The 115,343-nt window shown below is 40.8% G+C and carries 105 protein-coding genes, 5 pseudogenes, 1 riboswitch and 1 other annotated feature (2 of these 112 running past the window's edge); of the genes and pseudogenes, 92 read left to right on the top strand and 18 right to left on the bottom strand.

Annotated elements, in window-relative coordinates:
- A protein-coding gene (locus tag N1I86_RS02965; protein ID WP_341097190.1) for an IS110 family transposase crosses the window boundary here: on the top strand, nucleotides 1–659 show its 3' portion. Its footprint begins 481 nt before the window's first position; the window shows 659 of its 1,140 coding nt (coding positions 482–1,140); the start codon falls outside the window, past its left edge; it ends in the stop codon at nucleotides 657–659.
- Between the two features lie 183 nt (nucleotides 660–842).
- Here N1I86_RS02965 and N1I86_RS02960 read toward each other — a convergent pair whose 3' ends face one another.
- Entirely contained in the window at nucleotides 843–1,709 is an 867-nt protein-coding gene (locus tag N1I86_RS02960) for a metallophosphoesterase (protein ID WP_003354386.1), read from the bottom strand.
- Nucleotides 1,710–1,992: 283 nt separating this feature from the next.
- Between N1I86_RS02960 and N1I86_RS02955 the strand changes: the two genes are divergently transcribed.
- The 13 genes from N1I86_RS02955 (at nucleotide 1,993) to N1I86_RS02895 (ending at nucleotide 15,594) form a co-directional block, all read left to right on the top strand.
- Complete coding sequence (locus N1I86_RS02955; RefSeq protein WP_003354387.1) at nucleotides 1,993–2,208, top strand: hypothetical protein; 216 nt, start codon at nucleotides 1,993–1,995, stop codon at nucleotides 2,206–2,208.
- Nucleotides 2,209–2,591: 383 nt separating this feature from the next.
- Nucleotides 2,592–3,803 carry an EAL domain-containing protein gene (locus N1I86_RS02950; RefSeq protein WP_003354388.1) on the top strand — a complete coding sequence of 404 codons (1,212 nt, stop codon included), beginning with the start codon at nucleotides 2,592–2,594 and terminating at the stop codon, nucleotides 3,801–3,803.
- A gap of 72 nt (nucleotides 3,804–3,875) precedes the next feature.
- Nucleotides 3,876–4,115, top strand: a complete 240-nt coding sequence (locus N1I86_RS02945) for a hypothetical protein (protein WP_003354389.1) — start codon at nucleotides 3,876–3,878, stop codon at nucleotides 4,113–4,115.
- A 381-nt stretch (nucleotides 4,116–4,496) separates the two neighbouring features.
- Nucleotides 4,497–4,748, top strand: a complete 252-nt coding sequence (locus N1I86_RS02940; protein ID WP_003354390.1) for a YkuJ family protein — start codon at nucleotides 4,497–4,499, stop codon at nucleotides 4,746–4,748.
- A 475-nt stretch (nucleotides 4,749–5,223) separates the two neighbouring features.
- Complete coding sequence (cbpB, locus tag N1I86_RS02935; RefSeq protein ID WP_327803223.1) at nucleotides 5,224–5,670, top strand: cyclic-di-AMP-binding protein CbpB; 447 nt, start codon at nucleotides 5,224–5,226, stop codon at nucleotides 5,668–5,670.
- Nucleotides 5,671–5,804: 134 nt separating this feature from the next.
- A complete protein-coding gene (locus N1I86_RS02930; RefSeq protein WP_003354394.1) occupies nucleotides 5,805–7,295 on the top strand; it encodes an MDR family MFS transporter in 1,491 nt (496 codons plus the stop codon).
- A gap of 44 nt (nucleotides 7,296–7,339) precedes the next feature.
- Nucleotides 7,340–8,230 (top strand): LysR family transcriptional regulator, encoded by an 891-nt coding sequence (locus N1I86_RS02925; protein WP_003354395.1) that lies wholly within the window; start codon nucleotides 7,340–7,342, stop codon nucleotides 8,228–8,230.
- A gap of 139 nt (nucleotides 8,231–8,369) precedes the next feature.
- Nucleotides 8,370–9,080: a 2,3,4,5-tetrahydropyridine-2,6-dicarboxylate N-acetyltransferase gene (gene dapD / locus N1I86_RS02920; protein WP_003354396.1), complete on the top strand. Its 711-nt coding sequence runs from the start codon at nucleotides 8,370–8,372 to the stop codon at nucleotides 9,078–9,080.
- A gap of 116 nt (nucleotides 9,081–9,196) precedes the next feature.
- A complete protein-coding gene (locus tag N1I86_RS02915; RefSeq protein WP_341094858.1) occupies nucleotides 9,197–10,327 on the top strand; it encodes an N-acetyldiaminopimelate deacetylase in 1,131 nt (376 codons plus the stop codon).
- A gap of 1,050 nt (nucleotides 10,328–11,377) precedes the next feature.
- Nucleotides 11,378–11,929 (top strand): peroxiredoxin, encoded by a 552-nt coding sequence (locus tag N1I86_RS02910; RefSeq protein WP_003354398.1) that lies wholly within the window; start codon nucleotides 11,378–11,380, stop codon nucleotides 11,927–11,929.
- Nucleotides 11,930–12,142: 213 nt separating this feature from the next.
- Complete coding sequence (locus N1I86_RS02905; RefSeq protein ID WP_003354399.1) at nucleotides 12,143–12,598, top strand: TlpA family protein disulfide reductase; 456 nt, start codon at nucleotides 12,143–12,145, stop codon at nucleotides 12,596–12,598.
- 448 nt (nucleotides 12,599–13,046) lie between these two features.
- A complete protein-coding gene (locus tag N1I86_RS02900; RefSeq protein ID WP_003354400.1) occupies nucleotides 13,047–14,384 on the top strand; it encodes a cytochrome ubiquinol oxidase subunit I in 1,338 nt (445 codons plus the stop codon).
- 196 nt (nucleotides 14,385–14,580) lie between these two features.
- Nucleotides 14,581–15,594 (top strand): cytochrome d ubiquinol oxidase subunit II, encoded by a 1,014-nt coding sequence (locus N1I86_RS02895; protein ID WP_003354401.1) that lies wholly within the window; start codon nucleotides 14,581–14,583, stop codon nucleotides 15,592–15,594.
- 130 nt (nucleotides 15,595–15,724) lie between these two features.
- On the opposite strand, the gene rnjA is transcribed toward N1I86_RS02895, so the two are convergent.
- Nucleotides 15,725–17,392: a ribonuclease J1 gene (gene rnjA, locus N1I86_RS02890; RefSeq protein WP_003354402.1), complete on the bottom strand. Its 1,668-nt coding sequence runs from the start codon at nucleotides 17,390–17,392 to the stop codon at nucleotides 15,725–15,727.
- 6 nt (nucleotides 17,393–17,398) lie between these two features.
- Nucleotides 17,399–17,605 (bottom strand): DNA-dependent RNA polymerase subunit epsilon, encoded by a 207-nt coding sequence (locus tag N1I86_RS02885; RefSeq protein WP_003354403.1) that lies wholly within the window; start codon nucleotides 17,603–17,605, stop codon nucleotides 17,399–17,401.
- Between the two features lie 469 nt (nucleotides 17,606–18,074).
- Here N1I86_RS02885 and N1I86_RS02880 point away from each other — a divergent pair, with 469 nt between their 5' ends.
- Nucleotides 18,075–18,845 carry a Cof-type HAD-IIB family hydrolase gene (locus N1I86_RS02880; RefSeq protein WP_003354406.1) on the top strand — a complete coding sequence of 257 codons (771 nt, stop codon included), beginning with the start codon at nucleotides 18,075–18,077 and terminating at the stop codon, nucleotides 18,843–18,845.
- A 181-nt stretch (nucleotides 18,846–19,026) separates the two neighbouring features.
- On the opposite strand, the gene def is transcribed toward N1I86_RS02880, so the two are convergent.
- Nucleotides 19,027–19,581: a peptide deformylase gene (def, locus tag N1I86_RS02875; RefSeq protein ID WP_003354407.1), complete on the bottom strand. Its 555-nt coding sequence runs from the start codon at nucleotides 19,579–19,581 to the stop codon at nucleotides 19,027–19,029.
- A gap of 612 nt (nucleotides 19,582–20,193) precedes the next feature.
- Between def and pdhA the strand changes: the two genes are divergently transcribed.
- The 6 genes from pdhA (at nucleotide 20,194) to N1I86_RS02845 (ending at nucleotide 25,745) form a co-directional block, all read left to right on the top strand.
- Nucleotides 20,194–21,309, top strand: a complete 1,116-nt coding sequence (gene pdhA, locus N1I86_RS02870; RefSeq protein WP_040341479.1) for a pyruvate dehydrogenase (acetyl-transferring) E1 component subunit alpha — start codon at nucleotides 20,194–20,196, stop codon at nucleotides 21,307–21,309.
- Nucleotides 21,310–21,312: 3 nt separating this feature from the next.
- Nucleotides 21,313–22,290 carry an alpha-ketoacid dehydrogenase subunit beta gene (locus N1I86_RS02865; RefSeq protein WP_003354409.1) on the top strand — a complete coding sequence of 326 codons (978 nt, stop codon included), beginning with the start codon at nucleotides 21,313–21,315 and terminating at the stop codon, nucleotides 22,288–22,290.
- A gap of 74 nt (nucleotides 22,291–22,364) precedes the next feature.
- Nucleotides 22,365–23,669: a dihydrolipoamide acetyltransferase family protein gene (locus tag N1I86_RS02860; protein WP_270584181.1), complete on the top strand. Its 1,305-nt coding sequence runs from the start codon at nucleotides 22,365–22,367 to the stop codon at nucleotides 23,667–23,669.
- Between the two features lie 5 nt (nucleotides 23,670–23,674).
- The gene (gene lpdA / locus N1I86_RS02855; protein WP_003354411.1) at nucleotides 23,675–25,084 is read left to right on the top strand and encodes a dihydrolipoyl dehydrogenase; all 1,410 of its coding nucleotides are present in this window, start codon (nucleotides 23,675–23,677) and stop codon (nucleotides 25,082–25,084) included.
- Between the two features lie 155 nt (nucleotides 25,085–25,239).
- A complete protein-coding gene (locus N1I86_RS02850; RefSeq protein ID WP_003354412.1) occupies nucleotides 25,240–25,497 on the top strand; it encodes a hypothetical protein in 258 nt (85 codons plus the stop codon).
- Nucleotides 25,498–25,628: 131 nt separating this feature from the next.
- A complete protein-coding gene (locus tag N1I86_RS02845; RefSeq protein ID WP_003354414.1) occupies nucleotides 25,629–25,745 on the top strand; it encodes a GapA-binding peptide SR1P in 117 nt (38 codons plus the stop codon).
- A gap of 669 nt (nucleotides 25,746–26,414) precedes the next feature.
- On the opposite strand, the gene N1I86_RS02840 is transcribed toward N1I86_RS02845, so the two are convergent.
- The gene (locus N1I86_RS02840; RefSeq protein ID WP_341094851.1) at nucleotides 26,415–27,884 is read right to left on the bottom strand and encodes an aminotransferase class I/II-fold pyridoxal phosphate-dependent enzyme; all 1,470 of its coding nucleotides are present in this window, start codon (nucleotides 27,882–27,884) and stop codon (nucleotides 26,415–26,417) included.
- A 148-nt stretch (nucleotides 27,885–28,032) separates the two neighbouring features.
- On the opposite strand from N1I86_RS02840, the gene N1I86_RS02835 reads away from it, so the two are divergent.
- Together N1I86_RS02835 and N1I86_RS02830 are read left to right on the top strand one after the other, a co-directional pair.
- Complete coding sequence (locus N1I86_RS02835) at nucleotides 28,033–28,992, top strand: NAD(P)H-dependent flavin oxidoreductase (protein ID WP_341094849.1); 960 nt, start codon at nucleotides 28,033–28,035, stop codon at nucleotides 28,990–28,992.
- 33 nt (nucleotides 28,993–29,025) lie between these two features.
- The gene (locus N1I86_RS02830; RefSeq protein ID WP_003354417.1) at nucleotides 29,026–29,307 is read left to right on the top strand and encodes a UPF0223 family protein; all 282 of its coding nucleotides are present in this window, start codon (nucleotides 29,026–29,028) and stop codon (nucleotides 29,305–29,307) included.
- A gap of 296 nt (nucleotides 29,308–29,603) precedes the next feature.
- Here N1I86_RS02830 and N1I86_RS02825 read toward each other — a convergent pair whose 3' ends face one another.
- Nucleotides 29,604–30,254 (bottom strand): YktB family protein, encoded by a 651-nt coding sequence (locus tag N1I86_RS02825; protein ID WP_003354418.1) that lies wholly within the window; start codon nucleotides 30,252–30,254, stop codon nucleotides 29,604–29,606.
- A 153-nt stretch (nucleotides 30,255–30,407) separates the two neighbouring features.
- Between N1I86_RS02825 and N1I86_RS02820 the strand changes: the two genes are divergently transcribed.
- The 6 genes and pseudogenes from N1I86_RS02820 (at nucleotide 30,408) to N1I86_RS02795 (ending at nucleotide 36,160) form a co-directional block, all read left to right on the top strand.
- Entirely contained in the window at nucleotides 30,408–30,602 is a 195-nt protein-coding gene (locus tag N1I86_RS02820; protein ID WP_003354419.1) for a hypothetical protein, read from the top strand.
- Nucleotides 30,603–31,188: 586 nt separating this feature from the next.
- Nucleotides 31,189–32,556: an ISLre2 family transposase gene (locus N1I86_RS02815; RefSeq protein WP_003355652.1), complete on the top strand. Its 1,368-nt coding sequence runs from the start codon at nucleotides 31,189–31,191 to the stop codon at nucleotides 32,554–32,556.
- Between the two features lie 146 nt (nucleotides 32,557–32,702).
- Nucleotides 32,703–33,026, top strand: a pseudogene (locus N1I86_RS02810) (recombinase family protein); the annotation flags it as partial.
- The gene (locus N1I86_RS02805) at nucleotides 32,989–34,167 is read left to right on the top strand and encodes an RNA-guided endonuclease InsQ/TnpB family protein (protein WP_003353565.1); all 1,179 of its coding nucleotides are present in this window, start codon (nucleotides 32,989–32,991) and stop codon (nucleotides 34,165–34,167) included. The pseudogene N1I86_RS02810 and the gene N1I86_RS02805, both read left to right, overlap by 38 nt.
- A gap of 260 nt (nucleotides 34,168–34,427) precedes the next feature.
- Nucleotides 34,428–34,805 carry a PH domain-containing protein gene (locus N1I86_RS02800; RefSeq protein WP_341094845.1) on the top strand — a complete coding sequence of 126 codons (378 nt, stop codon included), beginning with the start codon at nucleotides 34,428–34,430 and terminating at the stop codon, nucleotides 34,803–34,805.
- Between the two features lie 560 nt (nucleotides 34,806–35,365).
- Nucleotides 35,366–36,160, top strand: a complete 795-nt coding sequence (locus N1I86_RS02795) for an inositol monophosphatase family protein (RefSeq protein ID WP_003354422.1) — start codon at nucleotides 35,366–35,368, stop codon at nucleotides 36,158–36,160.
- Nucleotides 36,161–36,215: 55 nt separating this feature from the next.
- Here N1I86_RS02795 and N1I86_RS02790 read toward each other — a convergent pair whose 3' ends face one another.
- The gene (locus N1I86_RS02790; RefSeq protein WP_003354423.1) at nucleotides 36,216–36,401 is read right to left on the bottom strand and encodes a YlaF family protein; all 186 of its coding nucleotides are present in this window, start codon (nucleotides 36,399–36,401) and stop codon (nucleotides 36,216–36,218) included.
- 154 nt (nucleotides 36,402–36,555) lie between these two features.
- On the opposite strand from N1I86_RS02790, the gene typA reads away from it, so the two are divergent.
- The 3 genes and pseudogenes from typA to N1I86_RS16680 all read left to right on the top strand — a co-directional run.
- The gene (gene typA / locus N1I86_RS02785; RefSeq protein WP_003354424.1) at nucleotides 36,556–38,397 is read left to right on the top strand and encodes a translational GTPase TypA; all 1,842 of its coding nucleotides are present in this window, start codon (nucleotides 36,556–36,558) and stop codon (nucleotides 38,395–38,397) included.
- Between the two features lie 21 nt (nucleotides 38,398–38,418).
- Nucleotides 38,419–38,715: a YlaH-like family protein gene (locus N1I86_RS02780; RefSeq protein WP_040341542.1), complete on the top strand. Its 297-nt coding sequence runs from the start codon at nucleotides 38,419–38,421 to the stop codon at nucleotides 38,713–38,715.
- A 674-nt stretch (nucleotides 38,716–39,389) separates the two neighbouring features.
- Nucleotides 39,390–39,719 (top strand): annotated as a pseudogene (locus tag N1I86_RS16680) (group II intron reverse transcriptase/maturase); the annotation flags it as partial.
- A gap of 364 nt (nucleotides 39,720–40,083) precedes the next feature.
- Here N1I86_RS16680 and N1I86_RS02770 read toward each other — a convergent pair.
- A complete protein-coding gene (locus tag N1I86_RS02770) occupies nucleotides 40,084–40,284 on the bottom strand; it encodes a YlaI family protein (protein ID WP_081473078.1) in 201 nt (66 codons plus the stop codon).
- A gap of 309 nt (nucleotides 40,285–40,593) precedes the next feature.
- The gene (locus N1I86_RS02765; RefSeq protein ID WP_003354429.1) at nucleotides 40,594–41,535 is read right to left on the bottom strand and encodes a magnesium transporter CorA family protein; all 942 of its coding nucleotides are present in this window, start codon (nucleotides 41,533–41,535) and stop codon (nucleotides 40,594–40,596) included.
- Nucleotides 41,536–41,762: 227 nt separating this feature from the next.
- Nucleotides 41,763–41,931: riboswitch (M-box (ykoK) riboswitch) on the bottom strand.
- A 224-nt stretch (nucleotides 41,932–42,155) separates the two neighbouring features.
- On the opposite strand from N1I86_RS02765, the pseudogene N1I86_RS02760 reads away from it, so the two are divergent.
- Nucleotides 42,156–43,358, top strand: a pseudogene (locus N1I86_RS02760) (transposase).
- 679 nt (nucleotides 43,359–44,037) lie between these two features.
- Here N1I86_RS02760 and N1I86_RS02755 read toward each other — a convergent pair.
- The gene (locus tag N1I86_RS02755; RefSeq protein WP_341094841.1) at nucleotides 44,038–44,649 is read right to left on the bottom strand and encodes a YhcN/YlaJ family sporulation lipoprotein; all 612 of its coding nucleotides are present in this window, start codon (nucleotides 44,647–44,649) and stop codon (nucleotides 44,038–44,040) included.
- Nucleotides 44,650–45,056: 407 nt separating this feature from the next.
- Between N1I86_RS02755 and N1I86_RS02750 the strand changes: the two genes are divergently transcribed.
- Nucleotides 45,057–46,385 (top strand): PhoH family protein, encoded by a 1,329-nt coding sequence (locus tag N1I86_RS02750; RefSeq protein WP_040341485.1) that lies wholly within the window; start codon nucleotides 45,057–45,059, stop codon nucleotides 46,383–46,385.
- 306 nt (nucleotides 46,386–46,691) lie between these two features.
- Here the strand turns inward: N1I86_RS02750 and N1I86_RS02745 are convergent, their stop codons facing one another.
- Nucleotides 46,692–47,192: a peptidyl-prolyl cis-trans isomerase gene (locus N1I86_RS02745; protein ID WP_341094839.1), complete on the bottom strand. Its 501-nt coding sequence runs from the start codon at nucleotides 47,190–47,192 to the stop codon at nucleotides 46,692–46,694.
- Nucleotides 47,193–47,411: 219 nt separating this feature from the next.
- Between N1I86_RS02745 and N1I86_RS02740 the strand changes: the two genes are divergently transcribed.
- From N1I86_RS02740 to pyc, 3 genes are all read left to right on the top strand, one after another.
- Nucleotides 47,412–47,693 carry a YlaN family protein gene (locus N1I86_RS02740; protein ID WP_003354435.1) on the top strand — a complete coding sequence of 94 codons (282 nt, stop codon included), beginning with the start codon at nucleotides 47,412–47,414 and terminating at the stop codon, nucleotides 47,691–47,693.
- 121 nt (nucleotides 47,694–47,814) lie between these two features.
- Complete coding sequence (locus N1I86_RS02735) at nucleotides 47,815–48,966, top strand: FtsW/RodA/SpoVE family cell cycle protein (protein WP_003354437.1); 1,152 nt, start codon at nucleotides 47,815–47,817, stop codon at nucleotides 48,964–48,966.
- 254 nt (nucleotides 48,967–49,220) lie between these two features.
- Nucleotides 49,221–52,658 carry a pyruvate carboxylase gene (pyc, locus tag N1I86_RS02730; protein WP_341097236.1) on the top strand — a complete coding sequence of 1,146 codons (3,438 nt, stop codon included), beginning with the start codon at nucleotides 49,221–49,223 and terminating at the stop codon, nucleotides 52,656–52,658.
- A gap of 125 nt (nucleotides 52,659–52,783) precedes the next feature.
- Here pyc and N1I86_RS02725 read toward each other — a convergent pair whose 3' ends face one another.
- Entirely contained in the window at nucleotides 52,784–53,746 is a 963-nt protein-coding gene (locus N1I86_RS02725) for a COX15/CtaA family protein (RefSeq protein ID WP_341094837.1), read from the bottom strand.
- A gap of 512 nt (nucleotides 53,747–54,258) precedes the next feature.
- Here N1I86_RS02725 and cyoE point away from each other — a divergent pair.
- The 7 genes and pseudogenes from cyoE to N1I86_RS02685 all read left to right on the top strand — a co-directional run bounded on the left by cyoE (nucleotide 54,259) and on the right by N1I86_RS02685 (nucleotide 61,092).
- Nucleotides 54,259–55,170: a heme o synthase gene (cyoE, locus tag N1I86_RS02720; RefSeq protein ID WP_003354441.1), complete on the top strand. Its 912-nt coding sequence runs from the start codon at nucleotides 54,259–54,261 to the stop codon at nucleotides 55,168–55,170.
- Between the two features lie 102 nt (nucleotides 55,171–55,272).
- Nucleotides 55,273–56,352 carry a cytochrome c oxidase subunit II gene (gene coxB / locus N1I86_RS02715; protein WP_341094834.1) on the top strand — a complete coding sequence of 360 codons (1,080 nt, stop codon included), beginning with the start codon at nucleotides 55,273–55,275 and terminating at the stop codon, nucleotides 56,350–56,352.
- Between the two features lie 92 nt (nucleotides 56,353–56,444).
- Nucleotides 56,445–58,252: pseudogene (locus N1I86_RS16675) on the top strand (cbb3-type cytochrome c oxidase subunit I).
- Nucleotides 58,252–58,881 (top strand): cytochrome (ubi)quinol oxidase subunit III, encoded by a 630-nt coding sequence (locus N1I86_RS02700; RefSeq protein WP_003354444.1) that lies wholly within the window; start codon nucleotides 58,252–58,254, stop codon nucleotides 58,879–58,881. The pseudogene N1I86_RS16675 and the gene N1I86_RS02700 overlap by 1 nt, the downstream one beginning before the upstream one ends.
- A 3-nt stretch (nucleotides 58,882–58,884) precedes the next feature.
- The gene (gene ctaF / locus N1I86_RS02695; RefSeq protein ID WP_341094830.1) at nucleotides 58,885–59,217 is read left to right on the top strand and encodes a cytochrome c oxidase subunit IVB; all 333 of its coding nucleotides are present in this window, start codon (nucleotides 58,885–58,887) and stop codon (nucleotides 59,215–59,217) included.
- Nucleotides 59,218–59,499: 282 nt separating this feature from the next.
- Nucleotides 59,500–60,405, top strand: a complete 906-nt coding sequence (gene ctaG, locus N1I86_RS02690; RefSeq protein ID WP_341094827.1) for a cytochrome c oxidase assembly factor CtaG — start codon at nucleotides 59,500–59,502, stop codon at nucleotides 60,403–60,405.
- A gap of 225 nt (nucleotides 60,406–60,630) precedes the next feature.
- Nucleotides 60,631–61,092 carry a DUF420 domain-containing protein gene (locus tag N1I86_RS02685; protein ID WP_270584351.1) on the top strand — a complete coding sequence of 154 codons (462 nt, stop codon included), beginning with the start codon at nucleotides 60,631–60,633 and terminating at the stop codon, nucleotides 61,090–61,092.
- A 65-nt stretch (nucleotides 61,093–61,157) separates the two neighbouring features.
- Here the strand turns inward: N1I86_RS02685 and N1I86_RS02680 are convergent, their stop codons facing one another.
- Nucleotides 61,158–61,517, bottom strand: a complete 360-nt coding sequence (locus tag N1I86_RS02680; RefSeq protein ID WP_003354449.1) for a YugN family protein — start codon at nucleotides 61,515–61,517, stop codon at nucleotides 61,158–61,160.
- A gap of 458 nt (nucleotides 61,518–61,975) precedes the next feature.
- Here N1I86_RS02680 and N1I86_RS02675 point away from each other — a divergent pair, with 458 nt between their 5' ends.
- Nucleotides 61,976–63,040, top strand: a complete 1,065-nt coding sequence (locus N1I86_RS02675; RefSeq protein WP_270584349.1) for a CAP domain-containing protein — start codon at nucleotides 61,976–61,978, stop codon at nucleotides 63,038–63,040.
- A gap of 68 nt (nucleotides 63,041–63,108) precedes the next feature.
- On the opposite strand, the gene N1I86_RS02670 is transcribed toward N1I86_RS02675, so the two are convergent.
- The gene (locus N1I86_RS02670; RefSeq protein ID WP_003354451.1) at nucleotides 63,109–63,591 is read right to left on the bottom strand and encodes a PaaI family thioesterase; all 483 of its coding nucleotides are present in this window, start codon (nucleotides 63,589–63,591) and stop codon (nucleotides 63,109–63,111) included.
- Nucleotides 63,592–63,724: 133 nt separating this feature from the next.
- Between N1I86_RS02670 and ylbD the strand changes: the two genes are divergently transcribed.
- The 5 genes from ylbD to N1I86_RS02645 all read left to right on the top strand — a co-directional run bounded on the left by ylbD (nucleotide 63,725) and on the right by N1I86_RS02645 (nucleotide 66,404).
- Nucleotides 63,725–64,135, top strand: a complete 411-nt coding sequence (ylbD, locus tag N1I86_RS02665; protein ID WP_270584348.1) for a YlbD family protein — start codon at nucleotides 63,725–63,727, stop codon at nucleotides 64,133–64,135.
- Nucleotides 64,136–64,156: 21 nt separating this feature from the next.
- A complete protein-coding gene (locus tag N1I86_RS02660) occupies nucleotides 64,157–64,414 on the top strand; it encodes a YlbE-like family protein (RefSeq protein WP_003354453.1) in 258 nt (85 codons plus the stop codon).
- A gap of 687 nt (nucleotides 64,415–65,101) precedes the next feature.
- Nucleotides 65,102–65,491 (top strand): hypothetical protein, encoded by a 390-nt coding sequence (locus N1I86_RS02655; protein ID WP_341094818.1) that lies wholly within the window; start codon nucleotides 65,102–65,104, stop codon nucleotides 65,489–65,491.
- A 55-nt stretch (nucleotides 65,492–65,546) separates the two neighbouring features.
- Nucleotides 65,547–65,990, top strand: a complete 444-nt coding sequence (locus N1I86_RS02650) for a YlbF family regulator (protein ID WP_003354456.1) — start codon at nucleotides 65,547–65,549, stop codon at nucleotides 65,988–65,990.
- Between the two features lie 138 nt (nucleotides 65,991–66,128).
- A complete protein-coding gene (locus tag N1I86_RS02645) occupies nucleotides 66,129–66,404 on the top strand; it encodes a YlbG family protein (protein WP_003354457.1) in 276 nt (91 codons plus the stop codon).
- Between the two features lie 134 nt (nucleotides 66,405–66,538).
- On the opposite strand, the gene N1I86_RS02640 is transcribed toward N1I86_RS02645, so the two are convergent.
- Complete coding sequence (locus N1I86_RS02640; RefSeq protein ID WP_341094816.1) at nucleotides 66,539–66,928, bottom strand: DUF7147 family protein; 390 nt, start codon at nucleotides 66,926–66,928, stop codon at nucleotides 66,539–66,541.
- A gap of 546 nt (nucleotides 66,929–67,474) precedes the next feature.
- Between N1I86_RS02640 and rsmD the strand changes: the two genes are divergently transcribed.
- Together rsmD and coaD are read left to right on the top strand one after the other, a co-directional pair.
- Nucleotides 67,475–68,047, top strand: coding sequence for a 16S rRNA (guanine(966)-N(2))-methyltransferase RsmD (rsmD, locus tag N1I86_RS02635; protein ID WP_048623089.1), 573 nt, complete (start codon nucleotides 67,475–67,477; stop codon nucleotides 68,045–68,047).
- A gap of 2 nt (nucleotides 68,048–68,049) precedes the next feature.
- Entirely contained in the window at nucleotides 68,050–68,550 is a 501-nt protein-coding gene (gene coaD / locus N1I86_RS02630; RefSeq protein ID WP_341094815.1) for a pantetheine-phosphate adenylyltransferase, read from the top strand.
- Between the two features lie 55 nt (nucleotides 68,551–68,605).
- Here the strand turns inward: coaD and ylbJ are convergent, their stop codons facing one another.
- Nucleotides 68,606–69,823, bottom strand: a complete 1,218-nt coding sequence (gene ylbJ, locus N1I86_RS02625) for a sporulation integral membrane protein YlbJ (RefSeq protein WP_003354461.1) — start codon at nucleotides 69,821–69,823, stop codon at nucleotides 68,606–68,608.
- 207 nt (nucleotides 69,824–70,030) lie between these two features.
- Between ylbJ and N1I86_RS02620 the strand changes: the two genes are divergently transcribed.
- Nucleotides 70,031–70,819, top strand: a complete 789-nt coding sequence (locus tag N1I86_RS02620; protein WP_445662253.1) for a patatin-like phospholipase family protein — start codon at nucleotides 70,031–70,033, stop codon at nucleotides 70,817–70,819.
- Nucleotides 70,816–71,868: pseudogene (locus N1I86_RS16670) on the top strand (SepM family pheromone-processing serine protease). The gene N1I86_RS02620 and the pseudogene N1I86_RS16670 overlap by 4 nt, the downstream one beginning before the upstream one ends.
- A gap of 145 nt (nucleotides 71,869–72,013) precedes the next feature.
- Here the strand turns inward: N1I86_RS16670 and N1I86_RS02605 are convergent.
- On the bottom strand, nucleotides 72,014–73,225 hold the full coding sequence (locus N1I86_RS02605; protein WP_341094806.1) for a nucleotidyltransferase: 1,212 nt from the start codon (nucleotides 73,223–73,225) through the stop codon (nucleotides 72,014–72,016).
- A gap of 190 nt (nucleotides 73,226–73,415) precedes the next feature.
- On the opposite strand from N1I86_RS02605, the gene N1I86_RS02600 reads away from it, so the two are divergent.
- From N1I86_RS02600 to N1I86_RS02590, 3 genes are all read left to right on the top strand, one after another.
- Nucleotides 73,416–73,937, top strand: a complete 522-nt coding sequence (locus tag N1I86_RS02600; RefSeq protein ID WP_003354467.1) for a YceD family protein — start codon at nucleotides 73,416–73,418, stop codon at nucleotides 73,935–73,937.
- A gap of 64 nt (nucleotides 73,938–74,001) precedes the next feature.
- Nucleotides 74,002–74,175 carry a 50S ribosomal protein L32 gene (gene rpmF, locus N1I86_RS02595; protein WP_003354468.1) on the top strand — a complete coding sequence of 58 codons (174 nt, stop codon included), beginning with the start codon at nucleotides 74,002–74,004 and terminating at the stop codon, nucleotides 74,173–74,175.
- Between the two features lie 424 nt (nucleotides 74,176–74,599).
- The gene (locus tag N1I86_RS02590) at nucleotides 74,600–75,145 is read left to right on the top strand and encodes an RsfA family transcriptional regulator (protein WP_003354469.1); all 546 of its coding nucleotides are present in this window, start codon (nucleotides 74,600–74,602) and stop codon (nucleotides 75,143–75,145) included.
- 59 nt (nucleotides 75,146–75,204) lie between these two features.
- Here the strand turns inward: N1I86_RS02590 and N1I86_RS02585 are convergent, their stop codons facing one another.
- Nucleotides 75,205–75,663 (bottom strand): N-acetyltransferase, encoded by a 459-nt coding sequence (locus N1I86_RS02585; RefSeq protein ID WP_003354470.1) that lies wholly within the window; start codon nucleotides 75,661–75,663, stop codon nucleotides 75,205–75,207.
- Between the two features lie 316 nt (nucleotides 75,664–75,979).
- Between N1I86_RS02585 and N1I86_RS02580 the strand changes: the two genes are divergently transcribed.
- The 35 genes from N1I86_RS02580 to carB all read left to right on the top strand — a co-directional run.
- On the top strand, nucleotides 75,980–76,900 hold the full coding sequence (locus N1I86_RS02580) for a 2-dehydropantoate 2-reductase (protein WP_187118559.1): 921 nt from the start codon (nucleotides 75,980–75,982) through the stop codon (nucleotides 76,898–76,900).
- A gap of 75 nt (nucleotides 76,901–76,975) precedes the next feature.
- On the top strand, nucleotides 76,976–78,604 hold the full coding sequence (gene bshC, locus N1I86_RS02575) for a bacillithiol biosynthesis cysteine-adding enzyme BshC (protein ID WP_003354472.1): 1,629 nt from the start codon (nucleotides 76,976–76,978) through the stop codon (nucleotides 78,602–78,604).
- A gap of 334 nt (nucleotides 78,605–78,938) precedes the next feature.
- Entirely contained in the window at nucleotides 78,939–79,370 is a 432-nt protein-coding gene (gene mraZ / locus N1I86_RS02570; protein ID WP_003354473.1) for a division/cell wall cluster transcriptional repressor MraZ, read from the top strand.
- A 20-nt stretch (nucleotides 79,371–79,390) separates the two neighbouring features.
- On the top strand, nucleotides 79,391–80,326 hold the full coding sequence (rsmH, locus tag N1I86_RS02565) for a 16S rRNA (cytosine(1402)-N(4))-methyltransferase RsmH (protein WP_003354474.1): 936 nt from the start codon (nucleotides 79,391–79,393) through the stop codon (nucleotides 80,324–80,326).
- 18 nt (nucleotides 80,327–80,344) lie between these two features.
- Entirely contained in the window at nucleotides 80,345–80,701 is a 357-nt protein-coding gene (gene ftsL / locus N1I86_RS02560) for a cell division protein FtsL (protein ID WP_048623097.1), read from the top strand.
- Between the two features lies 1 nt (nucleotide 80,702).
- A complete protein-coding gene (locus N1I86_RS02555) occupies nucleotides 80,703–82,853 on the top strand; it encodes a penicillin-binding protein (RefSeq protein ID WP_003354476.1) in 2,151 nt (716 codons plus the stop codon).
- 310 nt (nucleotides 82,854–83,163) lie between these two features.
- Complete coding sequence (locus tag N1I86_RS02550; protein ID WP_003354478.1) at nucleotides 83,164–85,077, top strand: stage V sporulation protein D; 1,914 nt, start codon at nucleotides 83,164–83,166, stop codon at nucleotides 85,075–85,077.
- Nucleotides 85,078–85,375: 298 nt separating this feature from the next.
- The gene (locus N1I86_RS02545; protein ID WP_003354479.1) at nucleotides 85,376–86,836 is read left to right on the top strand and encodes a UDP-N-acetylmuramoyl-L-alanyl-D-glutamate--2,6-diaminopimelate ligase; all 1,461 of its coding nucleotides are present in this window, start codon (nucleotides 85,376–85,378) and stop codon (nucleotides 86,834–86,836) included.
- Between the two features lie 4 nt (nucleotides 86,837–86,840).
- Entirely contained in the window at nucleotides 86,841–87,287 is a 447-nt protein-coding gene (locus N1I86_RS02540; RefSeq protein ID WP_341094800.1) for a hypothetical protein, read from the top strand.
- A 2-nt stretch (nucleotides 87,288–87,289) separates the two neighbouring features.
- On the top strand, nucleotides 87,290–88,264 hold the full coding sequence (gene mraY, locus N1I86_RS02535) for a phospho-N-acetylmuramoyl-pentapeptide-transferase (RefSeq protein ID WP_341094798.1): 975 nt from the start codon (nucleotides 87,290–87,292) through the stop codon (nucleotides 88,262–88,264).
- The gene (gene murD, locus N1I86_RS02530) at nucleotides 88,265–89,617 is read left to right on the top strand and encodes a UDP-N-acetylmuramoyl-L-alanine--D-glutamate ligase (RefSeq protein ID WP_341094795.1); all 1,353 of its coding nucleotides are present in this window, start codon (nucleotides 88,265–88,267) and stop codon (nucleotides 89,615–89,617) included.
- 102 nt (nucleotides 89,618–89,719) lie between these two features.
- The gene (gene spoVE, locus N1I86_RS02525; RefSeq protein WP_003354483.1) at nucleotides 89,720–90,820 is read left to right on the top strand and encodes a stage V sporulation protein E; all 1,101 of its coding nucleotides are present in this window, start codon (nucleotides 89,720–89,722) and stop codon (nucleotides 90,818–90,820) included.
- A 290-nt stretch (nucleotides 90,821–91,110) separates the two neighbouring features.
- Nucleotides 91,111–92,217, top strand: a complete 1,107-nt coding sequence (gene murG / locus N1I86_RS02520) for an undecaprenyldiphospho-muramoylpentapeptide beta-N-acetylglucosaminyltransferase (protein ID WP_003354484.1) — start codon at nucleotides 91,111–91,113, stop codon at nucleotides 92,215–92,217.
- 145 nt (nucleotides 92,218–92,362) lie between these two features.
- Complete coding sequence (locus tag N1I86_RS02515; protein ID WP_040341492.1) at nucleotides 92,363–93,130, top strand: cell division protein FtsQ/DivIB; 768 nt, start codon at nucleotides 92,363–92,365, stop codon at nucleotides 93,128–93,130.
- 506 nt (nucleotides 93,131–93,636) lie between these two features.
- Complete coding sequence (ftsA, locus tag N1I86_RS02510; RefSeq protein ID WP_341094792.1) at nucleotides 93,637–94,938, top strand: cell division protein FtsA; 1,302 nt, start codon at nucleotides 93,637–93,639, stop codon at nucleotides 94,936–94,938.
- A 39-nt stretch (nucleotides 94,939–94,977) separates the two neighbouring features.
- Nucleotides 94,978–96,129 carry a cell division protein FtsZ gene (gene ftsZ / locus N1I86_RS02505; protein ID WP_003354488.1) on the top strand — a complete coding sequence of 384 codons (1,152 nt, stop codon included), beginning with the start codon at nucleotides 94,978–94,980 and terminating at the stop codon, nucleotides 96,127–96,129.
- Between the two features lie 454 nt (nucleotides 96,130–96,583).
- Nucleotides 96,584–97,507: a sigma-E processing peptidase SpoIIGA gene (spoIIGA, locus tag N1I86_RS02500; protein WP_341094790.1), complete on the top strand. Its 924-nt coding sequence runs from the start codon at nucleotides 96,584–96,586 to the stop codon at nucleotides 97,505–97,507.
- A gap of 52 nt (nucleotides 97,508–97,559) precedes the next feature.
- Entirely contained in the window at nucleotides 97,560–98,279 is a 720-nt protein-coding gene (gene sigE, locus N1I86_RS02495) for an RNA polymerase sporulation sigma factor SigE (protein ID WP_003354490.1), read from the top strand.
- 215 nt (nucleotides 98,280–98,494) lie between these two features.
- Entirely contained in the window at nucleotides 98,495–99,271 is a 777-nt protein-coding gene (gene sigG / locus N1I86_RS02490) for an RNA polymerase sporulation sigma factor SigG (protein WP_003354491.1), read from the top strand.
- Nucleotides 99,272–99,367: 96 nt separating this feature from the next.
- A complete protein-coding gene (locus N1I86_RS02485; protein WP_003354492.1) occupies nucleotides 99,368–99,643 on the top strand; it encodes a YlmC/YmxH family sporulation protein in 276 nt (91 codons plus the stop codon).
- 65 nt (nucleotides 99,644–99,708) lie between these two features.
- The gene (pgeF, locus tag N1I86_RS02480; protein WP_341094787.1) at nucleotides 99,709–100,548 is read left to right on the top strand and encodes a peptidoglycan editing factor PgeF; all 840 of its coding nucleotides are present in this window, start codon (nucleotides 99,709–99,711) and stop codon (nucleotides 100,546–100,548) included.
- Nucleotides 100,532–101,203 carry a YggS family pyridoxal phosphate-dependent enzyme gene (locus N1I86_RS02475; protein ID WP_003354494.1) on the top strand — a complete coding sequence of 224 codons (672 nt, stop codon included), beginning with the start codon at nucleotides 100,532–100,534 and terminating at the stop codon, nucleotides 101,201–101,203. Before pgeF ends, N1I86_RS02475 begins: the two co-directional genes overlap by 17 nt.
- 15 nt (nucleotides 101,204–101,218) lie before the next feature.
- The gene (locus tag N1I86_RS02470; RefSeq protein ID WP_003354495.1) at nucleotides 101,219–101,650 is read left to right on the top strand and encodes a cell division protein SepF; all 432 of its coding nucleotides are present in this window, start codon (nucleotides 101,219–101,221) and stop codon (nucleotides 101,648–101,650) included.
- A gap of 5 nt (nucleotides 101,651–101,655) precedes the next feature.
- Nucleotides 101,656–101,919, top strand: coding sequence for a YggT family protein (locus N1I86_RS02465; protein ID WP_003354496.1), 264 nt, complete (start codon nucleotides 101,656–101,658; stop codon nucleotides 101,917–101,919).
- A gap of 152 nt (nucleotides 101,920–102,071) precedes the next feature.
- Nucleotides 102,072–102,848: a YlmH family RNA-binding protein gene (locus N1I86_RS02460; protein WP_003354498.1), complete on the top strand. Its 777-nt coding sequence runs from the start codon at nucleotides 102,072–102,074 to the stop codon at nucleotides 102,846–102,848.
- Nucleotides 102,849–102,932: 84 nt separating this feature from the next.
- Entirely contained in the window at nucleotides 102,933–103,445 is a 513-nt protein-coding gene (locus tag N1I86_RS02455; RefSeq protein WP_270582943.1) for a DivIVA domain-containing protein, read from the top strand.
- 98 nt (nucleotides 103,446–103,543) lie between these two features.
- Nucleotides 103,544–103,778 (top strand) — a binding site (T-box leader).
- A 58-nt stretch (nucleotides 103,779–103,836) separates the two neighbouring features.
- The gene (gene ileS, locus N1I86_RS02450) at nucleotides 103,837–106,608 is read left to right on the top strand and encodes an isoleucine--tRNA ligase (protein WP_341094784.1); all 2,772 of its coding nucleotides are present in this window, start codon (nucleotides 103,837–103,839) and stop codon (nucleotides 106,606–106,608) included.
- A 179-nt stretch (nucleotides 106,609–106,787) separates the two neighbouring features.
- Nucleotides 106,788–107,066 carry a hypothetical protein gene (locus N1I86_RS02445; protein WP_003354502.1) on the top strand — a complete coding sequence of 93 codons (279 nt, stop codon included), beginning with the start codon at nucleotides 106,788–106,790 and terminating at the stop codon, nucleotides 107,064–107,066.
- Nucleotides 107,067–107,148: 82 nt separating this feature from the next.
- Complete coding sequence (lspA, locus tag N1I86_RS02440; RefSeq protein ID WP_341094782.1) at nucleotides 107,149–107,634, top strand: signal peptidase II; 486 nt, start codon at nucleotides 107,149–107,151, stop codon at nucleotides 107,632–107,634.
- A complete protein-coding gene (locus N1I86_RS02435; protein WP_003354504.1) occupies nucleotides 107,621–108,532 on the top strand; it encodes an RluA family pseudouridine synthase in 912 nt (303 codons plus the stop codon). The genes lspA and N1I86_RS02435 overlap by 14 nt, the downstream gene beginning before the upstream one ends.
- 180 nt (nucleotides 108,533–108,712) lie before the next feature.
- On the top strand, nucleotides 108,713–109,270 hold the full coding sequence (gene pyrR / locus N1I86_RS02430; protein ID WP_255287916.1) for a bifunctional pyr operon transcriptional regulator/uracil phosphoribosyltransferase PyrR: 558 nt from the start codon (nucleotides 108,713–108,715) through the stop codon (nucleotides 109,268–109,270).
- A 268-nt stretch (nucleotides 109,271–109,538) separates the two neighbouring features.
- Nucleotides 109,539–110,471: an aspartate carbamoyltransferase catalytic subunit gene (locus tag N1I86_RS02425; protein ID WP_341094778.1), complete on the top strand. Its 933-nt coding sequence runs from the start codon at nucleotides 109,539–109,541 to the stop codon at nucleotides 110,469–110,471.
- Nucleotides 110,434–111,720, top strand: a complete 1,287-nt coding sequence (locus N1I86_RS02420) for a dihydroorotase (RefSeq protein WP_003354509.1) — start codon at nucleotides 110,434–110,436, stop codon at nucleotides 111,718–111,720. The genes N1I86_RS02425 and N1I86_RS02420 overlap by 38 nt, the downstream gene beginning before the upstream one ends.
- Nucleotides 111,717–112,814 carry a carbamoyl phosphate synthase small subunit gene (locus N1I86_RS02415; protein WP_003354510.1) on the top strand — a complete coding sequence of 366 codons (1,098 nt, stop codon included), beginning with the start codon at nucleotides 111,717–111,719 and terminating at the stop codon, nucleotides 112,812–112,814. Before N1I86_RS02420 ends, N1I86_RS02415 begins: the two co-directional genes overlap by 4 nt.
- A protein-coding gene (gene carB / locus N1I86_RS02410) for a carbamoyl-phosphate synthase large subunit (RefSeq protein ID WP_003354511.1) crosses the window boundary here: on the top strand, nucleotides 112,807–115,343 show its 5' portion. The gene runs 682 nt beyond the window's last position; the window shows 2,537 of its 3,219 coding nt (coding positions 1–2,537); its start codon is at nucleotides 112,807–112,809; its stop codon lies beyond the right edge, outside the window. The genes N1I86_RS02415 and carB overlap by 8 nt, the downstream gene beginning before the upstream one ends.

The raw sequence follows: 115,343 nt of genomic DNA, 5'->3' as shown, positions 1-115,343 counted from the left end.
GTACGGTCATTTCAGATGTGTTTGGGGTTTCAGGAAGAAAGCTGCTCAATCGCCTCATCGAAAAAGGATATGTAGATGTAAAGGATGTTGAAGAAAGAATTCATGGGAAAATGGCTTCGAAAAAGCAGAGGATTGCGGATTCCTTATTTGGAACAATAAACGAGCATCAGCTTTTTCTGATTCGTCAGTCCTGGCAGCACATTGAATATTTGGAATCCCTCATCACCGAAATTGAACAAAGAATTGATGTTTTATTACAGAAATATCAGGAAGAACTTCAATTACTTCTAACGATACCCGGCATTAAGAAAGACACAGCAGCCGTCATTATCGCCGAAATGGGTGTAGATATGAGTCAGTTTCCAACATCACAACATTTAGCATCATGGGCGGGAGTGTGTCCAGGGAACAAAGAAAGTGCAGGAAAACGGTATAGTACAAGGACGGTAAAAGGGAATCCACCTATCAAATCCGCCATGTGCGAGGCGGCTTGGGCAGTGTCAAGATGCCGAAACAGATGGTTAGCAGCAAAATATTGGTCATTGGCAGCACGAAGAGGAAAGAAAAAAGCACTCGTTGCCACATCGCATCGAATGCTTCGGATCATTTACTCCATGCTTATCAACAAGGAGGCTTTTAAAGAAAAGCAAATTAACTAGTATAACCAAAGTCAAAAAGATTTATACAAAGTTACCTCCCACAGGTAGCTCTGCTTTCTTATTGACTTTTTTCGGTCTTTGTTTAGGTTTGCCTGCTTCCGCCCGTAATATACGAGGAAACCTAGGAAATTATTTTCACAGAAAAAAGTCTTTCAACGAACTAAACAGTGAGATTCCAAATTTTCAAGGAACTGATTTCAAAACGATTTTTGTAATCTCGGGAACGGCGAAAAAACGATATGGAAGACGGGTGGTGCCTAATCCGCGATTCACATAAAGTGTGAGTCTGTGGTGTTTTGTCAGTTCATAGCGTCCTTCTGGATATTTTGTTCCAAAGGGTGGGGTAATCAATGCCCCGATGAAAGGCAGTTTGATTTGTCCGCCATGGCTATGACCGCTCAATTGTAGTTGAATAGGAAAAAGAGAAGCCTCATCCGCTAAATCAGGTGCATGAGATAATAAAATCGTAAATTGATTTTCTGGGATTTTTTTGATCGTTTCATAAAGATTCGGTGATCCGAGCATAGCATCGTCAATTCCAGCGATGTAGATGCGTTGTTGGTTAATCATAGAGATTGTTCTGCTTTCATTGCGGAGAATTTGAAAGCTCGATTTTTCCATGATGTTTTTGTAAATTTCTGTTCCATAGCCTCCGTGATCGTGATTGCCGTAAACGGCGAACTTTCCAAAAGGGGCTTTGATTTTCCCGAGAATGTCAGGGAGAACATGCTTTTTTGGAAACTGACCAGGGTGGTCTAACAAATCGCCTGTAAAGAATACAATGTCAGGTTGCAAAGAATTGATGATGGCGACATGTTTTTGCAATTGATTCAAAGTATATTGAAATCCAATATGAGTATCGCTGAATAGAACGATCGACATTCCGTCAAATGACGGAGGAATGAGAGGATGGTAAAATTCTTCCACATGGATATCCAGCCGTTTCGGTTCTATATAATGTGCGTAGGCCAGTCCTCCGCCGGACAACCCTAGAAAAGCCAAAAAAGTGCCTGCCATCTTTTGGAGAAACATTCTTCTCGATATTCTCATGTTCACGTTGATCCACACCTATTCTTGTCATGGGGGATACCCACTCATAAAAAGTGGATTGGCGTTTTTTCTTTTCAAAAAACGGGAATTTTCATGTTGCAGCAGCAAGTGCTGTCATTCCTAAACACGAATCATTTGCTTTCTAGTAAACTGATTCAAAAAGTTTCTGTTATTATTCTATGGACGTGCAATCAAATGTATTGCTTATTTTCGATTCAAGTGTTACTTTTTGAATAGATGAAGCTGCACAATAAAAGATGGCAGCTTAAAGGAGGCTGCAGCCGTGCAAAAAGAAAATCGGTTTGAAATGTTTTTCCTTCCTTCTAAAAAAGGAATGATACGGGTGTTTATCTATGGATTTGATGCTCCCGGAAGCTGGGGACAGGTGTTTGCCCAGTATCATGAATATACCATCAATATGAAAGGGTATAATAAAAAGAAGACGATCATTCAAACATTAAATAAATTAAATGAAAGATTAATAAATGAAAACCTCTAAATTCCGCTTCGGCGGAATTTTTCTCTTATCAGCGTTTTTTTATAAACAATGAAAAAGGACGAGGATCATTGGGGGTCATTCTGGCGGGAACCCGCTTTTTTTCATATAATATAATTGAGATTTTTAAATTTTTTGTTAAGAGAAAGTTCGTAAGAAGCGGATGATTGGTAGAATTAGCGAACTTTTGAATGATTCGACAACCTCAAGTATTTTGAATCGAGCGATTTTTCCGGCTAATAAAGCAGAATATAGCACATTTTTGAAATGGGACAAGGAATTTTTCCCTATGTTCATACTTTTGCTGAATATGCGCTTAGGAAAAGCCGTTTGGCCTATTCTAAATAAAAGACGGAAACAAGATTTTTGCTGATGGGGGCTTGTTTATGGACGCATTGGAAATTATGGCGAATTTAGATAGAGTAGTTCCTTACTTTCAACCGATCTTTAGCGCAGATGAACATAGCATCATTGGATACGAGGTGTTGGGAAGATATTTAGGGGAAAATGGACCGGTAAGTTTAGGGGATTTCTTTGAAGATGAGGAAGTGCCGGATGAATTTCGGTTAGAGGCGGATAATCACATCTTAAGGCAGGCGCTCAATCGTTTTATGGAGGAAGAAGCGGAAGGACATCTGTTTATCAACAGGGATGCTCGTTTACTGATGATGGACAAAGAAGAAGAATTTCTCAATATATTGCTCGGGTACAAAGAAACGGGTCTTGATCTACATAAAATTGTGCTTGAGATTTCGGAAAAAAAATATACGAGTGATCTTGAACATCTATTACAATACTATAAAACATTTGGCATACAAATTGCGATTGATCATATTGGGGAAGAGAATGTCAATATTCATAAGTTTACCGGTTCTGATCCGGATATATTAAAAGTCAGCTTGCAAGCTCTTCGACATGATGCCGGGAACCGGGCATACAAAGACATTCTTCACTCTTTGTCGATATTAGCAAGAAAAATCGGCGCTTCTCTGCTTTTTGAAAAAATTGAAATCGAATTTCAGCTTCAATATGCGTGGAAACATGGAGGCCGGTATTATCAAGGCTGCTACTTGCAAGAGCCAATACCCGGTTTTTTGCCTTGCGATGTTCTTAAGGAGAAATTGAGGAGAAAATTCCAAGAATTTATTCTTCATGAAAAGCGCATGCTGGAAAAAGTATATCTTCAGGCGGAATCCATACAAAACGATTTGCAAACACTTTTGCCGAAATTAAGGAAACAAACGGATTCGAGGATTGAACTGCTCAAAGAACTGGCTGCTTATTTTGATCCGATGTGTTTTCGTTTCTACATATGTGATGAAAACGGATTTGAAGTGACGCCGAACTTGTTGAAAAAGGATGGGGAGTGGATTGTACAACCGGAGTATTTAAATAAAAACTGGAGCTGGCGTCCCTATTTTCTGGAAAACATTCTCCGCATGCGCAAAAACCGTACCGGTTTATTATCAGATTTGTATTCTGATCTTGAAACAGGGGAAATAATCCGCACGTTCTCCTATCCAGTCAATGATCATGAATATTTATTTATGGACATTACGTACGATTATTTATACGAGCATGATGGTCTTCTTTATTAAAATAGGTTCGAATAGCTCATTCAGCACCTGGACATATTAACTATACACAATATAAGGCTAGAGGTGCTGAATATGAGTTTTTTTATGTGGATTTTAACATTGGCGGGCGTTGTAGTGGTTTCCGGATCTCTTTTGTACACGATTCTGATCATACAAGAGCAAAAACTGAAACGAACATACGATTCAGCGATCCCAAAAGCTGTTCAAGATCATCCCTATATTCGAAACCCTGTTATATGGACCGTAGTGATCGGAACAGGGCTTGTTCTTTTTTATATATTTTATGAGGCGGTCATTTATGGTTATTTATAGAAGGACCAGACCTCGTTCAGAATCATGAATAAAGAAAACGGGCCATTGTGACTAGTGGATGGAAAATCATGTAGACAATATCAGAACATGTTATTCTTTACATCTATTTCTTCAATAGGAAAAAAGGAAAGTTTTCGCTCGGATCGATTCTATCTTTGCTTATCTTGTATTTCTTTTGCAAGATGTGTTTCCATTTTTTGAAACTGTACACAAGAAGATGTTTATGCTTCCTTCATGTTAGCAGAGGCTCAAAAAATTTGAAAAAAATAAAATAGTTGGCGGCTTAAAAGATGTATGGTATATTTCTCTTGTTTCTTTTTTTCTACACTAATTTGTACGGGCGGAAGTAGACCATTTATTTAGAAAGGGGAATCCTAGCGTATGTCACAATTGCTCGGCATTATTCAACGACTCAAGTCATTGCAAGAAGGAAGCGAGACAGGAGAGGTCCAGCAACGGCTGTTTGAACTGAACGGAAAAACCATTTGCCAAGTTAAATATTTCCCAAATAAAGATACGTTTGAGTTAGAAGTGTTCGATCAAGACGGTAAATCCAAAAAGTATCCGTTTGATGACATCGATATGACCGCCATTGAAATTTTTGATTTACTTCAGGAAGAACGGCAGCAATAATCGAGTTCCCTTGTTGAGGATTTGGTCTCAATAGGGGATTTTTCATGTCAAAATACTGTAGATAAGAATCAATTTCTGGTATAATGACAGAAATTCAAAATATAAATAACGAGTGCGGGTGAAACCGGTGACCTTTATCATTGTTTTGTTAATCATCCAACTTTTCTTTTTGCTGCTGATGTCTGCAGAGCTCGCAGGAACAAGAAAGGAATTGACGGAAATCCGTAAAATTTTGTCTGATCAATCTTCTAAAAAGCCGACGGATCGGTCATAGCTGTTTTGCAAGAGCGTCAAGTTCTTTAGGCAGCGGAACTGATAAAGTGCTTTAAGTGCTTTGTTTGCTGAACTTAGAAGGGCTTATTCCTTTTTTATATTTTCCAAGGTGTTTTAGGAGCAAGAAATTCGGGTATATGGTAAAATGTAAAAAGAAATCAAGCGCTTACATAAAGCGGCAATTTTATCTGGAGGAGATGGAATGATTTCTTTCCAAAGCGAAAAATTTTTAGAAACAAAGATTTCGGATTTCTTAATTCCTTCTGAAAAAGTAGCCCATGTACAGTTAGAAAACAGCTTGGAACATGCTCTTCTAGTTCTGACAAAAAGCGGTTATACCGCAATTCCTGTCCTTGATCCTCAATTTCGTTTACATGGGCTTATCAGTTCTCCAATGATCACAGAAGCAATCCTCGGTCTTGAACGGATTGAATTTGAAAGACTCGAACAATTAAAGGTAAAAGATGTATATAATTCTAAAATTCCTACGTTAAAATCTGATGATCGCTTTAAAAAGGCGCTTGGATTATTGATTGATCATCCTTTTCTTTGTGCGGTGGACGACAGTGGATATTTTGAAGGCATTTTAACGAGGAGAATCATATTAAAGCAATTAAACCGCCACGTGGATCAATTAAATCATTTTTAAGGGCTGCTCCCGGTATTGGGAGCATCTCTCTTTTTGGCAAATATCCAATCCCCGTTTAATAGGGCTGCATTTTCATTTCAGGAAGATTGAAACAATGAATGGGAATTCGCGATTGAAAAGAGGTGTTGTGGATGATGGATAGCGAAGCATCTGTTTCCGGTTTGAAGCAAACAAAGCGGCCTTATGTTCTTGCGGCTGTTATGCTGGCGATGTTCATGGGTGCTGTTGAATCGACGATCGTCTCAACGGCAATGCCTGACATTGTCTCTGATCTTGGAGGATTTTCCCTCTATGGCTGGGTGTTTTCTGCTTATCTGCTTATGAATTCGGTCACTGTTCTTATTTATGGGAAATTATCCGATCTGTTAGGCCGTAAACCAATCATTTCGATAGGAATCATTTTATTTTTAATTGGATCGACTTTGTGTGGGTTTGCTCAGTCGATGGGACAGCTTATTTTGTATCGCTTTATTCAAGGTATTGGAGCAGGAGCTGTCATGCCAATAGCGAATACGATTATTGGCGATATTTATACGAAAGAAGAAAGAGCAAAAGTACAAGGATATTTATCTAGTGTTTGGGGTATTTCGGCCATTGTCGGTCCCGCTGTCGGCGGAATATTGGTGGAATATGTCAGCTGGCATTTTGTTTTTTGGATGAACATACCTTTGGGAGTGCTATCGCTTCTTGGCATTTGGCTGTTTTTTCATGAACATTTAGAGAAGAAAAATGCCGAAATTGATTACTTAGGGGCGATTTTCTTTACAATCGCTATCTCCTCTTTTATGTTTTTGTTAGTGGAAGGCGGAGTGAATATTGGGTGGCGTTCAAATGCCAGCGTCGGAATATGGTTTGGAATAGTCCTTTTTTTGGGCTTATTTATTTGGCAGGAAAAGCGGGCAAAAGAGCCTCTCGTTCCGTTTGCCATTTGGAAGGTCCCTTCTATTGCTATTGCGAATGTGGTTTCCTTTATAACGGGAGTGATGCTGATCGGCATTAGTTCTTTTCTTCCAACGTATGTACAAGGTGTGATGGGAGAAAATGCCACCATTGCCGGATTTGCCTTGACGGCCATGTCCATTGGTTGGCCGATTGCTTCTACCGTATCCGGAAGATTATTATTAAAAATTGGGTACCGATATACTTCGCTGCTCGGAGGGATCTTTCTTGTTATCGGTGGATTGCTTTTTGTTTTCATGAAATCGTCCTCAGGTCCGTTATGGGCGGCTGTCTCTTCGTTTTTCGTCGGAGTGGGGATGGGATTAACATCCACCGCTTTCATTGTATCCATTCAAAGCACGGTTGAATGGCAGCAAAGAGGGATCGCCACAGCTACCAATATGTTTATGAGAAATCTTGGAAATACAGTCGGTGCTGCTTTGCTTGGGGGAATTTTAAACAGTCGCCTCCAGCGTTATTTGGAACACCGTACAGATTCTCAACATGCTTCTATCAATTCAATTAATTCTTTGCTCGGCAACAGCGGGAATAGAGGGATTCCGTCTAGTTTAGTCTCCGTTCTGAGAAACGGTTTGTCCGCTTCCCTGCATACTGTATTTTTGTTTGTCTTTTTCTGCGGTCTTCTCTCTTTTGTTTTGGTGATGTTTTTGCCTAAAAAAGAATAGCGAGAATTTCTTGCAAAATAGAACGAACAGAAGGGAAATAGGTCATGTCTTTTTCGGAGTTTCAACTATTATCTGTTCTGGCTCAAGAAATGAATATGCGAAAAGCGGCTGAACGGTTGTTTGTATCTCAGCCCGCTCTTTCTCAGCGTTTGCAGAACATTGAAAAAGAATGGGGAACAAGGTTGTTCAACCGTTCCCCGAAAGGGTTGACTTTGACACCTGCCGGGGAATTGGTGGTGGATTTTGCAAACGAAATTCTGGAACGAAAAGAAAAAGTGCTGGAAAAAATTCATTCATTTGAATCGGAAGTACATGGTACGCTAAAAATTGCCTGTGCCTCCATTGTAGGGCAAAATTGGCTTCCGAAAGTATTAAAGCAATTTGTCGAAAAGTATCCTCATGCCAAGATTTCATTGATGACGGGATGGAGCAGCGAAATAGCGAAGGCGCTTTATGAAGGAGAAGTGCATATAGGCATCCTTCGCGGTACACCCGATTGGAAAAGCCGAAAAATTCATTTATTCAAGGACAGGCTTTACCTGGTTGACAAGGAAATTCGCCGAGTCGAAGAAGTATTGGAAACCGACAGGCCGTTTATCCAATTTAAAAGCGACTCCAACTATTATCAAGAAATCCAGAATTGGTGGCATCGTCAGTTTCAAATGGCCCCAAAACGAACGATTATTGTCGATCAAATCGAAACGTGCAAGCAGATGACGTTTAACGGGATCGGCTATGCGATTCTCCCTGCGATCACGCTTCATCAGTGGGAATCAGATTTTTATAAAATTCCTCTTCACGATGAACATGGGCTGCCAATGGCGAGAGATACTTGGCTAATGGGATATGATTCCGCCTTTGAACTCAGACAGGTGGAGGCTTTTGTGGAAGTAGTCAATGATTATTTGGCAGAGCAGTCGACAAGTTTTGAATAAAATCTCTTGTACTAAGGACTTTCCTTTGCTAAAGTAGTATCAAACGTTCATCTGCTTTTACGGTGGTTTGTGTTCAACCGCTGCAAAAAATACATATTGAGTGGTTTGCCAAAAATGGACAAGGAGGAAGAATTTTTTTATGAAAATGTTGGACGCTCATGAGATCATTTCATTTATCAGCAACAGCAAAAAATCTACACCGGTAAAAGTTTATATAAAAGGAAGTTTAGATGGAATCGACTTTGGTCCTTCTGCCAAAACCTTTATTAACGGCAATACAGGTGTAGTGTTCGGCGAATGGGCGGAAATTTCACAAGCGATTCAAAACAATGAAGATCGCATTGAGGATTATGTAATCGAAAATGATCGCCGCAATTCTGCTTTGCCTCTAATTGATTTAAAAGGAATCAATGCACGTATCGAACCTGGTGCCATTATCCGCGATCAAGTGGAAATCGGCGATGGGGCCGTCATCATGATGGGTGCCGTCATTAATATTGGCTCCGTTATCGGTGAAGGAACGATGATTGATATGAATGCGGTTCTTGGAGGACGTGCGACTGTCGGGAAAAACTGCCATATAGGAGCAGGTGCCGTTCTTGCAGGTGTAATTGAACCGCCTTCTGCAAAACCTGTCATTATTGAAGATGATGTGCTTGTTGGCGCTAATGCGGTGATTTTGGAGGGTGTAACTGTCGGAAAAGGTTCGGTAGTAGCAGCCGGTGCGATCGTAACAAAAGATGTTCCGCCTAATACGGTGGTGGCCGGTGCTCCTGCAAGAGTGATCAAAGAAATTGATGAAAAGACAAAATCCAAAACAGAAATTATGCAGGAACTTCGGAATTTATAATGTGAATCAGCGTGGATGCCAGCATCCACGCTTGTTTGTAGTTTGTCATTAAAGGAAGCGGATGAACTTTCTACGTTCCGCCGTTTACGGAAAAAGGAAAGAAAGGGAGAAATCGCATGGCTATCAGCCAGTTTATTCAAATACGCCGTGATTTACACCAAATTCCAGAGCTTGGTTTTCAAGAAGTAAAAACGCAGAAATATTTGCTTGAGTATCTTCAAACATTACCGCAAGAACGAATGGAAATAGAAACATGGAGAACCGGAATTTTTGTAAAAATAAAAGGATTAAAACCTGAAAAAACGATTGGCTATCGAACAGATATGGACGGGCTCCCCATCGAGGAAGAAACGGGTTTGCCTTTTCGATCCACACATCCAGGGCGTATGCATGCTTGCGGTCATGACGTTCATATGAGTATTGCCCTTGGTGTGTTAACGCATTTTGTTCATCATCCTGTCCGTGATGATCTTGTTTTTCTGTTTCAGCCTGCTGAAGAAGGACCGGGCGGGGCTTTGCCGATGATGGAGAGCGAACAAATGAAAAAGTGGAGACCCGACATGATTTTTGCCCTTCATATAGCCCCCGAATATCCGGCCGGTACGATTGCCCTTAAAGAAGGACTGCTATTTGCCAATACGTCGGAATTGTATATTGATTTAAAAGGAAAAGGGGGACATGCTGCCTATCCTCATAAAACAAAGGATATGGTGATAGCGTCAGCCCATCTTGTCACACAGTTGCAATCGATCGTATCCAGAAATGTAGATCCACTTGACAGCGCAGTCGTTACTATAGGGAAAATGACTGCCGGCACCGTTCAAAACGCTATTGCTGAAACGGCTCGATTGGAAGGAACCATTCGCACCCTTTCCCCGGAAGCGATGGAAAAGGTAAAAGAACGGATTGAAGCGATTCTGCATGGCATCGAGATAGCGTTTGATTGCGAGGCATCGATAGATTATGGTTGTCGTTATTATCAAGTGAACAATGATCCTGAGCTGACCCGAGATTTTATTCGTTTCTTGGAAAAGCAAGAGGATATCACATTTGTTCCTTGCCGTGAAGCGATGACGGGTGAAGATTTTGGCTACATGCTGAAAGAAATTCCTGGGTTTATGTTTTGGTTGGGAGTTGGTTCGCCTTATGGACTTCACCATTCTAAGTTAAATCCTGATGAAAAGGCGATTGAAACCGGTATTCAAGCTGTCACCTCTTACTTGGCCAGTTTGTCAAACCGCGAATGAAATTCGACGGATCATAAAAACGAATGGAATGGATTACAACAGGGCGTGCGTCTGCTATTGGCAGCGCAGCCCTTTTCTATGTGCGCCCGGCATGTACATGAACTATAGGGTGTAAGTCCCGAACCCCGAAGACAGAAGTAGAGGTTAGCCAAGAGCAAGGGTGTCCGTGGTGACGCGGAATCTGAAGGAAGCTGGAGGCAAAACACCGGTCCGAGGAACACGAACCTCATATAAGGCTAGGTATGATGGAGTGAGTTTGCATAACAAAACAAAGCTCTTTCTGTCGAAGGTCATATCGAGTAAATGAGGCGGATAGATGGTGTGAAAGTGCATGTACTTACCCGGGGAGGTCTGGCGGATATGTGAAGTACTCTTCATAACCTACTTAGTGATAAGTAGCTGAACCGTCAGAAGTCAGCAGAGGTCATAGTATTAGTTGGTCTAGAACAACTAAGAAGGACCGAACAATGAAGAGAGAATAGCCCTTGGTATTCAGTGAGTCATGATGAACACAGAAAACGTAGTACCTCACTTGAGGGAGGAAGCGGTGAATCCCGTGGGAGACCTCTTGGAGGGTGGAGTGACCACTGGCATAAAGAGAACAGCTATTCACGGAAGTTATAAAGACTTGCGTCAATTATCTTAATTGAACCGCCGTATACGGAACCGTACGTACGGTGGTGTGAGAGGACGGGAGTTAATCGCTCCCTCCTACTCGATTAAATGAAGGCGTATTTTTAACATTCCATTTTCAAGTTTATACAGAAGTGCTTCCATACCATAATGATTTAAAAAGGTTCTTTTGAAATGAAGGCATAATATTTTGTTCCGCTAAAAAAACATGGTAAACTTAAAATGAAAATAGTAATCAATTCCAATCGTAGTAGTTTTCCTTTTAATGGGACATAATAAAAAAGGAGAATTTCTTCTGATTAAAATTATTTCTTTTTTATACTTATTTTAATTGAATTGACTAGCAATGTATTATTTATTATAATGACAAGTGTAATCAGGAGAAAGTAATTTAGAATATCTGGAGGGATCTGTATCATGGCAGAACGTTTAGTAGGGAAGCAAGCTCCGCGTTTTGAAATGGAAGCAGTATTGCCAAACAAAGAATTTGGAAAAGTTAGCTTGGAAGAAAACATGAAAAACGGTAAATGGACTGTTTTATTCTTCTACCCAATGGACTTCACATTTGTTTGCCCAACAGAAATTACAGCCATGTCTGACCGCTATGATGAATTTGAAGATCTGGATGCTGTTGTAATCGGTGCTTCTACTGATACCGTTCATACCCACTTAGCTTGGATCAATACTGACCGTTCCGAAAACGGAATTGGAGAAATCAAATACCCACTTGCAGCTGACCATAACCAAAAAGTAGCTCGTGATTATGGTGTTCTAATCGAAGAAGAAGGTGTCGCTCTTCGTGGTCTCTTCATCATCAATCCTGAAGGTGAACTTCAATATCAAGTAGTTCATCATAACAATATCGGCCGTGACGTCGATGAAGTACTCCGTGTGCTTCAAGCACTTCAAACGGGTGGATTGTGCCCTGCAAACTGGAAACCAGGTCAAGCTACTTTGGAAGTAAAATAAGCTTAGCTTTTAACTACTAATAAGAGAGTTAATCCAGCTTTCCCCATTCGTCTGAACACCTTTCTAGCTTGAATTCTTCCGGTAGATTGGAAACGACAGCCGGTTTCTAAGTAAGAGGAATGATTTGCAAATGGGAAGCAGGATCGTGATTGGAAGGAGGCCTAACCGAAGTCGTTAGGCCTTTTTTCAAAATGAATAAGGAGGAATATATCCATGAAATTGCGTGAACCGATGCCGGAATTAACCGGTGCAACGACTTGGCTCAACGGACAGGTGACAAGAGACCAACTTGTAGGTGAAAAACCTACTTTAATCCATTTTTGGTCTGTAAGCTGCCATATTTGTAAAGAAGCAATGCCACAAGTAAACGAATTCCGTGACCGTTATAAAGATAAATTAAACGTTGTGGCTGTCCATATGCCTCGTTCCGAGAAAGATTTGGATATCGATCAAATTAAGGAAGTGGCTGAACAACATGGAATTACACAGCCTATTTTTGTTGATAACGAACATAAATTGACAGATGCATTTCAAAACCAATACGTACCGGCTTATTATGTATTTGATAAAGAAGGAAAACTCCGTCATTTCCAAGCTGGCGGAAGTGGGATGAAAATGCTTGAAAAACGCGTGAATCGCGTATTGGAAGAATCCGAAAAAAGCGAATAAAGTGAAGCTATGATCATTAATATAAAGTTTCATCTTCACTTAGGTCAATAGAACCAATCGGGCATTTAGCGACAGTTGTTCTGTACTTGCATGCTCAAAAATTTTAATCAGGTTGTCGTCGATATAGCCGACAACCTGATTATTTTTTAGACTGAATATTTAGAATAGTGGTTCATATATATGGCAATAAAAATACATCGACACATGGAACCGATCTTACTAGATCGGTTTTTATTATGAATTTTGAATGTATTTTTGTTTGCTCTCTTTGTCAACAGAACAGGGAGTTTTTCTCATCACAGTATGATTTTATGGTTTTCTTAAGCTTATTTGGGAAAGATATAAAAGAAAGCGGATCGTATGGAAAATGAATTTCCAACATGATGAAAATGATAGGATGGCAATCTGGCTGGTAAGATTGCCATACATGTAGTAGGGAGGGGTCAAAGTGGAATTTGATAACGTCATGTTGAGCCGTTTATTAACAGGAATGACGCTTTCTTTTCATATTATCTTTGCAACGTTAGGCGTGGGCGTGCCTGTGATGATTTCCTTAGCTGAGTTCATTGGGATCAAACGAAAGGATCCTCACTTTTTGCTGCTCGCGCGCCGTTGGGCGAGAGGATTTACGATCTCTGTTGCCGTTGGCGTTGTGACAGGTACGGCTATAGGCTTGCAATTATCCATGCTATGGCCTTCATTTATGGAAGTTGCCGGCCAGGTGATAGCACTTCCACTGTTTATGGAAACGTTCGCTTTCTTTTTTGAAGCGATCTTTCTAGGCATTTATCTTTACACTTGGGATCGCTTTAAAAACCGTATTTATCACTGGTTGCTTTCCATACCGGTGATGGTGGGATCTTCTTCTTCGGCACTTTTTATCACGACTGTAAATTCATTTATGAATACACCGCAAGGATTTGAATTAAAAAACGGAAAAACGGTGAATATTAATCCGATCGAAGCGATGTTTAACCCTGCTACACCTTCCAAAGTACTGCATGTGATATCGTCCGGTTATGTTACATGCGCAGTGATTTTAGCCGCAATCAGCGCTTTTGCTATTTTGCGAGGAAGAAGGGGGGAATATGAAAAGAAGGCGCTGCGGATGACCATGGTATGCACGCTTGTTTTCTCTATTTTTACGGCGTTGGCGGGAGATTTATCGGCTAAATTTTTAGCGCACCGGCAGCCTGAAAAATTGGCGGCGGCAGAATGGCATTTTAATACGGAAACAGGTGCCGATTTAATCATGTTTGGTTCATTGGATCGCCATCATGATGTCCATTATGAAATTCGCATTCCAAAGATGTTAAGTTTTTTGTCCGGAAATTCTGTTGATACGAAAGTAATTGGGTTGAATGATTTTCCAAAAGATGAAAGACCGCCGCTGATTATTCACTATATGTTTGATTTGATGGTTGCAATTGGTGTTTTTCTTACAGCTGTTTCTGCTCTATATATTCTCTTATGGGCCTTTAAGAAAAAAGAATGGAACAAATGGCTGTTGTGGGCGATCGTGGCTTCCGGTCCGTTGGCGGTGCTGGCCATCGAACTAGGATGGATGTTAGATGAAGTAGGTCGGCAGCCGTGGATTTTAAGAGGGTATATGAAAGTGGCAGATGCGGCCACAAAAGGAAATGGAGTGGGTCTGGCATTTACATTGTTTGCGATTTTGTATTTCATTTTGACCATTATGTGCTGTTTTGTCCTGAGTAAAATGTTTAAAAATAATCCGGCAGAAGTGGAATTGGAACGGCGATTCCCTTATGTAGATCCGAAATAGTTTCAGCGTTGGAGTTTGATTGTTTCCGAAATGGACAGCTGATCGACAAAGTCTATTCTAAGAGTCAAATATGAAGGGAGAATGCAGTGTGTTTACTCCTTTTAAAGGACTATCAGAATGAAAGTGTTACATTCAACATTTCATCATTCAGACTTATGTATGCAAGTAGAAGGGAATTTGGAAAGGAGGATGAGCAATGAGCCTAGAAATCGTTGGAATCACTGTTTTATGGACGTTTTTATATGGATATTTAATAGTGGCTTCCATTGATTTTGGAGCAGGGTTTTTTGATTTCTATGGAAAAATTACAAAGCAGGAACATGTCATGAATACACTCATTAGCCGTTATTTATCGCCGGTTTGGGAAGTGACAAACGTATTCTTTGTATTTTTCTTTGTCGGCTTAGTCGGATTTTTCCCGGCGGCAGCCTATTATTATGGCACCGCTCTGTTGATTCCGGGTAGCATTGCGATTCTTTTGTTGGCGATTCGAGGTTCTTTTTATGCATTTGGAAATTATGGATCGCGAAGAAGCCTCGTTTATTCATTTTTATACGGTGCAACCGGCTTGTTGTCTCCTGCCGCTTTATCGACGACGTTGACTATTTCAGAAGGCGGATTTATAGAGGTGAAGGATCATAAAGTGCATTTTTTGGCCAATAAGCTGTTTGCCAGCCCGTATTCATGGAGCGTTGTCTTTTTAGCCATTGTTTCCGTTCTTTTTATCAGTGCTGCATTTTTGACTTACTATGCTGATCGGGCGAATGACCTTAAGGCAAGAACGTTGTTGAGAAAGTTTGCTCTCTTTTGGAGCCCTCCGACTATTTTAGCAAGCTTACTCGTATTTTGGGGTCTTAAAGTCCATAATCCTGTTCATTATGACAGAGCTCTTGATTATTGGTGGATGTTTGCCTTATCGTTAATTTGCTTTCTGACAGCTGTTTATTTTATCTACCGTCAAAAACGATTTGGCACTGCATTTATTTTCGTTATGCTGCAATTTTTCTTTGCCTTTTTTGGATATGGAGTCTCACATTTACCGTATATTTTATATCCTTTTATTACCGTGCATGAAAATGTGACCAATCCGGCAATGGGGACCTCATTAGTGGTTGCTTTTATATTCGGGCTTTTGCTTTTAATCCCGTCTTTAGTTCTGCTTATGAGACTATTTTTGTTCGATGCGGATTATGTAAGAGGGAAAAAATGAATGTGATTGAATGTAAGGATGCTATTCATAAGAATCGTTGTAGTGGCTTTTAATGAGACTCAGAACAATGTCCAGAGCCCCTTTAAAACAAGCAAAAACCTCCTTTTTTGAAAGGAGGTTTTTGCTTGTTTTAAACTTCCATAATAATTGGAAGGATCATTGGGCGCCGTTTCGTTTTTTCATATAAGAACGGTGCCAAGGTGTCGGTAATTTCGTTTTTTATTTCCGACCATTGAGAAGTTTTTCGTTCCAACATTTTGTTGATATGCTTCGTGATCATCGCTTGAGCTTCGTTGATAAGATCACCGGATTCCCGCATATAGACGAATCCGCGTGAGATGATATCAGGTCCAGCAGCGATTTTAAATTCTTTCATATTGATACTGACAACGACAATGACTAAACCTTCTTCCGATAAAATTCGGCGATCTCTTAATACGATATTTCCGATGTCTCCGATTCCGCTTCCATCAATATAGATGGAGCCAGAAGGGATTTTTCCTGCGATCGTTGCCGAATTTTTTCCAAGAGCCAATACATCACCGTTGTCCATTAGGAAGCAATTTTCTTCCGGAATACCACAATCCATTGCCAGTCTTGCATGCATTTTTTGCATCCGATATTCACCGTGGATCGGCATGAAAAATTTCGGTTTAATAAGGCGGAGCATTAATTTTTGCTCCTCCTGTCCGCCATGCCCGGACGTGTGAATATTATTCAAGGAACCGTGAATCACATCGGCACCTGCTCGATAAAGCAAATTGATGGTGCGGTTAATGCTGATCGTATTACCCGGTATTGGCGAAGAGGAGAATACGACCGTATCTCCTGGCTGAATTTGAATTTGCCGATGGGTTCCATTGGCGATTCTTGAAAGAGCAGCCATCGGCTCACCTTGGCTTCCCGTACAAAGTATGGTGACTTTATGGGCAGGCAGGCGATTAAGCGTTTGAGTGTCAACAAATGTATCTTTCGGACAGCGAATGTAGCCAAGCTCTTGCCCGATTTCAATAGCCGATTCCATGCTTCTTCCAAAAACGGCAATTTTCCTGTCGTTTTGAACCGCTGCTTCAGTTACCTGTTGGAGACGGTGAATATTTGAAGCGAATGTGGCAAAAATAATCCGGCCTTTTACTTTTCGGAAAATAGCCTCAATGCTTTCTCCTACCCGCCGTTCCGACATTGTAAATTCAGGTACTTCACTGTTTGTGCTGTCCGATAGCAGGCATAAAACGCCTTCTTTTCCGATTTCCGCCATTTTGGTTAAGTTGGCAGGTTCACCGACGGGAGTAAAGTCGAATTTGAAATCTCCCGTATGAACGATATTCCCAGGAGGCGTTTTAACAACAATTCCATATGAATCCGGAATGCTGTGTGTTGTCCGGAAAAAGGTGACAGACGTTTTGCGAAATTTAATCACGTCATCTTCGCGAATTTCGTGCAGTTTCGCTTGTCTTAATAGACCATGTTCTTCCAGTTTATTTCGAATTAAACCAAGAGCCAATTTTCCTCCGTAAATCGGAACATTTACCTGCCGCAGAAGATAGGGGATGCCACCGATGTGATCTTCATGGCCGTGGGTAATAAATAAACCTTTAATCTTATCTTCATTTTTGACTAAATAGCTGTAATCCGGAATGACGTAGTCAATTCCCAGCAGTTCGTCTTCCGGGAATTTGATTCCGGCATCGATAAGGATGATTTCATCTTGAAACTGTACGCCATAAGTGTTTTTTCCGATTTCGCCCAATCCTCCTAAGGCAAAAACGGCTGCTTGATCATTTTTTACAAATTTCATATATGTCTATTTCTCCACCTTGAAGTCTTCTCTTTGTTTTTCATATTCCAAATAGGCCCCTTCCAGTGGCTGAATATATTCGATACTGATGGGGCGATCTTTTAATTTTTGGCGTACATCCCTTTCAGAGTCTGCTTCTATAAACAAAGCGACTGTATTTTCGCGAGTTGGAACCTCCGTGTTTGATTCTTGATAGTAAACTTTGTAAATCAATGTACTCACTCCTTTGCCGTTTTAGTAACTTTTTCTATTATATAAAAAGTTATTAACTTTTTCATGCATTTTCATAGCGCTAAATCATTTCCAATAATTTACACAAAAAAACTGTTCATAAAGATAGCCCTCCCAAAAGAGAAGGGCGGTGCCAAAAACTAAGCGATAGACTTTTTGCGTAATAGGTCTTTCCACTGTTTTAGGAGCTTTTTTTTAAGCTTCTTTAACATAGTGGATCACTCCCTTGCCTTTATTGTACTACAAACTTGTCCAAAGGAAAAGCCGCCCTTAAGATGGCCAGCATTGTCATTTACGTCTCTCCCACATTAGTTTATATACTGTTGATAGTATATGGAATTGACCGAAAAATTTGCATTGCCCGTGTTGGAACATTTAACCTATTTGACAAAATGGTGCTTGTAGTTTACCTTAACCATCAAGTAATGATTCTATGTGAGGAGTTTGAGTGATGAGTAAAATAGTCTTTTTTGACATAGACGGCACATTGTTGGACCATGAAAAAAAACTACCCGAAAATACGAAAAAAGCGATTCAGTTGTTAAAGCAAAGCGGGGTGTACACTGCGATAGCAACCGGGCGGGCTCCGTTTATGTTTGCCAATTTAAGGGAAGAATTAGAAATCGAATCTTTTGTCAGTTTTAATGGCCAGTATGTTGTGTTTGAAAACGAAGTGATCTATCATCGGCCTTTTTCTGTTGACCAGATGGAACGGTTGGAAAAAGAGGCAAATGGCAGAAATCATCCGCTCGTATTTATGACTGACAAAACGATGAAGTCGAATATACACCATCATCGCTATATAGAAGAAAGCTTGGGCACATTGAAATTTTCACATCCGGAATACAGTCCTCATTATTATCGAAATCATGATATCTACCAGGCGCTATTGTTTTGCAAACCAGGTGAGGAGGCTTATTACGAAGAACGTTTTTCCGACTTTCGTTTTATCCGCTGGCATGAGTATTCAGTGGATGTACTACCTGCAGGCGGTTCTAAAGCGGAAGGGATTAAAAAGTTGATCGCAAAGCTTGGATTTCGTATTGAAGACGTTTATGCGTTCGGTGATGGATTGAATGATATCGAAATGCTTCAAACAGTAGGCACGGGCGTTGCCATGGGAAATGCATTGCCTCCTGTAAAAAAACAAGCGGATATCGTCACGAAAGATGTGGCCGAGGATGGAATTTATGAAGGATTAAAAAGGTTGCAGCTTATTTAAATCATCTTTCCCAAACGGCGACTGACGTCGACCTCTAAAAAAGGTTGTACCCTTTCCATTTTGGCTATGGATGAAAAATGATCCGCAGTCTTCATGGAAAGGGTTGGCCTTTTGACAATTTGACTGTTTTTCTAAACGGAAATTTCTTTTGATTTGAACAGTAACGATTGATCTTATTTTTTCAGCGCGTAATTGCTACTGCATTGTCAATAGGTGCAAATGGATTTTCTTTATTAATATGATCGTAAAACATGATACCGTTAAGATGATCAATTTCATGCTGAAAAACAATTGCCGGTAGACCTTTTAACCGTAATTTGATTTCATTTCCTTCCGAGTCATACCCTTTTACAGTCACTCTTGCATATCGAGGTACATAGCCTGGAATCGGTTTATCTACTGATAAACAGCCTTCTCCTGAAGCTAAATACGCTCTTTCCACTGAATGGCTTATAATTTTCGGATTAAAAAGCGCATAGCTGTAAAGTTTTTCATTTTCGTCTTCCACATGGACAGCAATCATTCTTTTGGAAACGTTGATTTGCGGCGCTGCTAGTCCAATGCCTGGCCTTAATCCGTATCGTTCGGCGATTTCCGGATCTTGGCTATTTTTTAAATACTCGATTAAACTCTCTAGTATTTTTTTATCTTCATCGGACGGCGGCAGTGAAACTTCCTCAGCGACTTTTCGCAAAGTTGGGTGTCCATCACGAATGATATCTTTCATGGTTATCATGAAAATTCCTCCTTTCGACAGAAATTTACAACTGCCGTAATTAAGTCTAACAAATGATCATTCATTTGTTAATGGTTTTGTCCCGCGCGAAAAGCGATTTCTATCCATACTTCTAAATTCTCAATGGTCGAATCAACCAATTATAATTTAATAAACGCTCACTGTCGATAAATGACCTCTAAAACCAGTATACGCTTCTAGTGAAACTAGATTTCTTCCTTGGCTCCATATATGGGCAGAAATGAGGAAGAAGTGTACAACAGCTGATTTTGAACCGGAAACAACGCCGTATTACTTCTATATAACAGAAAGATTTAAACAAACCGTGTTTATAAAACAGATTATTATATTTGAATAATACAGAAAGAAATAATGAAAGAAAAACTGCTATTTTGTTTGACTTTTTAAAGAAAAATGGTTTAAACTAGGTTCGTAAAATGAAAATTGTACTAATGAAAATACGGAAAATGAATGGTACAGTTTGCGGTGCTTTTTCATACACAGGCAGATTCACTCATAACCATCGTCATCGTCGGGGTTAGGAACTGTTATTTGGGGTATTCTGTTACTAAATATGAACATTGTTATGGAAGAAAGGAAGAGGTGACACGAATGAGTGCTAAAGCAAACAAAGCACCACTTGATGTGAAGAAGAAGATAAAAGCGATAGAAGATCAATTTGAAATGTTTCAAATTTTAAATGAAGAAGGAAAGGTCGTTAACGAAGCAGCGCTTCCTGAATTAACGGATGAACAGCTTCAAGAGCTGATGCGGCGGATGGTATTTACACGCATTTTGGACCAACGTTCCATTTCTTTAAACCGTCAAGGCCGGCTGGGCTTTTATGCTCCTACGGCAGGTCAGGAAGCTTCTCAAATTGCTTCCCATTTTGCTCTCGAAAAAGAAGACTGGATTGCCCCTGGATATCGTGATGTACCGCAGATTGTATGGCATGGTGTTCCGTTATCACAAGCGTTCCTATGGTCTCGCGGACATTATATGGGAGGACAAATGCCTGAAGGAGTTCGTGCACTTCCTCCACAAATTATTATCGGTGCTCAATATGTACAAACGGCAGGAATTGCACTTGGATTGAAAAAAAGAGGAGAAAAAGCTGTAGCTGTTACATATACAGGTGACGGAGGTTCCTCACAAGGGGATTTCTATGAAGGAATCAACTTTGCGGGCGCGTTCAAAGCACCAGCTATCTTTATTGTTCAAAACAACCAATTTGCGATTTCTACGCCAAGAGAAAAACAAACAGCAGCTAAAACCATAGCTCAAAAAGGGGTTGCGGCAGGAATCCCAAGCATTCAAGTGGACGGAATGGATCCATTGGCTGTTTATGCGGCTGTGCGTGATGCAAGAGAACGTGCCGTTAACGGAGAAGGACCGACACTGATTGAGACGATTTGTTATCGTTTCGGACCTCATACAATGTCAGGTGACGACCCAACTCGTTATCGTTCATCTGAACTAGATACAGAATGGGAAAGAAAAGATCCGATTGTACGTTTCCGCAAGTTCCTTGAAGGCAAGGGATTATGGAACGAAGAAATGGAAAATGAAACAATCGAAAAAGCAAAAGAAGAAATTAAAGCTGCCATTAAAAAAGCGGACGAAGCTCCAAAACAAAAAGTGACCGATTTGATTTCTATTATGTACGAAGAGCTTCCTTATAACTTAAAAGAACAATATGAATTATATAAAGAAAAGGAGTCGAAGTAAGCCATGCCGCAAATGACAATGATCCAAGCCATCAATGATGCGTTGCGTACGGAATTAAAGAATGATGAGAACGTTCTAGTTTTTGGTGAAGATGTCGGCGTAAATGGCGGGGTTTTCCGTGCGACAGAAGGCCTTCAAAAAGAATTTGGAGAGGAACGGGTATTTGATACACCGTTAGCGGAATCCGGAATAGGCGGTTTATCCATTGGGCTTGCTCTTCAAGGATTTCGTCCTGTTCCTGAAATCCAATTCTTTGGATTCGTCTATGAAGTAATGGATTCCCTGAGCGGACAAATGGCCCGTTATCGTTACCGTTCCGGCGGAAAATTTTCTATGCCTATTACTGTTCGCGCTCCTTTCGGCGGAGGCGTTCATACACCAGAATTGCACGCAGACAGTTTAGAAGGGCTGGTAGCCCAACAACCTGGTCTGAAAGTGGTGATCCCTTCCACACCTTATGAAGCGAAAGGGCTCTTAATCTCAGCCATTCGTGATAATGATCCAGTTATATTCTTGGAACATATGAAACTGTATCGCTCTTTCCGTCAAGAAGTTCCTGAGGGTGAATATACGATTCCGCTTGGGAAAGCAGATGTGAAGCGTGAAGGAAAAGACATTTCCATCATCGCTTATGGAGCAATGGTACATGAAGCATTAAAAGCTGCTGAAGAACTAGAAAAAGAAGGATACTCTGCAGAAGTAGTTGATTTAAGAACGGTCAGCCCTCTTGATGTGGAAACGATAGTGGCTTCCGTTGAAAAGACAAATCGGGCGATTGTTGTTCAAGAGGCACAAAAACAAGCAGGTATAGCTGCAAATGTTGTAGCGGAAATTAATGAAAGAGCTATTCTCAGCTTGGAAGCTCCTGTTCTTCGTGTAACTGCTCCGGATACTGTATATCCTTTTTCACAAGCCGAATCGGTATGGTTGCCGAACTTTAAAGACATTGTCGAAACTGCTAAAAAAGTGCTCGAATTTTAATGGATGACCGTTATGAGGATGGGTTATGCTCCCCTCTTTTACGGAACTAGACAATTTTTAGGAGGGTGAATACATTGGCATTTCAATTTAAATTACCGGATATTGGTGAAGGGATTCACGAAGGTGAAATCGTTAAATGGTATGTGAAACCTGGAGATAAAGTAAGTGAAGACGACGTACTTTGTGAAGTGCAAAACGACAAAGCAGTGGTTGAAATTCCTTCTCCGGTGGATGGAACGGTAAAAGAAATCCTTGTTGAAGAAGGAAATGTTGCGGTTGTTGGAGATGTATTAATCACATTTGATGCGGAAGGTTACAGCGATGACAATGCATCAGAAGAAAATCAAGGATCAAAAGAAGAAACTCCTGCTGAAAAATCTCAAAACGTACAAGAAGCAGCAGCAAAACAAGAGGCTCCTCAGCCTGCTGGCCAACCTGAAAAAGTGGATTCCGATCGTCGTGTAATCGCGATGCCATCCGTTCGTAAATATGCTCGTGAAAAAGGCGTGGATATTCGTCAAGTAACTGGTTCCGGAAAAAATGGACGCGTATTGAAAGAAGATATTGATCAATTCTTAAGCGGAGGAGCACAACCTGCAGTTTCAGAACAAACGACAACAGAAGAAAAAGCTGTCGAAGCAGCCGCTCCTGCCCAAACCGTCGTTTTGGAAGGAGAATTCCCTGAAACTCGTGAAAAAATGAGCGGAATTCGCAAGGCGATTGCAAAAGCGATGGTTAATTCCAAACATACTGCTCCACATGTGACTTTAATGGATGAGGTAGATGTAACCAAACTTGTTGCTCACCGCAAAAAATTCAAGGAAGTGGCAGCTGAAAAGAATATCAAGCTTACATTCCTTCCATATGTAGTTAAAGCACTCGTGAGCACATTGCGTGAATTTCCAGCTTTAAATACATCTCTTGACGATGAAGCAGGGGAAATCATCCATAAACATTATTACAATATCGGTATTGCAGCTGATACAGAACGCGGCTTGCTTGTTCCGGTTGTAAAACATGCGGATCGCAAATCGATATTTGCTATTTCTGCTGAAATACAAGAACTTGCTACAAAAGCCCGTGAAGGAAAACTTTCTCCAGATGAAATGAGAGGAGCCTCTTGCACAATCACGAATATCGGATCTGCCGGAGGACAATGGTTTACGCCTGTTATCAACCATCCAGAAGTAGCTATTTTAGGAATTGGAAGAATTTCTGAAAAACCTGTAGTTAAAAATGGTGAAATTGTAGCCGCACCTGTGTTAGCATTATCATTGAGCTTCGATCATCGTATGATTGATGGAGCTACCGCTCAATATGCGCTGAATCATCTGAAGCGTCTATTGAACGATCCAGAATTATTACTAATGGAGGCGTAATCAAAATGGTAGTAGGAGATTTCCCAATCGAAACAGACACTATTGTCATCGGCGCAGGTCCTGGGGGGTACGTCGCTGCAATCCGCGCTGCTCAATTAGGGCAAAAAGTAACCATCGTTGAGAAAGAGCATGTCGGGGGCGTATGTTTAAACGTCGGCTGTATTCCTTCAAAAGCGCTGATTTCAGCCAGCCACCGTTATCATGATGTGCTGCATTCCGATTCTCTTGGAATTAAAGCGGAAAATGTGACAGTTGACTTTTCCAAAGTACAATCTTGGAAGGGAAGCGTTGTCAAAAAATTAACGGGCGGCGTTTCAACCCTTTTAAAAGCAAATAAGGTTGAGATTGTAAAAGGTGAAGCGTATTTTGTCGATGCGCACACTGTTCGGGTGATGGACGAGAAATCAGCCCAAACATATACATTTAAAAATGCGATTATCGCAACAGGTTCTCGTCCGATCGAAATTCCGGCTTTCAAATTTTCAAAACGCGTGTTAAATTCTACTGGAGCCCTTGCACTTGAAGAAGTTCCTGAAAAATTGGTTGTCATCGGCGGAGGATACATCGGAACGGAACTTGGAAACGCATTTGCCAACTTTGGAACAAAAGTGACGATTCTTGAAGGCGGCGACGAAATTCTTCCTAATTTCGAAAAACAAATGTCTTCCATTGTCAAACGCAATTTGAAGAAAAAAGGTGCTGAAATTTTTACAAATGCGTTGGCAAAAGGTGTCGAAGAAAAAGAAGATGGCGTCGTAGTTACGTATGAAGTAAAGGGAGAAGAAAAAACGATAGAAGCTGATTACGTACTTGTAACAGTGGGCCGCAGACCTAATACGGATGAATTAGGACTTGAGCAAGTCGGCATTGAATTAACAGAAAAAGGTCTTATCAAAATTGACAAACAATGTCGTACTAATGTTCCAAACATTTATGCTATCGGAGATATCGTTCCGGGGCCACAGCTTGCACATAAAGCTTCTTATGAAGGAAAAATAGCAGCTGCAGCTATTGCTGGACAGCCGGATGAAATTGACTACTTAGCTATTCCTGCAGTTGTATTCTCGGATCCCGAACTAGCAACAGTAGGATATACTGAACAACAAGCGAAAGACGAAGGAATCGAAATTGTGGCCGCTAAATTCCCGTTTGCAGCAAATGGACGGGCTCTGTCGCTTGACAGCACGGATGGATTCTTGAAATTAATTACCCGCAAAGAAGACGGTCTTGTCATTGGTGCTCAAATTGCGGGACCTGGAGCTTCGGATATGATTGCTGAATTAGGATTGGCGATTGAATCTGGTGTAACAGCAGAAGATATTGCCATGACTATTCACGCTCACCCGACATTAGGGGAAATTACGATGGAAGTTGCAGAAGTGGCTTTAGGCACACCAATTCATATTGTCAGATAACCTGTTCGGATAAACCCTTAGCACGGTTCAATGTGCTGAGGGTTTTCTCTTTTTTCTAGAGGTTATAATGAAATATCGTTTTTCCGTTCATATAATAAAGTAATACAGTCGAGAGGGCGTAAGTATCAGTATGTAACAGAAAAGAGTGGACGAACATGGCATTTTATTTCGTTTTTTTGCTGCAATTAATCATTTGGAGCGGTTACATGTTAGCGGCGTGGTTGTCTGAAGGTGACCGTGCTCGCTTTCAATGGTTGATGTTTTTGGTTTTTCTCTATTTGGGGATTTTAGTGGCGAAAAAATTTATTCCTTCCAATAAGAATGTGATATTAGTTACAATCTCTAGTCTAACGGTATTTGTGCTTATCCAATATGCTTTGGATATAGTGTTTCAAACTCCTTTTACACTATGAAACACATAAAGGGTCTACACATTTATTTTTAATGTGACATACAAAATAGGCTTGAAAAAATAAATGTGTTATATTATTATAGATACATAGAGATGAACCGATTACAAACTTACACGAAAGGAAGTTGGAAGATGGGGACCATTGTTTGCAAGTCCTGCCTATTAACCATTGATCATTTTGAAGATGAAAAAGTAACCGTTTTATATTCTGATTGTGGCTGCAACGAAGAAGAAGAATTGGACGACTAAGTCATATTCCCTTCTAATTTCAGTTTTTCATTCATTTATCATCATCACCTTTACTTTCACATAGAATGCCCGGCATATTTTATGCTGGCTTTTTTTTTGCCCATTTTTCTGCTATGTGTGGAAATTGCTTTGGCTGAAATGCTTTAACACAGTCTGCCGACCTAATTTTAAAAAGAAAACGTTTATGACTATGGTACGACCTAACGCTATTTACAAATTTCACTATACAATTTTCCCAGTCAAGCTAAGAGGTTAAGCTGATGGTGCCGGCGAATTTTAAATCAACGATACAATAGATGAGAGAAATGTAGACAGGAACGTCATTTTTCATCTGTTCAAACAGAAACGAACTGAAGTGAAAACGATCGATTGGAAAAATGGATTTCTTTAAGTATGGGAGTTTTTTAAGGGGGGTGTTTTTCAAAAAAACGGAAGGCATTTCACCTTCCGTTTTTGAACGCTGATCATTCAGAAAGGAAATGAATGGACTTTCACAATAGTCGTCATCCAATACCGAAATTTATCTTTTTAAAGGCCCGTTTGTCGCAGAAAGCAGCTAAAGTTTTGACGTTATTTACGAATTGATATGCTGCTGTCTAATTGGCGGCTGTGTCATAAATAGCCGTTTTTCGGTAAAGTGAAGGTCCATTTGAAACTGAGAAATAGAATCTAGCGTATAGCTTCGAATTCTTTGATGACTCTTAATGTTTTTAATTCCGGGTCTTCCGGGCCTTGGACAGGCAACCCCGCTTCCATGTTTTTTCGAATATAGGCTAAATTTTCTTCTGTAATAATTTCTCCGGGTATGAAAATAGGAATACCTGGAGGATAGACCATCACAAATTCAGCTATGATCCTACCGGCTGATTTTTCAAAAGGAATGATTTCTGTCTCCGCGTAAAAAGCATCCCTAGGGGTTAGGGCAAGATGGGGAATATCCGGCAGTAATACTTCTATATGCTTTTCTCCCGCATCATGTTGAAACGTTTCGGATAAATGTTTGAGCGCATTGACTAATATGGTTCCTTCTTTTTCTGTATCGCCGGGTGTAATGATGCAAAGGATGTTATATAAATCGGATAGCTCCACTTCAATTTGATAAACCTCACGGAGCCATTTTTCGGCATCATGTCCGGTGATTCCTAAATCTTTTACGGAAATAGTCAGTTTTGTCGGGTCGTAATCAAAAACAGCTTCTGAGTCGAGAATTTCTTCGCCTACACAATACAAATATGGAATTTCATTTATTTGTTTACGAATGTTTTCTGCTAATGCGATCGTTCGGTCTAAAAGTTCTTTTCCTTCGGTCGCAAGACGTTTCCGTGCGACATCCAATGAAGCGAGCAGCAAATAAGAAGTTGACGTTGTCGTCAACATGCTCATGATCGATTGGACTTTATTAACGGAGACTAATCCTTCCCGAATGTTTAAGATCGAGCTTTGTGTCAAAGAACCGCCTAATTTGTGGACGCTCGTAGCCGCAAGATCTGCCCCGGCTTGCATGGCCGAAATAGGCAAATCGTCATGAAAATGAATGTGGGCGCCATGGGCTTCATCCACTAAAACGGGAACGTTGTAAGAATGGGCAATCTCCACAATTTTCTTTAAGTCTCCGGAAACACCGAAATAAGTAGGATTTATGACTAAAACCCCTTTAGCGTCTGGGTGTTGTTTTAACGCTTTTTCCACTGCATCGGCAGTAATACCGTGTGAAATACCGAGACGGCCATCAATTTCCGGGTGGATAAAGATCGGAACAGCACCGGAAAAAATGATAGCGGACATGATAGATTTATGAACGTTTCTAGGAATGATGATTTTATCGCCAGGTCCACAAACGCTCATGACCATTGCCATAATGGCGCCGCTTGTTCCTTGAACGGAAAAAAAGGAATAGTCTGCTCCGAATGCTTCGGCTGCCAACTTTTGCGCCTGATGAATCACGCCTTTTGGATTATGGAGGTCATCAAGTGGAGCAATATTAATCAAATCAATGGATAACGCATTTTCGCCGATAAATTCTCTGAATTTCGGATCCATTCCCGCTCCTTTCTTATGGCCGGGAATATGGAACTGTACAGGATTTTTTTTGGCATGCTGGACTAATGATGTAAACAATGGTGTATCAAACTGGGACAATTCAACAATCACCTCTTCATGTAAGCTAAAACAAATGAATTATAGCATGGGAGTTGGGATTTTCCTAGTTTTATTTGTAACCAATTGTGAAAAGAAAAAGGACTTTGAAAGGTAAAAGTAGAATAAATAAGTGTCGGGAGGGATTAACTTGAATTGGGAAACTCGTGTAACCAAATTGTTAGGGATTCAATACCCGATTATACAAGGCGGATTAGCCCATCTTGCCTATTCTGAACTGGCAGCCGCCGTTTCTAATGCTGGTGGATTAGGTCAAATTACGGCCATGTCGTTAGAAAAACCGGAAGATTTACGGGAGGAAATTCGGAAGGTAAGAGGATTAACTGATAAACCATTTGGAGTCAATTTTGCGATTGGGCAGCACAATCGTTCTTTTTCACATTTTTTGGAGGTCGCTGTAGAGGAAAAAGTGCCGGTCATCACCATGACAGGCGGCAATCCTGCTCCTATTTTCGATCAGCTTAAGGGAGTAGATGTGATTAAGCTGGTCTTAGTAGCGGCTGTACGACAGGCGCAGAAAGCGGAAGAACTTGGCGCCGATGCAGTTATGGTCGTCGGCCAAGAAGGTGGAGGGCATTTAGGAAAGAATGACATCGGAACATTCGTATTGACGCCAAAAGTAGTTGACAACGTCAGCATCCCGGTCATTGCGTCAGGTGGAATTGGCGATGGCAGAGGGCTTATGGCTGCTCTCAGTCTTGGAGCTGAAGGGATTGAAATGGGTACAAGGTTTATCGCGACAAAAGAATGCGTCCATGCCTCCGAATTATATAAGAACTATCTTATTCAAGGGACTGAAAATGACACAGTAGTGATTAAACGAACTTTAGGCGCGCCTGGAAGAGCCATTAAAAACAGCTGGACAGAAAAAATTTTAGAAATCGAAAGACAAAATGGGGGCTATGAACAGCTGAAAGATTACATAAGCGGTGAAGCCAATAAGCGTTTTATATATGAAGGAAAAGCGGATTCCGGCTTTGCTTGGGCCGGGCAAGTGATGGGATTGATCAAGGACGTTCCGTCTGTCAAAGAGTTAATAGAAAGAATGATTGGAGAGGCGGAGGACATTCGCCGAAAATGGGCATACTAAAGTTAGCAAAACAGAATAAGCAGGTGGAATAATATGAAGGAATATTCTTATCCGTTTTCATTTGATTGGTCCACTCAGGAAGTCATCGATGTGATCAAATTTTTTCGAGCTATTGAAGAAGCTTATGAGAAGGGAATTGAACGAGAAGAGCTGATGGCTGCTTATCGCCGCTTTAAAGAAATCGTTCCGAGCAAATCGGAAGAAAAAAAGCTTTGCAACGAATTTGAAGAATCGAGCGGCTATTCTTCTTATCACGTCGTCAAAAAAATGAAAGCTTTAAAACCGGGCGATAAGGTGTACATGGACCAAAAGTAGTCATAACAATAGGGCTAGGCGTCCATTCTACCGTTTTAGATCCTGCAACTTTGGTAGAAGGGGCCTAGCCCTTTGTAGTGATGTTAAACCTATCGATCATGAGGTGTTTGTCCATCTTAGGGGATTTGAAAGGAATCATTGAAAACTTTTGCGTGATGGGGTCTCCTTTTTTCTCGTCTGAAATAAACAGATTTACCGCAACATCATTATGTAAACCACGTTTTCTTATATCAGAATAAGCAATTTTTTTATTTTAGCTAAAGCCGAACAAGCCTGTTTTCTATGGATGCGGCACACTATTTGTCAGGTGAAATCGCCATTTGTCTGTGTGCCAGTTTGTACAGAGGGATTAATTGTACAAAGACATCCTCAATCGTATTCAAAAGGTCTGTGCTGTTTAAATGTACGGCTTCATCTTTGGGTATATGCAAACCGCAAAGAGCTTCCGCTTTTTTGACGAATTGGAGTCTTTCAAACAATTGAACCAGTTGTTGGTCGGACAATTCGTTCGATTGGATGGCATTTGGTTTCGTGTGATCATCGGACCATACAAAATGCGAAGGGATTCGTTTTCGAATCGCAGATATTTCATTTTGAAAAGAAGCGCCGATCTGATCTTTATTGGGAGCTTCATTTATGACAGCGAACCAGATAAATAAATGCGTTTCCCAAAGGCCGATTTGAAAATGAGGGAGTTTTTTGTATCCACGTTTACTTGAAGAAAAAGCAACCCATGTATCATTGGGCGGGTTGATGGTACGGCGGGCATGCTTTGCCACATGATAATGCATTTCATCTCCCGTTAAGGTGCTAAGCGTCGGTGCAAAGTATTTCCCTAAAAATTCTAGTTTTGGACGAACGAGTCTTTTGATCGCCTCCATTCGGGCATCCAAGCCAGGAATTTGAAATACTTGAAAATCTTCATTCGAAAAACCGGTAAAATTCATCTTTGTCCCTCCTTAAAGATTGAACATATTTTATCATAAAGGGCTTTGAAAATTAAATTTTCTTTTAGGTAGCGAGACATTTTTGTTACAAGTTATCATACCATTTCATATGATGTACTAACCATAAGTTGATTTCGAGGGAGTGTTTCTTCAATGAAACATTTGGTGAATGACTCGAAGAAAAAGAAAACACAAGAAAAGTTGGCCGTCATTCGTATGGAATTGGATTATGAATTAGCCGTTTTGTTTGAAGCTATGGAGCAAAACGATAAAGAAAAGATGGACAATGTGAAAACAAAATTACACGCTTTGCGTGAAGAATTGGTGCGGTTAGAATCGTTGTTGTGAAAAAACAGGGAAGATAAAAAGAAAAGAAGGCGGACCCGAAACGAGAGTTTAAAGGTTTTTTTTGTGAATTTCACAACCGACATTTTTCCTTTTAAAGGAGTGATAATTAAAAGAAATGAATGCTATGGAGTTCTGATTGAAAAAATAATTTTAAAGAAATGAAGATTGAAAGAGTGAGAGCAGCCGTCTAATATTTGGTAAGATAGAAATAACAAATGCATTTCCCAAGTGAAGATCAACGAAAGAGGAGATTGAAGAGGTGGTTTGCGGGGCAGGAAACCTTTGATATTCTAATCGCTTGCCATGAAGAAAAGATCGTTTTTCATAAATATCCATGATTAATGACAATGATGACGGATGTATCAGTTAGGAGGGCTTAAAAAAAAGTTATAAGTGTGAGTAAAATGTTTGTGGGAGAAATTCTTAGAATTCCCCGATGAGGGGTTGGGAACATAGGTTCGCAATCCCCCTCATCGGGGCCACCAAGCAAAGCGCGGTAGGATCCCAAGCAGGAAACATGAAAAAAGGACTCTCTCCCTGGTAAGATGATCATTGTTCACACCATCAAACAGGAGGAGAGAGTCCCATGAATATTCAACAACATCTTACCACAAATTCGTTGACATGGAAAGAGATCGAACTTGATTTGTTTCGAGCCTTGCAAAACGCCTTCACCGAGCTGTTTACGGCTCTGTTGGAGGACATCGACCGACAATTGGCGGAAACCCGGGACAAGCGCCGGTACCACTTGAAAGACAAACGACGCACCACGATTCAAACCTTGTTTGGCGAAGTTACCTTTGAGCGAAACTACTATTTAGACCGAGAACAAAACCGTTACACGTTTTTGCTTGATTCCTTTTTAGCGTTTGATGGATCGCAGTCAATCAGCCCTTGTCTAGAAGAAACGGCGATGGGATTGGCTGTGGAGTGCTCTTCCTATCGCAAAGCGGCTCATACGCTTGCCCAGATGGTCGGGTATCCGGTGATGAGCCATGAGACGATCCGCCAGTTGGTGCTCGAGGCTGAAGTTCCGCTGCACTGCCCGGTTGACCAGCGATATGGACGGGTGCTGTTTGTGGAGGCCGATGGACTGTTTGTCTCTCTCCAAGGGAAGGGAAAACGGGCCAAGGAAGACAAAATCCTGACCGTTCACGAAGGATGGAAGCGCAACGGCTCACGGATCGAATTCGTGAATCAGCGCCATTACGTCCATGAAGGCAAGGGGGAGGTGTGGGAAGGCTTCGAGGAATTTTTGATGAACGAATATGCCTATGATCCGTGTCGGGATCTTCTTGTCATCAACGGGGACGGCGCTCCATGGATTACCGCGTGCCGGGAGTATTTCAAAGGACGGGTCTGCTTCCAATTGGATCGATTCCACGTGGCGCGTGAGTTGCGCCAATGCCTCTCGGGCCATCCACGGTGGCAGGCGATTCGGCAAAAGCTGGCGAAGCAGGATGAAGAGAAGCTGCTTGTGGAACTGAACAGCGCCCTCGGCACGCTGGGGGACGAAGCGAAAGAACAACAGCTGGCTGCCTTGATCCACCGGATCGAATCGATGCCGGGATGCATCCGTGATTACCGGGAATGGCTGAAGGAGCAAGGAGTGGACACAACGGGCATGTATCCGATGGGGAGGGCTGAAAGCGTGATGAGCCAGCTGGCGTATCGGGTGAAATACCGCCGCAGTTGGACAGACAAGGGACTCAGGGCGTTTTTCAAGGCAATGATTGCCCGGATGGATGGGATTCGTCTTTTCGGACATCGTTTAGGAGAAGAATCGTCGCATCCGGCGGAGGAAACGGCATCTACCAAACAGACGATCGTGAACAAGGCGAAACAACGCATCCGCCGTCTTCTTCCAGAGGTAACGCGGAATAACGTGCCATATTTACAGCAATCGTCCGGGACTCCGATCTATCATGCCCTGTCTGAATTCAAGGGATGGTAAAAAAAGGTATACATATTCGTCTGTCATGGCAAGGGATGAGAGTCCGAAAGCGCTTACGGATGAAATTCAAAAAAATGGTTCGCTAACCTATGACTTACATCTATTTTCAGCGAACCAAAAAAATTCCCACAAAGTCTTGACTGACTCTGCGTCAACTAATCAAAATGATAAATAACAAAGAAGTAGATAAAATAGTAGTATTCTATAAAGATAGGCTTCTTAGATTTGGTTTTGAATTGGTTGAGTATATGGCAAACCTTAATGGGTGTGAGATTGAAGTTTTAGATAGCACTGAAAAAACAGATGAACAAGAACTTGTAGAAGATTTAATACAGATTGTTACAGTATTTAGTTGTAGATTACAAGGAAAACGTGCTAATAAAACTAGAAAGTTAGTAGATGAATTAATTGAGGAAAATGAGGAGTTGCTAAATGATAAAGTCAATAAAAGGGATGTTGAAACCAAATAATAAGCAAAAAACTAAATTATTTCTATATGCGAATACAGCTAGATTTGCTTATAATTGGACAATTGCAAAGCAACAAGAAAATTATCAAAATGGTGGTAAATTCATCAATGATTCAACTTTGAGAAAACAGTTTACTCAAATGAAAAAGCTTGATGAATTTAATTGGCTGAATAATGTAAGTAATAATGTAACGAAACAAGCTATTAAAGATGCTTGTGATGCTTACAAACGATTTTTTAAAGGACTATCAAAATATCCAAAATTTAAAAGGAAAAAGAAATCTATACCTAGTTTTTATCAGGATAATGTGAAAATCAAATTCACAAAAACACATGTTAAAGTAGAGGGATTTGCTTCAAGTAAAAAGTCGAATAAACAAAAGATAAATTGGATTCGATTAGCAGAAAAAGGACGTATTCCATTTGGTGAAAATGTTAAGTATATGAATCCTCGATTTACATTTGATGGTTTGAATTGGTGGGTATCTGTTGGAATAGAAACAGATAGTGATTATTCTCCTTCAAAAACAGAAGGGATAGGTATTGACTTAGGAATAAAAGATTTAGCTGTTTGTTCTGATGGTAAAGTTTATGGAAATATTAATAAAACAAAAAGAATTAGGCAATTAGAAAAGAAAAAGCGCAGGTTGCAACGTAAAATTTCAAGAAAATATGAAAAAGGAAGGGAGGGAAACCGTTACAGGAAAACCAACAACATTATAAAAAGTGAAAAGCAACTTTTAAAAGTTTCACGAAGACTAACGAATATTCGTCATAACTACATACATCAAATCACTTCTGAAATCGTAAACAGAAAACCAATGTTTATTGTTTTAGAAGATTTGAATGTAAAAGGTATGATGAAAAATAAACATTTAGCTGAATCTGTTCAACAACAGTGTTTCCATGAATTTAGAAGACAAATTGAATACAAGTCAAATTGGAATAATATTCGCTTCATTTTGGCGGATAGATGGTTTCCAAGTTCTAAGTTGTGTTCTTGTTGCGGAAAAGTTAAAAAAGACTTGAAGTTATCCGATAGAACTTTTGAATGCGAATGTGGAAATATTGTTGATCGAGATTATCAAGCGTCTATAAATCTTAAAAAATATGGTGAAAATGTTTTAGAATCTGCATCTTAACAATGCAAGTTAATGCAGACATGTACCGATTCGTTAGTCGGGAATTTACGACTTTGGAGTGTTACACCAAATGCAAGTAGCGATCTGTTTAATAGATAGACGTGAAAGCAGACACGATGAAGAAGTAATGAAACATAAAAGTTGTAGGAAATTATAACTTTTTATAAGTTTTCTGTAACGGGATTAAGTTGGTATTTTACTCGAAAAAAGGACCCGTTAGTTCCATCCTGACATGGCTGTTAATCATTGGAAGTATCGCATTGCCGATAGCTGTCCACTTAGAGTTAGGTACTATAGCGGAGGATCTAACTGTTACTGACAAAATTTTATTAACAGTCATTTGTAGTTTATTTACACTATTTTTGCTTTCAGGATGGTTCCATACATTTTACATTTTAACTGACAAAGTCTTAAAAGTTAGAGGAGGAATTTTTAGTTGGACAATTCCTCTTGAAGAGATTGAAGTGATTACTGAGTCTAAAAATCCTCTAGCGGCACCAGCTCTATCACTTGATCGTTTACAAGTAGTGTACGGGAAATCGAAGTTCATCTTAATTTCTCCTAAAGACAAATCGTTATTTTTAAAACAAATAAAAAAAATGAGACCAGACATAATCATTGAAGTTAAACGGTTTTAGGTTATGTACAAATTTGCGTAAAGAAACCGTTTTACAGTTACATATTGATTGAAGAAGCCATAGAGAAGTATTAAAATGAGTGGAAGAAATAAGAATAATTAGAAAAAATGAGGAGCAAATGAAAAGAAACTACCCTGCAGAAAACAAGGTGGTTTTCGGTTTATACTACATAAGATTCTGTAGGCTTCCAAGGCTTTTACAAAAGCTTCAACGGATTTTGTCACAGCAGCGGGACGGAATGACCTTTCTAAATGTTTGAAGATCTCATACGCCACATATACTCCAATAGGAACTCTTGGAGTTGTAACTATAAATTCTTTTGTTGATGGTAATTCCAGAACAACCTTCTTTGTCATCAATAAAACAAGCCTGCTGCTGTGGCCGGAGAACCGAATTTCCATGAACTTATTTTGGATCCGTTTCGACAGTCTTGGAATAATCACAGTACTGTGCTGAGAAAAATTTTGGTTAAGTACATAATCGAACGTTGGCAATGAGAAGGATTATGAATTGCCTTCATTGACGCAATCGTATTTTTATCCGGTTTGGAGGAAATCGAGATGACGAATTGGAATGAAATAGATGCAAAGGTGAAACAATGGCTGCGGGAGGCAGGGGACAATATACGAAAATCGTTCACTGAAACATTGGATATTCAAACAAAATCAAATCCTAATGATTTAGTAACCAACATGGATAAAGCGACTGAACAATTTTTTATCGAAAAAATTAAACAAAACTATCCGGATCATTCGATATTGGGCGAGGAAGGGTTTGGCGATAAGCTTGAGTCATTGGATGGGGTCGTGTGGATTATTGATCCGATTGACGGGACCATGAATTTTATTTATCAGCAGCGTCATTTCGCTATATCCATCGGGATTTTCGAAAACGGAATCGGTCGATTGGGATACATTTATGATGTGGCACATGATGAGCTTTATTTTGCCGAAAAAGGGAAAGGAGCCTTTTTAAACGGTAAGCCGTTAAAAAAACTGGCTCCTGTTAAAGTGGAAGAAGCGATTATTGCTTTAAATTCTACTTGGCTGGTTCAAAATCGAAGAATGGATCCAAAGCCGCTCATTTCATTGGCCCAAACGGTGCGAGGAACGCGGTCTTACGGAACGGCAGCGTTGGAATTTGCTTATGTAGCAGCTGGCATATTAGATGGATATATCACGATGAGGCTTTCACCATGGGATTTTGCCGCTGGAAAAATTCTGGTGGAAGAAACAGGTGGAATTGTGACAAACTTAAAAGGGGAGCCGCTTAATTTGCTAGAGAATAACACGATATTTGTAGCAAAACCTGGTTTGCATACGGAAATTATGGAGCGATTCCTTCAAAATATTTAACGTAAACAAAAATTCGCTAAAAGTGCTTGCCATCCAGCACTTTTAGCGGTCACGTTTACAGTCTGCCTTCTTCTCTTCTTTTTCGTTTTAATTTAAAGCCCGTTCCCATGATGGCGAATAATAAAATAATACAAATGATGATGCCGGCCAAGCTTTGTTCTGCGATGAATATGCCAATGCCAATGATGCTGGCGGCTGCTGCTACTGCAAAAAATAAGAAAATCCATTGAATGTTTTTCATCACCAGTTAAGCCTCCTTCTCTCTCATATTTTACATAACTCTTTTTCAATTTTCTACATTCTGTGATATAATTGATGGGTTAATGGAAAAACTTTTATTTCAACGTGCAAACAGACAATGCAAATTGCTGTGGTAATAGAAAGGAAGTATTACTTTGAATAGAAGGGAAAATATACGCAACATTGCTATCATTGCCCACGTAGACCACGGGAAAACAACATTGGTGGACCAATTGCTTCGCCAATCGGGAATTTTCCGATCCAATGAGCATGTGGAAGAGCGGGCGATGGACTCGAATGATTTGGAAAGAGAACGCGGTATTACCATTTTGGCAAAAAATACGGCTGTTCAATACAAAGATGTAAAGATCAATATTTTGGATACTCCTGGCCATGCTGACTTTGGAGGAGAAGTAGAACGTATTATGAAAATGGTCGATGGGGTACTGCTTGTGGTCGATGCCTATGAAGGTTGTATGCCGCAAACCCGATTTGTCTTGAAAAAAGCATTGGAACAAAATTTAACTCCTATCGTTGTAGTGAATAAAATCGACAGAGAATTCGCTCGTCCCGAAGAAGTAGTGGATGAAGTGCTTGAACTGTTTATCGAGTTGGATGCCAATGACGATCAACTTGAATTTCCTGTCATTTATGCTTCTGCCATTAACGGGACGGCAAGCACAACTCCAGACAAACAAGGAGAAAACATGCAGCCGCTGTTTGACGCGATCGTCGAGCATATCCCGGCTCCTGTAGATAATCGTAATGAACCGCTGCAATTTCAAGTGGCTCTGCTTGACTATAATGAATATGTGGGCCGGATTGGGATTGGACGTATTTTTAGAGGTTCCATGAAAGTAGGGCAACAAGTCGCTTTAATGAAACTGGACGGTACGGTGAAATCATTCCGTGTTACTAAAATGTTCGGCTTTTTCGGATTGAAAAGAGTGGAAATTGAAGAAGCGTATGCAGGCGATTTGGTGGCGGTATCGGGAATGGAAGATATCAACGTTGGAGAGACGGTATGTCCTATCGATCATCAGGAAGCATTGCCGCCATTACGAATTGATGAACCGACGCTGCAAATGACGTTTCTTGTCAACAACAGTCCGTTTGCCGGTCGAGAAGGCAAGTATGTGACTGCCAGAAAAATCGAAGAGCGCTTAATGGAACAATTGCAGACCGATGTCAGCTTGCGGGTGGAAAGCACGGATTCTCCCGATGCGTGGATAGTGTCTGGACGCGGGGAACTTCATTTGTCTATTTTAATTGAAAATATGCGTCGTGAAGGTTATGAGCTGCAAGTTTCAAAACCGGAAGTCATTATCAAAGAAATTGATGGCGTCAAATGTGAACCGGTGGAAAGAGTGCAAATCGACATTCCTGAAGAGCATACTGGCGCTGTGATTGAATCTCTCGGATCCCGAAAAGGCGAAATGCTCGATATGATCAATAACGGAAATGGTCAAGTACGATTGATTTTTATGGTTCCTGCCAGAGGATTAATTGGGTATACAACCGAATTTATGACATTGACGAAAGGTTACGGAATTTTAAATCATACCTTTGACAGTTACCAGCCAATGCAGCCTGGAAGAGTAGGAGGTCGCCGACAAGGAGTTCTTGTTTCAATGGAAACGGGGACGGCCACACCGTATGGAATCGGCCAGGTGGAAGACCGAGGCACTATTTTTGTGGAACCGGGAACAGAAATTTATGAAGGAATGATCGTCGGAGAGCATACTAGAGAAAATGATCTTGCTGTTAATATCACAAAAGTGAAGCATGCAACCAATGTCCGTTCAGCCACGAAAGATCAAACGACCGTTTTGAAAAAGCCAAGAATTCTTTCTTTGGAAGAGGCTTTGGAATATTTGAATGAAGATGAGTATTGTGAAGTAACGCCTGAATCGATTCGACTACGTAAAAAAATCTTGAATAAAAATGAACGGGAAAAATTGGAGAGAAAGAAAAAGTATTCAGATACACGCTCTTAAGGGGGAAAACACGTGGCAGGAATGGAACATGTCAGCCCGCTTTTGGCCCTCTTGATCCAGCTTGTGGGGGTGAAGGGGGCTGTCTGGTTGTACTTCGTGATCATCATTGTGTTATCCATCCTTGTGTATAATCTCGGGTTCGCCAGAAAGCTTTCTTTTGGGAAAAATATCGTGATTTATGTTCTCATGATCATGGGCTCTTTTATTTTGTTGATATTATCCTATCAGTTGCCTGTTGTGGAAAGTCTTTTTGTCGCAGCCATTGTATTAGGCATTTACCGAATCCGTCGAAACAAGAAAGAAGCAGAAAGTGAATGATGCGATTTTCCGTTGGTTATCGAAAAAATAGATTGTGTGTCATTGCAATTGGGCGTCAGGCAGACATGCCAAATCAAAATAAAAAAGAAGTTCCTGAATTCGGAACTTCTTTTTTATGTGCGCCCGGCATGTACATGAACTATAGGGTGTAAGTCCCGAACCCCGAAGACAGAAGTAGAGGTTAGCCAAGAGCAAGGGTGTCCGTGGTGACGCGGAATCTGAAGGAAGCTGGAGGCAAAACACCGGTCCGAGGAACACGAACCTCATATAAGGCTAGGTATGATGGAGTGAGTTTGCATAACAAAACAAAGCTCTTTCTGTCGAAGGTCATATCGAGTAAATGAGGCGGATAGATGGTGTGAAAGTGCATGTACTTACCCGGGGAGGTCTGGCGGATATGTGAAGTACTCTTCATAACCTACTTAGTGATAAGTAGCTGAACCGTCAGAAGTCAGCAGAGGTCATAGTACAAATAAGGTCGCTCCTTATTTGGAAGGACGGAACAATCAAAGAGGGTTTTCTACTCGGACATTCTAATGGAGCAATGACACAGACAATCCGAAACGGACTTACTTGAAGAGAGTAGTGGTGAATCCCACGAGGGACTTCAAGAGGGAGGAGCTTATATTAGGTCTATGGAAGAGAATAGAAAACACACGCAAGGAGTCCTATTTATGAGAATGGAACAGGTTTTATCACGTGAAAACTTACTAGAGGCACTTCACCGAGTGGAACGAAATAAAGGAAGTCATGGTGTGGACGGAATGAGTGTATCCGAACTAAGACCGTACATGATGGAACATTGGCATGAAATCCGCACGTCTCTACTGGAGGGAACCTACAAACCGCAACCAGTCCGACGAGTCGAAATTCCGAAACCGAACGGCGGTAAACGGAAACTAGGTATCCCTACTGTGATAGACCGTTTCATTCAACAGGCTTTAAACCAAGCATTCACACCCATATTTGATCCGGGATTCTCAGAGAATAGCTTTGGATTCCGCCGCAATAAGAATCTTGATAAATGGATAAGAAGAAGGCTCCGAATGATTATCTGGAAACAGTGGTTGAAGCCGAAAACGAAAATAAAGAAACTTATACAACTCGGAGTTCAACCATATAAAGCATATGAATGGGGAAATTCGAGGAAATCATATTGGAGAATCTCTAAAAGTCCCATATTACACAAAACCCTTGGCAACTCTTATTGGAGTAGCCAAGGGCTGAAAAGCCTGTACAGTAAATATGGCGAAAAGCGTCATTTATTTGATTGAACCGCCGTATACCGAACGGTACGTACGGTGGTGTGAGAGGACGGAGGTTCACCACCTCCTCCTACTCGATTGCCACTCGATTGCCATTCATAGACTATGAATGGTTGCTCATTTTTCCTGATCGGTATAAACGGAATTTCCCGGTGGCGATTCTTGCTTTTGTTCGTTCTGTAATCCGATCATGACACTCTTGGCACATATAGGTGTGGATCGGACGGTTCCTTAGCCGTTTTGCTAACACAGAATCGTCATCCAAATGGTCAACGCGGTCGCATAAAATGCATTTTACCCTCAAATTCAACACCTCATTACCAAATCAACTGTTCTTAAGTATACATTTTTTTTAAGTAAAAGGTAAGGGCCAAGAGTGGATGTCTGCGACCACTTTTTCTCACCATGTTTACGTCGACACTGATGCTTTATCTTATGATCATGCTGTAATGAAGACTTAGCCCTTTTTCCAACACTTTAAATAAATAAACCGTTGTTTTGAATCTACATCCGTTCATACCGATCTTTTAAAATAAACCAAAATTTTTATAAAAGGCTGTCGTGATCGACACTTTCAATTCCGAAAAAGTTTACATGCTTGCTTATGATCGCCTCAGAAGAATCGCTTTTTCCAAAAAATGATCGCCGTAAAGCAAGAAAGAAAAGCGGAAATCATAATGGCAATTGTAAAGGCATGTGGATAATGCTGGAATGGTATGGAGACGTTCATTCCAAAAAAGCTGGCTACCATTGTAGGCAACGATAAGATAATGGTGATGGAGGTTAAAAACTTCATCACAATATTGAGATTGTTCGAAATGACAGAGGCGAAAGCGTCCATCATTCCGCTAAGGATAGAAGTGTATGTTTCCGCCATTTCAATCGCTTGTTTATTCTCGATGATCACATCTTCGAGAAGTTCTTGGTCGTCCTCATACATTTTTAAAAAATTCCCATTTAACAATTTTTGCATAACAAGATTATTGGACTTTAACGAAGTGGTGAAATAAACTAGGCTTTTTTGCAAATCCAACAACGTATATAATTCTTGGTTTTTCATCGATTGATGCAATTCGGCTTCAACTGAATCCGTTTTTTTATTAATTTGTTTTAAATACAATAAATAATAAGTGGAAATTTTATATAGCATTTGGAGACAAAATCTTGTCTTTTTGTAAGTATAAAATTCTTTTACTTTGTTTTGAATAAAATCATCGAAAACGGAATTTTCTTTTAAACAAACCGTTACAAAACATTTTTCCGTGACGATGATTCCCATTGGGATCGTTTCATAAAAAGGTTTCTGTTTAGAATGATTGAAACTCTTCAGCGGAATATCAATGATCATCAGCAATTGATTGCGATGTTTTTCAATTCTGGATCTCTCTTCTTCATCCAAAGCATCCTTAATAAAATCCAAAGGAATTTCAAGTCTTTGGACGACATTTTGAATTTCTTCCTCTGTTGGAGAGACTAATTTTATCCAACAGCCATTTTTTATTTCGTTTATTTCAATAAGGTTTCCATGTTCGCTTGTGTAATAAATATTCATCATAATGCTTTCTTCCTCCCTCAGTTTGATTGAGGAAGTCAGAAACCATCCCAATTTAAGGATTGATAACTTTTATGAGTAATCAATCGTACATAGAGGGGCTGGTTTATGGCTTCCTCGGTTTTCGGTGGGTCCGGTTCATTGGAATTTTGACTACCCATAAAAGCTCAACTCCTTTTTAAATAATTGAACCCCCCTCACGAATAGATGAGGGGGGAACGTTCAAGAACCTTTTTCCCCCTAGTTTAGCTTTAGCACTATACAACGTAGAGAGTCATGCTCTCAGCCACATTGGGTTAAGCCTTAATCCGACCAAACCTGTTCTACCCAATGGCATCTTTCGATGTTTCTGGGCAGTGGCTTTTGTTTGTATAGGAGCCTCGCCTAACGAGGAAATTCATTTAATCTGTTTCGATTATAAATCTAATTATCAAGAAGTCAAGAATGTTTATTTAAAAGTGTTCAAATATTTTATGGCTTCGAGTTTTATATAAATGAGCATTTTGCATATTTTTTGACCCAAGAGCCATAAGGATTTCAAAGACACAAAAAAGGACTTCACCCCTAAAATGTAGAATTTTTGAAGTGACGAAACCACAAAAATTCAAAAGGAGGAAGTCACTTTGTATATTCTACAAGAAAGCCTATTTTCCTTTGAAGAACTGCAAAAATTAGAGTCAAAAGAGAAATTACCTATCTTTTTTAGCTCGCTTGATTTACGCCCTTATGCTAAACAGTTGAGAAGTTCTTCACCCCGAGGGGCTGACGGTCATTCCAGAGAAGGGATTCTAAGGGCTCTCATCGCTGCCCCACTCGAAGGCATCGACACCTTTACCGCCCTTCATCATCGATTGGATAAAGACCTTCGTTTCCGTTATCAATGCGGTTTATCGATTGATCGCCCCGCACCGTCTATCTCCACTCTCAGCCGGGTTTTTGCGGCACTTACCAAAAAAAAGCTGGCTGAAAAGATCTTCCTTGACTTGGTACAGTTAGCTCAGGAGGAAGGAATAATTGACGGCAGCCACCAGGCCATCGACAGTGCCGCCATTGATGCCTATGAAAAGAAACAGCCCAAAAAGCGTAGTGAACAAACGGGTAATGCCAATTGGGGCGCAAAATATGATTCCTTCGGCAATAAAATTACCTGGTTTGGCTATAAGATGCATCTTTCAGTCGATACCGCAAGCGAACTGCCAATGGCCATAAAAGTAACCCCTGCCCATGTGAACGATGGAGAAGTCGCACCAGAATGAATAGAGCAAGTGGCAGAGCGTACCAAATCCAAAATTGAATTTCTGATCATGGATGGCGGATATGACCAACTAAAAAACTATGAATCAGCCAAAAACATTGGAGCGCAAGCCATTATCCCGCTCAATTTGCGCAACGAAAAAGAGCCTCCTGAAGGGATTTCTTCCAATGGAACTCCGCGTTGTTCCATGGGTTATGAAATGACTTATTGGGGAGCTGATAAGGACCAGCTCAAGTTCAGATGTCCTCACGCAACCGGCAAAGTGGATTGCCCATTAGGAATGGCAGCCTGTTCATCTTCCAACTATGGAATGGTGGTAAAAGTCGACATCAAAAAGGATGTGCGCCGATATTCCAATCCGCACCGTGATACAAAACGTTGGAAAGAGCTTTACAACGAGAGGACAAGTGTAGAACGCTGTAATTCAAGAATGAAAAGCTACCTTACGGCGAACTCCCTACATGTATGGGGAATTGAAAAAGTAAAGACCCATATTTACCTGAACGCTATTGTATTACTTGTTTCAGCGCTAGCGATGGCAAAGGAAAATAAAGGGAAGAAAGCCGCTTAAAAAAATTCAATGTGAAAAATTCTGTAGGTATGCCCGAAAACAAGATTATTGTAATATTTTGTAAAATAACATGCTGGTAGCTATTTGTCGAGTGCTTTATTTTTTATACTTTTATCCAAAAAATCTAATTTTGCAAAATGCTCAAATAAAAATAGAGTCGCATCTCTTTATGATCAATATAAATTCATGATCATCACGAGGAAAAATGGTGCACGCGTCATGGAACAATAAGTCCGTGAGGGTTATCGTATTCAAAATGAAATCTTATTTTTTCAAGAGGATTTTTAAAAAGAAAAGGGAATTAAATAGATAGAGTCAACGAAACGTTTTATTCAATTAAGAAGCCGTTTTAAGTATGACTTTACTTCACTTCAACGATGTTTAAGTGCTTTTTTTCAGCAAAAAAATCAACTCCTTGGAAGAAGAAAAGAAGGAGCCGATTTTTAGTTTATATTTAGTTTGATGATGTGTCAAAAAGATCTACATCTTAGAATGCGGTGATCTCATTTGATGAAAGAAAGTGTATTCGTTATGGATGAGAAGGTCTCTTTTGGAAAGTAAGACACTTTGGTCGGTGTTCGTTTGGAATAGAGACCCTTTTCAACTTTGTTTAAACTATGTTTGGAAAAATGGACTGTCATCATGTGAATTCGTTTGGATGAAAACATTCTCCTTTGTGTCAGCGGTTTTTCATTTGATTCGATTGATCTTGCTGTTCTTTTTCCAACTTGTGGTCCTGTCGATCAGGTAAATTCCTTTTTGGATGTTCGGTTGCCCGGTCGGGGTTTTTTTGTTCCACAATTTGATTCGGAATTTCAGGCATGACTCTGCCGACAATATCGGATAATTCCTCCATAATCCCTTGAACCGGTCGACCGTTTCGAATGTCCGTTTGGATTTCTTTTAGACGAGCGTTCATGTCGGGATCCGCTATTACAACCGCTCTGGATCCGTATGGATCGTGTTTTAAACTTTCAGCTACCGAATATTTGATGGAACCAACCTGTGATCTGTCAATATTAGGATTGACATCTATTCCTACAACAGCATAGGGGCCGAGAACAACCGCTCGGGCGTTTTCAACATTTGGTACGCTGTCCGCTAATTTAGCTAAGTGATTCGCTTTTCTTTGCCCACTTTCTCTGTCCAGCGGACGGGGATTGCTGTTTTTCACTTGCGTGAGTGGCGCATTTTGATTTGGATTCGTACGGTTTTCGTTTTCGGCTATATTTTTGTTTCCGGAACAAGAGGCCAATAATAAAACGGCTAAAAGGAATAGCCAAGTTTTCAATGGATTTCACCTCAAATCTTTCTGATCTTTTTCGTTCTGTTTTTATTTTGCAGGGATCTTCCAACTTTATTCAAAAGACTGTGATTTTTTGAAAAGGAAGTCCAATTTTTTGAACTGAAGCAAGAAATTCTTCATATAATAGTAACAAACTAAAACGACTGAATTTGCGGGTTTTTATCTCGACATTCTTGAATTTTTTACGTATTAGGGATATGAATGTCGATCTTAAAATCGGCTAAAGCCTACATCAGGTTTTGAGTTGAAGCTTCATGAATCGCGTTGTTGCAGTCGTTTGAAGTCAAAGAGGAGGATGTTGCGACTCTGTAGCTGCAGCCGCCAGAAAACTGCAGTTGCGAAATTTGCGGCAATCAAAGCTGTATCAAGAAAATGGAGCAGGAGGCATGGATTTGGGGAAAATTTATGTTTTAGATACCAATGTCTTGTTGCAAGATCCATACGCCATTTTTTCATTTGAAGACAATGAAGTGGTGATACCGGCTGTTGTCCTCGAAGAACTGGATTCGAAAAAAAGGAATATGGATGAAATTGGAAGAAACGCAAGACAAGTATCGAAATTAATTGATGGGTTACGACAATCTGGAAAGCTCCATGAAAAAATTCGCCTTCCAAACCGCGGAACGCTCAGAATTGAATTAAATCATCGTTCGTTTCAGCAACTTCAAGAAATCTTTGTGGAAAAAACGAATGATAATCGAATTTTGGCCGTAGCCAAAAATTTATCACTTGAAGAGGCAGCAAAAGAAAATGGGCGCCCGGTTATATTAGTCAGCAAAGATATTTTAGTCCGTGTAAAAGCTGATGTGATCGGGTTGCAGGCAGAAGATTTTCTGAATGACAGAGTGATTGAGTTCAATGATCTTTATACGGGGTTTTTAGAGTGTTATATCTCCAACGAAGCTTTAAACCAATTTTATGTAAAAGGCGAACTCTCTCTTTCAGAATTAACCCAGCATCCATTTTATCCACATCAATTTCTCATCTTAAAAGATGCGTTGGGAAGTTCCCAATCGGCTATTGGCATAGTGGCTGAAGACGGAAAACATGTAAGGAAACTTAAATACAATCAAGAGCCGGTTTGGGGAATTCGGCCTAGAAATGTACAGCAAATAATGGGATTGGAACTTTTGCTAAGGCAAGATATTCCACTCGTCACGCTAGTGGGAAAAGCAGGAACAGGGAAAACGTTGCTGGCGCTGGCTGCCGGATTATTGCAGACAGAAGATATGGATTTGTATAAAAAGATGCTCGTTGCAAGACCGATTGTCCCTATGGGGAAAGATATCGGCTATTTGCCGGGCGAGAAACAGGAAAAACTAAGACCGTGGACCCAGTCGATATTCGATAATTTAGAATTTTTATTCAATACCAAAAAACCGGGGGAAATTGACAATATTCTGGCAGGAATGAACTCCATTGAAGTAGAAGCACTGACGTATATAAGAGGCAGAAGTATTCCAGAACAGTTTATTATTATCGATGAAGCGCAAAATTTAACCAAACATGAAGCCAAAACCATATTAACGAGAGTTGGAGAACGAAGCAAAATAGTTCTAATGGGGGATACCGCCCAGATTGATCACCCCTATTTAGACGAATATAACAATGGTTTAACCTATGTTGTTGAAAAATTTAAAGATCAAAAAGTGGCCGGACATATTAAATTAATGAAAGGAGAGCGCTCTGACCTTGCACAATTAGCGGCGGATATTTTATAAAAAGCGTTCGCCATCCATTCTTCGTCCGCGACTTTTGTCTTTCGAGCTCCAAACGTTTTGAAAAAAATAACATCTTTCGGTTGGAAAAGCTTAGCAGCGGCATATGTTAGAAAAGGACGGCTATCATAGGCCGCTGCTCATTTGTTGTAAAAATACTAGAATTTCAGCCGTTGTAAAGGTGTATGGGCATGCAACGGAGTACTGTGCTGCGGACGGACAGCAAAACGGATCGGCGTGGATCGTTCCCTTTTACTGTCCAGCCGGATTGTACTGGAAAAATTTTTTTCAGAGAAAAAGAACAGCCGTTTATTCTACACGAAGCGCTCTGACATGTTTGATCGGGTTTTGCTTATTGGAACCGTCTCCAAAATAGATGTGTACAGGACCATCTTCCCGCAATGGCTTGCCGTTTTTGGAAAAACAAAGGATTAAGTCATAAGCTTTTTCCAAAGGAACAGCTTCTTCTCCTTCAGCTGTTTCGATGACCAAAGTGGTTGCATCTTTTTCCGGTTCGGCATTTTTTAAAAATGGGGCCAGCTTGATACCGAATGTTCCCGTTAATAATTTTTCCTTTTCAAATTTTTTTTCGGTTTTAATAGTAGGCGGAGAGACGGCGCCTTCACGAATTTCCCGTTCCCAATATTTCGACACTTTCTTCGTATAATCTTCTTCCGTTTCTTCTGTTTGCTGATCTTCTTGATCAAAATATGTATTTAAATCAATGCGTCGATCATCGAAAATCCATACACCGGCATCCATCGTAACCGGATATTTCACTTTTCCTTTAAAGGGAATGATCGTGTTCATACCATGTTCCTCCTTTTCTTCTTCAACTTAAGTATATCCTTTCAAAGAAGTCTTGTCACATTCTTTTAGAGCTCCTATTATAGAGTAGGGGAAAAGAGAAATAGGAGCATTGGAACATCCCGGAAAAGAGCATCCTCCTTCCTTTCCCTTGCAAAAAACGAATTTTAACGATAAAATTTCATAATAAGTGATGAATCGCTCGGAAACGGGGGGATTGTAATGGCGTCGGAAACGACTTTGGATCACCGGGAAAAGGCCTACTCACTTTTGAAAGCAGACGCAGAAAAAATTTTGCGTTTAATAAAAGTACAAATGGAAAACTTAACGATGCCCCAATGCCCTCTTTATGAGGAAGTGTTGGATACTCAAATGTTTGGCTTATCCCGTGAAATAGATTTTGCAGTTCGATTAGGATTGGTGAATGAAGCAGATGGCAAAAAGCTGCTTGATTCTTTGGAAAAAGAGCTGTCTGCCATTCATGAAGCGATCTCAAAGGAATAAACATGAGTAAGAACTCAAACATTACGCAGTGTATTTGTTTGAGTTTTTTTGTAGATACAAGCAGGAAATTTCAATATCATGTCGAATTTGTGAACAATACATAATAGAATGGAAGAGTAGTATGTTTAAGAAAATCTTGAAATCTTTTGATTACAGCTTAATAATAGTTTATATCATACTTAGCCTGTTTGGATTGGTGATGGTTTACAGCGCTAGTTCTGTCACTGCAGTCCAACGGTATGGCGTTCCAAGCGACTACTTTTATTCCAAACAAAAATTGCATATTATGGTTGCTTTTCTGCTGTTTGCTATTATGGCTTTTTTTCCTTATAAAGCCTTAAAAAATAGCAAGTTTTTATTCTCTATGATTGCCACCATTACAGCGGGGCTTATCCTTATATTTTTTTTCGGGCATGTTTCCAATAACGCGCAAAGCTGGTTTCGAGTGGGGTCAAACAGCCTTCAGCCCGCTGAGTTTGCCAAGCTTGCTGTCATTATCTATATGTCAGCTGTATATGCCAAAAAGCAGAAATACATCAACTCTTTTGACAAGGGTGTCATACCACCAATTATATTATTGATCTTTATTTGCTTGTTGATTGCTTTACAGCCTGACTTTGGAACGGCATTCATTATCTTTATGATCGGCGCAACGGTCATTTTGACGTCAGGAATGAAATTTAAGAATATCGGTAAATTGATCCTTCTGGGTCTGGTGATTAGCCTTCTTTTATCACCTGTTGTTTTGTTGAAAAAAGACAAGATTTTTACTCCTGTAAAAATGGGGCGTGTGGAAGGTTTTCTAGATCCGTTTAAACAGAAAAGTGACCAAGGGTACCAATTAGTTAACTCTTATTTGGCTATCGGATCGGGAGGAATTAAGGGGCTTGGTTTGGGACAAAGTGTTCAAAAATTAGGTTATTTGCCGGAGCCCCATACCGATTTTATAATGGCGGTTATCGCTGAAGAATTAGGGCTTGTTGGAGTAGTGATTGTATTGGGAGGGATTGCCTTTCTGGTATTGAGAGGAATTTATACTGGCATACAGTGCCAGGACCCTTTTGGTTCCATGTTGGCAGTTGGCATTTCCAGCATGATTGCCATTCAATCTTTTATTAATCTCGGTGGTATTTTAGGATTGATTCCCATTACTGGGGTACCCCTTCCTTTTATCAGCTATGGAGGCTCCTCCCTCATTTTGCTGGCCCTATCGATGGGTATATTGGTCAATATTTCCATGTTTAACTATTATGAGAAACACTTTAAGAAATAAGGCTAGAATAATGTGGCTTATTACGCGTGAAAGCGGTTCACGTGCCTTTTGTTACATAGAAAAGGTTGTCCTGCACAAAAGAATAGGGGGTGATCGATCCTTTCATTAGTGCAGGGCAATAATAAGCCAAATTCGGCAAAATGGTTGTATGGTTCTGGCCATGGAGATTCTTGCCAAAACCGATCAGCCATTTTGTTGCAGGTTCCTTAAGCCAATATATATAAACATTTTGATTGCATTGGGGGAGAGAAATGATGAAAAAGATCGAGAAAGTGCTTGTGGCCAATAGGGGTGAAATTGCCATTCGCGTATTTCGGGCATGCACAGAATTAAATATTCGAACGGTGGCTATCTATTCAAAAGAAGATTCCGGTTCTTACCATCGTTATAAAGCGGATGAAGCTTATTTAGTCGGTGAAGGAAAAAAGCCGATAGACGCTTATTTAGATATAGAAGGGATACTTGAAATTGCGAAGAACGCAGAAGTGGATGCCATTCATCCAGGCTACGGTTTTTTGTCTGAAAATATTGAATTTGCAAGAAGATGCGAAGAAGAGGGAATTATTTTCATAGGTCCGCGGACCGAACATTTGGATATGTTTGGAGACAAAGTTAAAGCCAGAAAACAAGCGCAGCGAGCAGGAATTCCTGTTATTCCAGGAAGCGATGGCCCAGTTTCCGGTTATGAAGAGATTGAAGCGTTTGGGGAAAAATATGGTTACCCGATCATCATTAAAGCAGCATTGGGCGGTGGCGGACGCGGTATGCGAATTGTTCATAGCAGTGAAGAAGTGAAAGAAGCTTACGAACGAGCTGCGTCGGAAGCGAAAGCCGCATTTGGCAGCAGTGAAGTCTATGTTGAAAAATTTGTCCAAAATCCGAAACATATCGAAGTCCAAATTCTTAGAGATAAAGAAGGAAATATCATTCATCTGTATGAACGCGATTGCTCCGTACAGCGCCGGCATCAGAAAGTAGTCGAAGTGGCTCCTTGCGTTTCTTTATCGGATGAACTTCGCGAAAAAATTTGTGAAGCAGCTGTTCAATTAATGAAAAACGTTCAATACGAAAACGCAGGTACGGTCGAGTTTTTAGTTTCGGGTGAAAATTTTTACTTTATTGAAGTAAACCCGCGCATTCAAGTAGAACATACCATCACAGAACTGATCACTGGCATCGATATTGTACAAACCCAAATTATGATTGCGAAAGGGTACTCGTTACATAGTGAAAAAATAGGGATTCCAAAACAAGAAAACATTCATCTTAACGGATATGCCATTCAATCACGTGTGACAACAGAAGATCCAACGAACAATTTTATGCCGGATACAGGAAAAATCATGGCTTATCGTTCCGGCGGAGGATTTGGAGTACGATTAGATGCAGGAAATGGATTTCAAGGAGCAGTCATTACACCTTATTACGACTCGCTATTAGTGAAAGTGTCTACTTGGGCGCTAACGTTTGAGCAAGCGGCCGCAAAAATGGTTCGAAACCTCCAAGAATTCAGAATTCGCGGAATCAAAACAAATATTCCATTTTTGGAAAATGTCATGAAACACGAAAAGTTTCTGTCGGGAAATTACGACACGTCTTTTTTAGATACAACACCTGAATTATTTATTTTTCCAAAAAGAAAAGACCGCGGCACCAAAATGTTAAACTACATCGGAACGATCACCGTCAACGGATTCCCGGGCATTGAAAAAAAGAAAAAACCGGTATTTGACAAACCTCGGATCCCTAAAATTAAGCATTACGAGGAAATACAGTCAGGAACAAAACAAATTCTGGACAAAGAAGGGCCGGACGGACTTGTCAAATGGGTGAAAAATCAAAAGAATTTGTTGTTGACAGATACCACTTTCCGCGATGCTCATCAATCGCTTTTGGCAACTCGGGTAAGAACGAATGACCTCGTTCGCATTGCCGAACCAACAGCACGACTGCTCCCTAATTTGTTTTCATTGGAAATGTGGGGAGGAGCTACCTTTGATGTCGCCTATCGGTTTTTGAAAGAAGACCCGTGGGATCGATTGCTGCAATTGAGAAAAGAAATTCCCAATATTTTATTTCAAATGCTGTTAAGAGCATCGAATGCAGTCGGTTATAAAAATTATCCTGACAATGTCATTCGCGAATTTGTAGCAAAATCTGCAGATGCAGGAATTGATGTTTTCCGAATTTTTGATAGCCTCAACTGGGTTAAAGGGATGGAAGTAGCCATTGATGCGGTTCGACAATCCGGGAAAATTGCGGAAGCAGCCATATGTTATACGGGGGATATAGATGATCCGACTCGAACGAAGTACGATATTCAATATTACAAAAATCTTGCTAAAGAGCTTGAAAATCAAGGCGCTCACATTCTCGGCATTAAAGATATGGCCGGCTTATTGAAACCGCAATCCGCTTACAGATTAATTTCTGAATTGAAGGAAACGGTGGATATTCCCATCCATTTGCATACGCATGATACGAGCGGAAACGGCATTTATATGTACGCCAAGGCAACAGAAGCAGGAGTCGATATTGTGGATGTAGCGCTCAGTTCTATGGCTGGTTTGACATCACAGCCAAGCGCGAATACCTTATACTATGCGCTAAAAGGGACGGAAAGAGAACCCATTGTGGATGTGGAAGGGCTTGAACAACTTTCCCGATATTGGGAAGATGTACGCAAATATTATAAAGACTTCGAAAGCGGCATGGTGGCGCCGCATACAGAAGTTTACCAGCACGAAATGCCCGGAGGCCAGTACAGCAACCTTCAACAACAAGCAAAAGCAGTTGGTCTTGGAGATCGCTGGGATGAAGTGAAAGAAATGTACCATCGGGTTAATATGATGTTTGGCGATATTGTGAAAGTGACCCCTTCTTCGAAAGTAGTAGGAGATATGGCCTTATTTATGGTGCAAAATGATCTTTCGGAAGAAGATGTGTTGGAAAAGGGTGAAACGATTGATTTCCCTGATTCTGTTGTTGAATTTTTCCAAGGATATCTCGGACAGCCATATGGAGGATTTCCTGAAAAACTGCAAAAAGTCATCTTAAAAGAGAAAGAACCCATTACCGTCAGACCTGGTGAATTGCTCGAAAGCGTCGATTTCAAAGCTTTAAGGGATGAACTAATCCATGAACTTGGACGTCAAGTAACCGCTCATGAAGTGATAGCCTACGCATTATATCCAAAAGTATTTTTGGACTATATTCAAGCTGTGGAAAAATATGGCGATCTATCTGTTCTCGATACACCGACTTTCCTTTACGGTATGAGATTAGGAGAAGAAATTGAAGTAGAAATTGAAAGAGGTAAAACGTTGATTGTCAAGCTGGTATCCATCGGTCAAGCCCAAGCCGACGGCACAAGAATTGTCTATTTTGAATTGAATGGCCAGCCTCGTGAAGTGGTCATCAAAGATGAAAGCATTAAATCAACAGTCGCTACAAGAGTAAAAGCAGACTTGAAAAATAAAAACCATATCGCTGCAACGATGCCGGGTACGGTGATGAAAGTTATTGTTTCGAAAGGAGAAAAAGTTAAAAAAGGCGACCATTTAATGATCACGGAAGCAATGAAAATGGAAACGACTGTTCAAGCTCCTTTTTCCGGCGTTGTGAAAGATATTTATGTAAAAAGCGGCGATGCCATTTCAACAGGTGATTTACTGATTGAGCTGCAAAAATAAGAAATAAAAAAACAGCGAAACATTTTAAATCTTAAGGAAAATGGGTGTGTTTCTTTTTTGAATGATTCATCCATGACAAAAAGGCGGCAAACGAAATGGTTTGCCGCCTTTTTTATGTCGTTTCATTATGAAATAGTTGTTGGACGAGTAGTGGACATTTTTTCTTTTGCCGGTGACATACCCGGTTCTTTCACGTTGCTTCTTAATACTAACAATACTAAGTAACATAAAAGAGCAAATAAACAAGAAATAAATAAGGCATGCAAGAGTGCAATATAGAGATTTAAACGGGTATAAATACTTAAAGCGCCAGTAAACACTTGTAAGATCATCAAACTTAACGCAATGATCGAACCCCAATAAATCACCCGCTGATTCTTATAATGTTTTACTGCGATATACGCAATATAAGCAATCCACACGAAGAAGGCAGCAGCTGCGAGACGATGCCCCATTTGTATCCATTCGTGCATGTTGGCAGGAAGTGCGGGTTGCGAATTCACGCATAAAGGCCAATCTTTGCAAATAAGACTGGCGTTTGTGTGCCGGACAAGCGCTCCAGTGTACACAACGATGTAGCTGTATATGGTCACTCCGATAATATTCCACTTCATTTTTTTGCTGATTGTCAAAGTAGCGGCATCAAACTTTTTATCTACTTCAAATATCAATAATGTCAGCAAAAATATGGCTGCAAAAGAGATTAATGAAATACCGAAATGGAGTGCGAGAACGAAAGAAGACTGTCCCCAAACGACGGCGGCGGCACCAATTAATGCCTGCAGCACTAAGAACAAAACGGACATTATAACTAAAAATTTTGTTTCTTTCACATGGCCGATGGCGATCCAAGACCAAATCGATAAAGCCACTACAAAGATTGAGACTCCACCAGTAACAAATCTATGAGCCAATTCTATCACTGTGGCAACCGTAATGTGATCGGGTATCACTTGGCCTTTACACAATGGCCACGAATGGCCGCATCCCATTCCGGAATTTGTTTTGGTTACCAGAGCTCCTCCTATTAACACGAAAAGCATACCGAGCGAAGAAAGAACAGCCAACCATTTTAATCCTCGATGCAATGTTATTCACCTTCTTAAAACAGTATTAAAATGTTGTTTTGATGTTTATCACTGTAACGATCATACAGAACAATGAAAGAAAAAACAATGATTAAGGAAACTATCAAACTTTTTTGACCAAAAATCATGTGAAAATTTTCGCATTTTCGCATCATGATGGATCAAGAGGTATAGCTATTATATTGTTTGAAATCCACCATCCCCGATCTTTATTATCTATCATTGTAATCATTACTATTTTCTTATAAATTTTGAAAGATGAAAATGTTTTAGATGTAGTAGTAACAAATTAGCCATATTTAGTTCATAATTTGTTCACAAAAGATTGACCGTTGTGTTTTAATATTATATTGACGGCTTTTTATCATTTATTAGGGTGGGAGTCATAATGAGATCGACCTATTTTGAAAGAGAATTTCCAAAATTTTAGAAGAATGGCTAGAAATAACATCTATAATCATTTATATTAAAAAATAAGAACATTTTTGTTCTTTGACAAGGAGGAAAAATCGGTGTCTAATACTCGAGCCATTACCACGACAGAAAAAACTGCTCCTGAAACAACTGCCTTGAAGGATTTCATGGCGTTGATCAAAATCGGCATTGTAAATTCCAATTTAATTACAACGTTTACCGGAATGTGGCTGGCGTTCCACTTCAATAACATCCATTTTTTGACCCAGCTCGATACCATCTTTTTTACGATGTTAGGAACTTCCTTGGTCATTGCCGGGGCGGCAAGTTTGAACAATTATATTGATCGTGATATCGATCCGTTCATGGAAAGAACGAAATCACGTCCAACCGTCACGGGTAAAATCAGCAGTGGAAAAGTCTTGGTCATGAGCTTTGCTTTTATTATTTTGGGAACGATTAGCCTTTTTATGACAACGTTTACTGCTGGAGTGCTGGGAATCATCGGCGTATTTAGCTATGTTGTTTTATATACACTCTGGACGAAAAGACGTTTTGTCAGCAATACGGTTGTAGGCAGCATTTCAGGAGCGATTCCGCCGTTAATCGGATGGACCGCTGTTGATCCCCATATGAATTTGATTGCCTTTATGTTATTTGTCGTTATGTTCATTTGGCAGCCCCCTCATTTTTATGCTTTGGCTATGAAGCGCTGCGAAGAATACCGTGCTGCCGGTATACCGATGCTTCCTGTTGTAAAGGGATTTGACGTAACGAAGCGTCATATTGTTTTGTGGGTTGCGGCCTTGTTGCCTCTGCCATTCTTCATGACGTCATTAGGTCATTTTTTTGTAATTTTTGCCACTATATTAAACTTGGGATGGTTAATTCTTGGCATTTATGGATATAAAATGAAAGACAGTTTGAAATGGGCACGTATCATGTTCATCTATTCCTTGAATTATTTAACGATTTTGTTTGTAACGATGGTGATTGTGACTGTCGTGTAAGACGAACTAAGGGGTTGGGAGTTCTTTCTTTTCACGAAGAAATCCAAATAGAGGACTAGTCAACTTGACTAGAATCCAATGAAAGAGGGGTATGATGAGGCTATGAAAGCAAGGCTAAAAAAATGGCGTCTGTTTGCTGTTTTAGCTGTTTTGGGGCTGATACTTTCCGGCTGTGGGGAGCCGTTTCTATCAGCTCTGGATCCAGCTGGCGAAGTTGCTCAAACGCAATTTGATTTGATGATTTTGAGCACTGCCATTATGGTATTGGTTATTTTAGTTGTTGTAGTGGTTTATGTAGTGGCCATTTTTCGCTTTCGAAGAAAAAAAGGGGATGAAGACAAAATTCCGAAGCAGGTGGAGGGGAGCCATAAACTCGAACTGCTTTGGACGATTATTCCGATCATTCTTCTTTTGATTTTGGCCGTGCCGACGGTTTCCGCTACTTTTAAATTGGCCGATAATAAAGATTTAAATGATAAGGATGGAAAAGGGAACCCAAAAGCGGTGGTCGTCAATGTGCGAGCCAATCTATATTGGTGGGAATTTGAGTACCCGAATCAAAAGATTATTACAAGCCAAGACTTGGTCGTTCCTACTGATGAAAAAGTGTATTTTCGCGTGAAAGCCAGCGACGTAAAGCATTCATTTTGGGTGCCGGCTGCTGGCGGAAAAATGGATGCGAATGTCGACAATGTCAATACGTTCTGGCTGGAGTTTGATGGTAAGAAAGCAAAAGAAGCAGGAAACCTCTTTTATGGAAAGTGTGCTGAACTTTGCGGACCTTCCCATGCTTTAATGGATTTCAAAGTGAAGGCTATTCCTAAGGATGAATTTAATCAATGGGTCAAAGATATGCAGGCAGCTAAAGTGACAACCCCTTCTGATCCAGTCGCTGCACAAGGTCAAGAGATTTTTAAACAAAAATGCCTCAGCTGTCACGCGGTCACGCCACAGGACAATCGGCCTGAGCAAGCCCGAACTGCTCCGAATCTCGCCAATTTTGGAGAGCGCTCTCGTATTGCCGGAGTCCTTGATCACAACAAAGAAGAGTTGAAAAATTGGATACGTGATCCCGAAAAATACAAACCCGGAAATAAAATGACGGGTGCGTATGGACAATTAACAGAAGATCAAATTGACAAGCTGGCGACATACTTAATGACGCTTAAAGTGCAAGATTAAATGGGTTATCAAAAAAGGAGGGTTAATCTTTGAGTACAATAGCTGCCAAGAAAAAAGGTTTCGGTGCTACTCTTTGGGATTATTTAACGACAGTGGATCATAAAAAGATTGCTATTCTATACTTGATTGCCGGCGGACTATTCTTTCTGATAGGTGGTGTAGAAGCCCTTCTCATCCGCATTCAACTTGCTGTGCCGAATAACGATTTCGTCAGTGCTGGAACATACAATCAAATATTTACTATGCACGGCACAACGATGATTTTCCTGGCTGCCATGCCGCTGTTATTTGCTTTTATGAATGCAGTGGTGCCGCTTCAAATTGGGGCTCGTGACGTGGCTTTCCCATTTCTCAACGCATTGGGATTTTGGCTGTTCTTTTTTGGAGGACTTTTTTTAAACCTATCGTGGTTTTTAGGAGGAACGCCTGATGCTGGATGGACTTCTTACGCTTCGCTTTCTCTTGCGTCAAAAGGCCATGGCATTGATTTCTATGTTCTTGGTTTGCAAGTATCAGGATTTGGTACATTGATTTCTGGAATAAACTTTCTTGCCACCATCATTAATATGCGGGCACCCGGAATGACCTACATGAGAATGCCGCTGTTTACATGGACTACGTTTGTTGCCTCTGCTCTAATATTATTCGCCTTTCCGCCTTTAACCGTGGGTATCTTTTTATTGATGTTTGACCGCTTGTTTGGAACTAATTTCTTTGATGTTGCAGGCGGTGGAAATACGATTATTTGGGAACATCTTTTTTGGATTTTCGGACATCCTGAAGTATATATTTTAATATTGCCGTCCTTTGGTATATTTTCAGAAATATTTGCCACTTTTTCGAGGAAACGGCTTTTTGGCTATTCGTCAATGGTATTTGCAGTCGTTTTAATCGGTTTCTTGGGGTTCATGGTGTGGGCTCACCACATGTTTACGGTTGGGCTGGGTCCGATTGCTAACGCGATTTTTGCCGTTGCCACTATGGCGATTGCTGTTCCGACAGGAATCAAAATATTTAACTGGCTTTTGACAATGTGGGGGGGAATATCCGTTTTTCGACTCCTATGTTGTATGCGATTGCATTTATTCCTTCATTTGTCATTGGCGGGGTTACAGGTGTTATGCAAGCCGCTGCACCGGCTGATTATCAATATCACGATTCCTACTTTATTGTCGCGCATTTTCATTATGTCATTGTCGGTGGCGTTGTATTTGCCTTGTTGGCCGCTGTTCACTTTTACTGGCCTAAAATATTTGGCAAAATGTTAAATGAGACTCTTGGAAAAATTACATTTGTTCTCTTTTTTATCGGTTTCCATCTTACTTTCTTTATTCAGCATTTCCTTGGTTTAATGGGAATGCCGCGCCGAGTATGGACATATTTGCCTAATCAGGGCTTTGATACCCCAAACTTGGTCAGCTCAATTGGGGCCGGTTTGATGGGAATTGCCGTTTTCATCTTACTGTTCAACATCATCGCTTCCACAGCCAAAGGAGAGAGAGTCGGCAATGATCCGTGGGGAGATGGACGGACAATTGAATGGGCCGTTTCTTCGCCGGCGCCATATTATAATTTTAAACAAACACCACTGATTCGTGGATTGGATGCTTATTGGCTGGAAAAAATGGAAGGGCGCAATGAACTGACGCCCGCTGAACCGATCGGTGATATTCATATGCCGAATTCATCCATACTTCCGTTCTTCATCGCTTTTGGTTTATTTGTTGCTTCTTTCGGCGTAATGTATCATGCTGATTCACCGTTGGGAATTCCAGTGTTGTTCGTTGGCTTGGCCATCACATTCGGTTCCATGTTGATCCGTTCCGTGAAGGACGATCATGGCTACCATATTCACAAAGAAGAATTGTTGGAAGATTCGGAAAAGGGGGTTAAGGCATAATGGAAGCGGAACAAAAGTTTACGCCGCAAACATGGCCCGAATTGCCTGAAAAAGCGACCATTGAAGGGAAAAATAAATTTCTTGGCTTTTGGTTGTTTCTTGGAGGCGAGACCGTCATGTTTGCCTCCCTTTTTGCAACATATATCGCTTTAAAAGATAAAGTTCCAAATCCTAATCAAGCGCATGCAAAAGAATTATTTGAATTGCCGCTCGTATTTACGATGACGATGCTTCTTTTAACAAGTTCCCTTACCAGCGTCTATGCCATTTACCATATGAGGAATTACAATTTTAAGCGCATGCAGGCTTGGCTGTTCATCACTGTACTTCTTGGAATAGGCTTCTTGGTAGCGGAAATTTATGAATTTAATCATTATGTTCATGAATTTCATCATACTTTTACCAGCAGTGCGTTCGGTTCGGCTTTTTATACATTGACCGGATTTCACGGAGCCCATGTTACTTTTGGATTGTTATGGATTTTGACATTAATGATTCGCAATGCGAAACGCGGCTTAACTCTTTACAATGCACCGAAATTTTATGTAGCCAGCTTGTATTGGCATTTTATTGACGTCGTGTGGGTGTTTATCTTTACTGTCGTATATTTGATGGGAAAGGTGGGATGAATGATGGCGGATCAACCTGTCAATCAAGAAAATTCAAGAATCGACTATAAGTTTCGAAGAAGAAGAAATGCGGAAGAAATGAGAATGCAGATTGTGTCCTTCACGCTGATGCTCTTTTTAACGCTGATAGCGTTTGTGGCCGTTGGGGCGGATTTATCGAAATGGTTTGTGCTGCCATTTGTCTTGCTGCTGGCCTGCATACAAGTGTTGTTTCAAATATATTATTTTATGCACATGAGTCATAAAGGCCATGAAGCTCCTTCACTATTTTTCTGGTCCGCAGTCTTCGTCGCATTTTTAACTGTATTGACGTTTGCGACGATTGTTTGGATCTAAAAAGTGAAAATGACGGATCAGAAATGACTAATTCATCCTGATGGTAGGACTTTGTATTGGCCTACTGTTTCACTCATCTTTTGATGGATGCGGTGTGGGAAAGATTGAAGAAACGAAAAGCCAGCCATAACGGTTGGCTTTTCGGCTCATTCGATAAAACGGTAAAACCATAACGCAAAGGCAGTGAAAAATCATAAACTTGTCAATTGTTGCATTGTTCCTGTTTGGCAGAGAAAGTATAATTATATTATGGGCAATTGACGGGAATGAGGGGATGAAGCAATGCCAATCACAATATTTGGGTTTCAAGCGTTGTGGAGCCCGTATTTTTTGATGGCCATACTTTTGATGACAGTCTTTTACCTTTTGCTGATGATCAAATGGAGAAATGTTTTTCCGAACAGTAAATCGTTGGCCAAAAAAGAATTATTGCATTTTATTCTGGCCATGGTGATTTTGTATGGTATTAAAGGCTCTCCCGTTGATTTAATGAGCCATATTATGTTTTCTTATCACATGGTTCAAATGGCCATTCTTTGCTTGGTTCTGCCTCCTATCCTCATAAAAGGAATTCCGGTATGGTTTTGGAAATACATAATTGAATTGCCAGTCATCAAGCCGATTTTTTCGTTATTGACAAAACCATTAATTGCAGCGATTGCTTTCAACGGGCTTTTTTCCTTCTACCATATTCCAGCTATTCTTGATAAGATTAACAAGAGCGGGATCTTTCATGGGCTTTTCACGGTTGTCTTATTTGGATTTGCCCTTTTTATGTGGTGGCCGCTGATGAATCATTTGCCCGCACATTCGAATTTGAGCGGATTACGCAAGGTCGGATATTTAATCGCTGATGCCGTACTTTTGACCCCTGCTTGCGGATTGATTATTTTTTCCGGCCATCCTCTATATAACACGTACAGCGATCCGTCTTCTTGGCTGCAATCGATGCAATTGTGCGTTCCGACCAATACTCTAAATGGTTTGGAACTTTCCGGCCCTGAGCTGTTTTCCAATTTGCCGGTAATCGAAGATCAACAGCTTGGTGGAGTGTTGATGAAAATTATACAAGAAGTTGTTTATGGTATTGTGCTGGCCCGAATTTTCTTTGATTGGTACCGAAAAGAACAGCTTGAAGCCGATCAAATTACGGAAGCTTCTCTTCGTGAGCACCAAACGAAATGGTAGCTTAAATGAAATACGCTCAATCGGAAAGGAGATTCCCAAGAAGGGAGTCTGTTCCTTTTTAAAAGGAGCCTTTCTTATAGAACCATAAAGAGTGCCCGGTTTAAAAAACATAACGGATGGAACGAAACATCATCCGGTTCCTTCCCCGAGTTTTGTCATAGTCCTAAATAGAAATGCGAATGGTTATGTACATAGTAAAATGGTTAAGAAGAGAGGAGAAAGGAAATGACGCTTCCTATTTTACCTACCATTAGCACATCTTGCATTGTCATAAGTGCCGTACTAATCGGTATCGGTTGGATTAAAATTGTACAAGGAAAAAGAGATACTCATCAAAAATTGATGACGGCAGCCGCCATTTTTGCGTTGACCTTTTTTATCATTTACTTAAGCAGAACTTTGTTTATTGGCAACACAGCTTTCGGCGGTCCCGCTAATGTGAAAGTTTACTATACGATTTTTTTGATTTTCCATATTTTCCTTGCGACAATCGGGGGGATTTTTGGAGCTGTTACCCTTTGGCTTGGCTACAAAAGCAAATTTGAAAAACATCGGAAAATAGGACCTGTTACGAGCATTATCTGGTTTTTCACAGCGATTACGGGGATTGCAGTGTATTTGCTGCTTTACGTATTTTACAAAGGCGGCGAAACAACTTCGATGCTAAAAGCGATCTTGGGGTATTGAGCATTATTTAGGTGCTGAAATCTAAAGAAGCGCAAAGCCGACTGAAGGTTGGCTTTGCGCTTTTTCTACACGGCGAAAGATTCAATCTCTTTTTTGACAGCGGAAAGAACGGATTCACATTCTTTTACCAAATATTCGGGATAATATTCGTCGTCACCATATTCTATCCCGTGCGGATAATAATGTTTTCCAAGAATGGGTGTCATTAACTGAATGACGGCATCATGAGCCCCCACATCGCCTTCCACAGCATATCCTTGGACGCGAAGATAATATACGCCTTCTTTTAATTCAAATTTGCGATCGTATGTGACACGATCATAATCCCACTGTCCCGCACGAATCAATCGATGTTCTTCCATAATTTCGTCCAAGCGGTTTAAATCTGCTTTGTATTTTTCTAAACCAACATTTTCAAATTTCATGGACAAATCCCCCCAAAAAAGATTTTTAAAGAAAATTTCGAAAAGTCCATCATCTTATTTTTATAATAGTCGAAAAAAATTCTGCTTGCAAATATATCCAAGACATTTATTCAATCCATCTTTTTTATTTTCTATCGAATAAAATATTTTATGAATGATTTTCTCTGCATTGAATGTGGAACAATAGACGTAGATTTTTCGAATGCGATCATGTATGATTCTAGTGATTAAAAGAATATCCGTAAATGTTTGGAACAAGCGAACGTCTCTTTAAAATGTTCTTTTCTGCACGACTGAGGACAACTAGTTCGGGATAATGATATTTGATTGTGACGAGTTTCAAAAGCAAAGTCTCACAAAAGCGAAAGTGGGATTTTCGATAGACGGCTTGGTTATGAAGGCTGGCATCCGAACAATTACTTGTTGCAAGCTTGAAAGAATTGGAAGGAGGGAAATGATTGCGAACGATTTTGAGAGTCCTTGTGGTTTTGAGCATCATTCTGGTGATGGGAGTTTACTTAAATCAATATGCTGAAAACTGGGGATTTTTACAGCCGCCGCTGCAACACAACTCTCTTAAATGGAAAGGAAACGAAGAGAAACGATCACAAGAAACACATGTGGCTGAAAAATTGCCGAAAGAAAGTTTAGCTTTTTTTATCGGAAAATCCGAACAGCAAGTCATTTCTAAATTTGGGAAACCGGTCCGCATCGATCCAACGCAATACGGGTATCATTGGTGGATTTATCAAAATCAAAATTCGTATATACAATTTGGCGTCGAACAAAATAAGGTGGTTGCTGTCTATGCTATTGGCCATGATGCAAACGTACAGCCGTTTAAAATTGGACAACGGATCGACGATATTTTTCGAACCTATTCCATGAATCCTGAAATCGTGATTAAAACTAGTGCGGGGAATTATCGATTTGAACTGTCGGAAGAGGATTTAAACCTTCAGCCGTTAGTAAAAATGGGGGGGATTTACGTTCAATTGTATTTGGATAAATTTTCAGGGACCCTATCCAGTGTACGTTTTGTCAATGAAGAAATTTTGCTTCGCCAAAAACCGTATGAGCTGATATACCAAGGAGAACTTCCTGAATGGCCGAATCCGACGGCTGGTCAATGGAACATGATCGAAAAAGGTGAGCAACGACAGATTTTTGATATAACGAATATGATACGAAAAGAGTTTCATTTAGAGCCGCTGAAGTGGGATGAAAAAACGGCAAATGTCGCGTTCGGGCACAGTAAAGAAATGAGCGATAAAAATTATTTTTCGCATGATTCACCGTCACAAGGAGATCTAGCGACGCGTTTAAAAGCAGCAGGGATTCCTTATCGGATGGCGGGTGAAAATATTGCAGCCCATTACGTTGACGGTCCTGCAGCCGTACAAGGATGGCTGAATTCGGAAGGCCATCGGAAAGCACTTCTGGAGAAAAATTATTCGCACTTAGGAGTCGGGGTTTACAAAACTTACTATACACAGGATTTTATTCAAAAAGAAAAATGGTAGAGGAAGTATATTGCAAACTTCCTCTTTTTCTTTCCCATTCATGATTCCCTAATTAAAACGCTTTCGTTTTATTGAATCTTGACGATAAAAAATGTCCCAGTAGCGTGGGCAATTTTTTTTCTATTGTCCAGATAGACTTCCCCTTCTACTACAATCGTTTTTGTGCCTTTATGTATTACGTTTGCAACGGCGGTAAGGCTATCTCCCTTCCCTGGGGCGATATAATGAATGTTTAAGTTGGAAGTGACCGCTCCATGACCATCAGGGGCAACATGGCTTGCTATTGTTCCCATCACGCTGTCCAAAAGAGTTGCCGTAATCCCCCCGTGAACGATACCTAAATGATTATGAATAATTTCAGAAATAGGTATCGTAATTTCGCAATTGGAATCGGTTACGTTTTTTTGTATTCCAAGCAATCTTCCTAAATAAGGTTCATCGGAACCGATATAATTCTCATATCTTTCCAACAGCTCTTTAAGAATGTTTTTTTCTTTTTCGTTTGTTTTCTCTATTACTTGTTGAAATAACTGGAACAATGATTCTTTCATTTTGAGCGATCCCCCCTGAAAAAGTTTTACTGTTGTTTTTCTATCTTATCACGAGATAGAAATCTTGAGAATCACTCTTTTAAGTGAAAATCATACGATGTAGTAAATGGGAAAAACAGGAGGTGATGGGTCCTTGGGCCAAAAGCAGCTGCATCCTCAAGTATTGAAATTTAAAGAATTTGTCAAAGCGCACCCGAAAATTATTCAGGAAGTCAACAATAAGGATAAAACCCTCCAAGAATTTTTTGAGGAATGGTATCTGCTCGGGGAAGAAGATCCTCTCTGGGACAAATATAAAGAGAAGGCTGCTGAGCGTTCGGAATCGGAAAAGCAAAAAAGTTCCAAGTGGACGGAAACGATTTTTACATCGCTGAAAAAAATAGATCCCAATCAGCTTCAGGAGCATCTCTATCATATGAATCAGGCCATTGGTGCGCTTCAAAATTTGTTGGCGCAGTTTCAAACTAATTCTTCTGCAACCCCATCTCCAAAACAATCTCCCAACAGACCGGAACAATCTTTCTTCGGTTTTCGAAAAGACTAGAAGAAAAAGGAGGGAACGTTTGTGAGAAAAGAAATAGCTGATTATATTTATTCCAGAAGTGAATTGAGGCAATTCTTGAGGGAACAACCCCAATGGTACAGAATTTTAAGCCGCAGACCTGAGGATTTAGAAAAATTTGAGATTCAATCGCTTCATTATTTTAAAAGGACGATCCCTCATAAAATGGAAAAATTTTCAAACGGCATTCAAATAGCAAAGATGATGATGGGCATGCTGCCATCCATCCAGAATAATGGAAACCAAGAACCGGCGGAGTGATAACGGTTCTTTTTATTTGGATCGTTCAAATGTCTAGAAGTGAATGGAATTTCATTCTTTATTTTAATGATTTTGCTGGTTCCTGCCTGCTGTCGTCATACACCAAAATGAAATGATGGAGTTTTTAACGAGACGTTTACTTGGTAAGAGAAAACAACAGCGGAAAAGCTTTTCAACTTTTTTGTATAAATGAAGATCGCTGGTAAAAACTATAAAAAAAGCACTCATTATGATCATCGATGCCATTTTGATTGGAAAAGAAGGGAAGAGAATAGACGGTTAAAGCTTTGTCAGGGGAAATAAAGGAATCTTCTCTTGCACTGAATGATTGTTTTCCGTTGTCCGATAAAGAGAGTAAATTTGTTTACATTCAGTCACTTTGAAGACAAACGAACAGCTCGACGGCTGAAGATACAGTTGTCATCTTGACTTGAATCAAACTTAAATTGGACCATTTCGTTTTTCGTGTTGAAAAAGCTCTTCAACGGTTTTCTTTATCGATCTTCCTTAATGCAACCAATGTCCAGGGGATGAAAAGTGCCATAAAATTGCGAGTCTATGTTAACGAATTCAATATCTAGGAGGGAGGAAGTACAGGAAGTGTTTTTGCGAATGCAAAATCCATATAGTTCCTCCATACGTTGTGGACCACTGCAAACTCAAGCGGAGGGATCCTGTACGATTCTTATGAAGAAAATCGTTTTCATTTGCTTCATTTTCATTCTTGCTTCTTGCCAGCAAAATCCCGATGTTTCGAAAACACATTCGTTAGAACAGTCGGCAAAGGCCGCCGGACAAAAGAATCCTTCTCTGTTTGTTGTCCGCCATGTCGTACGATCAAATGATCTTTATGTGGAATGCTTTGCTCCTGATATTACTTTTATGACAAAATCTAATCAAAAAAAGCGGGGGAAAGCTGTTGTTTCCATCGATGGCGTTCGCTACGGAGAATACAGAACTGCCGCTTTTATCATCGAATCTCTTCCTAGCGGCACACATTTAATCAATATCGAAATAAAGGATACTAACAATCATCCTTTAGGATTAAGAAAGCAATTTTATGTGACCGTGCCTTGATTCTTTCCTTCCATCCAAAAAACGTGATAAAATGAAGGCACGGAGGTGAGCTGTATTGCTTGCTGCAACATTAGAAACGATTGAAATAATAGAAGAAGCCGAGAAATTGGCTGAGATGATTGTTCAATCTGATATCGCCGAACAATATCGAAAGTGTTACGATCGACTATATACAACTCCATCTACTAAAGAAAAAATCAACCGCTTTTCCAGGTTGAAAGAACGATATGAAGAAGTACAGCGCTTTGGCCGCTATCATCCTGATTATGCGGATGTGATGAAAAATATCCGTGAAGCGAAAAGAGAAATGGATCTGGATGAAAATGTCGCAAATTTTCGGAAAGCGGAAAATGCATTGCAACAATTATTGGATGAGGTCAGCCTGTTGATTGCTCATTCCGTGTCACCGCATATTAAAGTACCGGTTGGTAACCCCTTTTTCGAGAAATCATCTGGTTGCGGGTGCGGTTCAGGAGGAGCTTGCAGCTGCTCTGCGTAAATTTCATACTTTCAAAAAAGCAAAGCAACAAACGCGTGCTTTGCTTTTTGAATCCCTTAAACAGGCGCCCAGAACATTGATTGCAGTAAAAAACTATGATAGACTGAATGTGAATATTCTGAAAAATGAGGAGATGCTATGTTTACAGCAAGACAAGCGATGATCGTTTGGCTCTATAGTTTAAAACAAGCCAAGACGTTAAGAAGATATGGGAATGTCCATTATGTCTCAAAAAAAATGAAGTATGCGGTTGTGTACTGCAACCAAGATGAAATAGAAGACTGCATGAAAAAAATATCCACATTACCCTTTGTCAAAAAAGTAGAGCCTTCCTTTAAACCTTTTTTAAAAACGGAATTTGAAAACTCAAAACCGGATAAAGCAAAAGAATATGATTATAAGATAGGCTTTTAAAGGGAAAAAAGGGGAAGTCCTCCCCTTTTTTAATTCATCGATCCGTTTTTTGCAGCATTCGCTGCAGAGAAAAAATTCCAAGATACATAGAAGCCTTTTGAACGAGGTCTTTCTTGGTTTCCTGTTTCCATTTTTTATTGAAGAGGCGGAATATAGCGATTCATCCGCAAAATGCCGATAAGATATTGATAAAACAGTTCTTTTTCGGCAAAAAATGTGGACGGTTTTACATCTAACTCAATGATTTCCTTCCCAAGCGAGGTCGCCGCACTTTTAAAATCATTCCATCGTTGAGAAGATTTATGACTAGGATGAGGAATGCCTTCTCTGCAAATATACAAAGGCTGAAACTCGCCTCGTTCTGTTGGATTCAATACGACGACAAGGGACGTTGCGGGACGGTCATCAATGTTCGTGTGGAAAGCCATTAAATGAGCTAAGCGGTGCTGATTGGATTTCGCAATTTCAATTAATTCATATAGATCGGAATAGCCTTCTCCTAGTTCAATAAATCGTTGAATCATCTTCATCCTCCGTTCTCGTTGTCATTCTCTTTCATTGTAGCGCGACTGCTTCTAGAGCTCAACATGACAATCTGAGGAGAAACGATGAATCTAAAAAAAGAAAAAAAGAGAAAAGGAGAAAAGCGCGGAGATTTCAAGAAAAGCGGACAATTTGCTAGTTTTAGGAATTTGAAAAATATTTGTTGAAAACGTCCATCAAGAATACTATGAGCGCTTATCGACGGCAGAATGTTAACAGAAAAAAACCTGCAGGATTTCCTGCAGGGCCCTTCTAATTCCTAGTAAAAGGATAGAAGGTAAAGGGAGAGGAGAAACCGGAGGAAGAACTTATGGGGAAACGTAAGTCTTCTCCGCGGTTGACAACAACACCTTCCTTTTTGGTGCTGTCACTTTTATTGTTCCCGTTTTCTTTCGATTTATACGTAAAGAATGGAAAGCATCTGCCATAAGAAACAATGAGAATGATGATGAAAACGCTTCCTAGTGGCGATGATGATCAAATTATGTTACCATGAGAAAGAATTTTTATAACAATGGTGAGTAAACATGCGAGTTATTTCTGGAATTTGTAAAGGAAAACAATTGAAAGCTGTTCCCGGAAAATCGACTCGACCGACTACCGATAAGGTAAAAGAAGCGATTTTTAATATGGTAGGACCATATTTTTCCGGAGGTATTGGTCTAGATTTGTTTGCAGGGAGCGGCGGGTTAGGCATAGAAGCCTTAAGTCGGGGATTCGAAAAAATGATTTTTGTCGATAAAGATTCAAAAGCGATTCAGACTATCCATGCCAATATCGACTTTTGTGGTTTTCGGGAACAAAGCGAAGTATATCGAAATGACTCTTTTCGAGCTTTGCAAGTTCTAAAGAAAAGGGGAATCCGATTCGATGGTGTGTTTTTGGATCCACCTTACAGAAAACAAAAATTGGAGGAGCTTTTGAGTATTTTTAATAATGGATACATAAAAGAAAATGGCTTTATCGTTTGTGAACACAGTAAAGAAGTCACGCTCCCTGCCCGATCAGGAAATCTTCGGCAATGGAAACATGAGACTTATGGAATCATTGGGGTCACCATTTATCGAATGACAGAGGACACAGAAGAAAAGGGGGATTAGACATGACTAGGATTGCCGTATGTCCAGGGAGTTTTGATCCGATTACAAACGGTCATCTGGATATCATTCAAAGAGGAGCGAAAGTATTCGATAAGGTATATGTAGCGGTACTTCACAATTTTGCAAAAAAACCGTTGTTTACAGTGGAAGAGAGGATGGAATTGATCCGTAAAGTGATAAAACATATACCGAATGTGGAAATTGATTCTTTCCATGGTTTGCTTGTAGATTATGCCAAAAGCGTCAATGCCAATGTCATTCTAAGAGGCCTCCGAGCTGTTTCTGATTTTGAATATGAGATGCAAATCACCTCGATGAACAAATTTCTCGATGAAAATATTGAGACTTTTTTTATGATGACAAACAACCAATACTCCTTTTTGAGTTCCAGCATTATTAAAGAAGCAGCAGAATATAATGCTGAAATTTCGGCTCTTGTTCCAAAAGAGGTAGAGAAGGCGTTAAAGGAGAAATTCAAAAAATTGCACAACGGTCAAAAGTAGCGAACAAAACCAGCCATTGTGGAAGGGATATTCCTCCGTAATGGCTGGCTTTGCCTTAACGTATTCGTTCAGGAAAAGAACGGCGAGCGTAGAGAAATAAATAGACCACTAGTGCGCAAATGGTGATGAAGGGGCCGTTGTTTTCAAACCAGTGAAGCAATGTTATGGACTGACTTCCGCTTTTGAAAACCGGAAGGGAATGAAGGGTTTCTCCGTTTTTGAAAAAGTGCTCGTATAAAAGCGGCCATAGCAAAAAAGCAATCGTAGAAGCGTAAATGCCGTGAAGCAAACGAGCAAAGAAAAAGGGTTTAAAGCGTATATCCGTTTGCGCCAAGATGCTCGCCACTTGTGCTTGAACACTAAATCCGTTAAAGGCCAGAATAAAGCTGACAAGGACTGCTTGTTCAATCGTCGGTACGTGGGGGACTTGGCTGATCATTTGGCTGCCAAGCGTAATTTCAAACAATCCTGATATAAAAGGGATGCTTAAGCTTGCAGAAAGCCCGAACAGGGAAAAAATGGCTTGAACGATTTGACTGACAAAAGACGTAATATGTAGAAGGTACAATAGCTTATTGACGACGGAAAATAAAATAATAAATCCGCCGATCATCAAAAGAGTTTGAATGGATGACATAACGGAATCTCCCAATAGTTTTCCGATCGGTCTGTTTTCTTTTATTCTTGTTTCATGCAAGGCGTGAAACGCTGCTTTTAAGAGAGAGGTTTGCTTATTCTTTGTTCTTTTTTCTCTCCGGTCTTCTCCGTAAAATCTCATGGTTAAACCAACAAGAAAATTCCCGCAATAGTGAGAGAGAGCTAGAATGACGCCGAGATGGGGATTATAAAAAAATCCTATTGAAACGGCTCCAAAAATAAATAACGGGTTAGAAGAATTCGTGAAAGACACTAACCTTTCTGCTTCATTTCGAGTCAGCTGTCCTTCCTGGCGCAACCTGGCTGTCAGTTTTGCCCCTGCCGGAAATCCGGATGCAATTCCCATCGCCCAGACAAATCCACCGGCACCTGGTACGCGGAACAAAGGGCGCATTAATGGCTCTAGCAAGACACCGATAAATTTGACCACTCCAAAGCCGATCAACATTTCACATATGATAAAAAATGGAAGCAGGGAAGGAAATACTACCTCCCACCACATATTTAATCCTCTAATGGATGCTTCAAACGCCTCTTCTGGAAACATAATCAAAGAAAACGTAAAGATGGTCGCCATTAGCGCTAAAACAGCCGTTTTTAATTTGGAAGGGGTCAAGTTCTGTACCTCCTATCTGAAGTTTCGCTCTTAAATGGCAGGGAAAGGTAAAAAGATAGGGAAAAAGATGACTGCCGTGAAATTCTTGTCCTGATAATTCAATATACTCATACGTTTTTGAAATAGACCATATGATAACAAATGAGTTGAGCCGAAAAAGAAATACCGGAAATGTGGAAGCTGATAGAAAAGGAGGTCGGAGAAGTTTTGGCAAAACCTAAGATCGGTCTTGCTCTCGGATCCGGGGGAGCAAAGGGATTTGCCCACGTGGGGGTATTAAAAGCATTTCAAGAGGCTTCCGTTCCAATAGATATGATTGCAGGCAGCAGTATGGGTGCTCTTGTCGCGAGTTTTTATGGTGCGGGCCACAGTATGGAGCAATTAAGCAAGTTTTCCTTAGCGTTTCGGAAAAAGTTCTTTTTAGATTTTACTGTCCCTAAAATGGGATTGATTGCGGGCAATCGAATCAAAGACATGATTCGTTTATTGACTCATGGCAAAAATATTGAAGACTTAATGTTGCCCGTTGCGATTGTCGCCACGGATCTGAAGCAAGCAGAAAAAGTGGTATTCACGAAAGGTCCTGTAGCGGATGCCGTAAGGGCGAGCATTTCCATTCCCGGAATCTTTGTCCCAGAAAAATGGAACGGTAAACTATTGGTAGACGGTGGGGTGGTCGATCGTGTCCCTGTTTCGGTAGTAAAGGAAATGGGGGCGGATATTATCATCGGGGTTGATGTGTCGGGAGTGAAAAAAGGGACGGATATTTCGACGATTTATGACGTCATCATTCAGAGCATCGACATTTTACAGCTAGAAGCGATGGAAAATCGTACGGTAGAATCACATCTCATGATCAAACCACCAGTAGAAAAATTCAATTCGCGAAGTTTTACCAATATCCAAGAAATTATTCAAGCAGGTGAAAATGAAGCCCGCAAAAAGATTCCTGAAATTTTAACTATTATAGACGACTGGAAGGAGAACCGAGGGTGAAACGAACTAAAAAGTCATACTTTTTTTTATTTATAACAGGATTATGTTTAGCTGCAGTGCTATTTTTCCCTCTTCCTTTTTATATTACGGAGCCGGGAATCGCCCATGAACTGGATTCGGTCATCAAGGTCGAAGGCGGGACAAAGGAAAAAGGAGAACTGATGCTGACTACAGTGAAGATTGTAAAAGCCACTCTTCCGACTTATTTGTTGGCTTCTATTCGCAAGTATGAAGACATTATCCCGGAAAAAGAATTGTTTGGCGATGAGGAAACAGATGAAGAATACAATGTCCGCCAACTATATGATATGAACAGCTCAAAAAATAATGCGATCATGGCCGCTTTCCATAAAATCAAACGGCCGTATCGTACTGACTTTAAAGGAGTGTATGTGTTGGATGTATTTCCTGACATGCCTGCAGAAAAGGTATTAAAGCCAGGAGATAGGATTATTGCGGTAGACGGCAGGAATTTAGTTTCATCCTCGCAATTTATGAAATATGTCCAATCTAAACCACCGGGTACACAGTTGAAAGTCACTTTTGTTCGCAAAGAAAAACAAATCACAAAACCGATCAGTACAATGAAATTCCCTATGCAGAAACATAAAACTGGCATTGGAATAGGATAAATGGACGATATAAAAGTAACCACTCATCCTAAAGTGACGATCAACACGAAAAACATTGGCGGACCATCTGCAGGACTCATGTTCAGTTTGGAAATCTATAATCAGTTAGTGAAACAAGATATTACAAAAGGATATAAAATTGCTGGTACAGGGACCATTTCTCCGGACGGAACCGTTGGTCGAATTGGAGGAATTGCTTATAAAGTAGTGGCCGCTGATAAAGCTGGAGCGGATATCTTTTTCGCTCCTAATGATCCAATCCCGAAAGAATGGAAGAAGAAGCACCCGGAAATACAAACGAATTATCAAGAAGCGGTAAAGGCGGCAAAAGATACGAAAACGAATATGAAAATTGTTCCCGTCAAAACATTGGATGATGCCCTTGATTATTTGCAGAAACTAAAACCAAAGGAATGATGAGATACGAAAAAATGGAACGAGAACCGGGATGCCTTATCGTTTTGGATCAGGGCCAAAAACAAACCCTCCAAACGAAAAAAGGAAACCTGTTTTTCATTCCATCTTCCGTGTGTCTCTTCATTTCTGGTGAAGATATAACCAATTAAGGGATGATGACCGGGGAAAAGAGAAGATCGCTGTTAAGCAGCGCTGAACGTTTGTTTGAAGGCAATCCCATTGCGAAAATATTAGTCGCTTTTATATCAGCTGTCAGCAGATTCCGATAAGCGGACGCCTTGGCGATCAATGGAATCTGTAATGTTTTTTTTACATTTCTTAAATATTCCCGCCCTTTTGATGTCATCCCTAGCACTCTGATATAGGAAGGATAGTCTGATTCAGCCGCCATCTGTTCTTTTGAAGCATGAGTTAAAATATGTACGCACATTCGTTGCAGGCGTGTCCATGTATATCGCTTTGTTTTGACGGATTCCATAAACTGCTGAAAAGAAGTGGATTGATGGGCCGCCTCGATCAGCCGATATTCAATTCCTTCTTCCACTTCGTAGATCGACTGCAGTTCTTCCGGCTTGGCAGAAAGCAATTGATATTGCAAATAAGGCCAATACAATTCCCAATGATGGAGAACTCCGAAAGTGGATAGATATTTTTTTAATTCGGTAAAGGTCGCGTTCGGAACATAGGGTTTTACACCGTCTAACCGAACACCATTTGGATGAAAAATAGAATGGCGAATCCCGGTAGCGCTTGCTATCGACTTGTTCGGTTGTTTATCGTGGTATCCGGCTCCTTGGCGAGGGATTGTATACGCTTTCATGTCCGGTGACAGTCGATTCTTTGCTTTGATGTATTGAAGGCCCAAAATATTATTGGGCTTGGACGTATCTAAAAGAGAAACGTCTTTTAAAACATTTTTCATGGCCAGTGATTGAGCCTTTGGGTAGCTTATGCCCGTTTTGATCCATTTTTGTACTTCGTTTTGAATCTGTTCATTTTGTTCTTCCAACAAGTTGGCCGTTTTTTCAAACGTTTTGATATCCCCTGATTCGCTTCCAAAACAAAAACTGTCCACACCGAGCTCGTGTAAAAGAGCAATGGCTCCGAAAGCAAAGGTTTCGGCCTTCTGAGTGGCAAAATAATAAGGGAGCTCCACGACAAGGTCAACTCCGGAATGCAGGGCCATTTTTGCCCTCGCCCATTTGGAAAGGAGTGCCGGTTCCCCTCTTTGCAAAAAATGGCCGCTCATCACGGCGATCAGCACTTCAGCGCCTGTTATTCGTTTCGTTTGCAAAATATGATGCAGGTGGCCGTTATGAAAAGGATTATATTCAACCACAATTCCAGCACTTTTCATGTTTTCTCATCCTTTGAAAGCAAATTGTTATTTTCATTCTAGCGGGGAAGGATGGATGGATCAACAAAAAGAAGATAATAGATGAAAAAGTGGTATACTAAGAATAGTTTTCTTTATCCTGTAAAGAAAAAAAGTTGACAATCATATAAGGGGAATATATAATTATTTCTGTTGCCTTGAGGTGATTTTTTTGAAGTGGTCCATTGCACAATTGCGAAAAAATCGTGATGACTTTATCATTGACGAGACGGTAGAGATACCGGAATTAAAACAAATGGATGAACAAATCCGCGATCTTTCCCCCGTACATATTACGGGAAGAGCTGATATAAGTTCAGAAAAAGTGACATTTCATCTTCATATCACGGGTCAATTTATTCTTCCGTGCGCTCGGACGTTGGAGGATGTACCGTACCCGTTTGTGATCGATTCAACCGAGATATACGTTTTGAAAGAATGGCCCGGACAGGATTGGGAAGATGAAGATGTCCATAAGGTTCAAGGGGATACGCTGGATTTGTTGCCTGTCATAAAGGAAATGTTATTGGCAGAAGTGCCATTGCAAGTGATTAGTGAAGATGCGAAGAAGAAAGAACTTCCATCAGGAAAAGATTGGAAGCTGTTGACGGAGGATCAACTTCTTCAAGAAGAGAGCGAAAAAATAGATCCACGTTTGGCAAAGCTGGCTGATCTTTTTGCTGATGACAAATAAACCGAGAAGAACCAGCTTATTCTGGCCTTCATAGATTATAGCTCTCTGTAAGGAGGTGGGAAAAATGGCAGTACCTTTTAGAAGAACATCTAAAACAAGAAAAAACAAACGTCGTACTCATTATAAATTGCAAGTACCAGGAATGGTAGAATGCCCAAACTGCGGTGAAATGAAACTTGCTCACCGTGTATGTCCATCATGCGGAACTTACAAAGGAAAAGAAGTTGTGAATAAATAATCTTCAAAAAACGCGAAGGAAGTTTATCCTTCGCGTTTTTTGCATGGCTGCAAAGAGAGCTCTATGATCCGTTAATGACTGGTTCGCTTTCAACCAAAATGTTCTCAGTGATAAAGGTTTTGGAAGGATGTGGAATAAAAATCCTGACCTCCTTTACTCTTTGACGTGTTCAGGGGGTGACTTAGCTTTTGAAATCATGCTAAATTACTTCCCGGTTGTTTAAACAAAAAACAGATTAAAAATGTGCAGGTCTTATCTTTTCAAAATAAAAAAGAAATTTGAACGTGAAACAGTCTATCACTTCTACTACCAACATATGTATTACTATAAAGCGGAACTACTACCGGCTTTTTACGAAGGAAAAACTTTTAGAGCCGGTTTTGCGGTTTTTAAGGTTCTATAAACTGATAGTGGGGGGATAGACTTGTCTGCAATGCGTCAAGATGCATGGACTCAAGATGAAGATGTTTTGTTGGCGGAGGTGGTATTGCGGCATATTCGTGACGGAAGCACGCAATTAAAGGCTTTTGAAGAAGTTGGCAAAAAGCTTTCCAGAACAGCCGCTGCTTGTGGCTTTCGTTGGAACTCTTATGTAAGGAAACAATATCAATCGGGAATCGAACTGGCCAAAAAACAACGAAAACAAGTAAAAAAAGAATTTTTGCAAGAAAATGAGGCAGGCACCGATTCTTTAGAAAATTCTAATTTAAAAAGCAATGATACACAAACGGCTGACGAAATCATTGTTTATTTGACCGAAAAGCTAAAGAAGGCTGACCAATATGATCAGGTTGTAAAAGAAAAACAATTGCTAGGAAGGGAAATAGAGGCATTGACGGCGCAATTGAATGAAGAAAAAAAACAATTCGAACAGCTGAAAACAAAATATGATCAATTAGAAGAGGATTATCGTTCGCTTCTGTATATTATGGAAAGAGCAAGGAAATTAGCGGTAGATGAAAGAAATTAAACGTCGAAATGAAAAAAGGACGGATCAACCGGGAAACACTTGATCCGTCTTTCTTTTCATCAGCTTATTTTTTTTGTGCTGATGGAATCGGGTATCCAGACAAGGCGGGAAGAGTCTTCAGATAATGATTGGAACCCCATTCTGACCCAAAAATCTTGTGATTTTACACGAGGTCTTGTCACAATCGGCAAATTGAAATGTTTGGCATAGTCCACAAGCATTCGTCCATACCCTTTAAATTGGTATTGTGGAAGCACTTCTAATTTCCAAATTTCCAAATGCTTATCATATTCTTGAATGGCGCCATCCAAGTGGCCGTCTTTCACATATAAGCACATGCGTGCAACCAATTTGTCTCCAAAGTAGATTCCGTAAAAAGGAGAAGCCGCTGCGTCTTCTACTAAGGAATATTCCAATTCTTCCAGCATGGAAAGTTCTTGAAGCCCGTATTCCTTAAATTGAGTGAATTCCTCTAATGTTTTGAAATTTACTTTTAAGTTTTCCACTTTTATTGTCATAGGCGAAAACCCCCTTGTTTATTGAAGGATGATCCATCTATACAGGTGAAAAAAGCGATATGGGATATTTTGAGTTTATTTTCTTAATTTTATTATATATGATTCGGTTGAAATAAGTAAACGTTTTCTCATCTGCGATCCGGGATGGCCATCTCGCCAAGGAAAATGGTTATCAAAGAGTTGGCATTCTGATAAAATGTGTATGAAGTGAAGAAAAGATGATATTGGTTGATGAAATCAGACTTTGGAAAAGTTTTAAATGAACGAAATAAAAGAGCATGAAAGCAGAGAGGACTGCAGACAAGGGGAATGGATGATGAGCATAAAAAGTGAAATGAAAATTGGTGTCATCGGCGGCGGTTCTATCGGGTTATATTATGCTGCCAATCTATCAAAATGGTTTCCGGTAACCCTTTATACAAGAACATCCAGACAAAGCAAAGCCATTCAAGAAAATGGAATTGCCTTAAGAGAAAATGGTCGTGAGAAAAGAGCGATCGTACGGGTCAAACAATTGACCGAGGCGGATTCGATTGACGAGGATCTCTTATTAGTTGCTGTGAAACAATATCATTTACAAGGGATGGTCCCGTTTTTCCAACAATTGTCCCCAGATGTCTCGCTATTGTTTTTGCAAAATGGGATGGGGCATCTTTTTCTTTTGGAACAGCTTCCTCAAAAAAATGTCTATTTAGGAACCGTCGAACACGGTGTTTTGAAAGAACAAGATACTATCGTCCAAGTAAGGGGAAGGGGAATGACCAATGTGTCGGTTTATCGGGGATCCCGGCAACTTCTTGAGCAATTCGTGTCGCAGACAAATGGATCGTTCCCTTTCCAATTTCATCAAAATTATCAAAACATGATGATGGCAAAACTATTGGCTAATGCCATGATTAACCCGCTGACAGCTGTTTTGAAAGTTCCGAATGGGGAATTGATCAAAAATCCGTATTATCATCAGCTGTTAACGGCCATGTTTACGGAACTGGTGTCCGTGTTTCCAAAATATAAATCCGATGCCACATTCAACAAAGTGTTGGAAATTATTCAAAAGACGGCGGAAAACCGTTCATCTATGTTGACGGATTTAGAGAATGGGAGAAAAACAGAAATCGATGCCATTTTAGGATATGTGTTGAAGATAGCTGAACAAGAACAAATCAGCACTCCTATGATTCAAACCGTTTATTGGATGATAAAAGGGCTTGAGAATCATTTGGGCCTCGATCAATGATTAAGGATCCTTTCCAAATTTGCTATAAACGTGGTATTTGAAAACGATATGCCTGAAGAAGGAGAGTACATATATATGAAACTGGAAAACATTCAAATTCCAGCGATCAACTTATTTGCTTCATCTTACTTAAAACAAGAAAAACCGGTTGTGGATTTTTTTCATTATCGTTTATCTGATCCTTATGTTTTTGAAAAAAGACTAAGAGAACTTGAAAACCGGACTTTTTTGCGATATGAATTAGCCAGTTGTCTGGAAAAATATATGGAAGATTTTTTACATATTCCCGCTGTTCAGCGATCCATTCACAAGTTGAAGCTCCCACATTCGGCGGTGGTTTTGGGCGGACAGCAAGCGGGGCTAATGACAGGTCCTCTTTATACCATTCATAAAATCATTTCGGTTATTCGCTTTGCCGGTCTGCAGGAGGAAAAGCTAGGCGTACCAATAGTGCCTGTTTTTTGGATTGCTGGAGAAGATCACGATTTCTTGGAAGTGAACCATCTCTATGTGCAAAAAGGAACGAAAATGGAAAAGTTCTCTTATACGGAAAGCGTTTTAGGAAAAAAGATGGTCTCTGATATTTGCTTTAATAAAGCATTGATGCAAAAGTGGGTCGAAGAGATTATACGGCAGTTCGGAGAGACAGAGCATACTAACGGTCTGCTTGACTTGCTTCGGGAAGCCATTGAATGTTCAGAAACCATTACTGATTTTTTTCGCTACCTGATCGCCCGATTATTTTGCCATTACGGTCTTTTATTGATCGATTCAGCGTTTGAGCCGCTGCGCAAACTGGAAACCCCTTATTTTCGAAATATGATCCTCGAGAATAAGAGTATTACGGAAAAAGTGTTAGAGCAGCAATCGATAATTCGTCAAGCTGGATTTTCCAATATGATCGAATTGAGTGAGGAAGCGGCAAACCTTTTTCTATACGAATGTGGAGAACGAATTTTGCTTGAATACAATAAAGAGAAAGAACGTTTTACAGGTAAAAATGGCGAAATCGAATTGGAAATTGAACATTTGCTTGATCGACTGAAAACAGCTCCGCAATGTTTTAGCAATAATGTGGTCACGAGACCGATCATGCAAGAACAGTTGTTTCCAACGCTGGCATTTATAGCGGGGCCCGGTGAAATCGCTTATTGGGCTGAATTAAAACAAGCTTTTGAGTTTTTGGATATGAAAGTGCCGCCAATCCTTCCGCGTCTGAATATCACTCTTTTGGAAAGAAGTGTGGCAAGAGATCTTGAAGTGCTGGGAATAGATGTCAAAACAGCTATAGAATCGGGCATTTCCAGCGAAAAGAATCAATATTGGGATACTGTTCGAGACGATACTTTCCACGATTTGATCGAGACGACGAAAGAGGATTTAATGAAGCATTATGAAAAAATAAAAGACAGAGCACACAAAATGAATTTAGGCCCCCTTTCTCTTATAGAAAAAAATCTTGAATTTCATTTTCGACAGCTGGATTATCTTAAGAAAAAAACCGACCAAAACCTTATGGTCAAACATCAAGCCATTCTCCAAAAGTACGATCGCATCGAAAACAGCCTTCACCCGAACGGCGGTCCTCAAGAAAGAGTGTGGAACCTCTTTTATTTTATGAACCAATACGGTGTTTCCTTTATTCACGATCTAATGGAATTGCCGTTCACGTTTGACGGCACCCATCAACTAGTCAAAATTTAGATGCTTACAACGACCGGCTTTGGCCGGTTTTTTTTATTTTGTATGGAGCGGCCAAAACTGTCGATTCTTCGGAATAAAGAAGCGCCGCGCTTTTGGTTGAAAAGCAAGCGAAACTTATTTAGAATGTCATTTCGTTTTCTTCATGAAGCGGAGAGGATAAGTGTGAAGTGAGTATAGTGAAACGAGTGAACGAGTTATTTTCATAGACAAGAATATAAATTGGTGATTAATTTTTTTTCAAAAAGAGGAAATCTTTAATGTTTAAAGAAATAATTAGATGTGGAGAAAAGTGGGGGAATGTGGTACAGTTAGGTTAGAAAGTGGGGGCTCAGTGATGTTTATGGGGGAATACCGGCATAGCATTGATGCAAAAGGAAGATTGATCATCCCCGCTAAATTCAGGGAAGACCTTGGTGAAACGTTTGTTTTGACCAGAGGATTGGATCAATGTTTGTTTGGCTATCCCCTTCAAGAATGGAAAATATTAGAAGAAAAATTAAAAGCATTGCCCCTTACCAAAAAAGACGCACGAAGCTTCACGAGATTTTTCTTTTCGGGAGCAACGGAATGCGAACTGGACAAACAAGGAAGAATCAATATTCCCTCGACTCTTCTGCAATACGCTCAATTGGAAAAGGAATGTGTAGTTTTGGGAGTTTCCAATCGAATTGAGATTTGGAGCAAACCGATTTGGGAAGACTATTTTGCAAAGTCGGAAGAGTCTTTTACAGAGATTGCTGAGAATATGATTGATTTTGATATTTAGATTCGATTGGATGGATGTAAATGAATTTTGTGCATGAAACAGTTTTATTAAAAGAGGCAGTGGACGGACTGAATGTTCGGCCCGACGGTATTTATGTGGACTGCACTCTTGGTGGTGGAGGACACAGCCAATATTTGGCATCGAAATTATCGGAACGAGGACGATTAATTGCATTCGATCAAGATGTCACGGCACTGCAATTTGCTAAAGAAAAATTGGCTGATTATCGAGATCAAATCACTTTTGTCAAAAGCAATTTCCGATTCATCAAACAAGAATTGGAATCGATTGGATGCTATAAAGTAGACGGAATTTTATATGATCTCGGGGTATCTTCTCCCCAGCTGGACACGCCGGAGCGGGGGTTCAGCTATCACCATGATGCTCCTCTTGATATGCGGATGGATCTCGATGGGGAACGGACGGCATATGAAATCGTCAATGAATGGCCTTACGAAGATCTAGTCCGAATCTTTTTTCGATACGGGGAAGAAAAATTTTCCAAGCCAATCGCCCGAAAAATTGAAGAAGCACGAAAAAAAGCACCAATTGAGACTACTGGCCAGCTTGTGGAGCTAATTAAGGAAGCCATTCCGGCTCCTGCTCGAAGAAAAGGCGGACATCCTGCCAAACGGGTATTTCAAGCGATCAGAATTGCCGTCAATGATGAGCTATCCGCATTTGAACAGTCGTTGAATGATGCAATTGAATTATTGAATCCCGGAGGACGAATTAGTGTCATCACGTTTCATTCATTGGAGGACCGCATTTGCAAGCAAATATTTAAATCGCTAAGTTCAGCTCCGGATTTACCTCCGGGTTTGCCGATACTTCCGGAAGAATACAGACCAAAATTAAAAGTGATAACGAAAAAGCCTATTGTACCGAATGAAGCAGAAATCATGAACAACAACCGTGCCCGTTCGGCTAAGCTAAGAATCGCAGAAAAAATCTAAAATGAGTGGGGGAAAACGATGGCAAATGTAGCGCGAAAAGTACAAGTGTTCGAGGAACCGGAATTACGGAAACCGATAGCACCCAAGAAAGTACGCCGCCACAAAAGGTGGCTTACTCCGGGTGAAAAAGTGATGATCGTTGTTTTTGCATTGTTTTTTTGTGTGCTGTCCGTGAAAATTATTTCAACTGAAACAGCCATTTATCAAACGAATAAGGAAATCCAACAGATCGAAGCAAAAGTAAAAAATCAACAAAAAGTGAACAAGGATTTACAAATGCAAATCAGCGAAGACAGTACATATAAAAAAATTTGGGAAAAGGCAAGACAACAAGGGCTAAACTTGAATCAACAAAACATTAAGGTTGTGCAGTAACATGAATGGTAACCAAATAAACATCCGAAAAGGAGCAGCGATTTTATTTGTTTTTTTCGCTTTGCTCTTTTTTGTCTTATTTGTACGTTTTTTATACATAGAAATCACAGGAAAAGTAGACGGCCATGTATTGGCAAACGAAGCGTTAAGAAAGTATATGAAAACTGATACTTTGATCGCTCATCGCGGAAACATTTATGACCGAAATGGAGACGTGATTGCCGAGGATATGACCACTTATAAGCTTGCGGCTATTCTGGATAAAAGAGCGACAAGCGATCCGAAATATCCACATCATGTCACGAATCCCAAAAAAACCGCCCGAATTCTCGCCAAATATATTGATATGGATGAAAAAGAAATTTACAAGCGATTAACGAAAAAAGGAGTATTTCAAGTTGAATTTGGCAATGCAGGCCGTAACCTTTCTTACGATGTAAAAGAAAAAATCGAAAAGGAAAAATTGCCCGGGATCGTTTTTCTGCGAGATTCAACTCGATTCTATCCGAACGGCAAATTCGCTTCGCATTTAATCGGGTTTGCTAGAAAAGACGAAAATTCCGATCAAAGCATTGGACAATTAGGGATTGAAAAAGCTTATGACCGATTTTTGCGCGGCAGAAATGGAAAAATTCAATATGAGAGTGATTTATGGGGATATTTATTGCCGAATAAAAAAGAGATGGTGAAAGAACCGAAGAACGGAGATGAAATTTATTTAACGATCGATTCTAAAATACAAGTATTTTTGGAAGATGCATTGAACACGGTAGAAAAAGAATACAAACCTTCTAAAATCCTAGCTGTTGTTGCAGATCCGAAAACTGGAAAAATATTAGCGATGGGTCAAAGACCTTCTTTCGATCCCGGTTCGCGGGAAGGTTTGTCCGATAACTGGCGCAATGAAATCGTGGAATCTGCTTATGAGCCAGGGTCGGTGATGAAAATTTTTACGCTTGCGGCCGCAGTAGAAGAAGGAGTATTTTCACCAAATGCCACCTATAAATCCGGAAGCTATAAAGTGGGAACAAGCGTCATACGTGATCATAACGGTGGCGTAGGTTGGGGAACCATTACTTATTTGGAAGGGGTTCAGCGATCTTCCAACGTGGCCTTCGTGCATTTGCTGGATATGATGGGATCGGATACGTTCCGAGAGTATTTGGATCGCTTCCGATTTGGAAAGAAAACAGGAATTGAACTCCCTGATGAAGCTTCCGGAAATATCTTATACCGGTATCCTGTGGAAAAGGCGACGACGGCCTTCGGTCAGGGGACGACCGTAACGGCATTACAGCTCGTTCAAGGAGCTACGGCTATCGCGAATAATGGGAAGATGATGAAACCATATGTGATTGATAAAATCGTGGATCCTAATACGAATAAAATCGTTATGCAAACAAAGCCGAAAGAGGTAGGGAGACCAATCTCCTCCAACACGGCAAAAGAAGTTCGGGATATTTTGCGTACGGTTCTCACAGCGAAAAATGGAACTGGAAAAATTTATAATATTGATGGCTATGATGTGATAGGAAAAACTGGAACAGCTCAGCTGCCCAACCCTAACGGCGGCTATTTAAGTGGTGCCGAAAATTATCTTTTTTCTTTCTTAGGCATGGCACCAAAAAATGATCCGCAGCTGATCGTATATGTGGCGGTACAGCAGCCTCATCTCAAAAATGAGACGGGAGGAGTCCCGGTGGCTAAAATTTTTAATCCTGTTATGAAAAACAGTTTGCAGTATTTAAATATTAAACCGCAACGAAAGATTACAGCCAAAACGATAACCGTCGATGATTATACGGGAATGAATGCGGAAGACGCGGTTCAAAAAGTGAAAGAGGCAGGATTGGAACCTGTTTTGTTAGGAAAGGGTAACACTGTTCAAAGTCAGGATCCAGAAAAATCCACAGAGCTTCTCGAAGGAGAAAAAGTCATTTTGATGACAGATGGGCCGCTGACGATTCCTGATTTGAAAGGTTGGTCATTGCGCGACGTGGCGAAACTAGCGAAGCTGGCAGGCTTGAAACTGAGTGTGAGCGGAAAAGGCTATGTGATCAAACAAAACATAAAGCCGAATGAAACCATTAAAAAAGGTACGGAGCTTGTCATCCATTTAACACGACCGGAAAATTACGTTAAACAGAAATAAAAAAGAGATCGAACCAAGAAGACGGATACGAAAAAACGTTCTGCAGAAATATTTAGTCCGTGCAGCCGGATCTAAGGCATCTAAACAATTGGGCCTGGGATCCGGCTTTTTCTATTCGAAAAAATTTCATAAGAACCCATTACAAGATTGTTTATCATCGTTGTAAAAATGAAAGATGAACGTGCATAGTAAACGTCTCCTATTTGCTTTGTTTCATCGTTAGCAAGTAGATTTCTCTTTCAGGTTTGTCCGTTCTATTAAAAAAAAAACAAGCATATATTGGGAACGAGCCTGGATAGGAGGGGATTTCTTGAAGCGTGTATCTCAAGTTACAGTTCGAAAACGTCTGACCTTTTTGCTGCTTGCAGGGATGGTTATCTTCGCTATTATTGATGCTAGACTTGGCTATGTTCAATTTGCCATGGGAGACATGCTCACGGATAAAGCGAAAGACTCATGGAGCCGAAATATACCATTTGAGCCTGAGCGCGGAAAAATTCTCGACCGAAATGGCGTTGCACTAGCCACAAACAAGAGTGCTCCGACCATCTATGTCATGCCGCGGCAAATTGAAAATCCTGCAGAAGCTGCCGAAAAGTTGGCGGCTGTTCTGAATGCGAATGAAGAAAAATTGTATAAGCATTTGACGAAAAAAACTTCTATTGAACGCTTACCCGAAGGCAGAAAAATTTCTTATGAAAAAGCAAACGAAATTCGAGCGTTAGGAATCAAAGGAGTTTTTATTGCTGAGGATTCAAAGCGCTATTACCCATTTGGAAGCTATTTGTCGCATGTGCTAGGGTTTACGGGAATCGATAATCAAGGGTTAGCCGGGCTGGAATTGACATATGATAAAGAGTTGAGAGGACAGAAAGGCTCGATGAAATATTATTCTGATGCTAAGGGCAAAAAAATGCCCAATATGTCCGACGACTACCAATCTCCAATGGACGGGGAAGATTTAGTGCTGACCATTGATACAAAAGTGCAAACGATTATTGAAAGGGAATTGGACAATGCAGAAGCCAAGTATAATCCGGACGGAATCATAGCTATTGCGATGAATCCCAATACAGGAGAAATTTTGGCGATGTCTTCTAGGCCTACTTTTAACCCTGCAAACTATAAAGAGGTCCCTCCGGAAATTTACAACCGAAATTTGCCGATTTGGAGCACATATGAACCTGGTTCGACATTCAAAATTATCACTCTTGCTGCGGCGCTTCAAGAAAAAAAGGTAGATTTGGAGCATGAAAAATTTCATGATCCCGGTTATATTGAGGTGTCGGGTGCCACACTACATTGCTGGAAGCGGGGAGGACACGGGACGGAAACATTTTTGGAAGTGGTTCAAAACTCCTGCAACCCCGGTTTTGTCGAATTGGGAGAACGTTTGGGAAAAGAAAAATTGTTCAAGTATATTCATGATTTCGGCTTTGGCGAAAAAACCGGGATCGACTTGCAAGGAGAAGGAAAAGGGTTATTATTCCCTATGAATAAAGTAGGACCAGTTGAATTGGCTACTACCGCTTTCGGTCAAGGTGTTTCCGTTACTCCCATTCAGCAGGTAGCAGCTGTTTCCGCTGCTGTCAATGGCGGAATTTTGTACCAGCCGTATGTAGCAAAAGAATTAATTGATCCAAACACTCATGAGGTTCTGATGAGAAAAACTCCCGTTAAAAAGAGAAGAGTGATTTCGGAAGAGACATCTAAAAAAGTTCGCTATGCATTGGAAAGTGTCGTTGCGAAAGGGTCGGGAAAAAACGCCTATGTTGATTCTTACCGGGTGGGCGGAAAAACCGGAACGGCTCAGAAAGCACAAAACGGGCGTTATTTAGAAAATAACCATATCGTTTCTTTTATCGGGTTTGCACCTGCGGATGACCCTCAAATCGTCGTCTATGTGGCAGTCGACAATCCTAAAGGCACGATTCAATTCGGAGGAATCGTCGCGGCCCCGATTGTAGGCAAAATCATGGATGACAGTTTGCAAGCGATGAATGTCAAACCAAGAAAAAATCAAATCGAGAAAAAACGACAATGGAACGACCCGAAAGAAATCAAGATTCCTAATTTGGAAGGAATGACAAAAAAAGAATTATTGGAACAACGATATCCATTACAATTCGATGTAAGCGGAAATGGAAATAAAGTGGTCAATCAATCTCCAAAACCGGGAACGAAAGTAGAAGAGGGGGCTACTGTCCGCATTTTTATGAATTAGCTGCAGGCGGCAATATGCCGCCTACCCATCTTTCTTCTTCAAAAAGTTAAGCAGAACCTATCATTCTGTGTTAATATGATTAAGTGACTGCCACAGCTCGACATTTTTTTCACTCTGTCTCTCCGTTTTAAAGTCAATTTTCTTCGATATTGGTTCGCATTCTCGCAGGAATTTCGTTAAAATGAGAAAAGAGTGGCTGTCATGGCCAAGTATCCATCATGGTAAAGATTGAATGAGCAAAACAGCCATACAGCCAAATACATAGGATGGATGCGACTGTTAGAAAGGATTGGACATAATGAAACTGCAAAGTTTGATAAAATCATTGCCTTTTTATCAGCTTACTTCCGAGGAAAACCCAGACATCACTTCGATTGAAAACGATCATCGCCAAGTGAAAAAGGGTTCCCTTTTTATTTGTATTAAGGGGTATACGGTAAATGGTCATCAGTTTGCGAAGGCAGCAGCGGAACGACAGGCGGCAGCGATCGTGGCAGAGGAGCCTGTTGACGTTGATGTCCCTGTCGTATATGTAAAAGATACAAAAAGAGCGATGGCCGTATTGGCCGATGCATTTTATCAATCGCCGACAAAATCGTTAAAATTAATCGGAATCACGGGAACGAACGGTAAAACGACGACCAGTCATTTGCTGTACGAAATTTTTCAGAAAGCGGGCGAAAAGGCTGGTTTGATCGGCACCATGTACATAAAAATAGGGGATAAAACGCTGGAAACCAAAAATACGACCCCCGATAGCTTAACGTTGCAAAAAGTATTTCATCAAATGCAGAAAGAACAAGTCACGGCGGCGGCAATGGAAGTTTCCTCGCATGCCCTTGTCGAGGGACGTGTACATGGCTGTGATTATGATATTGCCGTTTTTACGAATTTAACTCAAGATCATTTGGATTATCACAAAACGATGGATGAGTATCGGAGAGCCAAAGGGCTGTTATTTGCCCAGCTGGGAAATACCTTTGACAGAGAAAAGCAAAAATTTGCCGTGCTGAACATCGACGACCCGGCTTCCGAGTACTTTATCCGCGAAACAGCTGCCCATATAGTCACTTACGGGATCGAACGGGAGGCTTTATTTCAAGCCAAAAATATTGAACTCCATCCTTCGGGAACAACGTTTGATTTAGTGTATCCGGACGGTGAGTGTCAGATAAAAACGAAACTTGCCGGAAAATTTAATGTGTATAATGTTTTAGCGAGCATTGCTGCCGCATATGTTGCGAAAGTGGACTTCGATACGATCGTTTCAGCGGTAGGAGACATCGAAGGAGTGGACGGCCGTTTTCAATTGATTCATGAAGGTCAAGATTTTTCCGTTATCGTGGATTATGCTCATACTCCAGACGGACTTGAAAATGTACTGAAAACGGTGCGACAGTTGACAGACAAACGGATTTTCGTCGTCGTAGGCTGTGGCGGAGACAGGGACCGAACGAAGAGGCCTTTAATGGCGAAAGTAGCTTGTCAATATGCGACAGATCCGATTTTTACTTCGGATAACCCCCGTAGTGAAAATCCTTTAGCTATTTTGAAGGACATGGAAAAAGGGGTTGAAGGAGAGAAATACGAAATCATTCCGGATCGCCGTGAGGCCATTTTCAAAGCGATTAAAAAAGCATCCGCTGGCGATGTCGTTGTCATTGCGGGAAAAGGCCATGAAACGTACCAAATTATTGGCGATCAAGTGCTCCATTTTGATGATCGGGAAGTAGCCATTGAAGCTTTGAAGGAGAGATAAGTCCATGCTATTCATGAAAGAAATAGCCGGATGGTTCAAGCAAGTCGCAGGAGCAAAAATGGAGGAAGTTCGAATTGAAACGGTTTCGATCACTTCCTCGTTATCGATGCCAAAAGGGCTTTATTTGCCTGTTGAAGAACATCCAAATTTTTTAGCGGCGATAAAACAAGGAGCGATTGCGGCATTGTGGAACACGGACAGCCCTTTGCCGAGATCGGTGCCTAACGATTTTCCTGTTTTTCAAACACAAGATTTATTTGATGCCTTTAACACGATTGCTGAGAATTACAAGAAAAAAATAGAACAAGAAGAGTGGAAAGAAATGACAACTTTTATTTTTTACCAAAACGATCCATCATTCAATCAATATTTACCATTCCACCTAGATGATGAAAGGGAAATGGAACAACTGTTTTCATCTATTAATCAATATGGGAAGAGGAGGGGATAACGATGATGGAACAAGTGATTTTCTATACGATCTTGATGGGGTTTTTAATCACTGTGCTTCTTTCGCCCATTTTTATCCCCTTTTTGAGAAGATTAAAATTTGGGCAAAGCATTCGCAAAGAAGGGCCAAAATCTCACCAGAAAAAATCAGGCACACCAACAATGGGCGGAATCGTTATTTTACTGTCTATCATCATTACGACTCTAGTGATGACCGGAAAGTTTTCGAAACCGAATGTGGAAACCTATCTATTGCTTTTTGTGACAGTTGGATTTGGTCTGCTTGGATTTTTAGATGATTTTATTAAAGTGGTGATGAAGCGGAATTTAGGGTTGACGTCCAAGCAAAAATTGTTGGGTCAAATCATTATTTCCGTTATTTTTTATTTTTTCTATAAGCAGCATCATTATTCAACGGAGCTGTCCATTCCATTTACGGATATATCGGTCGATTTGGACTGGTTGTATGTATTGTTTGTTATTTTTTGGCTTGTTGGTTTTTCCAATGCCGTCAATTTGACAGACGGCCTTGATGGGCTTGTTTCGGGAACGAGCGCGATTGCATTCGGGGCGTTCGGAGTGTTAGCTTGGAATCAATCGCAATATGAGACAGCTGTGTTTGCGATGGCAGTGGTGGGAGCTGTGCTAGGATTTCTCGTCTTTAATGCCCACCCGGCCAAAGTGTTTATGGGAGATACCGGTTCGTTGGCGCTTGGAGGTTCGATTGCCACCATTTCTTTGCTGACGAAGCTTGAGCTCGTCCTTCTGGTCATCGGTGCGGTGTTTGTCGCAGAGACTCTGTCTGTTATATTGCAAGTGATTTCTTTTAAAACGACCGGCAAGCGTATTTTCCGGATGAGTCCGCTGCATCATCATTTTGAGCTCGGCGGTTGGTCAGAATGGCGTGTCGTCGTGACTTTTTGGACGGCCGCTCTTATTTGTGCAGGAATAGGAATCTATATCGGAGTGTGGGACTAATTGAAAACGATCACTAAATTTCAGCATAAAAAAGTATTAGTATTGGGCCTCGCTAAAAGCGGAGCAAGCGCGGCTTCGCTTCTACATAAGCTTGGCGCATTTGTCACAGTAAACGATAAAAAACCTTTGCAGGAAAATCCTCAAGCCCAAGATTTACTGGAACAGGGCATAAAGGTGATCACGGGTTCTCATCCCATCGAATTGTTGGATGAGGGATATGAGTATATCGTCAAAAATCCCGGCATTCCTTATTCGAACCCTCTTGTTCGGGGAGCTTTAGAACGTGGAATTCCGGTTTTGACGGAAGTAGAATTGGCTTATTTAATTTCGGAAGCTCCTATTATCGGCATTACCGGCACGAACGGCAAGACAACGACAACGACGTTAATTTTCGAGATGTTAGAAAAGGATGGGAAGCGGCCGCTTATCGCCGGAAATATTGGAAAAGTAGCCTCTGAAGTTGCCCAAAAGGCGACGGAAGAACATATAGTGGTCATGGAATTGTCTTCTTTTCAGCTGATGGGGATTGAGACGTTCAGGCCTCATATTTCCATTATTACGAATTTGTATGAGGCTCATCTTGATTACCATGGAACAAAAGAAGAATATGCAAAAGCGAAAGCGAATATTACGAGAAATCAAACAGAAGACGATTATCTGATTATCAATGGCGATCAAGAAGAACTAATTGAACTGACGAAATTTTCCAAAGCGAAAAAAGTTCTATTTTCCACAAAACGGGTGATTGAGGACGGAGCTTATATCCAAGACGGCAGCGTCTATTTCCGTGGTGAAAAATTGATCGATACAGAGGAAATTGCTCTCCCGGGATCCCATAATTTAGAAAATATACTGGCGGCAGTTGCAGCCGTTAAATTGGCCGGCGGGGGAAATGAAGCGATTCGAAACGTGTTAAAAGTTTTTGCTGGAGTAAAACATCGCACTCAATATGTCGGTGAAGTGAATGGCCGAAAATTTTACAACGATTCGAAGGCAACGAATACGTTGGCGACTAAAGCCGCTTTAAGCGCCTTTCAAAGCCCGATTATTCTCCTTGCAGGCGGTCTGGACCGCGGAAACGGTTTTGACGATCTTATTCCTTATTTAAAAAATGTGAAAGCTGTCATCACATTTGGACAAACAGCAGAAAAAATTTCCGAAACGGCGCGCAAAGCGGGCATTAAAACGATTGTTCATGCGGAGAATGTGAGCGATGCAGTGCCAAAAGCATATCAGTTATCAGAGAAAGGGGACATTATTCTGTTATCGCCGGCATGCGCTAGCTGGGATCAGTATAAAACTTTCGAACAACGCGGTGATATTTTTATTGGGGCTGTGCATAGACTGAAGTAAGAGCTTGTCTAGTGGATGCACGGGCCCAACAAAGAATCAACACCTACGATCGGCTAATTTCGTGCTGATTAGCTCAAATCTATGTCTATCGAGGTGTTGGCTTTGTCTTACAAAAAGTCTTCCCCGGACTTTGTTTTAATTGTACTGACACTTAGTCTTTTGGCCATTGGGCTCATCATGGTTTACAGCGCCAGCGCTGTTTGGGCGGAATATAAGTTTGGTGATTCATTTTATTTTGCAAAAAGGCAGCTGCTTTTTGCCGGAGCTGGCGTCATGGCGATGTTCTTTCTCATGAACGTGGAGTATTGGATATGGCGTTCATGGTCAAAAGTCATTCTGCTTGTTTGTTTTGCATTGCTCATTCTTGTGCTAGTGCCGGGAGTGGGAACAGTCAGAAATGGATCTCGAAGCTGGATCGGGGTCGGTGCGTTTTCCATCCAGCCATCTGAGTTTATGAAACTGGCCATGATCGTTTTTTTGGCAAAATATTTATCAGAACGGCAAAAGTACATTACCTCTTTTAAAAAAGGGCTAGTACCTACATTGTCATTAGTGTTTTTGGCCTTTGGACTCATTATGCTCCAGCCGGATCTTGGAACAGGAACTGTCATGGTGGGCACATGCATTGTGATGATCTTTATCTCCGGTGCTCAAATCAAACATTTCGCTGGCTTTGCTTTTGTCGGGCTGATTGGTTTTGCGGGTCTTATTCTTTCGGCACCTTATCGGATGAACCGCATTACCTCTTATCTGGATCCGTGGTCTGATCCACTGGGAACCGGTTTTCAGATCATACAATCGATGTATGCTATTGGACCAGGAGGATTATTTGGGCTGGGCTTGGGAGAAAGCCGGCAAAAATTTTTCTATTTGCCGGAGCCGCAAAACGATTTTATTTTTGCCATCTTAGCGGAAGAATTGGGGTTTATCGGCGGCAGCATTGTGCTCCTTTTATTTACGCTTTTATTATGGAGGGGCATACGCGTTGCATTGGGGGCTCCAGATTTGTATGGAAGTTTTTTGGCAGTGGGCATTATTTCCATGGTGGCCATCCAAGTCATGATCAATGTGGGCGTGGTGACCGGATTGATGCCGGTCACCGGCATCACCCTTCCTTTCTTGAGTTATGGCGGTTCTTCCTTGACGCTTGTATTAGCAGCCATTGGGATTCTTTTAAATGTAAGTCGTTATTCCCGATATTAAAAAACTGGAGACCTTATCTTTTAAGGTTTCCAGTTTTTTCGTATTTTTTGGGCATCTTTCATCATTCAGGAGACGAGAATCCTTGTTATTTAACAAAATGCTTACAAGATATGTTACAATGTTGCAATTTCTATTAAATTGTATTTGCGCATGGACATTCATTCGCTAAAATATAGTATGATAATGTAGTCGACCTTTGTGAACGTGTTTTCCGAAAAAGAAACAGGATGTGGATTGACTATCATGAATATGTACATAACAGTGAAAGAAGAATTTGAGGTGAAAAGAATATGAAAATCGTCGTCAGTGGCGGCGGTACTGGAGGGCATATTTACCCGGCTTTGGCTCTCATCAGGACCATAAAAGAAAAACATGCCGAAACTTCTTTTTTGTATATCGGAACAGAGAAGGGATTAGAATCAAAGCTTGTTCCGAGAGAAGGAATTGAGTTTCGCTCTATTCATATTACGGGTTTTAAACGTTCTCTTTCTTTTGAAAACGTGAAAACGGTGGCTCGTTTTCTAAAGGGTGTAAGAGAATGCAAGAAGTGGCTGAAAAAGTATAAGCCGGATATTGTCATTGGTACCGGCGGCTATGTGTGCGGACCGGTCGTATACGCCGCGTCGAAATTACATATTCCTACCATCATACACGAACAAAACAGCGTTCCTGGTTTAACCAATAAATTTTTAAGCAAATATGTTGATAAAATAGCGGTTTGTTTTGAGGCAGCCGAGGAATTTTTTCCACGGGAAAAAGTCATTTTAACTGGAAATCCCCGGGCTTCCGAAGTGGTTTCTGCGGAGAAAAATGGGGCTTTGCGTGCATTTGGATTAAAAGAAAATGTTCCTACTGTGCTTATTTTTGGCGGAAGCAGGGGAGCAAGACCTTTAAATGAAGCAGTCGTCAAATCGCTGCCTGTGTTAGGAAACAAACCGTATCAAATTTTGTATATAACAGGAGAAATCCATTTTGAGAATGTCAAAAAGGAAGTCTCTTTAGCGGGAAAGCCGTCCAATGTCGCTATTGCTCCGTTTGTCCATAATATGCCGGAGATATTAAAAGAAGTAGATTTGGTTGTTTCTCGTGCCGGAGCAACTACTTTAGCAGAACTAACGGCGCTTGGAGTACCGAGCATCTTAATTCCGAGCCCTTATGTGACGAACAACCATCAAGAAAAAAATGCTCGGACTTTAGCCGATAAAGGAGCGGCAGTATTGCTTTTAGAAAAAGAATTGTCATCGGAGCGGCTGGTCAAGGAGCTGGATGCCGTTTTAACAAACGAGAATCGACTGAAAAAAATGAAGCAAGCTTCTTCCAAATTGGGAATTCCAGATGCATCTGATCGATTATACCAAGTAATGGTTGAACTGGCGAACTCATCGGATCCCCAATAAGGCCGATTAATCCTAGCTGCGCGTCCGTACAAGAAAATAGGATGAATCAACTGTACTATGCGCCGTGTGTTTCCTGGCCTTGGACAAGGTGAGCAGAGGGAACATGCTCCTAGTATCTGTTCAGCAACATCAGGGAGGGAATGGAGTGGAAAATGGGAAAATCGTCTCGTTGGAGGATCGGATTCCTAGATTAACAGAATATCGCAAAAGGAAGGCGAATCGCCGGCTGATTTTACTTCTTTTTCTTTTTTTCTTATTAGTATTGTCAGTGGTCTATTTTTTGTCGCCTATCAGCCATGTAAAAGAAGTGATTGTTTCTGGAAACCATGTGCTGAAAACGAAAGATATTATCAAATGGAGCAATATTGAAAATGGAATGAGCATTTGGAAATTGAACAAGGACGATGTCGAAAAACGGCTAAAAAAAATACCCGAAATTAAATCACCAGACATATCCGTCCGGTTCCCGAACCGTGTCCATATTAAAATCAAGGAAATGAAGCAAATCGGCTATCTAGCGAATGGCGACACATATGAACCAGTTCTGGAAAACGGACGTGTGATAAAAGAAAAAACTGTAAAGATTCCAAAACAATTACCCATTCTATTTGATTTTAAAAAAGATGATGTTTTAAAAGAAATGGTGAAATCGTTAAACGAATTGCCGGTTGAAATCGTCAATTCCATTTCAGAAATACACTACACACCGAAAAAAACGGATCGCTATCATATAACGCTTTATATGAATGATGGTTATGAAGTAAGAGCAACACTTGAGACGTTTTCGAAAAAAATGGTGTATTATCCTTCCATTGTTAGTCAATTGGATCCGAAAGTAAAAGGAGTTATCGATTTAGAAGTAGGTACTTTTTTTCAATCCTATAAAGGAGAAAAGAAACAAAACAATAGATAAAGGAAAGAAAGGTCGTTAGGCCATAAGAACTATTTTTGTTCATGAAAGAAATTTTTTTTTTGCTATGGTTTCCGTAAAAAATACAATATTTATGTACCGTTGAAATTCGGGAAAAGCGATCAATGAATGGAAACGTATGGCAAAAACTATTTTTTACTGTCCTATTGCGTTCTGGGTGGATAACTGACATAAAGTTTAAGGATGGGCGGGAGTGAAAGAAAAAAGAAAAACGACGTAGTAGAAAATCCTTTAGCTAAATTTCGCTTTTCTCCCTTTGAATCTTAGTGTAGACTTGTATTTAGCATACTTTTGCCATTGTATCGCAAGAAACTTTTTTAAAAAATTTTCATGAAGATGCAAAGCTTTGAGCGATGAAAAAAATTCATATTTTTTAAAGGGAAATAAGTAAAAAATGACGAATAACTTAACAAGGTATTTACAAGAATTGGTCAATTGTTGTTCACAATCGGATTAAGCTGGATGTAAGATAAAGGAGGTGCCAGAGAATGAACAGCAATGAGATTTATGTCAGTCTTGACATCGGTACATCCACAGTTAAAGTCATTATCGGCGAAATGGTCAATGATTCATTAAATATCATCGGTGTCGGAAATGTAAAATCGAAAGGAATTAAGAAAGGATCCATTATTGATATAGATGAAACCGTTCATTCTATAAAAAAAGCAGTCGAACAAGCTGAAAGAATGGTTGGAATGCAGATCAAGCAAGTGATCGTTGGCATTCCGGCCAATCAAGTGCAGTTGCAGCCGTGCAGCGGAGTAGTCGCTGTATCTAGCGAGAATCGTGAAATTACAGATGAAGATGTTGCTAGAGTGATAGACGCTTGCCAAGTGATGCCGATTCCGCAGGATCGGGAAATAATCAATGTTTTGCCTAAACAATTTATCGTGGACGGATTGGATGAAATCAACGATCCAAGGGGAATGATAGGGGTCCGCTTGGAAATGGAAGGAATCTTAATAACCGGATCCAAAACTTTATTACATAATACATTACGTTGTGTAGAAAGAGCTGGACTGGAGATTCTGGAAATCGTCCTGCAGCCGTTGGCAGCCGGAACGGTGGCGTTATCACGGGACGAACAAATATTAGGCACTGCGTTGATTGATATTGGCGGAGGTTCAACCACCTTAACGGTATTTGAACAAGGACATATAAAAGCCACTACGGTTTTTCCTGTGGGCGGCGATCATATTACGAAAGATTTATCCGTCGGACTTCGAACCAATACGGAAGATGCCGAAAAAATAAAAATAAAATTCGGCCATGCGTTTTATGATCTTGCCTCGGAGGACGAAGTTTTCAGTGTGCCAATCATAGGAAGCGACCAACATCAGCAATTCAATCAATTAGAAATTTCTGATATTATTGAAGCTAGATTGGAAGAGATTTTTGAATTGGCACGGCAAGAAATGAAACGGATGGGTGTCCATGATTTGCCGGGCGGCATTGTTCTTACTGGCGGAGTTGCCAATATGCCAGGTGTGATGGAATTGGCTCAAAGCATTTTTGAAAATCGAGTACGCATTGCAGTTCCTGATTATATTGGTGTTCGAAATCCACAGTTTATCACATCAATTGGATTGATACAGTACGCTTACAAGACTGCAAGAATGCAAGGAAGAACGATAAGTGCGAATCCGGAACCGGTCATGGTGCCGGACGCGAGAATTCAAAAAGAAATAGAACCGCAACCTTCGAAAGAAAAAGTGAAGTCTGACAAACATAAAGAAGAAAAATTTACTGCTAAAATGAAAAGAATTTTTGGTTACTTTTTTGATGAGTAGTCATCTTGAGGGAATAACGACGAATTAGGAGGATTTGTCATGTTGGAGTTTGATATGAGTGTAGATTCATTTGCGTCGATAAAAGTAATTGGTGTTGGCGGCGGAGGAAACAATGCGGTCAACCGTATGATTGAACATGGAGTACAAGGCGTAGAATTTATTGCCGTCAACACAGATGCACAAGCGTTGAATTTATCAAAAGCGGAAATCAAAATGCAAATTGGGGCCAAGCTGACCCGAGGATTGGGAGCCGGTGCCAACCCGGAAGTAGGAAAAAAAGCAGCTGAAGAAAGCAAAGAACAGATTGAAGAAGCGCTCAAAGGAGCGGATATGGTATTCGTAACGGCCGGTATGGGCGGCGGTACAGGAACCGGGGCCGCTCCGGTCATCGCTCAAATTTCAAAAGACTTAGGAGCTTTGACTGTTGGAGTCGTAACGCGCCCATTTACATTTGAAGGAAAAAAACGGGCAAACCAAGCAGCCGGGGGAATTGCGGCAATGAAAGAAGCGGTGGACACGTTAATTGTGATTCCGAATGACCGCCTTCTGGAAATTGTTGATAAGAGCACCCCGATGCTCGAAGCCTTCAGGGAAGCCGATAATGTATTGCGTCAAGGAGTTCAAGGCATTTCTGACTTGATTGCCGTTCCAGGATTGATTAACCTCGATTTTGCTGACGTCAAAACGATCATGTCTAATAAAGGATCAGCTTTGATGGGAATCGGAGTGGCTTCCGGTGAAAATCGGGCAGCAGAAGCTGCGAAAAAGGCTATTTCCAGTCCGCTTCTTGAAACGTCCATTGATGGCGCACAAGGTGTTCTCATGAATATTACGGGCGGAACAAACTTAAGCCTTTATGAAGTACAAGAAGCAGCAGACATTGTAGCTTCTGCATCAGATCAAGAAGTCAATATGATTTTTGGATCTGTCATCAATGAGAATTTAAAAGACGAAATTGTCGTCACTGTCATTGCGACTGGATTTAAGGAAGATACATCGCAAAACGGTAAACCGATTCGTACCGGATTGGGACAAGCCAAAGCGAGTGCTGCTCCTTCCAGTCATATCAAGCGTGAAGGAAAAAAAGAAGAAGCCTCTCACTTTGAAACACCTTCTCGTTCCAATGTTCAACCGCTGGAAGATACGCTTGATATTCCAACATTTTTACGCAATCGCAATCGCCGCAGATAAGTGAAAAAACGATATGAACATAAATGAAGAAAATGACTGTCTCCATTCCGTAATCTACGGTTTTTGGAGGCAGTCATTTTTTGTGCTGCGTAATCAAACGATAGAGATCGTATTTTTAGCCGCTCTTGGAGAATGAAAGTTAGCCACATGCTGCAATGGGATGGAATGTGCGATCCATGAATATAAGATTCATTTAAATTTCGAATCTTGCCGGCTATTGTGACAAATCATAGGCGGTTTTATAGCATCCTCCTTTATTTCGACTCCTTTTAAACTCATCATTCTACGGAAATGATTGTCAAAAGAAGATCATAGAACAGTTTTAGGAATAAAGGTGACAATTTTCGAATATATCATTAAAAAAAAACCTATTATCGAATCCAAATTATGACACACTTTGGATGTGCAGTAGGATATACTTCGATAACAAAAGGGAAGAAAAAGGGGGAAAACATTGGTAGTCTATCTCGATGTGATATGGCTATTAAACTTGCTGGTGGACAGTTTGTTGTTATGGATGACGGCGCTTTTTTTAAAAAGGCAAGTGTCCTTTTTTCGTATTCTTCTCGGAGGGATAATCGGATCTTGCCTTGTTCTTCTATTGGCAACCAAGTTTGCGCCGATCGCGGGAAATCCAGCTGTGAAAGTTCTGTTCTCCATATGGATGGTATTGGCGGTGTTCGGCTATAAAAGGTTTCGCTTTTTTCTGTCCAATTTACTGACATTGTATTTTGCAACTTTTCTGCTGGGGGGAATCTTAATAGGCATTCATTATTTTATTTCATTTGATTCCAATCTTCACTCCGCCACGCTTCTAGCTAATCTAAAAGGATTTGGCGATCCTATCAGCTGGGTGTTTGTCATGTTGACGATTCCGGTTGCTTGGTATTTCTCTAAACGAAGATTGGAAGATTTTGAAACAGTCAAAATTCAATATGATCAACTTGTTGATGTGAAGATTCATTTTGCCGGCTGCCAATTGGAATTGAAAGGGCTTGTCGACAGTGGTAATCACCTTTTCGATCCTTTGACAAAAACGCCCGTTATGATTGTTTCCACCAAAGGTCTGGAAAATACTCTTCCTAGAGAAATATTGGAAATAGCCGAAGAACCAGATAAGTTTTTAAATGGGGAATTAGAATTAAACCAAAAGTGGGCGGACCGGGTCCATTTCATTCCAGCTCAAAGCGTCGGAAAAACTCGTCAGCTTTTGCTGGCTTTTAAATCAGATGGGGTGGAAATTCAAAACCAACCAAGAGGAATTGTCAGCAAAGCATTGATTCATTTTACCGTTCAACAATTGTCGGCAGATCAAGCTTTTGCTTGTATTGTTCACCCGAAATTAGCGGCAACTGCCCCGAAAGAAAGTGCATCTTAACGTATTATTACTAAACTCGTATGGATCGAAAATAGAAGGGGGATGACAAAAAATGAGAAAATGGAGAGTGCGATGGACGTATTTGTGGTATAAATTATTGATTGCTTTAGGATTAAAAACCGATGAAATTTATTACATCGGGGGGAGCGAGGCCCTTCCTCCGCCGCTGTCTAAAGAAGAGGAAAAAGTGCTGCTCGAGAAGCTGCCAAAAGGGGATAAAGCCGCTCGATCCATTTTAATTGAACGCAACTTAAGGCTGGTAGTCTACATCGCCCGAAAATTCGAGAATACGGGCATTAACATAGAAGATCTGATTAGTATCGGTACAATTGGTCTCATCAAAGCCGTTAACACGTTTAATCCTGAGAAAAAAATCAAATTAGCTACATATGCCTCTCGCTGTATTGAAAATGAAATTTTAATGCATTTAAGAAGAAACAATAAGATCCGCTCTGAAGTTTCCTTCGATGAGCCGCTTAATGTCGATTGGGATGGAAACGAATTGCTTTTATCGGATGTGCTTGGAACTGAGGATGATATTATCACGAAAGACTTAGAATCGACTGTGGACAAAAAATTGTTGTTTAAAGCATTGCATCAATTGTCGGACAGAGAGAAGCAAATTATGGAGCTGAGATTCGGTCTGAACGGGGAGGAAGAAAAAACGCAAAAAGATGTCGCAGATATGCTTGGAATTTCCCAATCATACATTTCTCGACTGGAAAAACGAATTATTCAAAGACTCCGAAAAGAGTTTAATAAAATGGTTTAAACAGTTAAGATCGATTGACATCCGATCATTTGTCGGAAAATAAAAAATAGATGGAAATAATAAATTTTAAAAGCGATCTAACGAAAAATGTGAGCCAATCGCTTTACAGATAAGCGGTGGCGACAGGTTTTGAAGATGGATTCAGGCGTGCATAAAATTCCCTTCCAAGGAGATACTGATCTTTGAAATAGCAGCTCCTGCAAGGAGGGGAATCAATGGCTCGCAACAAAGTTGAAATCTGTGGTGTGAATACTTCTAAACTCCCTGTATTGAAAAATGAGGAGATGCGTGAGCTTTTTAAGCAAATGCAAGCAGGCGACATTTCTGCAAGAGAAAAGCTCGTTAATGGAAATCTTCGGCTTGTTTTAAGTGTGATCCAGCGGTTTAATAATCGCGGTGAATACGTGGATGACTTATTTCAAGTGGGCTGCATCGGATTAATGAAATCGATCGATAATTTTGATTTAAGTCAAAATGTTAAATTTTCCACTTATGCAGTCCCGATGATTATTGGGGAAATTCGCCGTTATTTGCGGGACAATAACCCGATCCGTGTTTCGCGTTCCCTTCGAGATATCGCCTATAAAGCGTTGCAAGTACGGGAACGGCTGATCAGTGAAACCTCGAAGGAACCAACAGCCGAAGAAATCAGCAAGGAATTGGATGTCCCCCATGAAGAAATTGTGTTCGCATTAGATGCCATTCAAGATCCCGTTTCTCTTTTTGAACCCATTTATAATGACGGGGGAGATCCCATTTATGTCATGGATCAGTTGAGCGACGAGAAAAATTTAGACAGCCAGTGGATTGAAGGGATCGCGCTTAAAGAAGGAATGAAGAGATTGAATGAACGAGAAAAAATGATCATAAGGAAACGCTTTTTCCAAGGGAAAACTCAAATGGAGGTGGCCGAAGAGATAGGCATTTCGCAAGCGCAAGTTTCAAGATTGGAAAAAGCGGCCATCCGACAAATGAATAAAAATATTCAATAAGAAACGGACCTCGCAAGCGAATAGCTTGCGGGGTCTTTTGTGCGGAGAAAGAGCATATATTGTAACAATAAGACGGAAAAGAAATGGGGAGAGATAATGGCAAGAGTCTCTGATTTTCAAGTGAAGGACGTTGTCAATGTTTCTGACGGAAAAAAGCTTGGAAATATAACGGATATTGAAATTAATCTCGATACTGGAAAAATTGATGCGATTGTGATGAATAACGGCGGAAAAGTCCTTGGCTTTTTTGGAAAAGAAGAAGAAACGGTCATACCTTGGAGCCAAATAGTAAAAATCGGCGAAGATGTGATTCTTGTCCGAACACGCGGATCTTATTATACTCAGTCGAAATTAGAAGAACCAAAAGAATAAAGTACTTTAACAGTGACGTTTGTTGGCAATCATGTTAAACTAAAGAAAAAACGGGAGTTGTCGTTATGACAGAACCTTTTCGTTTAATGAATGACCTCTATATTCTTGACTCCTGGATGAAGAAAAATTCCGGCCTCGTAGCCGGATTTACGACGCGAAATGGAGGAAAAAGCAGCGAACCGTTTCGCAGCATGAACTTGGCGTTTCATGTCAATGACAACAGCGACGATGTGTGCGAAAACCGCCGTATATTAGCAAAAAAGATCGGGTTTCCTCTTCAGCAATGGGTAAGCGCAGAACAGACTCACGGAAAAAATATTCGCCGCATCACGCAAAATGATCGAGGAAAAGGCGCACTTCGTTATGAAGATAGCATAAAGGACACTGACGGTTTTTACACAGAGGAAAAAGGCGTTTTGCTTACGATGTGTTATGCTGACTGTGTCCCTATCTATTTTCTTGCCCCTAAACAGCAAAGAATCGGCATTGTTCATTCCGGATGGAAAGGAACCGTCCAAAAAATTGCCGGGGAAATGGCGGCAAAATGGCTGAGTGATGGAATCGATCCGATTGAGCTTTTTGCGGCCATTGGACCTTCTATCTGCCAAAATTGTTATCAAGTGGATGATCGTGTCATTCAACAAGTCGATGCCGTTCTTTCTCCTAACGACGACATTCCATATGTTGAAACAGAAAAAGGGTGTTATCAATTGGATTTAAAAGCGTTAAACCGCACTATTTTAGAAAATGCGGGATTGCCAAAAGAAAACATCCTTGTCACTTCATTATGTACAAGCTGTCATCACGATTTTTATTCTCATCGTCGCGATAATGGAAAGACGGGGAGAATGCTTGGTTTTATCGGATGGAATAAGGAGGTTTCGCATCTTGAGAGTAGCCGATAAGCTGGCAAACATACAAAAACAGATTGAAGAAGCATGTGAACGTTCAGGTCGCAGTCCGGCAGAAATTCAAATTGTGGCCGTTACGAAATATGTATCCGTTGAGAGGGCAAAAGAAGCTCTGGATGCAGGGATCATTCATCTCGGCGAGAATCGAGACGATAGTCTTCTTTCCAAGTGGGAAGCATTAAAAGATCAGCCTGTGTGGCATTTTATCGGCACACTGCAAAGCCGAAAAGTAAAAAACATTATAGATAAAGTTTCCTACATACACTCTTTGGACAGACTGTCGCTCGCTAAAGAGATCGATAAGAGGGCGAATGAACCAATCTCTTGTTTCGTCCAAGTGAATACGTCAGGAGAGGAAACGAAACATGGATTAGCTCCTGAAGCGGTTGAAGATTTTGTCAAGCGATTGGAAGAATTTCCAAAGATTAAGGTGGTCGGTCTCATGACGATGGCCCCGTTTACAACCGATGAGCTCATCATAAGGGACTGTTTCAGACGATTGAAACAATTGCAGTTGGAAATTCAAAATCTCGATTTGCCTTATGCGCCTTGCACGGAACTATCTATGGGCATGAGCAATGATTTTCCCATCGCGATTGAAGAAGGTGCAACTTTTATCAGGATCGGAACAGCTCTTGTAGGTGAATAAAGGAGGGTTGGAAGGTTGGGAATCAAGTCAAAAATTAAAACGTTTTTCCTTTTGGACGATGATTATGAAGCGGTTGAGGAGAACGAAGTACAGGAAGAGCCGAAACAACTGTTAAAAGAAGCTCCAAAACGAAATGTTGTCAGTTTGCAAAGTGTGCAAAAATCATCTAAAGTGATTTTAATAGAGCCGCGTGCTTTTGCTGAAGCTCAAGAAATTGCAGACCATTTAAAAAGTCATAAAGCGGTGATTGTCAATTTGCAAAGAATCCAGCATGACCAGGCCAAAAGGATTGTGGATTTTTTGAGCGGAACTGTTTATGCTATTGGTGGAGACATTCAGCATTTAGGACCGAAAATTTTTCTTTGCGCTCCTGACAATGTGGAGGTTTCCGGTTCTATTTCTGAAATATTGTCAGAAGAAAATATGGATAATTCAAGGTGGTTATAAGAAGAATGGTATTCGTTTTTAATGCTTTGTCTTGGCTCATTGAAATCTATTCATGGGCGTTAATTATCTACATTTTGATGTCTTGGTTGCCTGGAGCTAGAGAATCTGGTTTCGGACAGTTTCTTGCTAAAATATGTGAACCTTATTTAGAACCGTTCAGACGCATCGTGCCTCCGATCGGGATGATAGATTTTTCCCCTATTGTGGCGTTCATTGTTTTAAACCTGGCTACTCGGGGATTGCATCAGCTTGCCTACTGGGTGTTATAGCAGAGTTGAAAATTCCGTTTCGCAACGTTTTTTGTGATCGTTGCGAAAGGAAAATTCTGAGATCATGCTAATCATGACCGACAAACAATCGTGCGGAAGAGAAAGGTTATTTAAATATTTATTTCGATTTCGTTAGTGAAAAGGAGTAAACGATGTCATCGATTTATCAGCACTTTCGACCGGAGGAAAAGGAATTTATTGACGATGTCCTCGAGTCGATTCGACAGGTCGAAGAAAAATATGCACCAAAATTGATGGATTTTTTAGATCCTCGGGAACAGCAAATTTTGTCTTCATTGCTGGGGAAAAACACCGAGGTTAACGTGTCGTTTTTCGGAGGAACGGTACAGGCGGAACGAAAGAGGGCGCTCCTTTATCCGCCTTACTTTTCTGTACAGCAAGAAGACTTTCAAGTAGCGCTTTTTGAAATTCTCTACCCGCAAAAATTTGTTGTTTTAAATCATCGCGACGTATTAGGAAGTTTAATGGGTCTTGGACTTCGACGCGAAAAATTCGGCGATATTCTAGCTAAAGAAGGGCGTTTTCAGTTTTTAGTTGCTGCGGAAATGGCTGATTTTGTGAAATTAAATTTTCGTCAAGTGGGAAAAGCGTCCGTCCAATTGGAAGAAAAAAAACTAGAAGAAGCGATTGAATCAGAAGAAAGCTGGCAACCGGTTCAAACAACCGTCTCATCGTTGCGTTTAGATGTTATGATTTCCGCTTATGCCAAACTGTCCCGCCAAAAAGTGCAGACGATGATCAAAAGCGGCTTAGTCAAAGTGAATTGGAAAGTGGTGGACAACCCTGCTTTTCTATGCGAAGAAGGGGATGTTCTCTCCGTGCGTGGAAAAGGAAGGTGCAAGCTGCTGTCGATTGATGATAAAACAAAAAAAGAGAAGTGGCGAATTACATTAGGTCTTTTGAAATAATTTGGGGAAAATTGCAAGATATTCATTACAAATGGGAAAAAAACCGTTATAATAAAGTCCATAGATAGGTATGGAGGTGGCTGTATGCCTTTAACGCCCTTGGACATACATAATAAAGAATTCAGTAAAGGATTTAGAGGCTATGATGAAGATGAAGTCAATGAGTTTCTAAATCAAGTGATTAAAGACTACGAACTGATATTGCGGGAAAAAAAAGATCTGGAAGAACAGCTGGAATCTTTGCGTGAACGTCTGAGTCATTATTCAGATATTGAAGAAACGCTCAATAAATCGATTTTGATTGCTCAGGAAGCCGCAGAAGACGTAAAGCGGAATGCTCAAAAAGAAGCTAAGCTAATCATTAAGGAAGCGGAGAAAAATGCGGATCGCATTGTCAATGAAGCTTTATCAAAAGCGAGGAAAATCGCTCTTGACATCGAAGAGCTCAAAAAGCAGTCAAAAGTATTTCGCACTCGTTTTAAAATGCTCGTGGAAGCCCAACTGGATTTGTTAAACAACGACGATTGGGATCAGCTGATGGAATTTGAAGTAGATGCAACCGATCTTAAAAGTCTGCAAGATGAACACGAGGAGTAAGATTTATTTTTGATTGTCTCACCGTTCTATCCGGAAGAGAGTGCCGTTGCAAGACTTGACTGACAGACGTACGATTTCTATAATGTAAAAGGTATAAGGGAAAAACGATGACAGGGAGAGTACATTCTTTTAGCTTATTGTTCAGCGAGCCGGGACGGTGGAAGCCGGTATAAGCGAAGAGTGGAAGATCACCCTTGAGTCCTGTCTTTGAAAATCCTAAACGGATGTGTAGAAGACAGCGGTTTGTTCACGTTACGAATGAAAGAGCGGGCAGACAGTTTGTTTGCCAATAAGGGTGGTACCGCGGGAATCATCAACCTTCTCGTCCCTTTTTGGGGATGAGAAGGTTTTTTTGTATTTACATTCACGAACGGACAAGGAGGTAAAAAGAATGGACTATAAAGAAACACTGTTAATGCCTAAGACGGATTTTCCAATGCGTGGGAATTTACCAAAAAGAGAGCCTGCCATTCAAAAAAAATGGGAAGAAATGAATATTTACCAAAAAGTGCAAAAACGTACGGAAGGACGCCCCCTTTTTGTTTTGCATGACGGCCCTCCTTATGCGAACGGAGATATTCATATGGGGCATGCGCTGAATAAAATTTTAAAGGATTTTATCGTCCGCTATAAATCAATGAGCGGTTATCACGCCCCTTATGTTCCCGGTTGGGATACGCACGGACTTCCGATTGAACAGGCTTTGACGAATAAAGGCGTCAATCGGAAAGAAATGAGCGTGGCCGAATTCCGTAAACTTTGTGAGCAGTACGCTTACGAACAAATTAACAATCAGCGTGAACAATTTAAAAGACTAGGTGTACGAGGCGACTGGGAGAATCCTTATATTACATTAAAGCCGGAGTATGAAGCACAACAAATTAAAGTTTTTGGTGAAATGGCCAAAAAAGGATACATTTATAAAGGCTTAAAACCGGTATATTGGTCTCCTTCCAGCGAATCGGCCTTGGCAGAAGCGGAAATCGAATACAAAGACAAAAGATCCCCGTCCATTTATGTTGCTTTTCCTGTGAAGGATGGAAAAGGGGTACTGGATTCGGATACAAGCATCGTCATTTGGACGACCACTCCTTGGACGATACCTGCCAATCTTGGGATTTCGGTTCATCCTGACATTAATTACGTGGTAGTTCGAGTCAATGGCCACAAATATGTGGTGGCGGAAGCTCTGCTTGAAGATGTATCATCTGCGCTTGAATGGAATGAGCCAAGTGTAGTGAAAACATTAAAGGGCACAGAACTGGAGTATGTCGTTGCCAAACATCCTTTATACGGACGCGATTCCCTAGTGATGCTGGGAGAACACGTGACCACGGATTCAGGTACGGGATGTGTTCATACAGCTCCTGGACACGGGGAAGACGATTTCTTGGTCGGGAAAAAATACAATTTAGATGTCTTATCAGTGGTAGATGATAAAGGCTGCATGACAGAAGATGCTCCAGGTTTTGAAGGACTCTTTTACGATGATGCGAATAAAGCCATTACGAAAAAATTGGAAGAAGCAGGCGCACTGTTAAAACTTGCGTTTATTACCCATTCTTATCCACACGATTGGCGTACGAAAAAACCGGTCATTTTTAGAGCCACTGCCCAATGGTTCGCTTCTATCGACGCCTTCAGAGAACAGCTTCTGGAAGCCGTAAAAGAAACGAATTGGGTGCCTGAATGGGGAGAAACTCGTCTTTACAATATGATTCGTGACCGCGGTGATTGGTGTATTTCCCGCCAGCGGGCTTGGGGAGTGCCGATTCCGGTATTTTATGCGGAAAACGGGGAAGCTATTATTACCGATGAAACCATTCAGCATGTTTCGGAATTGTTCCGTCAATACGGTTCCAATGTATGGTTTGAAAGAGAGGCTAAAGATCTTCTTCCGGAAGGATTTACTCATCCTGGCAGCCCGAACGGTCAATTTACAAAAGAAACGGATATTATGGACGTATGGTTTGATTCCGGATCTTCGCATCAAGCCGTTTTACAGGAAAGAGAAGAATTGAACCGTCCTGCCGATCTGTATTTGGAAGGTTCCGACCAATACCGCGGCTGGTTTAACTCTTCATTGACAACCGCTGTCGCTGTAACGGGAAAAGCTCCGTACAAAGCCGTTCTTAGCCACGGATTTGCTTTAGACGGTGAAGGTCGAAAAATGAGTAAATCGCTTGGCAATGTGGTTGTACCGGCAAAAGTCATGAATCAATACGGCGCTGATATTTTGAGACTTTGGGTAGCTTCTGTTGATTTTCAAGCCGATGTTCGCGTGTCTGATGCGATCTTAAAGCAAGTTTCGGAAGTGTATCGCAAAATCCGCAATACGTTCCGATTCCTTTTAGGAAACCTTGCCGATTTCGATCCGAAAAAAGATTCGCTTTCTTATGACAACCTGCGTGAAGTCGACCAATATATCCTTGTAAAATTAAATCATTTAATTAAAAGTGTTCACGATCATTATGAACATTATGAATACTCGGCGATTTATCACGAAATTAATAACTTTTGCACATTTGATTTAAGTTCGTTCTATCTCGATTTTGCCAAAGACATTCTGTATATTGAACCGATGAACTTCTATGAACGGCGGGCCATTCAGACCGTTTTGTATGAATGTCTCGTTTCCCTCGTCAAATTAATAGCTCCTATTCTGGCGCATACGGCGGATGAAGTGTGGGAACATATTCCGGGTGTAACGGAAGAAAGTGTGCAGTTAACTGACATGCCGGTTTATAAAGAGATTCCTAACAGTAAAGAATTAGAAGAAAAATGGGATCAATTTATGAAACTGCGCGATGATGTTCTTAAAGCGCTAGAAGAGGCGCGGAACGAAAAAATAATTGGAAAATCGCTGACCGCCCACGTCAAACTTTATGTAAACGATGAAACAAAAGTTCTGCTTGATTCCATTCATGAAAACTTAAAACAATTGTTCATCGTATCAGGATTTGAAGTAGCTGGTCGGTTGGAAGACGCTCCTGAACACGCCTTAAAGTTGGAACGGGCAGCCATTGTGGTCGAAAAAGCGGAAGGGGAAACATGTGAACGCTGCTGGACAGTGACGCCGGAAGTTGGATCAGATCCGGAACATCCGACTCTTTGCCCGCGCTGTGCGGATGTGGTGAAAAATCATTATTCCCATTTAGCTTAATTCGAAAGAAGCTTTGGATCATAATTTATCCAAAGCTTCTTTTTCTTTCATCGTAATAATTTTGTTCATAAAGGAACACTAACGATAAGAAATTCAGAAGTGAGCGTTTTCGCGTTGATGCAGTTTTCAATAAGACTTCCCGGGAATAAACTTCAATCGGTGTTAACGGAGGGATGAAGATGGCAACGTATGATAAGATCTATCATGAATTGCAGATCGTCTATCAAGAATTAATGAATTCACGATCCCAAAAAGAAGAAGTGTATCGTTACATCGAGCAGGAAAAGAAGGACATTGTAAAAGCTTTAAAAAAATTTGAGTCGGGAGATTTTGGAAAATGCGAAATCAGCGGAGAATGGATTCCCTTTGAATGGATCAAACAAATTCCTACAATGGAAACGATCGATGAATGGGAGAAATGCGTTTTAACATATGGCAGAAAAGGGATATACGGATAAATTCATTCTACAATTGTTGAATCAAAAAGGTTATGCTAAAATGCAAAGGTAACAATTCACTTTAGAGGTGGAGGTAACCAATGTGCGTTTATTGTATTACTTTGGTTTAGCAATTGTGGTGGTGATAATCGATCAATGGTCGAAGTGGTTGATTGTCAAATACATGCAAGTCGGTCAAAGCATAGAAATCGTGCCGAATCTTTTGTACTTAACTTCCAATCGCAATAAAGGAGCAGCATGGGGAATGCTCCAAGGACAGCTATGGCTGTTTTATATCTTAACCGTCATTGTTGTCATTGGCATCATTTATTACATGGTAAAATACGGAAAAGATAAAACGCTTCAATCCATCGGTTTTTCCTTTATTCTCGGGGGAGCGATTGGAAATTTTCTGGACCGTTTTTTTCGGAAAGAAGTCGTCGATTTTATCCATACGTATATTTTCCATTATGATTTTCCAATATTTAATTTTGCCGATTTATCGCTCACAATCGGGGTGGTGATTTTGATTATTGCTCTGTTATTAGAAGATCGGAGGGAAAGACAGAAAGCGAATGGAACGAATTGAACATGTCATCACAGAAGAGGAACAGCATCAACGAATTGATAAAGTTCTTAGTCAATGGAACGAAGATTGGTCACGGAGTCAAGTTCAAGAATGGATTAAAGAAGGACGTGTAACAGTCAATGGAGCGACTGTGAAAGCAAATTATAAATGTGAGGCAGATGACCGTATTGTTATTAGCGTTCCGGAACCGGAAGTACTGGAAATCACACCGGAAAATATGGACTTGGACATTTACTATGAAGATCGAGATGTCATCGTTGTCAATAAACCGCGTGGAATGGTGGTTCATCCGGCTCCGGGGCATCTGTCAGGCACTCTTGTCAATGGGTTGATGGCCCACTGCAAAGACTTGTCAGGCATCAACGGCGTTCTAAGGCCTGGAATTGTTCATCGCATTGATAAAGATACTTCCGGATTATTGATGGCGGCCAAAAATGATTATGCTCATGAAAAGCTTTCTCAGCAGCTTTCTAATAAAACGGTTACAAGAAAATACAAAGCCATCGTTCACGGCGTGATTCCACATGATGTTGGAACGATTGATGCTCCCATTGGCAGAGACCCAAAAGACAGGCAAAAAATGGCGGTTGTCGAAAACGGCAAACATGCGGTCACTCATTTTCGAGTTTTGGAACGTTTTAGTCAATATAGTTTAATTGAATGTGAGTTGGAAACGGGAAGGACTCATCAAATCCGCGTTCATATGAAATACATCGGCCATCCTTTAGCCGGAGATCCGAAGTATGGCCCCAAAAAAACATTAAATATTGAAGGACAAGCTTTACATGCTGAGGTACTTGGCTTCATTCATCCGAGAACGGAAGAATATTTAGAGTTTAAAGCGCCATTACCGGATGATTTTTCTCGAATTCTGACTTTTTTGCGATCGGAAGGTTGACAGTACATTTTGAAAAGAGTATCATAATGTCAGTTGAATATGAACCTTTAATCCAGTCCCGTGAGGCTGAGAAGGAAACGGAAATGATCGTAATCACTTTGACAAGATATGCTTTCGAAATGAATCCTCTCATCCTGACGATGAGAGTTTTTTTGTGCCGTTTCCAAAAAAAGAGAGAAGGTGAGTCCGATGCAAAAAGCGATGGTGCTTGATCAGCCTGCTATACGCAGGTCCTTGACTCGAATTGCCCATGAAATTATCGAAAAAAATAAAGGTATTCATAATTGCCTGCTTGTCGGCATCCGGACGAGAGGCATTTATCTCGCAAACAGACTAGCAAAAAAAATCGAGGAAATCGAGGGACAGAGTGTTCCGGTCGGAGAGCTGGACATCACTTTATATCGAGATGATCTCACGTATAAATCTAATCGTAAGGAGCCTCAGGTAAAAGGGTCGGATATTCCGACAGACGTCACTGATCGCAAAGTGATATTAGTAGACGATGTTCTTTTTACGGGAAGAACAGTTAGAGCAGCGATGGACGCTTTAATGGATATGGGGCGTCCTGCTCAGATTCAACTGGCGGTTCTTGTGGACAGAGGACATAGGGAATTGCCCATTCGAGCGGATTATGTCGGAAAGAACATACCTACCTCCATTCATGAAAAAATTGTAGTAGAGCTGGAGGAGGTAGATCAACACGAGAGAGTAACGATCCATGAACGGATTGAAAACTAAATAAGTTCCCTTTTAAATGCAGTCCAGAGAGGCTGACAAAGGGCAGAATGAATGACGGCGCTGCTCATTTCGGTACCGTGTATGGGAGATCGAACAGCGAGCGCATGATTTTGCTTACCTCTTTGTCGGCGTTTAGCTGCAAAGAGGTTTTTTATGCTTGTATAAAAAAACAAATATCAAAAAACACACTATTTTTGGATGATTCGAACGAAAAAAGAAAAACTTTTTTATTCAAGCAAAAAAACGAAATTTAAGGGGTGCAGATCGTATGTTAAAAAATTTAGTATCAATTAAGGATTTGCATAAAGATAAAATTTTGTTAATATTAATGCAAGCCGATTATTTTAGCAAAGGCTATCGCTGGCAACCTGACAATCAAACTTTTATCGCAAACTTATTTTTTGAGCCGAGCACAAGAACAAAAAGCAGCTTTGAGATGGCCGAGAGGAAATTAGGACTTGAAGTGATACCGTTTGAAGCGGGAAGTTCAAGCGTATTAAAGGGAGAAACTCTTTATGATACAGTCCGTACTTTGGAATCACTAGGAGTGGATGCGGTTGTGATTCGCCATGAAGAAGATGAATACTATCGCCACTTAATTGGAAAAGTGAATATCCCCGTTATTAACGCAGGCGATGGATGCGGGCAGCATCCGACTCAAAGTTTGCTGGATTTATTTACGATTCAGCAAGAGTTTGGAAGTTTTGAAGGATTGAAGATTGGAATTGTCGGCGATATTCGTCACAGCCGAGTTGCCCGTTCCGACGCAGAGGCATTAAGAAAACTGGGAGCGAATGTTTTTTATTCAGGTCCGAAAGAATGGTTTGATCAGGATTTCTTGTATTCGGGTGAATTTGCAGCGATCGACGATTTGATTCCTGAGGTGGATGTGCTGATGCTTTTAAGAATTCAGCATGAACGTCATAACGAACATACCACTTTTTCAACAGAGGAATATCACGAATTGTACGGCCTGACCGTTGAACGCGAGAAAAGAATGAAACCGGGAAGCATCATCATGCATCCCGCTCCCGTTAATCGAGGCGTTGAAATCGATGATCGTTTAGTTGAATGTAGAAGATCAAGAATATTTAAGCAAATGGAAAATGGAGTTTATGTCCGCATGGCTGTTTTAAAAGAAGTGTTGGAAGGGAGAATGGCCAATGAAGCTGCTGATCAAAAATGGCAATATTCTTTGTAAAAACGGGAAAATCAAAATCGTCGATATTCGCGTGGAAGACGGAAAAATAGCCGAAATGGGAGAGCATCTGACCGCTTTCGATGAAACCATTTTGGACGCTGGAGGAAATTTGATTGCTCCCGGCTTTATCGATGTCCATGTTCATTTACGTGAGCCGGGCGGAGAACAGAAAGAAACGATCGAAACCGGTACGCTCGCCGCGGCCCGAGGAGGCTTTACGACCGTCTGCGCCATGCCTAACACAAAGCCGGTTCCCGATACGGTGGAACGGATGAAAGAATTGCAGAAGCGAATTAAGGAGAAAGCTTATGTGCGCGTCCTCCCTTATGCCTCGATTACTGTCAATGAAGCGGGGAAGGAACTAACGGATTTTGAAAGTTTGCAAAAAGAAGGAGCATTTGCCTTTACCGATGACGGGGTTGGTGTTCAAAATGCAGGAATGATGCTTAAGGCAATGGAAAAGGCGGCGGCTGTTCAAGCATCGATTGTCGCCCACTGCGAAGAGAATACTTTAATTTTCGGAGGAGTCGTCCACGACGGCACGTTTGCGAAAAAACATCATTTGAAAGGAATCCCTTCCGTATGTGAAGCGGTACATATCGCAAGGGACGTGCTGCTCGCTGAAGCAGCGGGATGCCACTACCATGTCTGTCATATCAGTACGAAAGAATCGGTAAGAGCCGTACGGGATGCCAAAAAAGCGGGTATTCATGTGACGGCGGAAGTAACGCCTCATCATTTGCTGTTGACAGAGGAAGACATTCCGGGGCTTGACGCTAATTTTAAAATGAATCCTCCTCTTCGCAGCAAAGAAGATCGTGAAGCTTTAATCGAAGGGCTTTTAGATGGAACCATTGACTGTATAGCAACAGACCACGCTCCGCATACAATGGAGGAAAAACAAGCAGGGATTGAAAAAGCTCCTTTCGGGATCGTCGGTCTGGAAACAGCTTTCCCGCTGCTTTATTCACGATATGTTCAAACAGGCATTTTTACGTTAAAACAGCTAGTCGATTGGATGACGATTAAACCAGCGGAAGTGTTTCAATTGCCATATGGGAAGCTTGAGGAAGGAGCTCCCGCAGATCTTGTGATCATTGACTTGAACTTGGAAAAGAAAATTGAGCCAAAGCATTTTGCTTCTAAAGGCCGGAATACTCCGTTTGCAGGGTGGAAATGCAAAGGTTGGCCAGTGGCAACCATCGTAAACGGAAAAATAGTTTGGCAGGAAGGAAGGATTTACGCGTGAAGAAACAGCTTATTTTAGAAGATGGGACCATCATGATCGGGGAAGGGTTTGGAAGCGAAAAAGAAACGATTGGAGAAGTCGTATTTACTACAGGGATGACAGGTTACCAAGAAGTGCTGTCCGACCCTTCTTATTGCGGTCAAATCGTCACATTTACTTATCCGCTCATTGGAAATTATGGCATAAACCGAGATGATTTTGAAACGATCCATCCGGCGGTAAAAGGATTGATCGTAAAAGAAGCCGCGGACTTTCCTTCCAATTGGCGGAGTGAATGGTCGATCAATGAATACTTGAAACATAGAGACATTCCCGGCATATCAGGAGTGGACACGAGAAAACTAACGCGAATTATCCGCCGATACGGCACATTAAAAGGGGCGATTGTTTCCGAAAACGAATCTCCTGATCGCGTCATTGCTCGTTTAAAAGAAACGAAACTGTCAACCGATCAAGTAAAACAAGTATCGGTTAAAGCTCCATTCCCGAGCCCTGGTCGAGGATTTCGCGTGGTGCTGATGGATTTTGGGATGAAACACGGCATTTTAAGGGAGCTAAACAAACGAAATTGTGATGTTGTCGTTGTTCCATACAATACAACTGCAGAAGACATTCTTCGATATAAGCCGGATGGTGTGATGCTTTCCAACGGCCCGGGAGATCCGAAAAACGTTCCTGAAGCGATTGAAACCGTCGGTAAACTGCTTGGAAAAGTGCCTGTTTTCGGCATCTGCCTGGGACATCAGCTATTTGCATTAGCTTGCGGTGCAGATACGTTCAAATTAAAATTCGGCCATCGAGGATCCAATCATCCTGTAAAAGATTTAGAAACAGGAAAAACCGCCTTAACTTCCCAAAATCACGGATTTGCCGTAAACGAGGCTTCTCTTGAAAATACAAGATTGGAAATCACCCATATTGCTCTGAATGACGGAACGATCGAAGGGTTGAAGCACAAAGATTATCCGGCTTTTACCGTTCAGTATCATCCGGAAGCCTCACCGGGTCCGGAAGATGATAATTCGTTATTTGATCGTTTTATGCGCATGATGGAAAACTATCAACATGTTGGAAAGGAGACTCTCCATGCCTAAACGTACAGATATTGAAAGCATTTTAGTAATTGGATCCGGCCCGATTATTATCGGTCAAGCAGCAGAATTTGACTATGCAGGAACACAAGCATGTTTGGCTTTGAAAGAGGAAGGCTATCGTGTCATTCTAGTCAACTCAAATCCCGCGACCATTATGACGGATACTGAAATTGCCGATGTTGTGTACATGGAGCCTTTAACTCTAGAGTTTGTGACCCGAGTGATTCAAAAAGAACGACCTGACGCCATTTTGCCAACGCTTGGCGGTCAAACCGGCTTAAACTTAGCTGTCGAATTGGCGAAAGAAGGCGTGTTAGAACAGTACGGAGTGGAAATTTTAGGGACGAAGCTATCCGCCATTCAAAAAGCAGAAGATCGGGAATTGTTCCGCAATCTGATGAAAGAATTGGGTGAACCGGTTCCGGAAAGCGAGATTGTCCACACTTTGGAAGAAGCCTATTCCTTTGTGGAAAAAATCGGTTATCCGGTCATTGTTCGTCCTGCCTATACACTTGGCGGAACAGGCGGCGGAATTTGCCATAACGAGGAAGAACTCATTGAGATTGTATCAGGAGGACTGAAAAAAAGCCCGGTTCATCAATGCTTGGTAGAAAAAAGCATTGCCGGGTATAAGGAAATCGAATATGAAGTAATGCGTGATTCCAGTGACAATGCCATCGTTGTCTGCAACATGGAGAACATCGATCCGGTCGGCATTCATACAGGCGATTCCATCGTGGTAGCGCCAAGCCAAACACTTAGCGATCGCGAATATCAAATGCTCCGCAATACGTCATTAAAAATTATCCGCGCTTTAGAAATCGAAGGTGGATGCAATGTCCAGCTGGCGCTTGATCCGAACAGTTTCCATTACTATATCATCGAAGTGAATCCACGCGTTAGCCGCTCGTCGGCGCTCGCCTCAAAAGCAACGGGGTATCCGATTGCCAAATTGGCGGCCAAAATCGCTGTTGGATTAACACTTGATGAAATAAAGAACCCTGTGACCGGGAAAACGTACGCTTGTTTTGAACCGGCCCTTGATTATGTCGTTTCTAAAATTCCGCGTTGGCCATTTGATAAATTCGAATCGGCAAACCGCATTCTCGGAACGCAGATGAAAGCGACTGGAGAAGTAATGGCGATTGGAAGAACGTTTGAAGAATCCATCTTAAAAGCCGTCCGCTCCCTGGAAAACAATGTGTTCCATTTAGAACGGAAAGAGTTGGCGGGACTGGATGAACAAACATTGGCGACCCGAATTAAAACAGCAGATGATGAACGATTGTTTTGTATTGGCGAAGCCATTCGCAGGGGAATTTCGATTGAAACCATCCATGAATGGAGCAAAATCGATCTCTTTTTCTTAAAGAAGCTTCAAAACATTGTATCCTATGAATCTGTATTAAAAGCCCACCCGTTTGATGTGGAAAAAACGAAGAAAGCTAAACAAATGGGCTTTGCCGATGCGACTATTGCAAAACTGTGGAACGTGACTGAAAAAGAAGTATATGACTGGAGAAAACAATACGGGATTGTTCCGGTTTATAAAATGGTCGATACGTGTGCTGCCGAATTTGAGTCGGAAACTCCTTATTATTATGGAACGTATGAAGAGGAAAATGAATCGATTGTCACCAGTCGGAAATCGGTGGTCGTAATCGGATCTGGACCCATCCGAATTGGTCAAGGAGTGGAATTTGATTATGCGACGGTCCATTCTGTCTGGGCCATTCAAGAAGCAGGGTATGAAGCGATTATCATTAATAACAATCCGGAAACGGTTTCCACCGATTTCAGCATTTCGGATAAACTTTATTTCGAGCCGCTCACGATTGAAGATGTCATGAATATTATTGATTTGGAAAAACCGGAAGGAGTTATCGTCCAATTCGGAGGACAGACAGCTATTAACTTGGCAGATTCATTAGTGGAGAGGGGAGTCAACATTTTAGGAACATCTCTGGAAGACATTGATCGTGCGGAAGATCGCGACAAGTTTGAAATCGCACTCGATCAATTCAACATTCCGAAACCGCTTGGAAAGACGGCCTTCTCCGCAGAAGAAGCAGTGAAAATCGCAGCTGAAATCGGCTACCCGGTTCTTGTGAGACCATCTTATGTGTTAGGTGGTCGTGCCATGGAAATCGTTTATCATGAAGAGGAATTGCTTCATTACATGAAAAATGCTGTCAAAATCAATCCAGAACATCCGGTGTTGATTGATCGTTATCTAACAGGAAAAGAAATCGAGGTTGATGCCGTTTCGGATGGAAACGATGTGCTCATCCCGGGAATTATGGAGCATATTGAACGTGCCGGCGTCCATTCAGGTGATTCCATTGCTGTCTACCCGCCGCAAACGTTGACGAAAGAACAGAAAGACAAAATCGTCGATTATACGATTAAATTAGCAAAAGGTTTAAACATTATCGGTTTACTGAATATTCAATATGTGGTGACCAAGGAAGATGTATTTGTTCTGGAAGTCAATCCGCGTTCAAGCCGCACAGTGCCGTTTTTAAGCAA

This window comes from Bacillus sp. FSL W8-0116 (assembly GCF_038003825.1).
In the GTDB taxonomy this organism is placed as follows: Bacteria; Bacillota; Bacilli; order Bacillales; family DSM-4216; genus Bacillus_O; species Bacillus_O smithii.
Note: the sequence above shows the minus strand (reverse complement) of the source record. Positions and strands in the feature narration are given on the sequence as shown.

What these genes read in the sequence shown, in the direction of transcription:
- N1I86_RS02960 (WP_003354386.1), bottom strand. Translation starts at nt 1,709, where the DNA reads ATGAGAATATCGAGAAGAATGTTTCTCCAAAAGATGGCAGGCACTTTT.
- N1I86_RS02950 (WP_003354388.1), top strand. Translation starts at nt 2,592, where the DNA reads ATGGACGCATTGGAAATTATGGCGAATTTAGATAGAGTAGTTCCTTAC.
- N1I86_RS02945 (WP_003354389.1), top strand. Translation starts at nt 3,876, where the DNA reads ATGAGTTTTTTTATGTGGATTTTAACATTGGCGGGCGTTGTAGTGGTT.
- N1I86_RS02940 (WP_003354390.1), top strand. Translation starts at nt 4,497, where the DNA reads ATGTCACAATTGCTCGGCATTATTCAACGACTCAAGTCATTGCAAGAA.
- cbpB (WP_327803223.1), top strand. Translation starts at nt 5,224, where the DNA reads ATGATTTCTTTCCAAAGCGAAAAATTTTTAGAAACAAAGATTTCGGAT.
- N1I86_RS02930 (WP_003354394.1), top strand. Translation starts at nt 5,805, where the DNA reads ATGGATAGCGAAGCATCTGTTTCCGGTTTGAAGCAAACAAAGCGGCCT.
- N1I86_RS02925 (WP_003354395.1), top strand. Translation starts at nt 7,340, where the DNA reads ATGTCTTTTTCGGAGTTTCAACTATTATCTGTTCTGGCTCAAGAAATG.
- dapD (WP_003354396.1), top strand. Translation starts at nt 8,370, where the DNA reads ATGAAAATGTTGGACGCTCATGAGATCATTTCATTTATCAGCAACAGC.
- N1I86_RS02915 (WP_341094858.1), top strand. Translation starts at nt 9,197, where the DNA reads ATGGCTATCAGCCAGTTTATTCAAATACGCCGTGATTTACACCAAATT.
- N1I86_RS02910 (WP_003354398.1), top strand. Translation starts at nt 11,378, where the DNA reads ATGGCAGAACGTTTAGTAGGGAAGCAAGCTCCGCGTTTTGAAATGGAA.
- N1I86_RS02905 (WP_003354399.1), top strand. Translation starts at nt 12,143, where the DNA reads ATGAAATTGCGTGAACCGATGCCGGAATTAACCGGTGCAACGACTTGG.
- N1I86_RS02895 (WP_003354401.1), top strand. Translation starts at nt 14,581, where the DNA reads ATGAGCCTAGAAATCGTTGGAATCACTGTTTTATGGACGTTTTTATAT.
- rnjA (WP_003354402.1), bottom strand. Translation starts at nt 17,392, where the DNA reads ATGAAATTTGTAAAAAATGATCAAGCAGCCGTTTTTGCCTTAGGAGGA.
- N1I86_RS02880 (WP_003354406.1), top strand. Translation starts at nt 18,075, where the DNA reads ATGAGTAAAATAGTCTTTTTTGACATAGACGGCACATTGTTGGACCAT.
- def (WP_003354407.1), bottom strand. Translation starts at nt 19,581, where the DNA reads ATGATAACCATGAAAGATATCATTCGTGATGGACACCCAACTTTGCGA.
- pdhA (WP_040341479.1), top strand. Translation starts at nt 20,194, where the DNA reads ATGAGTGCTAAAGCAAACAAAGCACCACTTGATGTGAAGAAGAAGATA.
- N1I86_RS02865 (WP_003354409.1), top strand. Translation starts at nt 21,313, where the DNA reads ATGCCGCAAATGACAATGATCCAAGCCATCAATGATGCGTTGCGTACG.
- lpdA (WP_003354411.1), top strand. Translation starts at nt 23,675, where the DNA reads ATGGTAGTAGGAGATTTCCCAATCGAAACAGACACTATTGTCATCGGC.
- N1I86_RS02850 (WP_003354412.1), top strand. Translation starts at nt 25,240, where the DNA reads ATGGCATTTTATTTCGTTTTTTTGCTGCAATTAATCATTTGGAGCGGT.
- N1I86_RS02845 (WP_003354414.1), top strand. Translation starts at nt 25,629, where the DNA reads ATGGGGACCATTGTTTGCAAGTCCTGCCTATTAACCATTGATCATTTT.
- N1I86_RS02830 (WP_003354417.1), top strand. Translation starts at nt 29,026, where the DNA reads ATGAAGGAATATTCTTATCCGTTTTCATTTGATTGGTCCACTCAGGAA.
- N1I86_RS02825 (WP_003354418.1), bottom strand. Translation starts at nt 30,254, where the DNA reads ATGAATTTTACCGGTTTTTCGAATGAAGATTTTCAAGTATTTCAAATT.
- N1I86_RS02820 (WP_003354419.1), top strand. Translation starts at nt 30,408, where the DNA reads ATGAAACATTTGGTGAATGACTCGAAGAAAAAGAAAACACAAGAAAAG.
- N1I86_RS02815 (WP_003355652.1), top strand. Translation starts at nt 31,189, where the DNA reads ATGAATATTCAACAACATCTTACCACAAATTCGTTGACATGGAAAGAG.
- N1I86_RS02805 (WP_003353565.1), top strand. Translation starts at nt 32,989, where the DNA reads ATGATAAAGTCAATAAAAGGGATGTTGAAACCAAATAATAAGCAAAAA.
- N1I86_RS02795 (WP_003354422.1), top strand. Translation starts at nt 35,366, where the DNA reads ATGACGAATTGGAATGAAATAGATGCAAAGGTGAAACAATGGCTGCGG.
- N1I86_RS02790 (WP_003354423.1), bottom strand. Translation starts at nt 36,401, where the DNA reads ATGAAAAACATTCAATGGATTTTCTTATTTTTTGCAGTAGCAGCAGCC.
- N1I86_RS02780 (WP_040341542.1), top strand. Translation starts at nt 38,419, where the DNA reads ATGGAACATGTCAGCCCGCTTTTGGCCCTCTTGATCCAGCTTGTGGGG.
- N1I86_RS02765 (WP_003354429.1), bottom strand. Translation starts at nt 41,535, where the DNA reads ATGATGAATATTTATTACACAAGCGAACATGGAAACCTTATTGAAATA.
- N1I86_RS02745 (WP_341094839.1), bottom strand. Translation starts at nt 47,192, where the DNA reads ATGAACACGATCATTCCCTTTAAAGGAAAAGTGAAATATCCGGTTACG.
- N1I86_RS02740 (WP_003354435.1), top strand. Translation starts at nt 47,412, where the DNA reads ATGGCGTCGGAAACGACTTTGGATCACCGGGAAAAGGCCTACTCACTT.
- N1I86_RS02735 (WP_003354437.1), top strand. Translation starts at nt 47,815, where the DNA reads ATGTTTAAGAAAATCTTGAAATCTTTTGATTACAGCTTAATAATAGTT.
- pyc (WP_341097236.1), top strand. Translation starts at nt 49,221, where the DNA reads ATGAAAAAGATCGAGAAAGTGCTTGTGGCCAATAGGGGTGAAATTGCC.
- coxB (WP_341094834.1), top strand. Translation starts at nt 55,273, where the DNA reads ATGAAAGCAAGGCTAAAAAAATGGCGTCTGTTTGCTGTTTTAGCTGTT.
- N1I86_RS02700 (WP_003354444.1), top strand. Translation starts at nt 58,252, where the DNA reads ATGGAAGCGGAACAAAAGTTTACGCCGCAAACATGGCCCGAATTGCCT.
- ctaF (WP_341094830.1), top strand. Translation starts at nt 58,885, where the DNA reads ATGGCGGATCAACCTGTCAATCAAGAAAATTCAAGAATCGACTATAAG.
- ctaG (WP_341094827.1), top strand. Translation starts at nt 59,500, where the DNA reads ATGCCAATCACAATATTTGGGTTTCAAGCGTTGTGGAGCCCGTATTTT.
- N1I86_RS02685 (WP_270584351.1), top strand. Translation starts at nt 60,631, where the DNA reads ATGACGCTTCCTATTTTACCTACCATTAGCACATCTTGCATTGTCATA.
- N1I86_RS02680 (WP_003354449.1), bottom strand. Translation starts at nt 61,517, where the DNA reads ATGAAATTTGAAAATGTTGGTTTAGAAAAATACAAAGCAGATTTAAAC.
- N1I86_RS02670 (WP_003354451.1), bottom strand. Translation starts at nt 63,591, where the DNA reads ATGAAAGAATCATTGTTCCAGTTATTTCAACAAGTAATAGAGAAAACA.
- N1I86_RS02655 (WP_341094818.1), top strand. Translation starts at nt 65,102, where the DNA reads ATGAAGAAAATCGTTTTCATTTGCTTCATTTTCATTCTTGCTTCTTGC.
- N1I86_RS02645 (WP_003354457.1), top strand. Translation starts at nt 66,129, where the DNA reads ATGTTTACAGCAAGACAAGCGATGATCGTTTGGCTCTATAGTTTAAAA.
- N1I86_RS02640 (WP_341094816.1), bottom strand. Translation starts at nt 66,928, where the DNA reads ATGATTCAACGATTTATTGAACTAGGAGAAGGCTATTCCGATCTATAT.
- rsmD (WP_048623089.1), top strand. Translation starts at nt 67,475, where the DNA reads ATGCGAGTTATTTCTGGAATTTGTAAAGGAAAACAATTGAAAGCTGTT.
- coaD (WP_341094815.1), top strand. Translation starts at nt 68,050, where the DNA reads ATGACTAGGATTGCCGTATGTCCAGGGAGTTTTGATCCGATTACAAAC.
- N1I86_RS02605 (WP_341094806.1), bottom strand. Translation starts at nt 73,225, where the DNA reads ATGAAAAGTGCTGGAATTGTGGTTGAATATAATCCTTTTCATAACGGC.
- rpmF (WP_003354468.1), top strand. Translation starts at nt 74,002, where the DNA reads ATGGCAGTACCTTTTAGAAGAACATCTAAAACAAGAAAAAACAAACGT.
- N1I86_RS02585 (WP_003354470.1), bottom strand. Translation starts at nt 75,663, where the DNA reads ATGACAATAAAAGTGGAAAACTTAAAAGTAAATTTCAAAACATTAGAG.
- N1I86_RS02580 (WP_187118559.1), top strand. Translation starts at nt 75,980, where the DNA reads ATGAGCATAAAAAGTGAAATGAAAATTGGTGTCATCGGCGGCGGTTCT.
- bshC (WP_003354472.1), top strand. Translation starts at nt 76,976, where the DNA reads ATGAAACTGGAAAACATTCAAATTCCAGCGATCAACTTATTTGCTTCA.
- mraZ (WP_003354473.1), top strand. Translation starts at nt 78,939, where the DNA reads ATGTTTATGGGGGAATACCGGCATAGCATTGATGCAAAAGGAAGATTG.
- rsmH (WP_003354474.1), top strand. Translation starts at nt 79,391, where the DNA reads ATGAATTTTGTGCATGAAACAGTTTTATTAAAAGAGGCAGTGGACGGA.
- ftsL (WP_048623097.1), top strand. Translation starts at nt 80,345, where the DNA reads ATGGCAAATGTAGCGCGAAAAGTACAAGTGTTCGAGGAACCGGAATTA.
- N1I86_RS02555 (WP_003354476.1), top strand. Translation starts at nt 80,703, where the DNA reads ATGAATGGTAACCAAATAAACATCCGAAAAGGAGCAGCGATTTTATTT.
- N1I86_RS02545 (WP_003354479.1), top strand. Translation starts at nt 85,376, where the DNA reads ATGAAACTGCAAAGTTTGATAAAATCATTGCCTTTTTATCAGCTTACT.
- N1I86_RS02540 (WP_341094800.1), top strand. Translation starts at nt 86,841, where the DNA reads ATGCTATTCATGAAAGAAATAGCCGGATGGTTCAAGCAAGTCGCAGGA.
- mraY (WP_341094798.1), top strand. Translation starts at nt 87,290, where the DNA reads ATGATGGAACAAGTGATTTTCTATACGATCTTGATGGGGTTTTTAATC.
- murG (WP_003354484.1), top strand. Translation starts at nt 91,111, where the DNA reads ATGAAAATCGTCGTCAGTGGCGGCGGTACTGGAGGGCATATTTACCCG.
- ftsA (WP_341094792.1), top strand. Translation starts at nt 93,637, where the DNA reads ATGAACAGCAATGAGATTTATGTCAGTCTTGACATCGGTACATCCACA.
- ftsZ (WP_003354488.1), top strand. Translation starts at nt 94,978, where the DNA reads ATGTTGGAGTTTGATATGAGTGTAGATTCATTTGCGTCGATAAAAGTA.
- sigE (WP_003354490.1), top strand. Translation starts at nt 97,560, where the DNA reads ATGAGAAAATGGAGAGTGCGATGGACGTATTTGTGGTATAAATTATTG.
- sigG (WP_003354491.1), top strand. Translation starts at nt 98,495, where the DNA reads ATGGCTCGCAACAAAGTTGAAATCTGTGGTGTGAATACTTCTAAACTC.
- N1I86_RS02485 (WP_003354492.1), top strand. Translation starts at nt 99,368, where the DNA reads ATGGCAAGAGTCTCTGATTTTCAAGTGAAGGACGTTGTCAATGTTTCT.
- pgeF (WP_341094787.1), top strand. Translation starts at nt 99,709, where the DNA reads ATGACAGAACCTTTTCGTTTAATGAATGACCTCTATATTCTTGACTCC.
- N1I86_RS02465 (WP_003354496.1), top strand. Translation starts at nt 101,656, where the DNA reads ATGGTATTCGTTTTTAATGCTTTGTCTTGGCTCATTGAAATCTATTCA.
- N1I86_RS02460 (WP_003354498.1), top strand. Translation starts at nt 102,072, where the DNA reads ATGTCATCGATTTATCAGCACTTTCGACCGGAGGAAAAGGAATTTATT.
- N1I86_RS02455 (WP_270582943.1), top strand. Translation starts at nt 102,933, where the DNA reads ATGCCTTTAACGCCCTTGGACATACATAATAAAGAATTCAGTAAAGGA.
- ileS (WP_341094784.1), top strand. Translation starts at nt 103,837, where the DNA reads ATGGACTATAAAGAAACACTGTTAATGCCTAAGACGGATTTTCCAATG.
- N1I86_RS02445 (WP_003354502.1), top strand. Translation starts at nt 106,788, where the DNA reads ATGGCAACGTATGATAAGATCTATCATGAATTGCAGATCGTCTATCAA.
- N1I86_RS02435 (WP_003354504.1), top strand. Translation starts at nt 107,621, where the DNA reads ATGGAACGAATTGAACATGTCATCACAGAAGAGGAACAGCATCAACGA.
- N1I86_RS02425 (WP_341094778.1), top strand. Translation starts at nt 109,539, where the DNA reads ATGTTAAAAAATTTAGTATCAATTAAGGATTTGCATAAAGATAAAATT.
- N1I86_RS02420 (WP_003354509.1), top strand. Translation starts at nt 110,434, where the DNA reads ATGAAGCTGCTGATCAAAAATGGCAATATTCTTTGTAAAAACGGGAAA.